Genomic DNA, 112,107 nt, shown 5'->3' with positions numbered 1-112,107 from the left:
TACGGGTGCTGCGGGCGCGCGAACAGCTCGTGGACCTCGGCGGTCTCGACGACGCGCCCGGCGTACATCACCGCGACCCGGTCGGCGAGGTCCGCGACCACCCCGAGGTCGTGGGTGATCAGGACGATGCTGGTCCCGAGGCGTTCCCGCAGCCCGCGCAGTACGTCGAGGATGCCGGCCTGGATCGTCACGTCGAGGGCCGTGGTCGGCTCGTCGGCGATCAGGACCTTCGGGTCGCAGGCGACCGCCATCGCGATCATCACGCGCTGCCGCATCCCGCCGGACAGCTGGTGCGGGTAGTCGCCGACGCGGCGCTCGGCGGACGGGATGCCGACGAGTTTGAGCAGCTCGACCGCGCGGGCGCGCGCCGCCTGGCGACTGAGCCCGACGTGCGTCCGCAGCACCTCGCCGATCTGGTGGCCGACGGTGAAGACCGGGTTCAGCGAGGTCATCGGCTCCTGGAAGATGTACGCGACCTCGCGGCCCCGGATCGACTGCAGTGTGCGTTTGCCGGCGCCGACGAGTTCGGTGCCGTCGAGCTCGACAGAACCGGTGACGCTCGCGGTGCGGGGGAGCAGGCCGGCGATGCTCATCGCCGTGACGCTCTTGCCGCAGCCGGACTCGCCGACGACCGCGAGCACCTCGCCGTCCCCGACCTCGAAACCGACCCGGTCCACCGCCGACAGCGGGCCGTCCTCGGTGCGGAAGGTGACGGACAGATCCTTGACTGCCAGAACAGGTTTCACCGGCGGCTCGCCTTCGGGTCGAGAGCGTCGCGGAGGCTGTCGCCGACGATGTTGAACGCCAGCGTGAGCAGCATGATCGCGACACCGGGCATCACCGCGGCCCACGGCGCCCGGGACGCGAACTGCTGCGCGTCGGCGAGCATCGTGCCGAGGCTCGGAGCGGGCGGCTGGATCCCCAGGCCGAGGAACGACAGCACGGCCTCGCCGAGGATTGCCGCCGGGATGCCGACGGTCGCCTGGACGATGATCGCCGACCCCGCGTTCGGGAGGATGTGCCGGCCGAGCACCCAGGCGTCGCCGGCGCCCTCGACGACCGCCGCGGCGACGAAGTCGAGCGACTTCAGCCGCAGCGTCTCGGACCGGACGATCCGGATCATGCCCGGGATCTGGGCGATCCCGATCGCGATCGCCGCGTTGCCCAGGCTGGCGCCGCGGATCGCGGCCAGCCCGACGGCGAGGATCAGGAACGGGAACGCCAGCACCAGGTCGGTGAGCCGCGAGATCAGCGCGTCGACGGTCCGGAAGTAGCCGGCGATCAGCCCCAGCGGTACACCGACCACCAGCGAGAACGCGACCGCGAGGACGCCGACGTGCAACGACGCGCGGAGCCCGAACATGATCCGGGAGAGCACGTCGCGGCCGAGGTCGTCGGTGCCGAGCAGGTATCCGACCGTGCCGGGCGGGGCGAACGCGCGGTCGAGCTGGGTCTGGGTCGGCTCGTGCGGCGCCAGCCAGTTGGCGAACACCGCGAGGAACACGGCGAACGCCAGCACTGCCAGTCCGGTGAGTGCGAGCGGGTTGTGCAGGATCCGGCGGGCCACCCGGCGGCGGTTGCTGCGCAGCGGCGCCGGGTGGTCGGGCGTCACGGCTTCGGCGACGGCCATCACGCCTCACCTCGCACGCGGATCCGCGGATCGATCACGGAGTACAGCAGGTCGACCAGCAGGTTGATCACGATGTACGCCGTCGCGGTCACCAGCACGACCGCCTGGATGACGGGATAGTCGCGCTGGAAGACCGCGTCGACGGTCAGTTTGCCGAAGCCGGGCAGGGCGAAGATCCGTTCCGTGACGACCGCGCCGGAGATGAGCGCGCCGAGTTGGAGGCCGACGATCGTGACGACCACGATCAGGCTGTTGCGCAGGGCATGTCTTCCGACGACGGCCCGGGTCGGGAGACCCTTGGCCTGCGCCGTCCGGATGTAGTCGGCGGACAGGGCGTCGAGCATCGACGACCTGGTCTGGCGCATGATCACGGCGGCCAGACCGGTGCCGAGGATCAGGGCCGGGAGGATCAGATGGTGGAGGTTGGCGACCGGGTCGCTGAAGAACGGCACGAAACCCGAGGCAGGGAAGAGGCCGAGGGCAACCGACAGGTACAGGATCGCCATCAGCCCGAGCCAGAAGTGCGGCACCGACAGGCCGAGCAGTGCCAGCGCGTTCGCGGCCCATTCCGCCGGGCGCCCACGCCGTACGGCGGCCACGACGCCGGCGCCGACCCCGATGACGCTCGCGATCAGGATCGCCAGCACCGACAGCTCGATCGTCACCGGCAACGCGCTGACGATCATCGACCGCACCGGAGCGCCGGTCCGGATCGACTGCCCGAGGTCACCGCGCGCCGCGTGGCTGACGAACTGCCAGAACTGCACGATCCACGACTGGTCCAGCCCGTACTGCTGCCGGATCGCCCGCAACGACTCCGGATCGCGATCCTCCCCGGCCAGCGCCAGCGCCGGGTCGCCGGGCAACGCCCGCACCCCGGCGAACACCACGATCGTCGCGAGCACGAGCGTCACCGCGGACTGCCAGAGCCGATTGAGCAGGTACCGCCTCACTTGGCGAATCCTGCGAAGGCGGTGCGGATCACGCCGTCCGGGTAGACCTGGATGCCGAGCAGCTTCTTCGAGACGCCGGTGAGGTTGCGCTGGCGGTACATGTAGATGATCGGGTCGTCCTGCTGCAGCTTGCCGACCACCTCGCCGTACAGCTTCACGCGCTCGGCCTGGTCGGTGGACTGGCGGGCGTCGGTGAGGAGCTTGTCGACATCGGGGTTGCTGTAGCCGGAGACGTTCTGGCTTCCGGTGGTGCCGACGAAGTTGTAGATGTTCGCGTCCGGGTCGACGCGGCCCGACCAGCCGAGCTGCAGCAGCTCGAAGTCACCGCGGTCCTGCTGGTCCAGCAGCGCGGCGTACTCGACGGGCTTGATGACCAGGTCGAAGCCGCCGTCCTTCACCATGCCCTGCAAGGCCTGCGCGAGCCGCAGGCTGTCGGGGTTGTTGGAGGTGATCATCTCGACCTTGTACGGCGTGCTGACACCGGCGTCGGCGAGCAACTGCTTGGCCTTCGCGGGATCGTGCGGCGGGCAGACCTGCGCCGCGTCGGACGTGAACTCACTCTTCGGGGACACCGGCGAACAGGCGACCGTGTTGAGGCCGTTGAAGATCGACTTCACCAGCGCGTCCCGGTCGATCGACAGCGCCAGCGCCTGGCGCACCTTCGGGTCCTTCGCGATCGGCGTGTCCAGCTGTTTCTGCGGGTTGCCGATCCCGTTGGCGTTCCCGATGTTGATCGTCAGGCCCTGGTAGCCGAGCGACTGCGACTGCAGCACGCTGACGGTGTCGTCCTTCTGCAGCGTGGGCGCGTCCTGCGACGAGAGCGAGTCCGCCACCTGCGCGTCACCGGACTTGAGGTTCGCCGAGCGGATGCTGGAGTCGGTGATGATCCGGTACTCGATCGCGTCGAGATGCACCTTCGCCGCGTCGTAGTACAGCGGGTCCTTGACGACTTTGATGGAGTTCTGCGCGACCCGGTTGGCGAACTTGAACGGGCCGACGCAGACCGGCGCGTTCGAGAAGTTCGCGCCGAGCTTCGCGACGGCGGCGGGGCTGAGTACCATCCCGGCGCGGTCGGCGAGCGCCGCGGTCAGCGGGGCGAACGGCTTCGAGAGCTTGATGACCACGGTCTTCGCGTCCGGCGTCTCGATCGACGTGATCGGGCCGAGTTCGCTCTTGCGGGCCGATCCGGCGAGCGTGAGGTGCCGGTTCAGCGAGGTCTTCACGGCGTTCGCGTCGAACGTGCCGCCGTCGGCGAACTTCACGCCCTGCTTCAGCGGGATGGTGAGGCTGAGCCCGTCGGACGAGATCGTCGGCAGTGCGGTCGCGAGCTGCGGCACCACCTTGGCGTCGGAGCCGAGGTCGTACAGCTTCTCGCACATGGTGTGGAAGACGTAGCGCGAGTACAGGCTGCGCGACAGCGTCGGATCGAGCTTGTCCGGGTCGGCCGACAGCGCGACCGTCAGGGTCCCGCCCTGCTTGACCTTCGCCGGGTCGGCGGCGTCACCGAACACGTCCTGCCCGGCGGCGGTCGACTGGCCGCCGCCGGACTGGTTGTCACTGCCGGCCGGCTCCACCGGCGAGCAGGCGGTCCCGACGAGGGCCAGCGCGGCGACCGCCGCGCCGGCCCCGATGAAACGGTTCAGTGACAGTCGACGAGTCATCACGTGCTCCTAGTAGGCGGGGTACTGTCGACTGTTTCATGTATACAACCGGGGTGCGCAAGTGATTCGGCGAGTTTGACTGAACCTTTTACGACACCTTTTACGACCGCGTACGGACTGTCAGCCGGTGACCGGGTAGGTCAGAGTTCCGGCCGGTACGGCGTGGTTGCCGAGCGCAAGCGCCATCAGGTTGGGACCGTCGTACTGCGGATGGTGGATGCCGAACTCGGTCGCCTGCCGGAAGCCGAACCGCGGGTAGTACTCAGCGTGGCCGAGAACGACAGCGGCAGGCTCCTCGCGGTCACGCGCCGTCGCCAGCGCGGCCCGCACCGCCGCTCCGCCGGCGCCTTGACGCTGGTACGCCGGGAGCACGGCGACCGGTCCGAGTGACAGGACCGGTACGTCGTCGACGTGACAGCGGGTGAGGAGCGCGTAGGCGATCGGCGTGTCGTCGGACGTGGTCGCGACGAACGAGAGTCCCGGGATCCAGGCGACGGGCTCGGCGCGGAGCGCGTCGAGGAAGTCGACCTCGTACTGCCGGCCGAACGCGTCGCGGGTGAGGTCGCGGAGCGGCTCGATGTCGGACGGCGTCTCGACACGGGTGTTCCAGATGTTGGACAACGTGATGCCTTTCGGAGGGTTCAGCGGATGAGTTGACTGACCGAAAGCGCTGCCGGACGCACGGCAGCGCGGGCCCGCGCGGTCATCAACTCACCTCCTCCTCCGAAGTCGTGACCAACTTTAACTCAGCGTGAGGCGTCCATCATTCGAATTAGCGAACAAGGCCGAACGAGGGGAACTTCAGTGAACGTCGTGGTTTCGGGGGACCGTAAGGGTCCGGCCAGATGGAGAAGGCATGCGCTGGGAACCGGGGTGGTCGCCGTACTCCTGACGACCGCCGCGTGCGGGTCGGGCAACACCGCGGACGGAAGCAAGCCCTCCGACCATCAGGGCGCCACGACTCCGGCAAACGCGACCACCTCGACGACTCCACCGGCCTCGACGACTGAACCCGTCTCGTCGAGTTCGGCGAAGCCGTCGACCCCGGCGAGGCCGACCAAGGCGACACCCAGCGACGACGGCAGCGTCGAGCTGTGCACCATGGCGGACCTGACCTTCACTGTCACGACTTACGACGCGGCGGGTGCGGACGTTCGCCATCTGATGCTCGTGGCAACCAACTCGAGCGCCAAGAAGTGCGATGTGGCGAACTACCCAGAGGTCACCCTCGGTGCAGCCGAGCGCCCCGCCCCCGTGAAGGAATCGACCCGCGACGACGAGGCCGTCACGCTCGCTCCCGGCGAGAAGGCGTACGCCGGGGTACTCGCCACCGGCGGCCACATGGACACCTACTCCGTGAAGTCGATGACGGTCGGCCTCGGTAGCCCCGGCGGTGAGACCGAGCCGGAGGCACCGGTCAAGGTGAAGATGCCCGTCACCTCGTTCGAGGCCGACGACGGCCAGCGCGTCACCTACTGGGCGGGCACCGAGGGCCTCGCCATGCGCCCGGTCACGCAGTCCTGACGGACTACCACTCGACGACCAGCGGGTCCTTGGACGGCGGACCGGCCGGGACCCAGGTGTCGTCGACGTACCGGTACGGGTGCCAGCGGCCGTTGCGGTCCAGCCTGAGTTGGGTGTCGGCGCCGACCGTCAACCGGTTCGCCGAGGTGTGGATGGTCAGGTCGTCGTCGGCGGCGAGCAGTTCGGTCCGCGCCCGGTTGAGCTCGGCCGGCTCGGGTGTCCAAGTGTGCTCGAGGACGTCGAGGCCCGGCGCGCCGCCGTACCGCCAGGCTTGGATGCCTGGGGCAACGTCCCGGTCGGAGGACTCGGTCAGCGCCGCGACGAGCTCCGGGAAGTCGGTCGCCAGGCGCACGGTGTCCTGCCACTCGTCGAGCGGTTGCGGCTCCGCGGTGCCGTGAAGGAGCGCGTTCAGGATCGAGCGTGCGCGGCGGGCGGCGTCGAGCACCAGTAGCTGCAGGGCGTGCGGGCCGAGACCTTCGGGTGGTTCGATCCCGGCGACGGCCAGGTCGTCGGCGCTCACCTTCGCCGGCAGGTCGGGTGGCTCCGGCAGGTCGCCGGGCGAGGCCGCGAGTACGTCGGCGACGGCGACGCCCGGTGCTGTGGGTTGGGACGACGACGCTTGGAGCTCATCGAGGAGATCTTCGCGGCTGCGGCCGCGCAGCAGGAGCAGGACGAACGGGTCCGCGTCGAGGAGCCACGCGACTTGGTAGCAGAGCGCCGCGGCGTGCTGGCAGGGCAGCTCCCACGCGTCGCATGTGCAGCTGGAGTCGAGGTCGCCGATGCCGGGGAGCAGCGTGACGCCGGCATCGGCGGCGGCCTCCACCAGGTTGTGCGGCATCTCGCCGTCGAGCAACGCCGCAATGTGCCCGGCCCGCGCGGCGAGCTGCTCGCCGAAGCGGTGCCAGTCGTCGTCGGTCAGCTCGTCGACGTGCACCACGGACTCGTAGGTGTCCTCGGGCGCGTACACGGTCGCGGCGATCCGTCCGGGGCTGACCGTGATCGTGCCGACCTGGCCGGAGTTCGCAGAGCGGCGACCCTTGCGGAGCTGGCCCGCGTCCAGCGACGTGTCCTCCATCGCCTGCACCCAGGCCTGCGCCCACCACGACCTGCCCCGCGTGCTCCGGTGCTGCGCGGCGAACGCCGGGAAACCTCGCGCGGCACTCATCGGGCACCTCCGCGCAGCTCGACGAGATCGGCCAGCTCGGCATCGGAGAGCTCGGTCAGCGCGGCCTCACCACCGGACAGCACCGCCTCGGCCAGCTCGCGCTTGGCGGCGAGCATGCCGGCGATCCGGTCCTCGATGGTGCCTTCGGCAATCAAGCGGTGGACCTGCACCGGCCTGGTCTGGCCGATCCGGTACGCCCGGTCGGTCGCCTGGTCCTCGACCGCCGGATTCCACCAGCGGTCGTAGTGCACGACGTGATCCGCACGGGTCAGGTTCAGCCCGGTCCCGGCCGCCTTCAGCGACAGCAGGAAGACCCGGACCTCGCCGGCCTGGAACCGGTCGACCATGTCCTCGCGCCGCGCGACCGGAGTGCCGCCGTGCAGCAACTGGGTGGGGATGCCGCGCTCGGCGAGATGCCGCTCGAGGAGGCGGGCCATCGCGACGTACTGCGTGAAGACGAGGACGGCGCCGTCCTCCGCGACGATCGTCTCGAGCAGCTCGTCGAGCAGCTCGAGCTTGCCCGAGCGACCGGTCAGCCGGGCGTCGCCGGGCTCCTTCAAATACTGCGCGGGGTGGTTACAGATCTGCTTCAGCCCGGTCAGCAGCTTGACGATCAGCCCGCGGCGCGCCATCCGGTCGCTGGCCTGGACCTCCGCCATCAACTCGCGAACCGTTGCCTCGTACAGCACGACCTGCTCGCGGGTGAGCGAGACCGGCTGGTCGGTCTCGGTCTTCGGCGGCAGCTCCGGGGCGATGCCCGGATCGGACTTGCGCCGCCGGAGCAAGAACGGCGTGACGAGCTTCGCGAGCCGTGCCGCGACCTCCTCGTCCTTGTCGGCCTCGATCGGCGTCGCCCACCGGCTGCGGAACGTGCCAAGCCGGCCGAGCAGCCCCGGCGTCGTCCAGTCGAGGATCGCCCACAACTCGGAGAGGTTGTTCTCCACCGGCGTGCCGGTCAGCGCCACCCGGGCCTTGGCCGGCACGGTACGCAACGCCTTCGCCGTACCGGATGAGGGGTTCTTCACATGCTGCGCCTCGTCGGCGACCACCAGCGCCCACGGGTGCTCACCCAGCCGTGCGGCGTCCCGCCGGAGCGTCCCGTACGTCGTCAGCACGAAACCCTCCCGCGCGTCGTCGAGTGAACGGGACGTGCCGTGGAAACGCCGCACGGGAGTGCCGGGGGCGAAGCGCTGCACCTCGCGCTCCCAGTTGCCGAGCAGCGACGCCGGGCAGACCACGAGTGTCGGGCCCGCGGTGTCCGCGGACTGCTGGCGGTGGAGATGCAACGAGATGAGCGTGATCGTCTTGCCGAGGCCCATGTCGTCGGCGAGGCAGCCGCCGAGGCCGAGCGACGTCATCCGGGCGAGCCAGCGCAGACCGCGCAACTGGTAGTCGCGCAGGGTGGCCTGCAGACCCGGCGGAGCTTCGGGCGGGTCGTCGGCGCGGTCGGGATCGGCGATCCGGGCGCGCAGGTCGTCGAGCCACTGGGCGGGGGTGACGGTGACCTGCCGGCCGTCGATCTCGGTCGTGCCGGTCAGGGCGACGCCGAGCGCGTCGATCGCAGTGACGGGTTTGAGGATGCGGTCGCGGGCCTTGCGGGCAAGCTCGGGGTCGATCAGCATCCACTGGTCGCGGAGCCGGACGACCGGCCGGGTGGCTTCCGCGAGCCGGTCGAGCTCGGCCTCGGTCAGTGGGTCGTCCCCGAGCGCGACCTGCCAGCTGAAGTCGAGGGTCTTGTCGCCCTGGAAGAAGCCGGGAAGGTCGCTCGGCGGCCCGTCGGCCGAGGTGATCGCGGCGCGTGCGGTGAGCTCTCGCCCGAGGCTGCGCGGCCAGTGCAGGTCGATGCCTGCTGCCGCGAGTCGTTGCGCCGATCCGGCCAGCAGGTCGGCGACGTCGTCGTCGGCCAGGTCCATCCGGTCCGGCACGGCGGAGTCGAGCAGGCGGGTGAGCGGCTGCCAGACGCGGGCGGCGCGGCGGATCGCGAGGGTCGCGTCGATCCGTGCGCGCGGGCCGAACCCGGGGACGTCGTCGGACCAGACATCGTCCGCGTCCCTGACCAGGGTCGGGTCCTTCAGGCTGTGCAGCTGGACGACGGCGCTGAACGCGAGCGAGTCGGCGAGCTCGATGCGCAGCGAGATCCGTACGCCGGTGTCCAGGCCCACCGACACCTCGTCCGCCCAGGTCCGCAACCGCTCCGCCCGTTGGGGTGCGGCCGCGGCGAACAGGTCCGTCCGGTGTGCCTTCGCGGCCGCGGGCGACCTCGGCATACCGTCGGCCACCGCGTCCAGGAACTGCCGCAACAACTCCTCGGCCACCGGCAACCGCACCTGGTCGGGGGAGTCGGTGAGGGGCAGTGCGCGGGCCGAGGCGGGCATGGCTTCGGCGAGGGTGAGCAGACGGGTGACGTCATCGGGCTCGAGCGGGCCGACCCGCCAGGCGTCGTGGCCGTCCGGCGTCACGCCGGGAAGCAGCTTGCCCCGGGCAACCAGCTGCAACCCGACCAGCGCGGCCCCGCCCCAGAAAGCGGCCGAGGGATGCGCCCCGGCCGCCCGCCGCATCCGCCCGAGCACCGGCACCGCCTCGGTCACCGGCAACTCGACCGCCCGGACGTCCTGCAGTTGCCCGCCGACCGTCAGTGTGAGGTCGGCCTGGTCGCCGACGCCGAGGGGGAGTGGGTCGCCGGAGGGATCCCAGAACGCTACCCGGCTGCTGCGTGGTGGATCAGCCGGCCGGAAGACCACCGCGTATCCGGCCAGCTGTTGCCCCGTGTCCACCAAACCGACGACCTCCTGCGCGCTCGCGAATGACCAATGAACTTCAGACCGGAACCGCTTCGGCGCCTTCCGCGCCGGGCTGCTCGAACTGGGTGCGGTACAGCTCCTCGTAACGGCCACCGGCCGCCAGGAGTTCCGCGTGCCGGCCGCGCTCGACGATGCGGCCGGACTCGATCACGAGGATCTGGTCGGCGGCCCGGATCGTCGACAGCCGGTGTGCGATGACGACGGCCGTCCGGCCGGCGAGGGCCTCGGTCAGCGCAGCCTGCACGGCGGCCTCGTTCGTCGAGTCGAGCGCGGCGGTTGCCTCGTCGAGGATCACCACCCGCGGCTGCGCGAGCAGCAGCCGGGCGATCGTCAGCCGCTGCCGCTCGCCACCGGACAGCCGGTACCCGCGCTCTCCGACCACGGTGTCCAGCTGGTCCGGCAACGACCGGATCAACTCACCCAGCCGGGCCCGCTCCAGCGCGTCCCACACCTCGTCCTCGGTGGCCTCGGGGCGTGCGAGCAGCAGGTTCTCCCGGATCGAGTCGTGGAACAGATGCCCGTCCTGCGTGACCATGCCGAGCGTGTCCCGCAACGACTCCGCGGACACGTCGCGGACGTCGACTCCGGCGAGCTTCACCACACCCGAGTCCACGTCGTACAGCCGCGGGATCAGCTGCGCGATCGTGGACTTGCCGGCGCCGGACGACCCGACGAGGGCGACCATCTGCCCCGGCTCCGCGCGGAACGAGACGTCGTGCAGCACCTCGACCCCGCCGCGGGTGTCCAGCTTCGCGACCTCCTCGAGCGAGGCCAGCGACACCTTGTCCGCCGACGGGTACGCGAAGCTGACGCCTGCGAACTCCACCGCCACCGGCCCCTCGGGCACCCGGCCCGCGTCCGGCTTGTCCTTGATCAGCGGCTCCAGGTCCAGCACCTCGAAGACCCGCTCGAAGCTCACCAGCGCGGTCATCACCTCGAGCCGCGCACTCGCGAGCGCGGTCAGCGGCGAATACAGCCGGGTCAGCAGCAGCGCCATCGCGACCACCGCGCCGGCGTCGAGCTGGTCGCGCAACGCGTAGAACCCGCCCAGTCCGTACACGACCGCCAGCGCGAGCGCGGACACGAGCGTGAGCGAGGTGACGAAGATCCACTGCACCATGGCCGTGCGGACGCCGATGTCGCGCACCCGGCGCGCCCGGACAGCGAACTCGTGCGACTCGCGCGCCGGCCGTCCGAACAGCTTGACCAGCGTCGCACCCGGAGCCGAGAACCGCTCGGTCATCTGCGTGCTCATCGTGGCGTTGTAGTTCGCCGCCTCGCGCTGCAGACCCGCCAGCCTGGTCCCGATCCGGCGCGCCGGGACGACGAAGACCGGGAGCAGAATCAAGGCGAGCAGAGTGATCTGCCACGAGACCCGCAACATCACCACGAGGGTCAGCACGAGCATCACCAGGTTGCTGACCACACCGGACAGCGTGTCGCTGAACGCGCGCTGCGCACCGATGACGTCGTTGTTCAGCCGGGAGACCAGCGCGCCGGTGCGCGTCCGCGTGAAGAACGCGATCGGCATCCGCTGGATGTGGTCGAACACAGCGGTCCGCAGGTCCAGGATCAGGCCCTCGCCGATGCTCGCGGACAGCCAACGGGTCAGCAGGCTGAAGCCGGCTTCGGCGACCGCGATGACGGCGATCAGCAGGGACAGTTGCAGGACGACGCCGACCGCCTTGCCGCCGACGATCGCGTCGACCACCCGCCCGGCCAGCACCGGCGTGGCGACCGCCAGCACCGCCGCGCCGATGCTGAGCACGAGGAAGGCGATCAGGTACCGCCGGTGGGGCCGGGCGAAGGCGAGGATCCGGCGCAGGGTGGCGCGCGAGAAGGGCCGCTTCTCGTCCTGGGCGTGCATCGCGTGGTAGAGCGAGTTCCACGCGGTCATTTCCATACTCACGGCTGGACTCCGGTGATTCGATCGATCGGGGACGTCGATGATTCCGTAGACCACCGACAAAACCCGACGCTAGAACCTCGACGTAACTTGAGGTCAACTGCGTACGCTGTACGAAGAATAGCCCCTGAGGAAGAATCTTGCACATGAATTCGGAGTACAGCGGCAGTGGGGACCCGGCGAAGAGTCTCGAGCTGCTGTGGCGGAGGCGGCCGGTGCCGACGCGTGGGCCGAAGCCGGCGCTGACCGTGGACGGGATCGTCGTGGCCGCGGTGCGGGTCGCGGACGCCGAGGGGCTGGCCGCGATGTCGATGCGCCGCGTCGCCGACGAGCTGGGCGTCGGGGCGATGACGCTGTACCGGTACTTCCCGGGCAAGGGGGAGCTGCTCGACGTCATGCTCGACACGGTGTACGGCGAGCTGCCGCGGCGCGTCGTACCGGGGGACTGGCGAGCTGCCCTGGACGAGGTCGCGCGGGAGAACCGGGAGCTGTACCTGCGCCACCCGTGGCTGCTCCAGGTCGCGATCAGCCGCCCACCGCTGGGCCCCAACGTGATGGCGAAATACGAATGGGAGCTGGGTGCGGTCGAAGGCATCGGACTCACCGACCTCGAGATGGACGCGACCGTCGCGCTCGTCAACGGCTACGTCCACGGCGCCGTCCGTACGGCGGTGGAGGCGCGCCAGGTGATCCAGCGGTCCGGGATGACCGACAAGGAGTGGTGGCTGGCGCACGTCCCGCACCTGGACCAGATCGGCGACCTGGAGAAGTTCCCGATCTCGGCGCGCGTCGGCACCGCCGTCGGGAATGAGTTCGACGCGCCGTACGACTCCGAACACGCGTTCGAGTACGGTCTGGAAAGGCTGCTGGACGGTGTTTCTGCGCTGGTTGCGAACCGGCCTACGCCGCAAGGGTAAATGCAGTTGTGAGTGAGTACTCACTCAGTTACCTTGGATCTCGTGAGTCCACGAGCCACCCCACTGCCTCCCGAGGAACGGCGCGCCGCCATCGTCGCGGCCGCGCTGCCGTTGCTCGAGGAGTTCGGGCCCGAGGTCAGTACGAAGCAGATCGCCGAGGCGGCCGGGATCGCCGAGGGGACGATCTTCCGCGCGTTCGGCAGCAAGGACGCGTTGATCGAGGCGGCGATGGCGACCGTGTTCGACACCTCCGACCTGGTCGAGGCGCTGGCGGAGATCGACCGTTCACTGCCGTTGCGGGAGCGCGTGGTGGCGGCGGTCGGGATCGGCCAGCGGCGGCTCGGCAAGGTGTTCAAGCTGCTGTTCGCCCTGCGGATCCAGCGCCCGCCGGACTTCCGGAAGGCGACCGCCCTGGACAAGGCGCGCCAGCAACGGCAGTCCGACCTGGCCAACGCGGCGTTCGCCGAGCTGATCCGGCCCGACGAGGACCAGCTCCGGCTCCCGGCCGAGGAGGTGGTCCGGCGGATCAACCTGCTGACCTTCTCGGCGACCCACCCACTGATTTCCGGCGGCCACGTGCTGACCGCCGAGGAGATCGTCGACTTCGCCTTCGACGGTCTCCTCAACCACGGCAAGCACCACACCGGTCAGCCGCCGGCCTCCGAGGACATCGCCGAATTCGCGCTCGACGGTGCCCGCCATCACGACTCTGGGGATGATTGATGTTACTTCGCGTCTTGCGTACGCACCTGCGTCCGTACGCAGGAAACCTGTCCCTGGTGGTCGTCCTGCAACTGGTCGGGACGATCGCCTCCCTCTACCTTCCCAGCCTGAACGCCGACATCATCGACAACGGTGTGGCCAAGGGCGACACCGCCTACATCATGAGCACCGGCGGCTGGATGCTCGCCGTCAGCCTGCTGCAGATCGTCTGCACGATCACCGCGGTGTACTTCGGCGCGAAGACGGCCGCCCTGTTCGGCCGTGACGTCCGCGCCGCGGTGTTCCACCGGGTCGGGGAGTTCTCCGCCCGGGAGGTCAACCAGTTCGGCGCGCCGACGCTGATCTCCCGCAGTACGAACGACGTCCAGCAGATCCAGATGCTGGTGGTCACCACCTGCACGATGCTGGTCGCGGCCCCGATCACCATGGTCGGCGGCGTGATCATGGCGGTCCGCGAGGACGTCGGGCTGTCCTGGCTGGTCGCCGTCGCGGTGCCGCTGCTCGCGGTCACGATCGGCTTCATCGCGAGCCGGATGGTGCCGCAGTTCCGGAAGATGCAGAAGAACATCGACGGCGTGAACCGGGTGCTGCGCGAGCAGATCACCGGGATCCGGGTGGTCCGGGCGTTCGTCCGCGAGCCGCACGAGGTCGAGCGGTTCGGCGAGGCGAACCAGCACCTCACCGACACCGCGATCCGGGCCGGCCGGCTGATGGCGCTGGTGTTCCCGACCGTGATGCTGATCCTGAACATGTCCAGCATCGCGGTGCTGTGGTTCGGCGCGTCCCGGGTCGAGAACGGGACCATGGAGGTCGGGGCGCTGACCGCGTTCCTGAGCTACCTGATCCAGATCCTGTTCTCGGTGATGATGGGCGTGTTCGTGATGATCATGGTGCCGCGGGCCTCGGTCTGCGCGGACCGGATCTCCGAGGTGCTGGACACCGACTCCTCGGTCCGGCCGCCGGTCACGCCGATCACGAACTTCACCGGGCGCGGCCGGCTCGTGTTCGAGCGCGCCTCGTTCAAGTACCCGGGGGCCGCCGAGCCGGTCCTGCGGGACATCAGCTTCGTGGCGTCGCCGGGGCAGACGACCGCGATCATCGGCAGCACCGGCGCCGGCAAGACGACGCTGCTGTCGCTGGTGCCGCGGTTGTTCGACGCGACCGAGGGGCGGGTGCTCGTCGACGGCATCGACGTACGGGAGATCGAGCCCGAGGCACTCTGGGAGCGGATCGGCCTGGTGCCGCAGCGGCCGTACCTGTTCTCCGGGACGGTGGCCAGCAACCTGCGGTACGGCAACCCGGACGCGACCGACGAGGAGCTCTGGCACGCGCTTGAGATCGCCCAGGGCCGGGACTTCGTCGAGGCGATGCCCGAGGGGCTGGACGCGCCGATCGCCCAGGGCGGCACGAACGTGTCCGGCGGTCAGCGGCAGCGGCTCGCGATCGCGCGGGCGCTGGTCCGCAAACCCGAGATCTACCTGTTCGACGACTCGTTCTCGGCGCTCGACCTGTCGACGGACGCCCGGCTGCGGGCGGCGTTGCGGCCGATCACGCGGGAGGCCTGCGTGGTCGTCGTCGCGCAGCGCGTCTCGACGATCATCGACGCCGACCAGATCGTGGTGATCGAGGACGGCGCGATCGTCGGCAAGGGCACCCACCAGGAGTTGCTCGACACGTGTCCGACGTACGTCGAGATCGTCGAGTCCCAGCGTTCCGCGGAGGAGGCGGCATGAGCGAGCAGAAGCCGTCGCCCAACGGGCAGAAGCCGGCGCCGAACGGGCAGGAACCGGGTGCGGCGAAGACCGTCAAGGCGACCGAGCGGCCGACCACCGGGCGGGCGTTCGGTCCTCCCGGCGGCATTCCGGGGGACAAGTCGATCGACTTCCTGCCCTCGGCGAAGCGGCTGCTGAAGCGGCTCCGGCCGCACCGGATGCAGGTGTCGGGCGTCGTGCTGCTGGCGGTCTTCAGCGTCGGGCTGTCGGTGCTCGGCCCGAAGATCCTCGGCCGCGCGACCGACATCATCTTCGCCGGCGCGATCGGCAAGCGGCTGCCGAGCGGTATGACCAAGGAGCAGGTCATCGAGCAGACCCGCGCGTCCGGCAACGGGCGGCTCGCGGACCTGCTGCAGGGGATCGACCTGATCCCGGGCGTCGGCATCGACTTCGATGCCCTGCGCAACGTCCTGCTGCTGGTCCTGGCGCTGTACGCCGGGGCGTTCTTCCTGTCCTGGGCGCAGGGCTACATCCTGAACGGCGTCGTCCAGCGGACCATTCTCGACCTGCGGTCCGACGTCGAGGAGAAGCTGAACAAGCTGCCGCTGAGCTACTTCGACGGCGCGCCGCGCGGTGAGTTGCTCAGCCGGGTGACCAACGACATCGACAACATCTCGACCAGCCTGCAGCAGACCCTGAGCCAGTTGCTCACCTCACTGCTGACGGTGGTCGGCGTGGTCACGATGATGTTCGTGATCTCCCCGCTGCTGGCCCTGATCGCGCTCGTCACGATCCCGATCTCGATGGTGCTGACCGCGGCGATCGCGAAGCGGTCGCAGGTCCGGTTCGTGGCGCAGTGGCGGCACACCGGCGCGCTGAACGGCCAGATCGAGGAAGCGTTCACCGGGCACGAGCTGGTGAAGGTCTTCGGCCGGCAGAAGGAGATCGAGGCGAGCTTCGCGGAGAAGAACGAGGAGCTCTACAAGGCCGCGTTCGGCGCGCAGTTCATCTCGGGCCTGATCATGCCGCTGATGATGTTCATCGGGAACGTGAACTACGTGGTGATCGCGGTCGTCGGCGGTCTGCGGGTCGCCTCCGGCACGATGTCGCTGGGCGACGTACAGGCGTTCATCCAGTACTCGCGCCAGTTCACCCAGCCGCTCACCCAGGTGGCCTCGATGGCGAACCTGCTGCAGTCCGGCGTGGCGTCGGCCGAGCGCGTGTTCGAGGTCCTGGACGCCGAGGAGCAGGTGCCGGACGACGCGACACCGGAGAAGGTGACCGACGCGCGGGGACGGGTCGAGTTCGAGCACGTGTCGTTCTCGTACGACCCGGACAAGCCGCTGATCACCGACCTGAGCCTGGTCGCCGAGCCAGGGCAGACCGTCGCGATCGTCGGCCCGACCGGCGCCGGCAAGACCACGCTGGTCAACCTGATCATGCGGTTCTACGAGCTGAACGGCGGCCGGATCACGCTCGACGGCGTGGACATCACCGAGCTGACCCGGCACGACCTGCGCTCGCGGATCGGCATGGTGCTGCAGGACACCTGGCTGTTCGGCGGCACGATCCGCGACAACCTCCTCTACGGCAACCTGAACGCCACCGAGGAAGACATGCTGGCGGCCGCGAAGGCGACGTACGTCGACCGCTTCGTCCACAGTTTGCCGGACGGCTACGACACGGTCATCGACGAGGAAGGCAGCAACGTCAGCGCCGGTGAGAAGCAGTTGCTCACCATCGCCCGCGCGTTCCTCGCCGACCCGCAGTTGCTGATCCTCGACGAGGCGACCAGCTCGGTCGACACCCGCACGGAGGTCCTGGTCCAACGCGCCATGGCCGCCCTGCGCTCCGACCGCACCAGCTTCGTCATCGCCCACCGCCTGTCCACCATCCGCGACGCGGATCTGATCCTCGTCATGGAGAACGGCGCGATCGTCGAACAGGGCAACCACAACGAACTCCTCACCCTGGACGGCGCCTACGCCCGCCTCTACAACGCCCAGTTCAGCGGCGCGGTAGTAGACATCGACGAGGAAGCAGCAGCCCTGACCGCCCCAGCCACCCCAGCCGCCCGCCCGATGGCCCGCTGACCCGGTGGGCGGGGACGCCACGCGGGCGTCCCCGCCCACTGCAGCTTGTGGATAACTTCCGCGCCGGTCTCGCCTTCTGTGCGGTACTGGACGCATGCCCACGAACTTCGTCCACGAACGCGGCAGCCGGACCGCCCACCGGGTCGCGACGCGGCTGAGCGTCGAGGACCCCGCGGATGTCAGGACGCTACGGGACGCCTACCTCGTGACCTACGAGTTTCCGGCGCCACTGATGGTCCGGGTCGCCGACGACATGCTCGCCGACCTTCGGGCGGATGTTGCTGACCGCAACGTCGATCGGGTGGTCACGCTCGGCCGCGACGGCCACCGATCTGGCGCGGGATGTAGCGGTCCTGCGTGATGCCGGAGGCAACTACCGGAGCGGGCTGGAGGACGGGGCCGGCCGGTGCCGCGGTGAGATCCGGGCGTGGATCGAGGGCCGCGCGACTGATCCGCGGCTTGCGGAGTTCCTCGACTCCTTCGTGTATCGGGCCGACAACCGGCAGGTGGAGGCGTTGCAGCGGACCTTGGACCGCGCGCAGGTGCCGGAACGTGACCGGCAGGCGACCTGGGCCGCGTACGAGCGGTGCGGGAGTGACGGCGACAAGCAAGTGTTCGTCGAGAATGCGTTCAGCGCGATGCGGAAGGGTGGAAGTGGCGATGGGCGAGCATCGCGAAGAGGATCCCGTGGCGGAGTGGATGGCGCTTGCGGGATGGGCCGCGATCTTTGACGAGTCCGACGATCTCGGCTTGATCGCCGGCGGGCCGCCACCGTCGCCCGGCCCGCCGGCGATCGCCACGGCGCCGATGATCATCGACACGGATCTGGGTGGGGATCCGGACGACACGGTGGCGCTGGTGGTGGCGGCTCGGCGGTGCCGGAGTTGCGGTTGGTGGTGACGTGCGACGAGTACGGCGGGGAGCGGGCGCGGCTCGTTCGGTACCTGCTGGATCTGGCGGGTCGGCCGGATGTGCGCGTCGTGGCTGGTTCCGATCTGGGGAACAGCCGGATGTGGGTGATGGACGGGGTCTGTCCAGCTGAGGTGCCTCGGCAGGACACCGATGTGGTCGGTGTGATCGACGAGGTCTGCTCGGGAATCGAGGGACGGATTCGCTGGGTCGGCATGGGACCGCTGTCGAACCTTGCGCGGCTGCAACGCGAGGCGCCGGTGCTGATCCCGCGGATGGCGGTCACGCAGATGGGTGGGGCGATCAAGTATCGGGATCCGTCGCGGGCCGAACACAACTTCCGGGTGGACACGGAGGCGGCGATCCGGATGGTGCCGGAGCTGGGACGGTGGAATCCGAGGTTCGTGCTGTCGGACGTGACGTTCAACCCGGCGATGGAGATCACCCGCGAGTCCGCGCTCTACCAACGCTGGGGCCGCCCGGACGCGCGGCCGTGGGAGCGGGTGCTGCGCGAGCACTTCGACCGCTGGATGGTGAAGTATCCGGGGTCCATGCAGCACGATGCGCTGACACTCGCGGCCGCGATGCTCTGGCCGGGTGTGCGGTTCGTGCGTGAGCATGTCGCGCTGGACGGCATCGGGCGGATGAGTCCGACGGCGGACGGCGAGGAGATCGCGCTGTCGATCTCGGCGGACTATGCGGCCTTCATGACCTGGCTGGAGAACGCTTTGCACTAGGGAAGGGCCGCCGTGTGGGCGGCGGCCCTTCTGGGATCACGTCCGTGGTAGGACGAGGCGGGGGTTTCGGGTCAGCAGGATGCCGAGGGTTGCGTAGCCGATGAGGAGGTGGGTGCCGCCGATCCAGCGGGAGGCCTCGGTGCCGAGGAGGATGTACGACGGGACTGTGACGACTGCCCAGCTCTCCGCGACCAGTGGCCACCAGCGGAGGACGCCCTGCCAGCGGCCGGCGACGGCAAGCTTGACGGCGATGACGGCCATGCCGAGCATCGACAGTGGCCAGCAGATGTCCATCGGCGCCAGCCACGCGGCGGCTTGCAGGTCCGTCGGCAGGACGCCGTGCAGCAGGGACCAGAGGCTCGCGATGCCGAGGATCACGGCCTCGGCCTTCAGGAACCTTCGGGCGGCCCGCCCGGTACCGATCGCGCCGGTGCGGTACTGCACCGCCAGCAAGCAGAAGATGCCGAACTGGAACAGCAGCCCGGTCAGGTCGCCGATCCGGCCCGGGATGCCGTGCGGGTCCGTCGTGAACACGAAGATGCTCGCGGCCCACGCCAGCGTCCCCATCGTCAGCCCGAGACCGAGCCGCTGAACCGCCCGCTCCGACATCCCGGAAGCCGCGGAAGCCCGGGAAGCCGTCGAAGCCCCGGAAGCCTCGGAAGCGCCGTGGCGCGGTGGCAATGCGTCGGTACGTGCTCTGGCTGGTGTTGTGGTCATGGTGTCCTCCCCCTGAGGTTCGTTGTCGATCACGAGTCTTCGGGGCGCGCCGACCCGGCCGACAGGGCCTCGGGTCCTCGCGAGTGTCCCGAAGACATTCGGGACAACTGACCCGCGACGCCGGGACACACTCTGAGTCACAATGCAGCGGTGGGGGAGGAGACACGGAGGGGATGGGGGCCGGCTGCACTCGGGGCAGCCGTCCTTCTGCTGTGTGCGGCCACCGTGGTCCTCGACCTGCGCAACGGCACCGACATTCCGTCCGCCGCCGAGCTGGACGCGGGCTGGACGTCCGCCCTGTCGGGTCTGGCCCTGGTCGTCCCCGGCCTTCTGCTCCTTCACCGCCTGCCGAGACACCCGGTCGCGTGGGTCCTGACCGGCTCCGGCCTGCTCTGGGTGGTCGACGGCTTCGCCTCGAGCTGGGCGGCGTACGCGGTGTACACGCATCCCGGGCTGCCTGGCGCGTCCGCCGCGTACTGGTTCTACGCCCGGATCGGCGCCTTCCTGTTGCTCGGCCTGCCGCTGCTGATCCTGATCTTCCCGGACGGGCGACTCGTCGCCGGCCGCTTCTGGCGTGGTCTGTCGATCGCCGGCATCGGCCTCACGACGCTGCTACCGCTGCTCCTGCTCGTTGCGCCGAGCTCCGTGATGGAGCGCTACCACTCGGCGGCCCTGCCACCGGAGATCGCCCGGCTGTCGCTCGATCCGCTCAGCATCGAGCTGCCGTACGACGTCTGGGCCGCGCTCTTGCGGATCGCGTACAGCGCCGTGATCGTGAGCCTCGTCGTACCTTTCCTGGTCACCGTGCACCGCTACCGCCGAGCCGGCCGGAGCAATGACCGCGACCGCAAGGCGCAGATCCGTTGGCTGATGTGGGCCGCGCTGGTCGACATGCTCGTGCTGATCGTGCCCTTCCACAACCCGCCCGCCGTACCGGCCGTCCTGTTCGGTCTCGCGATCGCGCTGACGTCCGCGGCGGTCGTCGTCGCGGTCACCAAGCACCAGCTGTACGCCGTCGATCGGCTGCTCTCGGCCACCTTCCTGTACGGCGTTCTGGCGGTGCTCGTGGTCGGCGTCGACCTGGCGGTGTTCGCGATCGCGGGCGGGGTGCTCGGCGAGCGCAACGCCGCGCTCGTCGCGATCGCCGTGGTCGCGGTGGTCTACGCTCCGCTGCGCGACCGGCTGTGGCGCTGGGTTCGGCGCCTGGTCCGCGGCTCGCGCGAGGATCCGTACGCCACGATGTCCACGCTCGCCGAGCGGCTCGAGTCGGCCGCGGATCCGGAGCGGCAGTTGGGTGCGGTGGCCCAGACGGTCGCGGAGGCGTTCCGGTTGCCGTACGTCCGGGTCGAGATCGACCGGCCCGGCGGGGAGCGGGTGACCGTCGAGCACGGCCGCGAAGCCGGCCGGGCGCACGCCCTGCCGGTCGGGTATCGCGGTGAGCCGATCGGGCGGCTGGTGTTCTGCGCGGGCGGCGGTACGGCGTTGTCCGAGCGGGACCAGCGCCTGCTCGGAGACCTCGTGCGCCAGGCGGCCGCCGCAGCGCGGGCGAGCGAGCTCAGTGCCGAGCTGCAGAAGAGTCGCAGCCGATTGGTCGCCGCACGCGAGGAGGAGCGGCGCCGGATCCGGCGGGACCTGCACGACGGCCTCGGCCCGAGTCTCGGCGCTGTGGCGCTGCGCATCGAGACCGCGCGCAACCTGGCCGGGTCGGCCCCCGCGGAGGCCGACCGGATGCTCGAGCTCGCGAGGAGCGAGGTGGCGGCCGCGCTGGCCGACGTACGACGGCTGGTGCACGACCTGCGGCCGCCGGCGCTCGACGAGCTGGGGCTGGTGCGGGCGATCGAGCAGCAAGCGGAGCGGTTCCGGCTCGGCGGACTGCGGGTGTCCGTCGACGCCGGCGCCCTCGGACCGCTTCCGGCCGGTGTCGAGGTCGCGGCGTACCGGATCGCGTCGGAGGCGCTGACCAACGTCGCGCGTCATGCGAAGGCGTCGCGGTGCGAGATCCAGCTGCGGCTGGAGAACGCGACGCTGGAATTATCGGTGACCGACGACGGTGTCGGGATCGGTGCCGAGGTGAGTGCGGGGGTTGGCATGCTGTCGGTGCGTGAGCGAGCCGCTGAGCTCGGGGGAGTCTGCAGCGTGAGCTGTCCGCCGGCGGGTGGCACTGTGGTCCAGGTCAGGCTGCCCTTGGACGCTGTACCGGAGGTTGTGAATGGCTGAGGCGGTGCGCGTGATGCTGGCCGACGATCACCCGGTCTACCGGGACGGGTTGGCCGCCCTGCTCGGGTCTCTGGACGGCGTCGAGGTCGTCGGTACGGCGTCCGACGGTGTGGAGGCCGTGGACCGGGCGCGCGAACTGCAGCCCGACGTGGTCGTGATGGATGTGCAGATGCCGCGGCTGGACGGGATCGAGGCGACCCGGGCGATCACCTCGGACAGTCCGCACATCGGTGTCGTCGTGCTGACGATGGCCGAGGAGGACCAGACGCTGTTCGCGGCGATGCGGGCCGGTGCCCGTGGCTATCTGCTGAAAGGCGCCAACCAGGCGGAGATCCTGCGGGCGATCACCGCGGTCGCGCAGGGCGAGGCGATCTTCGGGCCGGCGATCGCCCGCCGGGTGGCCGAGTTCTTCGCAGCGGAGCCGGTAGCGACCCCGAACAGTCCTTTCCCGCAGCTGACCGCGCGCGAGCAGGAGATCCTCGCGCTGGTCGCCGCCGGGCGTTCGAACGCCCAGATCGCCGCCGAGCTCTTCCTGTCACCGAAGACGGTTCGCAACAACGTCTCGAACATCTTCGCCAAGCTGCACGTCGCCGACCGGGCCGAGGCGATCATCCAGGCCCGCAACGCCGGCCTCGGCCGTTGACTATCCGGCGGTACGCCGGGCGTAGGCGCGGGCGGCTCGGACTCGGTCGCCGCAGCGGGTGGAGCACCAGTGGCGGCGGCCGTGGCGGATCAGGTAGCGGTTGCACGGGGTGGCGTCGCAGGCGGTGAGGGCTTCGGCCTCGGGGCTGGTGAGGAGGTCGGCGGTGCCGGCGGCGATGGTGGCCAGGGCGTGCTCGAGGATCTCGTTGGTGGGACAGGGAGCGGCTCGGTACGGCCCGGTCTTGTCGTCCCAGTGCAGGAGCTGGGCGGTCGGGACGCGGGTCAGGGCGTCGTTCACTGCGTCCAGCGCCGCGGGCAGGGCCGGCGCGCCGCTGACGCGCGCGGCGAGCAGTGAGCGGACGTGCTCGCGGAGGGCGCGGAGCTGGGTCGCGCACATCTCCTGTACGTCGGCGTCCTCGGGCGCGAGGTTGTGGGCTGTGAGCCACTCGTTCACCGAGGCCGGGCTGCCGAGCAGGTCGACGTACTGCCCGCCCGGGAGCGCGATCGCCGTATTGGCGAAGTCCAGCGCGAGATGAGCGTCGGCGCCGGGTGCGGGCGGCAGCGGTGACTCCATGGCTCTCATGGTACAGGTTGCGCTCATCCGTGAGAAAGATCTAGGGTTCTCACGGATGTAAGCCAATCTATCCGTGAGGTAATCGTGAAGCTGACAGCGTTGCTGGTCTGCGTGTTCGGAGTGACCACGGGGGAGTTCGTGGTGGCCGGGATCCTCCCGGCGGTGGCCGGGGACCTGGGGGTTTCGATCCCGGCGGCGGGCCTGCTCGTCACGGCGTACGCGCTGGGGATGATCGTCGGCGGCCCGTTGCTGACGGCAATCACTGCCGGCCGGCCGCGCAAGCCGCTGGTCCTCGCGCTGCTGGCGGTCGCCGTCACCGGGAACCTGCTGTCCACGATCGCACCCGGGTACGGCGTGCTGTTCGCCGCGCGGATCGTGACGGCACTCGTCACCTCGACGTTCTTCGCCAACGCGATCGTGATCGCCACCGCCTCCGCGCCACCGGACAAGAAGGCGTCGACCGTCGCGAAACTTGCCTTCGGCATGAACCTGGCGATGATCCTCGGCGCCCCGCTCGGCACCTGGATCGGGGAGGCGTTCGGCTGGCGGACGACGTTCGCGGCGATCACGGCCTGCTGCGCGACCGGCCTGGTGCTCGTCGCGCGCTTCGTGCCCGACGCCCAGCCCGGCGTCCGCACCCGGGCGTTGGGGGAGTTCGCCGTGTTCCGCAGCCGCGAACTGCTCCTCGCGATCGCGATCACCGCCGTCGCCAACATCGGCGTACTGATGGTGTTCACCTACCTCGCACCCCTGCTGACAGGCCCCGCATCGTTCCCGGCGGCGGCCGTCGCGCCGATGCTGCTGGTGTACGGCGTCGGCGCGACGATCGGCAACCTGGTCGGCGGCCGTCTGGCGGATCGGGCCCTGCTGCCGTCCCAGCTCGGCGCGCTCGCACTCCTCGTCGTTCTGCTCGTCGTCCTGAGGCTGAGCCCGAGCACGACACTGACCGGCGTGCTCGTGTTCGCCCTGGGCGCGGTCGGCTTCTCCGTGGTCCCCGGCATGCAGGCCAGAGTCCTGACCACCGCCGCGACAGCCCCGACGCTGGCGATCGCGGTCAACGCCTCGGCGTACCAGGTCGCGGCGGCCTTCGCCGGCTGGCTGGGCGGTCGCGTCATCGCCGGCCACGGCCTGACCGCGATCTACGTCGTCGCGGCGGGCACCACCGTCCTCGGCGCCCTACTCACCGCCGTGGCGTTGCGGAGTCACGCCAGTACACGGCTCACGAACTCCCGGAAGCCGTCCGGCGCCGAGAACATCGGCATGTGATCAGCCTCCGGCAGCACCGTCAGCTCGGCGTACGGCGCCTGCGCGGCCAGCCGCCGTCCCCAGAGCTGAGTGCCGTCGAAGTCGCGGCCACCGATCAGGACGGAGATCGGCGTGGTGACTTCGGTGAAGCGGTGTTTGACGGGTGGGTCGAGCTCGACGCCGTGGTGAACAGGCATCGTCATGACACGCGAGTTCGCGATCTCCAGACCGACAAGCAGCCGCCGGTCGTCGCCGCGGACCGCCGGGCACCAGCCTTGGACGTCGTGCTCGGCAGCAGCCGGTATGCCGTCGGACTCGAGCACCTTGGCCTGCCGCGCGAAGTGAGCGCGCATCACGACCCGGGCGGCCTCTTCGGCCGGTGTCGGGTCCGGGAACTCGCCGAACGATCCGCCGACGACGCAGAGGTGCCTGACCCGAGCAGGATGTCGATGCGCGAACCCGAGCCCGCGCCGCCCGCCGTCGGAGACCCCGACCAGCACGGCACGCTCGATACCTGCCGCATCGAGTACGGCGGCCAGGTCGGCGATCTCGTCGTACTCGCGGTCGGCCGGTGACGACAGGCCGGTGTCGCGGTAGTCCCAGGTCGTGACGCGGTGCGTCTCCGCGAGCCAGGCCACGGTCGACGACCACATGCGGACATCAGCCAGGCCGCCGTTGAGCAGGACGACATCCGGGCCTGCACCGTGCTGCTCGAAGTACAGGTAACCGTCGGGAACGTTGACGAAGGGCATGCGGGCAGTCTGCTGCAGCACGGACTGCCCGCCTATCGGGAATTCTCCCTAGCCGGCCCGGTTCAGACGGCGGACGGCGAGCTCGGCCAGCAGCGCCGCCCCGTCCGGCAGGACCGAGTCGTCGAAGTTCGCCAAGGGGGAGTGGTTGTCGGGTGCCGCGTCCGGATCGGCGGAGGCGCAGGCACTGAGGTTGAGATAGACGCCCGGGACCTCCTGCAGGACATAGGAGAAGTCCTCCGCGCCGCAGCGCGGGTTGGGACGCTCGCGGAACCGGTCGGCGCCGAACACGTCCACGATCGTCTCGCGGGCGAACTCGAACTCCGCCTCGTTGTTGACCGTCACCGGGTAGCCGACCTGGTACTCGGCCTCGACCTGCACGCCGTGTGCGGCCGCGAGCCCCTCGACCAGCTGGATCGATGCCTCCTGCACCTTCGCCCGCGCCGCCTCGGAGAACGTCCGCACGGTCGCGTCGAAGAACGCGTCGTCCGGGATGATGTTCTCCTTCGTGCCGCCCGCGATCCGGCCGACCGTGAGCACCACCGGGTCGAACACGTCGAACTGACGCGTGACGAGGGTCTGCAACGCGGTCACGATCTCGCACAGCACCGGGATCGGGTCCTTGCCCCGGTACGGCGTCGAGCCGTGCGTGCCCGCGCCGACGACGCGCACGTGCAGCTGATCGGCCGCCGCCATGAACGAGCCGGGCCTGCTGCTCCACATCCCCAGCGGCTGCGAGGACGAGCCGACGTGCAGCCCGTACGCCGCGTCGGCCCGTCGGCCCGCCGCGTCGAGCACGCCCTCGCGGATCATGATCGGCGCGCCGCCGGACGTCTCCTCGCCCGGCTGGAACATGAACACCACGTCACCCGGCAGCTCGTCGCGCAGCGCCGACAGCACCTTCGCGGCGCCGACGAGGCCCGCGACGTGCAGGTCGTGACCGCAGGCGTGCATCATCCCGGGATGCTGGGAAGCGAACGGCACGTCGGTCCGCTCGGTGACGGGCAACGCGTCCATGTCCCCGCGCAGGAGCACCACCGGGCCGGGCCCGGCGCCGCCCCGCAGTACGGCGGTCACCGAGGACAGCTCCTTGCCGAGCGTGATCTCCAGCGGCAGACCGGCGAGCGCGTCCAGGATCAGCTGCTGCGTCTTCGGCAGGTCCAGGTCGTACTCCGGGACCTGGTGCAGCGCCCGGCGCAGCGTGACGATCTCCTCGCGGAACTGCTCCGCCAGCTCGCGCGTGCTCACGCCTTCGGGCCCAGGTCGAGCGCGGTCATCACGCGCTGGGCGCTGCTGCCGAGCTCGAGCAGCTCGACGAGGTCCAGCCAGCGCTCCGGGTCCTTGATCTCGCGCGGCATCGTCGCGTCGTACGTCCCGACCGGGGCGTCCTTCGCGACCGCCACCACCTTCGGCGCGACGTCCAGGTAGTCGCTGTCCGCCAGGATCTTCTTCTTCACCCCGGGCGCCATCGGCGTCGACGGGTCGGCGGCCGCGGCGCGGATCGCGTCCAGGTCGCCGTACGACGTGACCAGCGCGGCGGCAGTCTTCTCGCCGATCCCCTTCACGCCGGGCAGGCCGTCGGACGCGTCACCGCGGAGCGTGGCGAAGTCGGCGTACCGCTGGGCGGGGATCTCGTACTTCGCGAGCAGCGCCTTCTCGTCGTACACCTCGGCGCGGCCGACGCCGCGGGCGGCCGTGTAGACGACCCGGACGCCGCGGCTGTCGTCGATCAGCTGGAACAGGTCGCGGTCGCCGGTGACCACGTCGACCGGCATCGTCGCCTGATGCGACAGCGTGCCGATCACGTCGTCGGCCTCGTGGTCCGGTGCGCCGACGACGGCGATGCCGATCGCCTCCAGGCAGGCGCGGATGTACGGCACCTGGACCTCCAGGCGGTCCGGGACGTCCTCGACCTGCTCGCCCTTCGGCGTCACGAACTCGACCCGCTGCGCCTTGTACGACGGGATCAGCGCGACCCGCCAGGACGGGCGCCAGTTGTCGTCCCAGCAGGCGACCAGGTGGGTGGGCCGGTGATTCTCGGTCAGCCGCGCGATGAAGTCGAGCAGCCCGCGGATCGCGTTGGTCGGCGTACCGTCGGCGGCCTTCATCGTGTCGGGCACGCCGAAGAACGCACGGAAGTACAACGACGCGGTGTCGAGCAGCATCAGGCGCTGTCCTGTCTCAGCCATAGGGGGATGCTTTCACAGCCCGCCGACAGCTCGCGATGCACAAGCCCTTGCCACCGGCGCGTGGTAGACCAAGGATCAGTACCGACCCTGGGGAGGGGATGCGGATGCTTCGGTCGTGGTTGTGCAGGCTGATGGTGGTTCTTGGAGTGCTTGCGGTGCCGCTGCACGCGGTGCCGGCGTCGGCGAACGTGGACAAGCCCGTGACAGTGATGACGCGCAACCTGTACCTCGGCGCGGACATCCAGCGGCCGATCGAGGCCACCGCCGGACTCACCGGCGCGGCGGCGTTCGTCGCGCTGGGCAACGCGAACCACGTGACGCGCGCGATCGTGGACAGGACGAATTTCCCGCGCCGCAGTCAGCTGCTCGCCGAGGAAATCTCCACGGCGAAGCCGGATCTGGTCGGGCTGCAGGAGGTCGCGCTCTGGAGGCACGGGCCTCTGGAGCTGCCCGGGTCGGGGAGTCCGGGCGCACTGAACGCGACGACCGTCGACTACGACTACCTGGCGATCCTGCTCCAGGACCTGCGCCGGACGGGCGTTCCGTACAAGGCGGTCGTCGTCCAGCAGGAGTCCGACGTCGAAGCGCCGTCCTTCGTCGGGAACCCGTTCACGGGTACGGCGACCGACGGGCGGGACGTGCGGCTCACGATCCGTGACGTGATTCTGCTCCGGGCATCGAGCAACCTGCGGGTGCTGGACTCGGGCAGCGGTCAGTACAACGCCAGGCTTGTGCTGTCGGTCGCCGGTCTCCCGGCGACGTTCGTGCGCGGGTACAACTGGGTGGACGTCGCGCACGGCTCCGGGCGTCCGTTCCGCTTCGTCAACACGCATCTGGAAGCGTTCAGCTCCGACCTGGCGCTGGCCCAGGCGGCCGAGTTGCTCGCCGGGCCCGCGGCCGACCGTGGCCGGACGACAATCATCGGTTGCGACTGCAACTCCGATCCGCTGAACAGCTCGGTGAAGCCGCACGACCATGTTCCGCACAAGGCGCCGTACGACTTCATCACCGGTCCTGGCCGATTCACCGACCTCTGGCTGACCTGGAGGCCCGCGAACCAGGGCTGGACGTCCGGGCTGAACGAGACAGTCGACGAGCCGGCGCCGCCGTCGTTCGACCACCGCATCGACATGATCTTCGCGCGCCCGGCGCCCGGCGAGCAGGTCCGGGTGATCGCGGGCGCGGTGACCGGCGCGGACAGTTCGGCCAAGGATCCGGTCACCGGCCTGTGGCCGTCGGACCACGCCGGGGTCGTGCTCACCGTCGCGAGATGACGAGCGGGCGGAGGGTTTCCTCAAGTAGTGTCTCCAGGATGGAGGACCTGGACCGCAAGATCGTCGGCCTGCTCGCGTCCGACGGCAGGATGAGCTTCACCGACCTGGGCAAGGCGACCGGCCTGTCCACGTCCGCCGTGCACCAGCGGGTGAAGCGGCTCGAGCAGCGCGGCATCATCCAGGGGTACGCCGCGACCGTCGACCACACGGCGCTCGACCTGCCGCTCACCGCGCTGATCGCGATCCGGCCGATCGACCCGTCCCAGGCCGACGACTCACCGGAGCGGCTCCGCGACGTCCGGGAGATCGAGTCCTGCTACTCGGTGGCCGGCGACTCCAGCTACATCCTGGTGGTCCGGGTCGCCTCGCCGGCCGCGCTGGAGAACCTGCTGGCCGTGATCCGGGCCCGCGCGAACGTGTCCACGACCACGACGATCGTGCTGAGCACGCCGTACGAGCGCCGTCCGCCGGCGCTGTGAAGGTTCTGCTCAGCGACCTGTTCAGCACGCTGATCCACGGCGGCGACGTTTCGCGCGACCTGGTGAACGCCCGGATGGGCACAGTCCTGGGCGTCGACCCGGCAGCGTTCCAGGCGGCCTTCGACGCTTCGTCGTACGAGCGGTTCACCGGGGCGTACGGCGACCTGCCGAGCACCTTGCGCGTCATCGCCGAGCGCTGCGGAGGCACCCCGACCGACGAACAGGTGCAGGAGGCAACAAGCCTGCGCCGAGCCCTCGCCCAACGACTGCTGGGCACGGTGCCGACGGCGACCCTGGAAACGCTGGCCGCCTTCAAGGCCGCAGGCTGGCGGATCGGCCTGGTCAGCAACATCACCGCGGAAACCCAGCTCCAATGGCCCGGCAGCCCGCTGGCCCGCTACTTCGACGCAACCGCCTTCTCAGCCGAGGTAGGCGCCGCCAAGCCCGACCCGGCAATCTACAAAACCGCCTGCGCGGCCCTGTCCGCCAACCCCCAGGACTGCCTCTACGTAGGCGACGGCAACGACAACGAACTCCCCGCCGCCGCCTCCCTCGGCATGCACACCATCCGCACCCTCGAACACGCCAACAGCGCCCCAACCTGGCAAGGCCCAACCATCAACACCTTCGCCGAACTGACCAGCTACCTGGTTCAGTAGCCGCCGGCTTCGACGAGCTGCGACGCGAACGTCAGTACCTGAATCTTGCCCTTGCCTTTTGGCGGCACGAGAAGTACAGCCTCATGGATGGTCGTCGAGGTGAGGGCCGTTTCGTACTTCACGGTCGGAGGACTGTAAACGCTCTCGGGAAAACTGTCCCACCAGAACTGCCACCGGTACCCCACCTGCAGCCTGTACTTGTGGGTCAACGAGACGAACACCACCGCCGTACCGGACTTGGTGACGAACGCGGGAGACTCCGCGGGTGCTGTGAAGGTGTTCGTGAGGCTGAGGACGGACCCGGGATCCTTGGCCTGCTCGGCTTTGTCGTCGGCGATATCCGCGAACAGCGCCGCGATGTCCGCGTTCGCCTGGAATGCCGTGGCGCGCGGTGACTTCGGTCCGTCCGTCAGGTACGTCGCCAGGCTCGGTGCGACGGCCTGAGTTGCGGAGGCAAGCTTGGTGTCATCGGCCGCGGTCGCGACACGCAGACCGACCAGGTCAGGCAGCTTGGTGGTTGTCCTCAGCGCGGCCGCGAACGTCAGCTTCCAGGTGCTGCCGGCGGTGGCGCGTTCCCACACGCCGAGATGGCGGTAGTCCTTCTCGCCGGACAACCCGGCCGAGCTGACGAACCGCATCGGGTAGCCGCCGAAGAGCGGCGAACCGATCACAGGGTTCGTGTAGGAGTGCACCCCCGCCGGCTTCGCCTTGACGGCCCGCGCGATCTCGCCCCAGGCCTGACTCTGCCGGAGACGGTCGCCGCCTTCGACCGCCGCGAGCAACTCGTCGTTCATCGTGCTGTTGGCCTTGCTGCTCACGTCGTTGTAGTGCCTGATCACGGCTGCCGCTGCCGTGTCGCTGATCGCGGGACGGGTCAGCTCTTTCACGGTGTCGACCGGCGGTACCGCCGAACACCCAGTAACTAGCCCGACCACAAGCACGAGTCCGCCGCCCCGGCGGATGGCGCGCGGCGCCGCAGGTGCCGGCTGCCTGGGCCGGCTTTGACCGGATCGTTGAAGCGGCATGGTGTTCTGGAGATCGCGGACGCGTGAGACGGCCGTGGAGGCATCGAGTGCGTCAGGCTTCGTGGGCCGGCGGCGGAACAGGATGAGGAGGATGCCCAGGGCAAGGAGGAGGATGCCCAGGGCGAAGACGGCGAGGGCGGTCAGGAACGCCTTCGGGATCTCGATGCCGAGGTTGAGTTGTACGTCGGGGGCGGTTTTGCCGTCGGCGTTCATGATGACGACGTCGTACGGGCCGTCCTCGATGGGCCAGGCGATCGACTGGCGGCCGGGGCCGCTCGCCTTGGTGATCCACCAGTCGAGCGTCGCGGGTGCGGTGAGCGGACCTGCCGTACCTTTCGAGTCCTCGGTGGACAGCGCGATCGGGAACTGGACCTGGACGAGCTTGGTGTGGGCGGTGCCGTTCAGGTAGCTGGCGACGTCGAAGTCGCGGGCGACTCCGACGAACACGGGCTGGTCCTTGGCCGACCGTACGTCGACGTGCAGCACGGGCCCGTTCCGGTTCAGCAGTTCCGGGGTGCTCGCGATCGCCAGTCCCTTGCTGCTCAACGACTGCTCGCCCGAATGCACCGTGTCATCCGGCCCGATCAGCCAGAACGCGGCCACGCCGCCCACGACAGCAACAATCAGCCCAACCACAGCGAGCAGTACGCCGGCAACCTTGCGAATCACGCGGTGATGCTAGCGGTTGCCGAGCGCATCCAATGGGTCACGCTGAGAGAATTGCAGGAAGTTGCAAAGTCTTCGGTGCCGCCCCCTGCGGTGGCACCGAAGACGGTTCTGGGTTAGTTGATGTCCAGGAGCTTCTGGGACTCGGCGGCCGCGCGGGAGGCGGCGGCTCGTTGCTCGGCTTCGGCGAGGTGGTTGCCGGCGTGCTGGGTCCACCAGTCCTGGCCCTCGCGGGGGAGGGTGTCGATCGGGTCGTAGTACTCGTAGGTGCGGTTGAGCGCCTCGGGGTCCTGCTGCTCGATACCGGTGCGGTAGTTCTTCTTCCAGTACGAGATGCCCCGCACCTCGTCGTACTCCGACAGCTGGTGCACCCAGCGCTTGCCGACGTACGGCACGTCGCAGACGATCCGCGGCGTCGCGAAGCCCGGCAGGTAGCCGAGGATGCCGTGCTGCAGGTGCTGCGCCTCGCGCACCGAGACCCGCCAGTGCTCCGAGAACGGGATCATGTCGCACATGTAGAAGTAGTACGGCGTGATGTTCGCGCCGTCGAGCAACGCGAAGCACAGGTCGAGCAACTGCGGGATCGAGTCGTTCACGCCGCGCATCAGGACGCCCTGGTTCCGCACGTCGCGCAGACCGGCCTCGAGCATCGCCTTCGACGCCTCGGCGACCAGCGGCGTCACGGACTGCGCCGCGTTCACGTGCGTGTGCATCGCGAGCATCACGCCGCGGCTGCGCGCCACCGACGCGACGCGCTCCACGCCCGACAGCACGTCGGACGACAGCCAGTGCTGCGGCATCCCCATCAGCGCCTTCGTGGCCAGCCGGATGTCGCGGATGTTCTCGATCTCCAGCAGGCTGGTCAGGAACGCCTCGAGCCGCGGCCAGGGCATGTTCGCGACGTCGCCGCCGGACACGACGACGTCCCGGACCCCCGGCGTGCGGCGCAGGTAGTCGAGCATGTCGTCGAGCCGGGTCTGCGGCTTGGCGACGAACTTCAGCTTGTCGATCACCGGCGTCGAGTTCCCGACCAGGTCCATCCGCGTGCAGTGGCCGCAGTACTGCGGGCACGTCGGCAGGATCTCCGCGAGGACCTTGGTCGGGTATCGGTGGGTCAACCCCTCCGTGGCCCACATCTCGTGCTCGTGCAGCGAGTCCCGGGTCGCGTGCGGGTGCGACGGCCAGTCGGTCCGCCGGTCGCTGAACACGGGCAGCATGTAGCGGCGGACCGGGTCCGCGTAGAACGCCTCGGTGTAGTCGGCGGCGCCGGCCGGGACGATCGTGTTCAGCATCTGCGGCGGCAGCAGCATCGACATCGTCGCGCGCTCGGCCTGGTCGCGGGTGAGGTCCTCGTAGAACCGCTCCTCGAGCAGGTCGCCCATCACCTCACGCAACTGCTTCACGTTCTTCACGCAGTGCGACCGCTGCCACTGCACCGACCGCCACTCGTCGGCGGTGACGTCCTTCCAGCCGGGCAGCCGGGTCCAGTCCGGCTCGACCAGCTCAGTGCGCCGGTAGAGGTACGGCTGGCCGTCGCCAGGCTCCGAAGACGCCAGCTCCGGGGTGATCAGGTCGGTCACAGGTCCTCCGCAGGGACGTGGGGAATGCGGTCTGATGTGAGGATAGCGATAGAACTTCCCTCAGATCCAACAGTACGCCGTAAGAATTCCCGTCACGGCGCGCTGTGAGTAGTATTTTGCCCGACCGCACAGAGGAGGATCAGTGTCATCGAGCCCGGTAGGACTGCACCGCGTACTCGCGCCGTCCGGCGTGTTGCCGCAGGCGGCGGAGAAACTCGACGCCCGTCCCGGTATCTGGCCCGACGAGGTCCGCATCGCGGTCGAGCGCCTGAACCTGGACGCCGCGTCGTACCGCCAGCTGGCCGGGGCGCACGGCGGTGACGGTGCGGCGATCCGCCGGGCGGTCCTGGACATCGTCGAGACCCGCGGCAAGATGCAGAACCCGGTCACCGGCTCCGGCGGGATGCTCGTCGGCGTGGTCGACGAGGCCGGTCCGGATTCGCCGCTCGGGCTCCGCAAGGGCGACCGGGTCGCGACCCTGGTGTCGCTGACGTTGACGCCGCTGCAGATCACCGACGGCCTGCAGGACTGGGACGGCACGAGCGAGCAGGTGCCGGCGCAGGGGCATGCGATCCTGTTCGCCCGGTCGATCGTCGCGAAGCTGCCGGACGACCTGAAGCCGGAGCTCTCGCTGGCAGTCATGGACGTGTGCGGCGCACCGGCGCTGACCGCGCGTGTGGTCGGCTCGTATGTCGACAAAGGCATAAAGCCTGTCGTGTCAGTAATTGGCGGCGCAGGTAAGTCCGGGTCGCTGTCACTGGCCGCGGCGCGGGCGGCGGGTGCGGCGCGCACTATCGGGGTCGTGCCGTTCCAGGCCGAGCATGACCGGCTGACCGAGGCGGGTCTGGCCGATGTCGTCGCGCTGGCCGACGCCCGCGATCCAGTAGCGCTGGCGCAGGCCGTCGAAGCAGCCGGGGGACCCGCGGACATCACTGTCGTGTGCGTCGACGTACCGGGGTGCGAGCACGGCGCGGTCCTGTCCACCGCGGCCGGCGGCACCGTGATCTTCTTCTCGATGGCGACCTCGTTCTCCGCGGCCGCGCTCGGCGCCGAAGGGCTGGCGGCGGACGTCACGATGCTGGTCGGCAACGGGTACGTCCCGGGTCACGCGGACTATGCGATGGAGCTGTTGCGGACCGAGCCGGGTGTCCGTGGTCTGTTCGAGAGCAGGCTGGCGGAGGATTAGGCCGTGCGCACACTTCTGACGAACGGCTCCGTCTACTCGCCCGCCGACCCCCACGCCACCGCGATCGCCTTCGACGACGGGGTGGTGACCTGGCTCGGTGACGACACCGGTGCGGGCTCGTACGCCGACGGCGCCGACGAGGTCGTCGACCTGGACGGCAAGCTGGTCACGCCGGCCTTCGTCGACGCCCACGTCCACACCGCCCAGGCCGGTGCGCTGCTGACCGGTCTCGACCTCGCCGGTACGACGTCACTCACCGACGCCCTGGACCGCCTGGCGGCCTTCGCGGCCAGGCTGCCCGAGGACGCGGTGATCGAGGGCGCCGGGTGGGACGAGACGACGTGGCCGGAGGGCCGGGTGCCGACGGCGCAAGAGCTGGATGCGGCCGGTGGTGGGCGGCGCGTGTACCTGTCCCGGGTGGACGGGCATTCCGGCGTGATCTCCTCCGCCCTGATCCCGACCGCCCACGGAGCTGGGCTGGACAGCACTGGCCGCTTGGAGCGGGACGCGCACCATGCCGTCCGGGACGCGCTGAGCGAGCTGATCGGTCCGGAGCAGCGGCGGATGCACATCACCGCCGCGCTGCAGGCGATGGCCGCGAGGGGGATCGGGGCGTTCCACGAGATGGCGGCGCCGCACATCGGGCCGTTGTGGGAGTTGCCGATCGTCCGCGAGGTGGCCGAGGAGCTCGGCCTGTCGGCGACGCTGTACTGGGGCGAGCCGGGCGCGTTCGAGCACATCGGCACCTACGGGCTCGCGGGCCTGGCCGGCGATCTGAACGCCGACGGCGCACTGGGTTCGCGGACGGCGGCGCTGCGCGAGCCGTACGCCGATCGCGCCGGGCACCGCGGGCACGCGTACCTGACGCCGGAGCAGATCGCCGAGCACGTGGTCGCCTGCACCGAGCGCAACGTGCAGGCCGGGTTCCACTGCATCGGCGACGAGGCGCTCGACAACATCGCCCGCGGGTTCGAGCTCGCCGCCGAGAAGGTCGGCGTGCAGGCACTCGTCGCGGCCCGGCACCGGCTCGAGCACGTCGAAATGGTCGACGAGGCAACGATCGCCGTCCTCGCCCGCTGCGGTGTCGTCGCGAGCGTGCAGCCGATGTTCGACGGCCTGTGGGGCGGTCCGGACGGCATGTACGCCGCCCGCGTCGGCGACCGCTGGCGGGGGATGAACCCGTTCGGTTCGCTGGCCCGTGCCGGTGTCGTCCTCGCCTTCGGGTCGGATTCCCCGGTGACCGAGCTCGGCGGCTGGGAAGCCGTTCGCGCGGCCGCGTTCCACCACGAGCAGTCCGAGCGGATCACCGTCCGGGCGGCGTTCCAGGCGCACACCCGCGGCGGCTGGCGAGCCGCGGGGATCGACGACGCGGGTGTGCTCGCGCCCGGCGCCGCCGCGACGTACGCGATCTGGGAGAGCGACGCGGATCTCGTCGTGCAGACGCCGGACGAGCGCGTCGCCGCCTGGTCGACCGATCCGCGGGCCGGCGTACCGGTGCTGCCGGACCTGAGCCAGGGAACACCCACCTGCGTGCGCACGGCCGTGGGTGGCCGTGTCGTCCATCAAGCCGAGGGATTGTGATGCCGAAGAAGCTCGACCTCGATCCGGTCACCGTCCGGAAGGCGCGCAGCCTCGCGCGCAAGGCCGGCAAGCCGATCGTCGACCTCGCCCGTCAGCACACCACGGTGTCGGTCGAGCGGGCGGTACTGCGACTCGCCGGGCTGACCGGCGCCGACACCGAAGGCATCCCATGGGTGAACCGGCTCGCCGACACCGTGCGCGCCGACGTCGGCCTCGAACACGGGCTCGCGCTGCCGGTCTGGGACGCGCTGCTCCGCGGCGAGGCCGAGGACCTGAGCGTGCTCGCGCAGAAGGCCGCGTCCGGCTCCGTCAGGTTCCGCATGCCGGAGGGCCGCGACGCCGTCCGGGCCAGGTCCGCGGCACGGAAGGTCGCGACCGCCGGGCTGAAGCGGATCGACGGCCGGCGGCGGGAGCGCGACCGGCTCGTCAAGCGGCACGGCGACCCGGAGCAGCGGCCGTGGATCTACCTGATCGTCGCCACCGGCGACATCTACGAGGACATTCCGCAGGCGCAGGCGGCCGCTCGTGAGGGCGCCGACATCATCGCGGTGATCCGGTCGACCGGGCAGTCGCTGCTCGACTACGTACCCGAGGGCGCGACCCGCGAGGGCTTCGCCGGGACGTACGCGACGCAGGAGAACTTCCGGCTGATGCGGGCCGCCCTGGACGAGTCGTCGAAGGAGCTCGGCCGCTACGTCCGGCTGACCAACTACGCCTCCGGTCTGTGCATGCCGGAGATCGCGACGCTGGCCGGGCTCGAGCGGCTGGACATGATGCTGAACGACTCGATGTACGGGATCCTCTTCCGCGACATCAACCCGATCCGGACGTTCGTCGACCAGCGCTTCAGCCGGCAGATCCACGCGCGCGCCGGGATCATCATCAACACCGGCGAGGACAACTACCTGACTACGGCCGACGCGGTCGAGGCCGCGCACACCGTGACGGTCTCGCAGCTGCTGAACGAGTACTTCGCCAAGGAGGCCGGGCTCGAGGACTGGCAGCTCGGGCTCGGGCACGCGTTCGAGATCAACCCGGACCTGCCGGACTCGTTCCGGCTCGAGCTCGCGCACGCGATGCTCGCCCGGCAGCTGTTCCCGAAGGCGCCGCTGAAGTGGATGCCGCCGACCCGGCACATGACCGGCGACGTGTTCCGCGGCTACCTGCTGGACGGGTTCTTCAACCTGGCCGGCGCGATGACCGGGCAGGGCATCCTGCTGGTCGGCATGATGACCGAGGCGGTCGTGACGCCGTGGATCTCGGACCGGGACCTGGCGCTGCAGAACGTCCGGTACGTCTTAGGTGCTGCCGGCAACCTTCACGAGGACTTCCGGCCGGAGCCGAACGGGTTCATCGCGACCCGGGCGCGGCAGGTGCTGGCCGAGTCGGTGGAGCTGCTGGAGGAGATCGTCGACGACGGCCTGCTGAACGCGATCGGCGACGGCACGTTCGGGCTGATGAAGCGGCCGCAGGACGCCGGCCGCGGCCTCGACGGCGTCGCGCGGAAGTCCGCGGAGTACTACAACCCGGCGATCGAGCTGTTGGAGGAGGGCAAGTGAGCATCATCCGGCCGTACGGCGACACGACGGGCGACGGGATGGTGCAGCTGTCGTTCACGCTGCCGGTCCCGCACGACAAGCGGGCCGAGGGCGCGGCGGTCCAGCTGGCCAACAAGATGGGCATGGACCCCGCGCTGGTCGTGCACTCGAAGGCGATCGGCCCGGACTTCACGTTCTTCGTGGTCTACGGCCCGGTGAACCACCTCGTCGACACGTCGAAGGTCGAGGTGATGGAGCGCGACTACCCGCTGCTGTCGCCGAAGGAGGTCAACCTCGCGATCCGCAAGGGCCTGCGCCGCCGCCTCACCGTGGTCGGCGCCTGCATCGGCACCGACGCGCACACGGTCGGCATCGACGCGATCCTGAGCATCAAGGGCTTCGCGGGCGAGAAGGGCCTGGAGTACTACCGCGAGGTGAAGGTGGTGAACCTCGGCGCGCAGGTCGCCGTACCGGAGCTGGTCCGGCGGGCCAAGGCGGACAAGGCCGACGCGATCCTGGTCTCGCAGGTGGTGACGCAGCGCGAGGCGCACGTGCTGAACACCAAGGAGATGTCGGCGGCCTTCCGGGAGGCGTACGCCGAGGACGCGCGGCCGGTACTCGTTGCCGGCGGCCCCCGTTTCACCGAGCAGATGGCCGGCGAGCTCGGTGTCGACCGGGTGTTCGGCCGCGGCACGACGCCGGGTGAAGTGGCCAGTTATCTCGTCGACGCGTTGGTGACCAAGCGCCACGCCTACCGGAGGAGTGCATAGGTGTCGAAGGCAACTGTCGGGCTGACGGTGACGCATCGTCGGTACGTTCCGTACAGCCACGCGCACTACGCCGGCAACCTGGTCGACGGGGCGTACGTGCTGGCCCTGTTCGGGGACGTCGCGACCGAGGTGTGTATCCAGTCGGACGGCGACGAGGGCCTGTTCGCGTCGTACTCCGACGTGCAGTTCCTGCAGCCGCTCCGGGCCGGTGACGTCGTCGAGGTGAAGGCGACGATCAGCCGGGTCGGCAACCGCAGCCGCGACCTCGATTTCAGCGCGTACGTCGTCTGCCGCGGGCGTCCGGACCGGTCCGAGTCGGCGGCCGAGGTGCTGGCCGAGCCGCTGGAGATCACCCGGGCCAAGGGAACCGTTGTCGTACCGGTTGCGTGACGATTGGTTGCCACCGGTAACGATCACGTGGAGTGCCGACACGGCTCTGTAACGTGACTTCGGTGAGGGATCCTCGTTTTCCTTTGCAGGGCAGGCGATCGTGTTACAACGGGCTCAAAGAGCCGGGGAGAGGTTGACACCGTCGCCCTCAGCGAGCATCGTTTTGGGAGTCGTCAATATCCGTTTGTTCAACGGTCACATGAAGTTCGGCCGCCGGATGATCCCGCGACGCTGACCAGGCCAAAGCCAGGCTTGAGTCGACGGGGGCTGAGATCGCCGGTGGTTAGCCCCCCGCGGGGCAGAGGTGGAAGAGGCTCGGCGGCCAGTAGACAACAGCCGCGCGGTGCGCAGCCAGTGCATCGCCGGTTGGTCCGAAGGCACGCCGAGCCTCTTTCCTCTCTTCCGGGGTGAATTGCAGCGGCGTGACCAGTCGACCCGGGTGATTCACCCCGGCCTCGGTACCTTCAGCGGCGTCTGCGCGCACAGGTAGGGCGGTGTGCGCCGGCTGATCGAGTGACACCTGATGGCCGCCGGGCGGATACATTGGCGTGTCCCGGACGTTGTACGGTCGGGCGACCGGCGTGCGCCGGTGACGTGAGGACAAGGGGTTGACCGCGTGGACCGGTTGAATGCGCTGGGACGGCTGCTGCCGCGAGTGGCGGTGGCCGTGGCCGCCGGGGTGCTGCTCGGCTTCGCGTTCGAACCGCACGACCTCCCGTGGCTGACGATCGTCGCCGTTCCACTGTTCCTGGCCGCGCTGAACGGGATCTCGATGAAGGCCGGCTTCCTGGTCGGCGCCGGGTTCGGGATCGCGTACTACGCCGTGCTGGTGCCGTGGCTGAGCGTCATCGGCGGCGATGCCGCGATCGCCCTGGCGATCCTCGAAGGCCTGTTCTACGCCGTGTTCGGGATGTTCGCGACGCAGGTCCTGAAGCTGCGGCTGTGGCCGCTGTGGATCCCTTGTCTGTGGGTGGCGACCGAGTTCGCGACCGCGTCGGTGCCGTTCGGCGGGTTCCCGTGGGGCCGGCTGGCGTGGGCGTTCTCCGACGAGTCGCTGGGCAAGCTGGCCGCCTTCGTCGGTATCCCGGGCCTGAGCTTCGTCGTCGCGCTCGTCGGTGTCCTGGTGTACGCCGTCCTGCGCCGCGGGACCGCGCTGCGGTGGCGGGCCGTCGGGCTCGTCGCCGGGCTGGCGATCGTGTTCGGCAGCGCGCTGATCCCGTTGTCGATCGAGGGCGACGGGAAGACCGTCCGGGCCGCGATGGTACAGGGCAACGTGCCGGGCAAGGGGCTGGAGTTCCTGGGCCGGGCGCGCACCGTGACGCGCAACCACCTGCAGGCCACGCTCGACCTCCAGAAGCGGGTCGAGGCCGGGACCGAGATGAAGCCGGACGTGGTGATCTGGCCGGAGAACTCGACCGACATCGACCCGTACAAGGACGCCGAGACCCGCGCCGACATCGAGGAGGCGGTGAGGGCGGTCGGCGTACCGATCCTGGTCGGCGCCGTCACCGAAGGGCCGGGGGAGAACGAGCGGCAGACCACCGGCATCGTCTGGGACCCGGCCGGCGGCCCGGGGCAGCGGTACGCGAAGCGGCATCCGGTGCCGTTCGGTGAGTACATCCCGTTCCGCGACCAGTTGCTGCCGTACATCAAGCGGCTCGAGATGATCGGCGCCCAGACCGTGCCAGGCGTGGGTCCGGGCGTGATGCCGATCCGCGGCGTCACGTACGGCGATGTGATCTGCTTCGAGCTCGCGTACGACAACGTCATCCAGGACGTGGTCAAGGGCGGCGCCCAGGTGCTGATCGTGCAGACCAACAACGCGACGTACGGCGGGACCGGGCAGCCGGAGCAGCAGTTCGCGATCACCCGGATGCGCGCGATCGAGACCGGGCGCACCGTGCTGATCGCGTCGACGAGCGGCATCTCCGGTGTCATCCGGCCGGACGGGACGGTCGAGCACAAGTCCGCGCAGTTCGTACCGGACGTGTACGTCGCGACGGTCCCGGTGCGCGACGGGCACACCCTGGCCACGATCCTCGGCGGGTGGCCGCAGTGGATCCTCACCGGGCTCGGTCTGCTGGGGCTCGTCCTGGCGCTGGTCGAGCGGCGGCGCGGGCGCGCGGACAAGACACCGCCGCCGGCTTCGGGCTCCGCCAAGCCGCGGGAGAAGGTTCCGGCCTGAGCCTTCCGGCGCACCTGTAACACTGGAGGGAATCGCCGGAAGGGGCAGGGACATGGCTTGGTTGATCGGGCTGGCATTGCTGGTCGTGCCGATCGTGGAGATCTTCGTGATCATCCAGGTCGGTCAAGTGATCGGCGGCTGGCCGACGGTCGCCCTGCTGCTCGCCGAGAGCGCACTCGGCGCGTGGCTGGTCAAGCGTGAAGGGCGCCGCGCCTGGAACGCCCTGCAGACGTCTCTCCAGACCGGCAAGCTCCCCGGCCGCGAGCTGACCGACGGCGCCCTGGTCCTGATCGGCGGCACCCTGCTGCTCACCCCCGGCTTCGTCACCGACATCTTCGGCTTCTTCTTCGTCCTCCCCTTCACCCGCCCGCTGGCCCGCCGCCTCGTCACCCGCTTCGTCAGCCGCCGCGCGACCACCCTCGCTCCACCGGCCTTCACCCCCTTCATGCCCGGCAACCCGACCCAGCCCCGCCCACCCTCCGGCGACGTCGTCCAGGGCGAGGTCATCGACCCCGACAAGAAGTAGACCGTCAGGGGCGGTAGGTGGATCTGACGGTCTGAGCGAAGGACTGGATCAGCGGCGTGGTCTCGGTCCACGCGATGACCAGGGGACTGGGTGGGAGGTCCTCGATGGGGATCGTGACGAGTTCTTTGCCGGGGTTGTGGTGGGTGAGGGGAGCGAGGCCCACGGTGCCGTTCCAGAGCACCGACTGGAGGCACTCCTGGACGGCTCGGACGATAGGGCCCTGGCGGGGTTCGCCGCCGTTCCAGTAGGACTGCCAGTGGGGATCGGTACCGGCGGGGAACTGGAACCAGCGGCGGTCGGCGAGGTCGGCGAGTTTCAGGTGGTCGTGGCCGGCCAGCGGGTCGTCGGCGCGCAGTACGGCGCCGACCGGGTCGGAGCGCAGCACCTGGACGCGGAGGCCGGTTTCGTCGAACGGACCGCGAGTGAGGGCGACGTCGACGAGGCCGGCGCGGAGACCGCAGGTCGGATCGGTGAGGTCGGCTTCGCGGATCCGTACGTCGACGTTCGGGTGCCGCCGTCGGTACGCCGCGGCCAGTCGGGAGACGTCCGGGTCGGTGCTGTCGCCGAGGATGCCGACGGTCAGCGTGGCGGCGCCGGCCGCGGCGGCGACTCGTGCGCGGAGCTGCTCGGCCTGCTGCAGCAGCTTGCTCGCTTCGGAGAGCAGCGAGGACCCGGCTGGGGTGAGGCTGACGCCGCTCGGTGACCGGTGGAACAGGGGAGTGCCGAGGTCGGCCTCGAGTTGCCGGATCGCGCGACTCAGCGGCGGCTGGCTCATGTGCAAACGGGCCGCGGCCCTCCCGAAGTGGAGCTCCCCGGCGACCGCCACGAAGTACCGCAAGGTCCGCAGTTCCATCACCTGCGACGATACCCGGTGGGTATCGCCGATGCGGGACTGGTCTTGGACGCGCGGCGCCGCCCGGTGCTGAGCTGGAGACATGTCCGAATACCCGTACGCCGACCCGCTCGTCGACCTGACTGACGTCCAGGAGCTCGGCCGCGACGTCGTCGTGATTCCGAACCGGAACGTCGACCTCGTCCCCAACATCGGCCTGATCGGCGGCAGCCACTCGGTCCTCGTCGTCGACACCGGCCTCGGCCCGCGTAACGCGGAGCAGGTGCTGCGCTTCGCCACGTCGTACGCGAACGGCCGCCGACTCTACCTGACCACGACGCACTTCCATCCTGAGCACGCGTTCGGTGCTCAGGTCTTCGCAGGCGAGGCGACGTACCTCGTCAACACAGCTCAGGCCGACGACCTGACGACCAAGGGCGACGGCTACCTGCACATGTTCCGCCAGCTCGGCGAACCGGTCGCCCGCGAACTCGAGAACGTCCGCATCCCCACCCCGGACGTCACGTACGACGACACGTACGAGCTCGACCTCGGCGGTCGCACTGTCCACCTCAGCGCGACCGGACGCGCACACAGCAAGGGCGACCAGGTCGTCACCGTCCCCGACGAAGCGATCATCTTCACCGGCGACCTGGCCGAGGCGGACCAGTTCGCGATCTTCCCATGGTTCCCGCCGTACGACGTGGACGTGTCCGGTGTGCGCTGGATCGACGTCATGGAACGCCTGGCCGCGGAGCGCCACCGGATCGTTGTCCCGGGCCACGGGGAGGTCGGCGACGCGGGGCTGCTGGCCCAGGTGCGCGACTACCTCACCGAGCTGCGCGACGAGACCTGGCGCCGGCGGGATGCGGGGGTGTCCGAGGAGACGACGGCGGCCGAGATCCGGGCGCTGATGATCCGGCGCCACCCCGACTGGCGGCTCCCGGAGTGGATCGACCGCGGCGTGGGCTGCCTCTGCTCGGAGCACCCGCGTGACCGGACCGGGCCTGGTGGAGGAGACTGACGCCATCGGGCTCGGCGAGAGGCGGGATGCGGGTGGTGATGCTCGGTCGGCGCCTCGTCGCCTGGCTGCGGGCGCGGGATCCAGGGCTGGGAGCGACGCGGCGGGCGGCGCGCACGGCGATCGTGATGCCGGCGCTCTTCGCGTTCTGTGCCAAGGTTCTGCACGCGCCGACGGTGGCGACGTTCGCCGCGTTCGGGGCGTTCGCGATGCTGTTGCTGGTCGACTTCCCGGGCTCCAAAGTGCAACGACTCCGCGCACAGGTGCAGCTCGCGATGGCGTGGCTCGTGCTGGTCTCGGTGGGGACGTTGGCGGGCCGGTCCGTCTGGACAGCGGTCGTCACCACCGCTGTCGTGGGCTTCGTGATCCTGTTCTCCGGGGTGGTCAGCTCGGTCCTGGCCGGCGCCGGTACGTCGTTGCTGCTCGCTTTCATCCTCTCGGTGGCCACACCCGGTCCGCTCGCGATGTTGCCGGACCGGCTCGCCGGTGTCGCGATCGCCGCGGCGGGCGCGGTCCTTGCGGTCAGGTTCCTGTGGCCGAGGCCGTGGGTCGATCCGCTCGCGGCGCCGGCCGCCCGGGTCTGCCGAGCGGCGGCGGCACAGCTGCGTTCCGAGGCGCGGGACACGCTCGAGGTGTGCGCCGTACGGACCGAGCGCACGGCGGCTCTCATCGACGAGCTGCGGCGGACGTTCACCGCGACGCCGTACCGGCCGACCGGCCTGTCGACCGGGTCCAGGGCGCTGGTGCGGCTCGTCGACGAACTGACCTGGCTGAGCGCGATCCTCGGCGACTCGCGTCCCGCGGTGCTTCCCGGCAGCGACACGGAGTCGGCCGCGGTTCACCTCGCGGCCGCTGACGTCCTGGAACGCAGCGCGGAGCTGCTCGAGGATCCACGGCTCGCGGTCGACGGGTTGGCCGAGGCGACGCGCGTACTGCGTGATGCCGTGACGGGGCTGGAGGAGGGCGCGGTCGCCCGGCTGCCGTCGGCGTACGGCTCACCAGCCGCGTTGATGGGCAGCCTGAACGTGTCGTTCCGCGCGCAGGAGATCGGCTTCGCGGTCATGCTGATCGCGCAGAACGTGGAGTCCGCCCGCATCGCCGACCAGCGGAGCTGGACCGATCGCCTGCTCGGGCGAGAGCCGCGCTCGCTGACGGGACCGGTCACCAGCGCCGCCGAACGTGCTGCCGCGCATCTGGAACGGCATTCGGTGTGGCTGCACAACAGCATCCGCGGCGCGGCCGGGCTCGCGGCCGCGGTGGCGCTGGCGAACCTCACCGGCGTCCAGCACGGCTTCTGGGTCATCCTCGGCACGCTGTCGGTGCTTCGATCCAACGCGCTCAACACCGGCCAGAACGCGTACCGCGCCGTCGGCGGCACCGTTGTCGGCTCGCTCATCGGCGCCGGCCTCCTGTTCGTCATCGGCGACAACAGTGTGGTGCTGTGGATCCTGCTCCCCGTCGCGGTGCTGATCGCGGGCATCGTGCCGGCGGCGATCTCGTTCGCGACCGGTCAGGCCGCGTTCACGGTCACGCTGGTGATCCTCTTCAACATTGCGCAGCCGGAGGGCTGGTCGCTGATCCTGTTCCGGATCGAGGACATCGCGCTCGGCTGCGCGGTGAGCTTGCTCGTCGGCCTGCTGTTCTGGCCGCGAGGAGCGTCGACCGCGGTCGGGAAGGCGCTCGCGGAGGCGTACGTCGACAGCGCGCAGTACCTGGTCAGCGTCGTCGGGTACGCCGTGTCCTGCTGCGGGCCCGGACCGTCGGCACCGCAGGACGGTCGCCGGGCAGCGGCCGCGGCGCGCCGGCTGGACGACACGTTCCGCACGTATCTCACCGAGCGCGGAGCGAAGCCGGTGCCGTTGAGCGAGATGACGGCGCTCGTCACCGGTGTGGTCGGGATCCGCCTGGCCGCGGACGCCGTACTCGAGCTCTGGGAACGGTACGCCGACGGCCGCCCGCCGTCGGACGATCGCGCGGCGGCCCAGTCCGCGCTACTCGCGTCGGCGGATCGGCTGCTGCAGTGGTACGCGACACTCGCCCGCAGCGTGGACGGCCAAGGCCCCGTACCCGACCCGCTGGAGCACGATCACGAGACCAAGGCCCGCCTGATCGACGCCGTACGGCGCGACCTGTACGACCGCGACGGCCAGGCGACGCCCACCGCGATCAGGATCCTCTGGACACACAGCCACCTCGAAGCGATCCGGCGCTTGCAGCCGGCGCTCGCGTCGGCGGCGAAGCGAACGACTGATCACGGCATGCTTGTGGGTACCGGGCCGTCGTACGACTATCGGACCGGGGACGGTGAGCATGCGGCGAGCAGTGGCGATCATGCTGCTGACGATCCTGATTCTGAGCGGTTGCGGTAGCCCGGACCAGAAGCTCCGATCGGCTGCCGCCCAGTCGGCGCGTTCCGCCGCCTCCGAGGTGAGCACCACGCGGCTGGCAGTCGAGCAGTTGCGGGCGCAGCACCTGTGGACCCGGTCCGCCGGGCAGATCGTCAAGGACGCCGAGAAGGGCGTCGAGACGGCGGCCAGTTCGTTCTCCGCGCAGCAACCGTCGACGCCGACCTCGACGCGGCTCTACGAGCAGGTCACCAAGACCCTCGACGACGCGCAGACCACGGTGACCGCGGTCCGGATCGCGCTCGGCAACGACGACCTGGCCGCGGCCGAACAGCAACTGCCCGCGCTCCGGCAGTCGGCGACGGACCTGAGCCGGATCGGGGAGCTCGCGCAGTGAAGAAGGTGCTCGGTGTCACCCTCGGGATCCTGACCGCCATCGGCGGCTTCGTGGACATCGGCGACCTGGTCACGAACGCGCTCGTCGGCGCCCGGTTCGGCCTGCACCTGGCGTGGGTGGTGATCGTCGGCGTGATCGGGATCTGCCTGTACGCCGAGATGTGCGGGCGGGTCGTGGCGATGTCCGGGCGGCCCGTGTTCGACCTGATCCGTGAGCGGCTCGGACCGCGAACCGGACTGCTGACGCTGGTGGCGTCGTTCCTGGTCACGCTGCTGACGCTGATCGCCGAGATCGGCGGGGTGGCGCTCGCGTTCGAACTCGCGAGCGGCGTGAACTACCTGCTCTGGATGCCGCTGGCCGCGTTCGCGGTGTGGCTGGTGATCTGGCGGGTCAAGTTCTCCCGGCTGGAGCAGGTCTTCGGGCTGATGGGGCTGCTGCTGGTGGTGTTCGCGGTCGCCTTGTTCAAGCTCGGACCGGACTGGGGCGAGTTGTTGCACCAGGCAACCCGGCCGCATCCGATCGGGCACGAGGTCTGGTCGACGTACGCATATTTCGCGATCGCGCTGTTCGGTGCGGCGATGACGCCGTACGAGGTGTTCTTCTTCTCGTCCGGAGGAGTCGAGGAGAAGTGGACGCGGCGGGACCTGGTGACCGCGCGGTCCAACGTGTTCGTCGGGTTCCCGCTCGGCGGGATCCTGTCGCTGGCGATCATGGGCTGCACCGCGGTGCTGTTCCTGCCGGCGGGTATCCAGGTCGGGACCTTGGGGCAGGTGACGCTGCCGGTGGCGGTTGCCCTCGGCAAGATCGGCCTGGCGATCGTGCTGATCGGCGTGTTCGCGGCGACCTTCGGCGCGGCGCTGGAGACGGCGCTGTCGTGCGGCTACACGATCGCGCAGTACCGCGGCTGGCAGTGGGGAAAGCTGGTGCGGCCGCGCGAGGCGTCGCGGTTCCATGTGGTGATGATCGTGTGCATCGTGCTGGCGATGCTGACGCTGCTCACCTCGGTCGATCCGGTGCTGGTGACGGAGTACTCCGTGGTGTTCGCGGCGATGGCGCTGCCGCTCACGTACCTCCCGATTCTGATCGTCGCCAACGATCCCGACTACGTCGGCAAGGAGACCAACGGTCCGGTGCGTAACGCGTTCGGCCTGGTCTACCTGGCCCTGCTGGTCGTTGCGTCGCTGGCGGCCATACCGCTGATGATCATCACGAAGGGCGGGCAGTGACCATGCCTCGGACGCCTGACACATCGGGACGGGTGCTGCACGCACAGCTGCATCTGCTCGACCGGCAACTGATCGACCAAGCCGACGGGCACCTGGCCGGGAAGATCGACGACGTCGAACTCGACCTGGACGCCGACCCGCCGGTGGTGGCCGCGCTGATCACCGGCCGCGAGCGGATCACGGCACGGCGGATCGCCGCCATCGACACCGCGGTGACGGTCGTCGTCGAGGACCTCGATCTCGACTACTACGACGACTGGGTCGAGAACCACGTGATCGCCAAGATCCCAGGAGCCGGCGATGCGACTGAATGACCTGCTCGGACGCCGCGTCCTGGACACCCACGGGGGCGTGATCGGCGGCGTCGCGGATGTCCGCCTGGTCCAGGACGGACCGATGCTGGTCTCGATGCAGCGCGCGCTGCGGGTCGACGGCCTCATCGTCGTGGAGAACCGCGCTACGCGACTGTTCGGCTACGAGCGGCACGTCGGTCCCGAACTGCTCCGCCGGCTCGTGCACTGGCGCCTGGGCGAGGTCTGGTACCTGCCCTGGGACGACGTCGAGGACATCACCGACGACGCCGTTACCACCAACCGCGGCCGCACCGACCTCCACCGCCTGGAGGACTTCGCCCGCTACTGACCGTCCGGCGGGCGGGACGCGCGTCACTGGGTGAACGGGCCCTTGGGGCCGAAGGCGTGGTGGGTGAAGCGGGTGGCCAGTAGTTCGTGGGTGGCGGCGTCGGGGTGGAGGTCGTCGAGGAGTGGGTGGGCCAGGTTGTCCGCTACGCCGTACAGCTCGCGGCCGTCGAGGTAGTGGAGGTTCGGGTCGGTGAGGGCTCGCTGGGTGACGATGCGGGCGAGCTCGGCGCGGATCACCGACAGCGTGAGCTTGCCCGCGGGGACCTCGTCCGGGTTGCCGGTCGCGGTGAAGCGGAGCTCGCCGGCGGCGAGTGCGGCGAGGTCCCAGCCGGTCGGACCGGGGGTGTGCTCGTGGATCGGGCAGAGGATGGGGGAGACGACCAGGAGCGGCGTGTCCGGGTGACCGTCGCGGATGGTGTCCAGGAAGCCGTGGACGCCCGGGGTGAACGAGCGGAGCCGGAGGCTGTCGGAGTTCACGATGTTGATGCCGAGCTTCAGGCTGATCAGGTCGGCGGGCGTGTCGCGGATCGTGCGCGCGATGAACGGTTGCAGGTACGCGCTGCCGCCGAAGCCGAGGTTGACCAGCTCCACGCCGGACTGTGCGGCGACGAGCGCCGGCCAGGTGCCGGTCGGGTGCGCCGCGTTGGAGCCGTGGCTGATCGAGCTGCCGTGGTGGAGCCAGGTCGGGCGACTCGCCGGGACCGGCTCGACCGCCGCGTCGGTGCGCAGGGCAACGAGTTCGGTGGTCTCGTCGTGCGGCAGCCAGATCTCGACAGTCTTCGGTGCGGCGCTCAGCCCGGTCACTCGTAGCGTCTGCGGCCGGCCTTCGCGGGTCTCGGTGGCGCCGGTCGCCAGGTCGATCGTGATGACGTCGCCGCTCGCTGCCGTCAGCTGGGTGTGGAGCCGGCCGTCGACCAGGACGTCGTACACGCCGTCGGGGCGCGGGGGAGCGCCGGTGTAGTCGCGCTTCGTCGGAAGGGTGTCGAGCTCGATCGCGGTCGCGCTGGTGCGGAAGACGAGGCGTACGCCGGAGGGCTGTGAGTCGACCATCGCCATCTGGCTGTCGTCGTACTGCGCTCGCGCCCAGGCCGGGAGGCGGTGCGGGAGGACGCCGCGGGCGGTCTGCTCGAGGTCCAGGGCGCCGCGGAGCAGGTCGAGGGTGATGGGGGTGGTGATCACGAGGATTGCCTCTCGGGCCAGGTGCGGAGGAGGGTGTCGATGGCGTGCAGGATGCGGGGCCAGCTGTCGGCGCTCGGCGGGCCGCTGTAGCTGAAGGAGCCGGAGAGCTCGAGCGTGACGTAACCGTGGAAGAAGCTCCCCAGCAGTCGTACGGCGTCTGTCTGTGTGGGCTCGTCCAGGTCGTAGCCGCGCAGAACGGCCCGCATCAGCTCCGAATGCCGCTTCCCAGCGGCCACGAAGTCTGTGGTCGTCGCCTGAGCGTCGGGTGGGGTGTAGCGGGAGGCTGCGTAGCGGCCGGGGTGGGACTGCGCGTAGGCGCGGTAGACGTCTGCCAGGGCGGTGAGAGCGTCCTGTCCGGCCCGGCCTGCTACCGCCGCGGCCGCTTCATCGGCCAGTTCGGTGAGAGCGACGGTGGCGATGCGGGTCTTCAGGTCGTCGGAGTTGCGGACGTGCGAGTACAGGCTCGCCACCTGGACACCGAACCGCCGCGCCAGCGCCGAGACCGTGACCTCCTCGAACCCGACCTCGTCGGCCAGCTCCGCCCCGGCCCGTGCCAGCCGCTCGCCGCTCAACCCCGCTCTTGCCATATCTCATTATGCATTTGCCTAAAGCCTTTAGGCAAATGAGATCAAGAAGAAACCCCCACCGCGCCGTTGCGATGAGGGTTCCCGGTGGTTCAGGCGGTGCGCTTGGTCCGGTGCAGGTGCGCCGGGCCGATCTCGCCCTTGCGGAGCAGCTCGACCCGCTCGGCCAGCAGCTCCTCCAGCTCCGAGATGCTCCGGCGCTCGCGCAGCATGTCCCAGTGCGTACGGGCCGGCTTCTCCTGCTTCGGCTCCGGCTTCTCGCCGGTGGACCGGGCGGCCTCGCTGCCGCAGTGCGGGCACTCCCAGACCGCGGGCACCTCGGCGTCGTGCGCCATCGTCACCTCGACCACGTGGCCGCGGGGGCAGTCATACGTGATCATCTGGCGCGGCGCGAACTCGACACCACGGTCATCCTCGAAGCTGACCCCACCCAGCCCCGAACCACGCAGTACGCGATTAGACATGTCAAACCTCCGAGATCGTCATCCGTGCCAACGGTCGGCCGGCCCGGATCATTCCCATTTTGGCATGTCCGAGCCATATGTTCGCACCTGACAGCACCGTCGTGACCTGCTGTCATCGACTGTTCACAGATCCCGTACAGATCCCGTACAGATCCCGTAGAGATCCCGCACTGTGCCGTCCGTCGCGAACCGCCCGACGTACGACGCACCGAATCGCTACCTGGTTCACAGCCTGTTGCCAGGAATCGAGGATCTCCTCCTCAGTAATCGTCCCTAGCCTCTGCGTCCATGGTGCTACCCCGCCACAAGCTCCGTGGCCTCAGTTTCGTGAACGTGGCCCTGGTGGCCATCGTGCTCGCCATCGCCGTCACCGCCTACTTCCTGTTCTTCAAGAAGGATCCACCGGCCGCGAGCGCGACCCGGCCGACGGCGGCCGTGCAGCGCGGTGAGGTGACGGCGAGCGTCAGCTCGAGCGGCACCCTGCAGAGCTCGCAGACCGCGTCGCCGCAGTTCGAGACCTCCGGCACGGTCACCCAGGTGCTGGTGAAGGTCGGTCAGGTGGTGGCGAAGGGCGCCGCGATCGCGAAGGTCGACCCGTCCGCCGCCGAGCGGCAATTGCGGATCGCCCAGCAGAACCAGATCGCGTCCGCGAACTCGGTCACCGCGGCCGGCGAGACGCTGAGCGACGCACAGGACGCGCTGGAGGCGGCCGAGGAGGCATCGGCCTCGCCGACCCCCACGCCGACCGCCGGCCAGCAGCAGACCCAGCAGTCTCAAGGTCAAGGACAGAGTCAGAGTCCGGAAGTTGCCGTCAGCAACGCCGAGGCGAGCCTGGCGAAGGCGAAGGCGGACAAGGAGCAGGCCGACCAGAACGTCGAGGCCGCCGAGGCCGCGGTCGACGCGACCACGCTGAAGGCGCCGATCGCCGGCACCATCACGGCGGTCAACGGAGGGGTCGGCTCGGTGGCCGGCGGTTCGAGCTCCAGTTCAGGTTCCAGCTCGGGGAGCGGCGGGCAGGGTTCGACCTCAGGTCAAGGTTCAACCTCGACCTCCACCACCACCTCCGGCACCGGGTTCGTCGACATCGCCGACCTGAAGTCGCTCCAGGTGGTGGCCGCGTTCGCCGAGGCGGACGCGATCAAGATCAAGGCCGGCCAGACCGCGACGGTCACCCTGAACGCCGAGCCCGGTACGACGCTGACCGCCTCCCTGGCGACGGTCTCGCCGACCCCGACCACCACCAACGGCGTGGTGTCGTACTCGGCCACCTTCAGCCTCGCCAAGCTCCCGGCCAACGCCCGGATCGGCCAGACCGCGAACGTCACGGTCCAGACCGCGAAGGCCGCCGACGCCCTCTACGTGCCGAGCACCGCGATCGCCGCCAGCGGTACGACGTACACGGTCACGATGGCCGACGGCAGCGGGACGCGTGAAGTGCAGGTCGGCGTCCGCGGCGACAGCTACACCCAGATCACGTCGGGCCTGAACGAAGGCGATCAGATCGAGCTCCTGCAGGGCGCGATCGGCGGGACCCAGAACGGCCAGAACCGGCAGGGCCAGCAGCCGGGCGGCGGCCAGTTCCCGGCCGGCGGCCTCGGCCAGGGGAACGGCGCCGGAGGTTTCCGTGGCCGCTGAGTCCCTGATCGAGATCCGCGACGTCACCAAGACGTACGGCCAGGGCGAGACCGCGGTCCATGCTCTCCGGGGCGTGTCGCTGCGGGTCGAGGCGGGCGAGTACGTCGCGGTGATGGGCTCGTCCGGATCCGGCAAGTCGACGTTGATGAACATCCTCGGCTGCCTCGACGTACCGTCCCGTGGGGAGTACTGGCTGGACGGCAGCGACGTGGCCCGGCTGAGCGAGGACCAGCAGGCCCTGGTCCGCGGCCGGAAGATCGGGTTCATCTTCCAGTCGTTCAACCTGATCCCGCGGACCACCGCGCTCGCGAACGTCGAGCTGCCGCTCACCTACGCCCATCTGCGCCGGGCCGAACGGCGCCGGCGGGCCAACCGCGCCCTCGAGATGGTCGGCCTGGCCGACCGCACCGGTCACCGGCCCAACCAGCTGTCCGGCGGCCAGCAGCAACGGGTCGCGATCGCCCGGGCGCTCGCGACCGGCCCGCGGATCCTGCTCGCCGACGAACCGACCGGCAACCTCGACGCCCACTCGACCGACGAGGTGCTGGGCATGTTCGACGACCTGCACGCGGGCGGCCGCACGATCATCGTGATCACCCACGAGCACGAGGTCGCCGCCCGGGCGCGGCGACTCGTCCACGTCTCGGACGGCCGGATCGTCTCCGACGAGGTGACCGGCTGATGTCACCTCGCGACCTGATGGGCGCCGCGCTCCGCGGACTCACCGCCAACAAGCTGCGATCGTTGCTGACCGTCCTCGGGGTGTCGATCGGCGTCGGCGCCGTGATCGTGCTGGTCGCGGTCGGCAACGGCTCCGGCAAGGCGGTGCAGGACCGTCTGGAGGCGATGGGCACGAACCTGCTGACGGTCTCCACCACAGGCGGTGGCGGCGGCTTCGTCCGCGGCCAGGCCGGCCCGGCCAACCAGCAGTACAGCCTCACGCTCGACGACGCCGCGGCGCTCACCGACAAGGACCTGGCCCCGGACGTGTCCTCGGTGGCGCCGGTGATGACGAGCTCCGGTACGGCGACCAACGGCGACACGAGCTACACCGTCAACCAGGTGATCGGTACGACCCCGGCGTACCTGCCGGCCACCAACACGCCGGTCCAGATCGGCAGCTCGTTCACGCAGGCGGACGTGGACGGCTCGCGCCGGGTCATCCTGCTCGGGCAGACCGCGGCGACCGAGCTGTTCACCCGGCCCGCGAGCGCGGTCGGCCAGACGATCAAGCTCGGCGCGGTCGACTTCACCGTGCTCGGCGTACTGGCCGGCAAGGACAGCACCGGGTTCAACGACCCGAACGCGACCGCGATCGTCCCGATCAACACGCTCCGGGCGACCCAGGCCGGGTACGGCGCCCTCAGCCAGATCGTCGTCCAGGCGGCGGGCCAGGACCGGGTCGACGCCGCACAGGCCGAGGTCACGCAGTTGCTGACCGCGCGGCATCAGGTGCCGGCGACCGAGACGTCGCCGTTCCGGATCACGAACTCGGCGCAGATCCTGCAAACCAGCCAGGACACGGCGGCGACGTTCACCGCGCTGCTCGCCACGGTGGCCGCGATCAGCCTGGTCGTCGGCGGGATCGGGGTCACCAACATCATGCTGGTCACGGTCACCGAACGGACCCGGGAGATCGGGATCCGCAAGGCGCTCGGCGCGCGCCGGCGGACCGTGCTCGGCCAGTTCCTGATCGAGGCGACGCTGCTCAGCCTGATCGGCGGTGCGGTCGGCGTCGGGGCCGCGCTGATCGTCACCCGTTTCCAGCTGGCCGGCGTCCAGCCCGTGCTGGTGCCGTCGTCGATCGGACTCGCGCTCGGCGTGTCCGCGGCGGTCGGCCTGTTCTTCGGCAGCATGCCGGCGCACCGAGCCGCCGGCCTCCGTCCCATCGATGCGCTACGTCATGAGTGAGAGGCCTTTGAGATGAGTAACCAGACGCCCGACGAGTTCGCCCAGATCGGGTCCGACGAGGAGGTCGACGCGGCGCTGAAGCCGAAGAAGACCCTCAACCTGCCGCTGGCGACAGCGATCCTGACCGGCATCGTCGTCCTCGCGATCGGGCTCGGCGGCGGCGCCGGGCTGCACGCGGCCTTCGCCTCCGACAGCTCGTCGAACCAGCCGCAGGCCGGTGGGCGCGGCGCCGGCGGGTACGGCGGGTTCCGCGGCCAGAACGCGCCGGGCCAGTACCCGGGCGGTGGGCAGGGCGGCGGCCAGGGCGGCGGCACCATCGGTACGGTCGTGTCGGCGAGCGGCTCCGAGCTGGTCGTGAAGACGCAGTCCGGCAACGTCACGGTCAAGCTCACCGGCGACACGACGTACGAGATCACCGCGAAAGGCACCGCGGCGGATCTGAAGGCCGGCGAGCAGGTCGTCGTCAGCGGCAAGAACTCCAACGGCACCATCACCGCGAACACCGTCCGCCAAGGCTCCTTCGGCGGCGGCTTCCGCAACAACCCGAGCGCGTCCCCGTCGTCGCGCTGACCCGATCACGTGCGCCCGGCCAGCACCCCGGCCGGGCGCACGTCAGCTCCGGGTGGCGATGAGGGCCACCGCGGACGAGTCGAGGGTGAAGGCGCCTCCGACGGCGTCGATCGCGGCTCCGGTTCTGGTCAGGACGTTCTCGAGTTCGCCGGCGTCGGCGAGCGGTTTCGCCAGGCCGCTGGTGCGAAGCTGGTCCAGCCACTCGTCGCGGGTGTACTCGCGGGTCCAGGAGAAGGCCGGACGCTCGAGACCGGTGAACGCGCCGGTCGCGGCGAGGCCGTCGGCGGTCCGGTCCACGATCTGCTGGTACGCCGCCTGCGGCGCGGCCGCGCTTGCCGGACCGCCGGGGAACGCGTCGGCGAAGGCCGCGCCGAGATCGGCGGGCGGCTGGAGGACGTACCAGAAAACGGCGAAGATCCCGCCGGGGCGGAGCACGTCGGCGGCCTTCTCGGCACCGATCGCGGGGTCGATCCAGTGCCACGTCATCCCGGCGACGAGCGCGTCGAACGTGCGGCCGGCCGCGTCCCAGGACTCGAAGGGCGAGACCTCGACGGTGACCCCGGTGGAGCGCGCGTACGCCGCCATCCGCTCGTCCACATCGACACCCAGCACAGTGCAGCCGCCTGCCTGGAACTGGCGGGAGCTGGTGCCGGTCCCGCAGCCGACATCGAGCAGATCAGGCCCGGGCGCCGCGGCGACGATCGTCTCGATGAGGGCGTCCGGGTAGCGGGGGCGCGCCCGGTCGTACAGGGCCGCGTCGGCGCCGAAGGACTCGGCCATGGCGCGGTTCTGATGGGGTTGCGGCGGTAGAGTGGGCATGCGCCCACGCTAGTGGGCAGGTGCCCACTTGTGTCAAGGGATGTGTGTATGCCGACCGGCGTGGCGATGCGCGATGCGCGGGAACAGCTGTTCGACGCGGCTGAGCGGGTGCTGCTGCGGGACGGGCCGGAGGCGCTCACCAGCCGGGCCGTGACCACCGAGGCCGGGTGCGCGAAAGGCGTGCTGCACAAGCACTTCACGGACTTCGACGGGTTCCTCGCCGAGCTCGTCCTGGACCGGATCCGGCGGCTCGACGCCCGGGCCGAGGCGCTGCTGAAGTCCGCGGGGCAGGGGAGTGTCGTCGACAATCTGACCACGATGCTGACCGATCTGTTCGGGTCGGTCGCGGTGGCGGTCGTCAGCCTGACCATCTCGCGCGACGGTCTTCGTGCCCGCTTGCGGGAGGCGGTGCCCGTCGGCGTACCGATCCTGACCGAGGCCGGGCAGGCGATCCGCGACTACCTGTCCGCCGAGCAGACCTACGGCCGGATATCACCCGGCGCCGACACCGACGTCCTCGGCCTGACGCTGATCGGCACCACCCACCTCCTGTTCGCCGACCGCACCGGAACCCGCCCAACCCCGGCCGAGGTCCGCGCTTTCGTCGCCTCCGTCCTGCCGGCCTAGCTGCGACGGTCCACCCCGAGCCCGACGCCCCCGCGGCCGGCAGAGATCGGATGAGTCATTGACGTCGTGGTTTGGAAAGCGCTATCTTGCGACGAAATGAGGCTCAAAAAGTACAAATTGAGTCTCTCGAGTCGGAAGTTGGGCAGGACTGTGTCGGTGATCAGGTCGTTCAGATTCATGGCTGCGGGGGTGGGGCTTGCCCTGACGGTTACCGCCTGCGGTGGGGGTGGGGCCGGGAAGGCCGAGCAGGATCCGTCGGCGCCGCTGGAGCTGTGGGCGCGCACCACGCCGGGGGGCGACGGCGAGAAGGGGATGAAGAAGCTGGCGGCGGCCTTCGAGGCGGCCACGGGGCAGAAGGTCGAGGTCACGGCGATCTTCGACGACTTCGAGACCAAGCTGTCCCAGCGGGCGGCGCAGAAGGACCTGCCGGACATCGTGATGAACGATTCGTCCCAGCTGGGCACGATGGTCAGCCAGGGGATCGTCCGCGAGGTCGATCTGTCCGCGATCAAGGGCAGCGACCAGCTGCTCGAGCCGGCGCTGGCCGCGGCACGCGCCACCGACGGCAAGACGTACGGCGTCCCGTACTCCGCGCAGGCCTCCGCGCTGCTGATCCGCAAGGACTGGCTGAAGAAGGTCAACCTGACCGCACCGGCGAACTGGGACCAGATGGTCGCCCTGGCGAAGGCCTTCACCACCCAGGACCCGGACGGCAACGGCAAGGCCGACACGTACGGCCTGGCGGTGCCGGGCTCGACCAAGCGCGGCTACGCGTCGTGGTACTTCTCGAACTTTCTCTGGGCGGCCGGCGGTGACTTCGTCGCCAAGCAGAGCGACGGCAAGTACAAGCCCGCCATGTCGACCCCGGAGTCGGTGGCCGCGACCAAGTGGTTCCGCGACCTCGCCTGCACGTCGAAGGTGGTCCAGCCGGGCGCGGCGACGATGGACACGCCGCCGACCAACGAGACGTTCGAGGCCGGCAAGACCGGGATGTACGTCGTCGGCCCGTACCTGATGCCGCGTTTCGACTCGTCGCTCGGCAAGGACAAGTACGAGGTCGTGCCAATGCCCAAGGGCCCGAAGGACTCGACGGTGCTCGCCGAGGGCGGCAGCGTCTACCTGATGGCGGGCTCGAAGAACGAGGCCGCGCAGAACGCCTTCGCGGGCTACGCGATCTCCGCCGAGGGCCAGAAGATCGGCATGGAGGGCGAGAAGGCCTTCATCGTGCAGTTGCCGGTCAACAAGAGCGTCGACATCACCACGGTCCGCCCCGACCCGCGGTGGAAGCTGTACGCGGACGTGTACCGCGAGCACGGCCGCTACGCCCCGTCCATCCCGAACTGGACGCCGGTCCGCCAAAGCACCGCCGACACGGTGAACGCCTTGATCGCGGACTGCGGCCTGGACGTCGACGCCGAGCTGAAGAAGCTCGACCAGAAGCTGACCGACACGCTCAGCCAGCAGGGCGTCAACGCGTCATGAGTGTGCGTGAGGCAACCCGGTTGACGGCCCCGGCGCAGGTCGCGCCGGCGGCTGTCAACCGGCCTCGCCAGAGGCTCCGGGACGGGCAGTGGTGGGTGCCGTGGCTGTTCCTCGCCCCGGCGCTGGTGCTGTTCGTGTACTTCAAGTTCATCCCGATGGCGCAGGCGATCGGGATGTCGGTGCAGGAAGTCCGGCCGTACCTGGGCAACAGCTGGGTCGGCGGCGCCAACTACGCCGAGGTCCTGGGCTCGGACGGCTTCCGGTCCGCCGCGTGGAACACGATCGTGCTCGCGGTCGGGCAGACGTTCGGATCGATGCTGCTCGGCTTCTGCCTGGCGCTACTGGTGGAAGGGCAGACCCGCAAGCTGACCTTCGTCCGGTCGGCGGCGTTCCTGCCGGTCGTCGTACCGCTGGCCGTGGTCGCCGAGCTGTGGCGGATCATGTACCACCCGACGGGCGACGGCCTGATCAACCAGGTGATCGGTCTGGTCGGCCTCGGCCCGTCCGGGTTCATCAACGACCCGCACACGTCGCTGGCCTCGATCGCGGTGACCGGCATCTGGCGTGGAGCGCCGTACGACATGATGATCTTCCTCGCCGGGCTGGCGGGGATCGACCGCGGGCTGTACGAGGCGGCGACGGTCGACGGCGCGTCGACGCGGCAGCGGATCCTGCACGTGACGCTGCCCGGGCTGCGACCGGTGTTCGCGATCCTGTTCGTGCTCGCGGCCGTCCGCGGGTTCCGGACGTTCACCGAGGTGTTCCTGCTGACCAACGGCGGGCCGAACGGCTCGACCGAGGTCGTGATGACGCTGATCTACAAGCTGGGCCTGGAGCAGAGCCGGCTCGGTGTCGGGTCGGCCGGCGCGGTGCTGCTGTTCGCGGCCACGCTCGTGCTGACCGTGTGCGTCCAGCTGCTGCGACGAAGGAGGGCCGCATGAGCGCCGCCACCGAGACCGCGCTGGGGCTCACCGAGAGCAAGGGGATCGGCGCCCGGCTCGCGAAGTTCGTGATCTACGCCGGGCTGTTCACGGTCTTCGCGGGCCCGTTGCTCGCGTTGCTCGTCGGCTCGTTCAACCACGTCTCGGATCCGACCCAGCTGAGCGTCGTACCGAGGACGCCGACGCTCGACAACTTCCGGATCGCCTTCGACCACGGCGTCCTGCGGTACCTGCTGAACTCGTTCTTCGTGGTCGGGTTCGGGCTGCTGCTCCAGGTGGCGGTGTCGGTACTGGCGGGCTACGCGCTGGCGCGGAAGAAGTTCCCGCTGATGACGCTGGTGATGGTCGCGATCCTGGCCACGATGATGCTGCCCGAGGAGATCCTCGCCCTGCCGCTGACCCTGGTGCTCGCCGACCTGCCGCTGGTGCATCTGAACCTGATGGGCACGCTGGCCGGCATGATCGTCCCGCTCGGCGCCTGGGCGTTCTCGATCCTGGTGATGACCGAGTTCATGAAGGACGTTCCGCGCGAGCTCGAGGAGGCGGCCCGGATCGACGGTGCGGGGGAGCTGCGGATCTTCGGGCAGATCATCCTGCCGCTGTGCAAGCCGGCGCTCGGCGTGATCGGCGTGTTCGGCTTCACGATGATCTGGGACCAGTACCTGCTGCCGCTCCTGGTCGCGCAGAACTCGTCGGCGTACACGCTGCCGCTCGCGCTGCGGACACTGCGGATCGATCCGGCCGTGACACCCGGCGTCGTCCTCGCCGCGTCCTTGCTGGCCCTGCTCCCGTCCGTGCTGGTGTTCCTCTTCTTCCAACGTTCGTTCGCCCGAGGGCTGACCTCCGGCGCACTCAAGGGGTGAGACATGGATCGTCGTACCTTCCTGGCAACCACCGGGGTCGCGGGGGTGTCCGGCCTGGTGGCAGCCGCCGGGACGCTTCCGGCGGCAGCCGATGCGCGGGGCCGGCTCGTTCGGTCGCCGGACGAATTGCAGACGGCGATCGGGCACGCCGTGCCGGGCAGCGTCATCACGGTTGCCGACGGCACCTATGAGCTGTCCGCGCCGATCGCGATCACCGGGAAGCGCGGTACCTGCGACGAGCCGATCGTCGTCCGGGCGGAGTCCGTCGGCGGGGTCGTCCTGACGGGTGCGCAGAGCTTCGTGCTGAGCGCGTCGTCGGACGTCACGATCAGCGGGTTCGCGTTCCGCGGACAGACCTCGACCTTCGACGTACCGCCCGACTGCAAGCGGATCCGGCTGACCCGCAACGACTTCCAGTTGGCCGACGTCGAGGGTCTGCACTGGGTGATGATCCGGGGCGACCAGACCGAATTCGACCACAACGAGATTCACGGCAAGTCCACTCTCGGCATCTATCTGGGCGTCGAGGGCGCCGGTACCGACCAGATGGCGGCCGGGGTTCGCATCCACCGCAACTACTTCCGCGACCACTCGTTCCCGGGGGACAACGGCGGCGAGCCGATCCGGCTCGGGGTCAGTCCACGCGCGCTGTCCACGGCCGGCGCGGTGGTCGAGCGCAACCTGTTCGAGCGGGCGAACGGCGACCCGGAGGCGATCTCGGTGAAGTCGTCGGGCAACACGATCCGGCACAACACGATCCGCGACAGCCTGGGCGGGATCGTGCTGCGGCACGGCAACGGCACCCGGGTCGAGGGCAACTACCTGTTGTCGGGGCAGAACGGGATCCGGATCTACGGCAACGACCACCTGGTCGTGAACAACTACCTCGAGCGGATCAGCGGCTCCGGCGTCGTCCTGGGCAGCGGCAACGTCCGGGACCACTACCCGGGCGAGCCGCCGAAGTCCCGCACCGGCAACGACGCACCGGACCGGGTGCGGATCGCGCTGAACACGGTGCTCGACTGCGGCTCCGCCGTGTCCGGTGAGAGTCATCGGACCCTCCCGCCCCTGGAGTGCGCGGTGACGGACAATCTGTTGGTGGCAGACAACGGGCAGTTGGTGAACATGCCGTTCCAGGACGGCATCACCTGGTCAGGCAACCTCCACTGGGGACAGGGCGCGGACGGCAACGCCCCCGCGGCCGGTTTCACCCGCGCCGACCCGCTACTCGCGGCCGGACCCGACGGCGTACGGCGGCTCACGGCCGGCAGCCCCGCGATCGACGCGGCGTCCCGGTCGTACCCGGAGGTGGCCACCGATCTGGACGGGGACCACCGGACAGGACGGGCAGCGGACGTCGGCGCGGACGAGTACTCGCCGCGGCATGCGAAGTACCGCCCGCTGACCTCGACCGACGTGGGACCGCACGCCCGATGACCACCAAGACAGCGGTAGGAGAGCAGGAGATCATCCGGACGTATCTCGACCGGTTGCGGCTGGACCTGGTCGTCGCCGCCCGGATCACCAAGGTGCACCGCGAGTGGTCCCGGCCGCTGCAGCCCGATCCGTTCTCGCGGCTGTACCTGATCCTGGAAGGTGAAGGGCGCCTCGTCGTCGGTGACGAGGAGCTGTACCCGCGGCCGGGCGAGCTGGTCTACCTGCCGGCCGAGGTGCCGGTGTCGTACGAGACGATCAGCGACAACGTGTTCCGCAAGCACTGGCTGCACTTCAACGCGCTGATCGGCGACCGCGACATCGGCGAGATGCTGACGCTGCCGTACATCGTGCCGAGCAAGGCACCCGACGAGGCCGCGGCGCTGTTCGAACAGGTCGGCGCTGCCGACCGGGACCCGCCCGGACTCGCGACGCCGCTGCGGCTGCGCTCGGCGCTGACGGCCCTGTTCGCGCATTACCTCGACAGTGCGCCGCCCGGCTCGGTCAGGCTGTCGGAGCGGCAGACGAGCGAGTCCGGGATCGTGCAGTACATCCAGGAGAACCTCGCCACGCTGCCGAGCGTCGAGGAGCTCGCGGCCCACTTCGGTTACGACCTGCCGGCATTCCTGCGGCACTTCCGGACCGAGTTCGGCCTGTCGCCGAAGCAGTACATCAAGCGGGCCCGGATCGAGTGGGCCCAGCGTGAGCTGGTGGCGACCGCACGCCCGATGGAGGAGATCGCGGCCGCCGTCGGCATGGATCAGTCCTATTTCTCGAAGGTCTTCCGACAGGTGAGTTCGGTGACCCCGAGCGAGTACCGAAAGTTGTACCGCCCCAACAGCTAGGAGACTCGTCATGGACCGTCGTACCTTCTTGGCGGGCAGTGGCGTCGTCGCCCTCTCCCTGGTCGGCGCCCGTCCGGCGCTGGCCCGGGAGCAGGCGACAGTGACGTCGCTCGCCGAGTTGCAGCAGGCAATCAACAGCGCCACCGCCGGCACCACGATCACGCTGGCCAACGGCTCGTACGCCGTACCGTCGGGATCGCCGATCACGATCGCCAATCGGCACGGCAGCAGCGGTTCGCCGATCACGATCGTGGCGCAGAGCCGCGGCGGCGTGACGCTGACCGGCGCGCAGAGCTTCGTGTTCTCGGGATCGTCGGACATCACGATCAGCGGGTTCGCGTTCCGGCAGAGCACGACGCTGGAGATCCCGGCCGACTGCCCGCGGATCCGGCTGACCCGCAACGACTTCGGCCTCGCCGCGGCCGCGGAGCACTGGGTCGTGGTCCGCGGCGACGACGCGAAGATCGACCGCAACGTCTTCCACGACAAGTCCACGCTCGGCGTCTACCTGGTGATCGACGGACCGGGCTCCGAGGCGATGGCGCAGCGCACCTACATCCTGCGCAACTACTTCCGCGACCACACGTTCAGCGGGTCCAACGGCGGCGAGCCGATCCGGCTCGGAGTGAGCGGCCGCGCGCTCAGCACCGCCGACGCCACGGTCGAGTACAACCTGTTCGAGCGCTGCAACGGCGACCCCGAGGCGATCTCGGTGAAGTCGTCCGGCAACACGATCCGGTACAACACGATCCGCTCGTCGGCCGGCGGGCTGGTGCTGCGGCACGGCAACGACAACCGGGTCGAGAGCAACTACCTGCTGTCCGGGTCGAACGGCATCCGGATCTACGGCAACGACCACCTGATCGTGAACAATTACGTCAGCGGCATCTCGGGCGCCGGCGTGGTGCTCGGCAGCGGCACGGAGCGGGACCACTACGAGGGCGAGCCGTCCGACTCCCGGCGCGGCAACGATGCGCCGGACCGGGTCACGATCACGCTGAACACACTGCGGAACAACGGGCAGGCGCTCGTCGGCGAGAGTCAACGCACCGTCCCGCCGCTCGGGTGCGCGGTCTCCGACAACCTGATGGTCGGCGACAGCGGCGACCTGGTCGACATGCCGTACCTCAGCGGCCTGACCTGGTCGGGGAACATCCTCTGGGGCCAGGCGGCCAACGGGAACATCCCGTCGTCCGGGTTCACCCGGGCCGATCCGAAGCTGACCGCGAGCTCCGACGGCGTGTACCGGCTCGGTGCGGGCAGCGCCGCCGTGAACGCCGCCGGCGTCGACCACTCGAGTCAGGTCACCGACGACGTCGACGGGCAAACCCGCACAGCGCCGTACGACGTGGGCGCCGACGAGTACTCGACTGCCACACCAGCGCGTCGTCCGCTGAACGCGGCCGACGTCGGGCCGAACGCGGCCTAGCCCCAGGACGCGGAGGCGCCCGTTCACCAGGACGGGCGCCTCCGCCCGGACAGCTGCCAGGACAACGGCCTAGACGACGGCGGGCTGGGTGTTGCCGGCCTCGTCGATGCCGCGGCGCATGTCGACGCGGGTCAGCAGCGCGAGGCCGATGACGAAGAACAGCCCGAGCGCGACGATCGCGGGACGGTACGAGCCGGTGAGCTGGTGGACGAGCCCGAACACCAGCGTGCCCAGCCACGACGTACCCCGCTCGCCGGCCTGGTAGAGCGAGAAGTATTCCGCCTCGCGGCCCTTCGGGATCAGCTGGCTGAACGCCGACCGGGACAGCGCCTGCGTGCCGCCGAGCACGATCCCGATCGCGACGCCCATGGTCAGGAACGGCGCGATCTGGTGGGCGGGCAGCAGGAACCCGGCGATCACGATCAGGATCCAGACCACCAGGCCGCCGGCGATCGTGCGGTGCGCGCCGTACCGCTGGGCGAACCGGCCGAAGGCGAGCGCGCCGAAGAACGCGACGAACTGGACGAGCAGGATGGTCGCGATCAGCACCTGGGTCTCGAACCCGAGCTGCTTCTCGCCGTACGTCGACGACACCGAGATGACCGTCTGGATCCCGTCGTTGAAGAACAGGTACGCGATCAGGAACAGCATCGTCATCTTGTAGGAGCGCAGGTGCTTCAGCGTCGCCGCGAGCTGCCCGAAGCTCTGGCGCACGAGGCCGGCGCTGCGGACCGGGACGACGCTCACGGGCGGGCGGTCACGGAGGCGGACGAACGGGAAGAAGGTGAACAGACCCCACCACAGCCCGGCACTGAGAAGGCTGAGCCGCACAGCCGTTCCCTGGGACAGCCCGAGTGCGGCGTGTGCCGTCACCACGGCGAGGTTGACCAGCAGCAGGAGGAAGCCGCCGGCGTACCCGAAGGCCCAGGCCCGGGAGGAGACCGCGTCGCGCTGATCGGGCGGCGCGATATCGATCAGGATCGAGTCGTAGACCACCAGCGACGAGCCGAGACACAGGTTGCCGATGAACAGCAGCAGCGCCCCCAGCGCCCACCGGCCGCCGCCGACGAACACCATGCCGGCGGCCGCCAGCGCGCCGGTCCAGGCAAAGCCGCACATCAGGAGCTTCTTGCGGGTCATCCGGTCCGCGATCGCGCCGACCACCGGCAGGAACAGCGCCGAGACCAGCGTGGCCACCGTCACGACGTAGAACGCGAGCGAGCCGGGGGAGATCCCGAGGCCGAGCACGTCGAGGTTGGTGTGGCACGGCTTGTCCGTGGTCCCGGCGTACCCGCAGGCGGCGGTCTCGGCGACCGAGGTCAGGTACGGCGCGAACAGGACCGTGCCGACCGTGGTGACATAGCCGGAGTTCGCCCAGTCGTACAGGCTGAAGCCCCAGTACTCACGCTTGTCCACGCCGGCCGGAGCGGAGAGGATTCCCATGCGCGGAAGTGTGTCAGGTCCCGGGGACGATCCGGCGTACCCGCGGATAACACTTCAGCTCCACTGACCACGCTCCCGCAGTACGTCGCGGAGCAGGTCGGTGCGGTCGGTGATGATGCCGTCGACCCCGGCGTCGAGCAGCCGGCGCATCGTGTCCGGGTCGTCGATCGTCCACACGTGGACCTGCTTGCCGCGGGAGTGCGCGCGCCGGATCAGGCCGGGCGTCAGCACGTGGAAGGCGCGGTACCGCTCGGGGATCTGCAGGCAGGCGCCGCGCGACGGCAGCGCGAACGGCAGGAACCGGATCAGCGCCGCCTCCCACTCGCCGTACCCGGTGCACAGCCGGGGGCCGAGCAGTTTGCGGATCCGCCGGACCCGCGACTGGGAGAACGACGACACGCAGATCCGGTCGATCACGTTCGCGGCCTGCAGCACCTTCGCGGCCGGCTCCAGGCCGCCCTCGGCCTTGATGTCCAGGTTGAACCGGATGTCCGGGAAGTGCTCGAGCAGCTCGTCCAGGCGGGGGATCGGCTCGTGCCCGTTGATCCTCGCCTTGCTGACCTCCGACCAGGGCAGCTCGGCGATCACCCCGGTGCGGTCGGTGACCCGGTCCAGGACCTTGTCGTGGAACGCGACCACGACCCCGTCGCTGGTCGCGTGCAGGTCGGTCTCCAGGTACTTGTACCCGAGGTCGACGGCGTGCTGGAACGCGTGCAGCGAGTTCTCGTAGCCGATGTTGTCCGGGTGTTTCGCACCGCCTCGATGAGCCATCGCGATCGGGCCGTCGTGGTCGAGGTAGGGGTACACGTCCAGAAGTATGTACCGTTTGGCTGGTGACGGTACTCACCCCCCGCCCCGACCTGTGGACCCTCGATCCCGGCGTCCTGCACCTCAACCATGGTTCGTACGGCGCCGTGCCGCGCCGGACGCAGGAGGTGATGAATGCCCTGCGGACCGAGATGGACGCCAACCCGATGGTCTGGTTCCGCACGGTTGCCGACCGGTTGACGGCCAGCCGGCTCGCTCTCGCCTCGTACCTGGAGACCGAGCCGGCCGGGTTCGCCCTGGTGCCGAACGCGAGCGCCGGCGTCACCGTCGCGCTCCAGACGCTGCCGATCCCCGCCGGCAGCCGGATCGTGCTCACCGACCACGCGTACGGCGCGGTGCGCTATGCCGCCGAGCGGTTCGCGAAGGAGCGCGGCGCCGAGGTGGTAACGGTCGGGATCCCGCTCGAGGCGGACGACGAGACCGTGGTCGCGCTGGTCGCGGCCGAGCTGGACGACGCCTCGGTGCTGATCGTGGACCAGATCACCTCCGGTACGGCGAAGGTGTTCCCGATCGACGCGCTGGTGACGACCGCCCACGCGCACGGCGTACCGATCGTGGTCGACGGCGCCCACGCCCCGGCGCTGATCGATGCCCCGGCCGCCGCGGGCGCCGACTTCTGGACGGGCAACTTCCACAAGTGGCCGGCCGCTCCGCGCGCCACGGCCGGGCTGGTCGTCGCCGAGCGGTGGCGGACGGCCGCGATGCCGCTGATCGTGTCCTGGTCCGAGTACGACGAGCGCATGCCAGAGCGGTTCGACATGCAGGGGACGTACGACTACGTGCCGTGGATCGCGGCGCCGGAGTCGCTGCGGGTCCTGGCCGACCTGGACTGGCCGGCCCGTCGTCCGCAGCTGACCGCCCTGGTCGAGGAGGGCGCGAAGATCCTCGCGAAGGCGCTCGGGACCGGCGTCGCCGACGTGGTGCACCCGCCGGCGACGATGCGGCTGGTCGAGCTGCCGCCCGCGGTCGACCTGAGCGGCGGCGACGCGCTGAAGATGCGCGTCTCGCGCGAGCTGAAGGCCGAGATCACCTTTACCGGGTTCGAGGAGCGCAAGTTCGTCCGGCTGTCGGCGCATGCCTACAACTCGCTCGCGGACTACGAGAAACTGTCGGAGGGTCTGCCTAGAGTCCTCGCGTGAACGACATCCAAGGGTCCTACAACGCTGCCGCCGCCGACTACCACGCGATCCTGAAGGACTACCACCGCGACGATCCGTTCGAGATCGGCGCGCTGGAGTACTTCACCCGCCTGGTCGAGGACGGGCCGGTGGGGGACCTCGGATGCGGCACCGGGCGCATCACGACGTACCTGGCCGGTCAGGGGCTGGACGTGTTCGGCGTCGACCTGACGCCGGGGATGATCGAGGTGGCCCGGAAGGAGTATCCGGAGCTGCGCTTCGAGGTCGGGTCGTTGTTCGGCCTGGACCTGAAGGACGGTGAGCTGGCCGGGGCCCTCGCCTGGTACTCGCTCGTTCACACGCCGGGCGACGAGCTCGCGAAGGCCTTCGCAGAGCTGTTCCGGGTGCTGCGGCCCGGCGGCGTCCTGGTGCACGGGTTCAAGGTCGGCGACGGCCATCGGGAGCTCAAACAGGCGTACGGGCACGACATCGACCTCGAGGTGTACATGTACGAGATCGCCGACGTCGCCGAGTTGCTCGCCGCCGCCGGGTTCGTCGAGGTCGCCCGCCTGACTCGCGCGGCCCTGCCGGCCGAGAAGGACGCCGCCCAGGCCGCCCTCCTCGTCCGCAAACCCGCTACCCCTTGATCGCTCCCGAGGTCATGCCGGCGACGATCTGCCGGTTGAAGAACAGGAACATGATCAGCGGCGGGATCGTGATCAGCAGGATGTCCATGAACAGCAGGTTGTACTGCGTGGAGAACTGACCGGAGAAATTGTAGAGCGTGAGCTGGACGGTGGCGTTCTTGTCGCCGGGCAGGAAGTACAGCGGGTTCACGAAGTCGTTGAACACGTTGACCGACTGCACCACGACCACGGTGATGATGACCGATCTGAGCAGCGGGAAGATGACGCCGAAGAACAGCCGCAGCGGCCCCGCCCCGTCGATGATCGCCGCCTCGTCCAGCTCCCGCGGGATCGTCGAGACGAACGCCCGGAACAGCAGGATGCAGAACGACAGCCCGAACGCGATCTCGATCAGGATCAGGCCCGGCATCGTCCGGAACAGCCCGAGCTTCTGCAGCACCCAGATCGTCGGCACGACGGCGGGCGGGATGATGAGTCCGGACAGCACCAAGAAGTTGATGAATCCGTTCCACTTGCTGGCCCGGCGCTGCAGCACGAAGCCGGCCATCGCGGCCAGCACCACCATCCCGGCCACACTTACGACGGTCAGGATGGTGCTGTTGATGAACGCGATCACCAGCATGTAGTCGCGGGCCTTGACCACGTCGACGAAGTTCTGCACGAACTGGAACTGATGCGGCCAGGAGAAGTCGAGATCCGCGGCCTGCTGCCGGTCCTTGACCGCGGTCAGCAGCATGAACACGAACGGGATGATGAACACCACGATCGAGGCCAGGATCGCGACCACGCTGAGCGCCCACTTGCGGCCGGGCCGGTGGTTGACGAGTTCGGCGGTGCTCACATGTCCACCTCCTTGCGGTTCAGGAACCAGTTGAGCGGCAGCACGATCGCCGTCACCACCACGAACAGGATCACGTTGCCGGCCGTCGACAGCCCGTAGAAGCCGGCCTGGTACTGCTTGTAGATCACCGACGAGATCACGTCGGAGGTGAAGCCAGGGCCGCCCCGCGTCATCGCCCAGATCAGCTCGAACGACCGCAGGCCGCCGATCAGGGACAGGATGATCACGGTGACCGTGGCCGGCTTGCACAGCGGGAGCACGATCCGGCGGAACGACTCCCACGCTCCGGCCCCGTCGACCCGGGCGGCCTCCATGTACTCGCGTGGGATCGACACGATCCCGGCGATGTAGATCAGGGTCGCGAGGCCGACGCCCTTCCAGACGTCGACCAGGGCGATCGACAGCAACGCCCACTTCGGGTCGGTGAGCCACCCGGGCCCGTCGATACCGATGACGCCGAGGGCCCCGTTGATGATCCCCCGTTCGGGATTCATCATCACCTGGAACAGCAGGCCGACGCCGACGGTACTGACGAGCACCGGGAAGAAGACCACCGAGCGCAGGTAGCCGCGGCCGACGATCTGCGACGTCAGCAGCACAGCCAGCAGGAGACCGAGCACGACCTTGGATCCCGACGTCACGACGGCGAAGACCAGCGTGTTGGTGAAACCCTTGACCAGCGCCGGCTCCTGGAAGAACAGCTTGAAGTTGTCCAGCCCGATGAACTTCGACTCGAACAGGCTCCAGCGCGTCAGGCTGTAGTAGAACGAGGCGAACGTCGGGATCAGGAACAGCACGGCGTAGATCACCGCGGTGGGCAGATAGAACCAGAACGAGTACGGGCGGTACACCTTGCTACCGGTCTTCGCGACCGTCGCGGTCTTGCTGTGCTCCTGGGAGATCGACACAGCCACCGACCTCACCAGCCCTCCAGGCCCAACTGCTGCGCCTGCTTCTTGACGTCCTCGTCGTACCGGGCCGCGCCGTCCTTGGCCTTGCGGATACCGGAGCCGACCTCGACCGTGATCTGCTCCAGCGACGGGCCCTTGACCGGCGAGAGGAACTCGAGCGCGAGGCTCGAACCGCCCGGCTTGTCGAGGTACGGCTGCATGTCCTTGATCGCCTGCGGCACGTTGTCGCCGAGCGTGCAGCCCTTCACGGCGTACGGGCCGGTCGGCGCGCCCGCCTCGGACTGCGACTTGCACCCGTCCGGGCTGGCGACGAAGGCGAGGAACTTCTTGGCCGCGTCGAGCTTGTCGCCGGTCGTGGTCTTCGGGATGTAGAGTCCGCCCGGCGTCCACAGCGTCAGGCCGTTCTTGCTCGCGTCGTCACCAGGCAACGCGAACAGGCCGACCGACTTCGCGGCGTCCGGGTAGGTGGCGATCATGTTCGCGACCACGCCGGACAGGATCGGGTAGTGCGCGCCCTTGCCGGTGGCAAGCATCTTCAGGCCGTCCGGCAGCTTCGCGGAGGCGAAGTCCGTGTTCTCGTAGCCGGCGTCGTGGACGGCCTGGGTGTGCTCGAAGCCCTTGATCGCGGCCGGCGACGTCGCGTACTTCGCCTGGTTCTTGGTGTACTTGTCGGCGAAGTCCGGCTCGGCCGCGGAGACGTTGTGGAAGTCGCCGAGCACGAACAGCTGTGACGTCCAGGTCTCGCCGTACGTCTGGATCACCGGTGCGACGCCGGGGTCGCCGGCCTTGATCTTGGCGTTGTTGGCCATGAACTCGGCCCAGGTCGTCGGCACCTTGAGGCCGAGCTTCTGGTAGACCGGGATGCTGTACAGCACCGCGCCGCCCATGAACCCGCCGACAGGCGCGCCGTACACCTGGCCGTCGGCGGTCACGGTCTTCTTGAAGTTCTCGTCCAGGTCCCCGACGTAGGGCTCGTCGTTGATCGAGAGCAGGTTCTTCTGCGGCGCGATCGCCTGGAACAGCGACCCGGTGTTGTAGTTGAACACCTCCGGCATGTCGCCGGTCGAGAGCCGGGTCTTGACGATGTTGTCGCCTTCGGTGCCGCCCGGCCGGCTGTCGACCTTGACGGTGATGTTCGGGTTCTTCGCGTGGAAGTCCTTGGCGAGCTGCTCGGCCTCCTTGATGTCCTGATCCTGGTTCGTGGTCAGGTACGTGATCTCGACCGAGCCGCTGCCACCGGCGTCGTCGCTGGATCCGAGACTGCCCGCGCTGCACGCGGAGAGGGTTAGGGAACAGACAGCCAGCAGTGCGAGTCCGCTGGCTCCTGGGCGGAACCTCATCATGACCTCCAAGGGATGTACTTCGCGGCAGCGGGGCGGTCGGTGAGTCGGGCTAGTGGTTGAGCAGGGCGTCGAGCTCGGCCTTCAGGGCCTCGGCGCTCGCGGAGAAGCCGCGCGGGCTGATCGCGTCGACCAGGCCGGCGGCCGGCTGGTCCAGGTACCGCTCGAGACGGCCGGCGAGTTCGGCGTCGTCGGCGACGATCCCGTGCTGGACGGCGGCGGCCGCGAGCGCGGACCAGGTCGGCTCGTGGTCCAGGACGTCGCGGATCGTCGCGTCGGTGGCCAGTTGCGGCGCCTCGGCGTACGGATCGGCGAGGGTCCACTCGTGCGTACCGTGCCCGGTCTCGACAGGATCGAGACCCGGTACGTCGACCTTGGCGCGGGAGCCGACCGGAACGGTGACCTGCAGCGTCACCCGCCCGTCGGCACGGGTCCACGCGACCGACGCCTCGCCGTACGGCGTGAGGTGCCTCGCGGACGCGTTCGTGAGGTGGTCGGTGAACAGTGGGCGGACGTCGATCGTCCGGTAGCCGGGCTCCGCGGCCGCGAGGCCTGCCACCCGCCGGTGCATCCAGTCGGCGACGGCGCCGAGGGCGTAGTGGTTGAACGACGTCATCTGGCCGGGGTTGATGCTGCCGTCGGGCAGCATGCTGTCCCAGCGTTCCCAGACCGTCGTGGCTCCCATGGTCACTGCGTACAGCCAAGAGGGGCAGCCTGTCTGTAGCAGAAGGCGGTACGCCAGGTCAGGATGTCCGGAATCGGCCAGTGCGTCGGCCATCAGCGGCGTCCCGACGAATCCGGTACTGATCCGGAAGCCCGCCGTCCGCACGAGGTCGGCGAGCCGTTCGCCGGCGCGCTGCCGCTGGTTCTCGGTCGGCAGCAGCGCCCACTGCAGGGCCAGTGCGTAGGTCGTTGCCGCGTCGCTCAATACCCGGCCGCCGTCGGTCGCGTACTCGGTGGCGAAGGCCTGCCGGACGCGCGCGGCCAGGTCGGTGTACTCGCGGGCGAGGTCGGTCTGTCCGACGACCGCGGCGGCCTTGCCGAACACTTCGGCGGACCGGGCCAGGTGCGCGGTGGCGACGACATCGGGGTCGGCCTTGGCGAGGAACGCGTTCTCCGGCGGCGCGGTCGGGTCGAGCCAGTCGCCGAACTGGAAGCCGCCCGACCAGACCAGGTCCGGGCCGGCCAGTTCGGCCATCTTGTCCACCCAGGCCCGCATGCTCGGTAGTTGCCGGGCGAGCAGCGCGGCGTCGCCGGTGCGCTCGTAGACCACCCACGGAACGATCGTTGCCGCGTCACCCCAAGCCGCAGTCGCCGGTGACTCGTTGCGGAGCACGTCCGGGATGACGAAAGGCACCGAGCCGTCCTTCTGCTGCTCGGCGGCGAGATCGGCGAGCCAGTTGGTCAGGAAGCCCGCGGTGTCGAACAGGAAGCCGGCGCTGGGGGAGAAGACCTGGATGTCGCCGGTCCAGCCGAGCCGCTCGTCGCGCTGCGGGCAGTCGGTCGGCACGTCGACGAAGTTGCCGCGCATGCCCCACACCACGTTCTGGTGGAACTTGTCGAGCAGCTCGTTCGACGACTCGAACCAGCCGGTCCGCCGCAGGTCGGTGCCGATGACGACGGCTTCCAGGTCCTCCTTGCGGAGGTCGGTCACGCCGGTGACCTCGGCGTACCGGAAGCCGTGGAAGGTGAGCGGCGAGTCGAGGACGACCTCGTCCGGTCCGGCCAGGACGTAGGTGTCGGTCGCCTTCGCGGTGCGCAGCGGGCGGACGCCGAGCTCGCCGTTGTCCAGCACCTCGGCGTGCCGCAGGACGATCTCGTCGCCCGCGGACTGACCGCGGACCTTGAGGCGGACGCGGCCGACGAGGTTCTGGCCGAAGTCGACGAGCGTCTTACCGGACGGCGACGTGGTGACCTCGAGCGCCGGAAGCACGTCGGTGATCCGGACCGGCGGCCCGTCGGGTGCGACGAGCAGCGCGAGGTCGGCGTCGAGCACGTCGACGGGTGCCGGCTCGCCGGGCTGCTTGCGCAGGTCGGTCGACTGGCCGTCGTACAGGTCGTCGGCCAGGACGTTGCTCTCCCGGGAGGTCCAGGTGCCGTCGCTCGCGACCGTATGGACCTGGCCGTCCTCGGTGGTCACCTCGAGCTGTGCGAGGACCGCGAGGCGGTCGCCGTACAGCTGCTTCTGGTCCTGGAAGCCGATCCGGCCGCGGTACCAGGCGTTGCCGAGCAGGAATTCGAGCGTGTTCTCACCAGGTCGGACAAGCTCGGTCACGTCGTAGGTCTGGTAGCGGAGCCGGTACTGGTACGCCGTCCAGCCGGGCGCGAGCTCCTCGGTGCCGACCCGCTGCCCGTTCAGCTCGGGGATGTAGATGCCGTACGACGTGGCGTACAGGCGGGCCTTCACCACACCGTCGGGGAGCTCGGCGGAGCCGGCGATCAGCGGCGCGGGGGAGCCGTGCGGGTTGTCGCGCGGGCTGACGAACCGGGCGGTCCAGTCGCCCGGCGTGAGCAGCCCGGCCTCGACGGTCGCGGGCTCGCTCCAGTCACTCCAGTCCCCGGCACCGCGGACGCGGACCCGCACCTGCGCGGCCTGGCGGGACTCCAGCGCGTCACCCGGCCAGGGCACCAGGATCTGGTCGGGGGACTGGACGGTGAAGACCTGCGTGCTGCCGGTGGTGATCTCGACCTCGTACGCCGTCTGCGCGTAGCCGGCGTCCGCGGCCGGGACCTGCCAGGAGATCCTCGGGCTCGCGGTGCCGACGCCCAGGACGGGTGCGGACCGATGCTCGAAGCGGAGGGCGGTGGGTGCGGCGAGTTGCGACATGAGACTCCAACCGAGTGAAACGATTCATTGGGTGCTCTGACAAAACGCTCGATCGTTGGCTGATGGATCGGCGAGGACGTTTCGCTTGTTCCCCGATCCTGCGACCGGCAGTCGCCGGTCACTAGCCCGATGTGCACCCGATCTAGCACGATCTGCACTTCGGCTCGTATCGTGACCTCGTGGCAGGCGTGGCCGATGAGCCGGTGCGGACCCGCGGAACCGTGCTGCACTTCGTCGAAGGGACGGTCGTGCACGCGGGCACACACCTGCACGAGAAGTCCCACCCGTTGCACACGCACAGTTTCTTCGAACTGCTGCTCGTCACCGGCGGGGAGGGCGTCCACCACAGCCTCGCGGGGCGCCAGCGGCTCCGGGCCGGCGACGCGATCCTGCTGCGGCCGGGGGTCTGGCACGAGTACGTCGAGTGCGACGACCTCGAGGTCTACAACTGCTGTTTCTCGGCCGACCTGGTACGCCGCGAGCTCGCGTGGGCGCGCGAAGATCCCTTGCTGGGTTACCTGTTGTGGACCGGACCGTTCTCCGCGCAGCGTCGGGGGATGCTCGCCACACATCTCGATCCGGGTACCTTCGCCGAGGCCGTCGGGCACCTCGACGGACTGCGCCGGCTCCGCAACCGGCCGCTCAGCCGGCACCGCGGCGAGGTGATCGGCTGGCTGTCGCTGTACCTGAGTTGTGTCGCCCGGACGGTGGCCGAATCCGACGAACGCGGTGAGCACACGCATCCCGCGGTGCTCGACGCGATGCGGCTGATGGAGGCCGACCCGGCGCGGCACTGGACGCTCGCCGAGCTCTCCGGCGAGTTGCATCTGGCCCCCGGCTATCTGGTCCGGCTGTTCAAGTCGGTGACCGGGGTCCCGCCGATCGCGTACCTGTCACGGCACCGCGTCGAGCTCGCGGCCGACCGGTTGCTGCACACCGATCTCCCGATCAACCGGATCGGGGAGTCCGTCGGCTGGCCCGACCAGAACTACTTCGCTCGCCGATTCAAATCCCACTACGGGCTATCGGCGACCCTCTATCGGGAACGTTTCAATGCCATCAGGCACAGCTACCCGGCCGCGGACGAAAAGGTCTAGCCCGTCCAGGATCCGCTGCAGACCGAACTCGAGGCCCTGGTTCTCACTGCCCGCCGACGTCCGCATCGCGGCGGTCAGCTGCGGGAATCGGCCGGCCTCGGTCGTCAGGATCGCGGCGAGCGACTGCTGCAGCTCTTCCTCGGTCAGGCCGGTGGTGTGCCCCGGGAAGGTCGACGACTGCTGGGCGATGTTCCGGACGTGGCTGGTGACGACCAGGATCGAGTCGAACTGCTCGCCGCCGGTGAGGCCGGTACCGGCGAGCGCGGCCAGGCCGCGTTCCATCCAGAGGAGTTCGTTGGGCCCGAGCAGCCGGCGGCCGATCGTCGACTGGAGCAGCCACGGGTGCCGGGTGAAGCCGCCGTACAGATCGAGCGCCCAGGTGTGCAGGGCCTCGCGCCACGGTAGGTCCGCGCGGGCGGGCGGGGGACCCATCGCGATGTCGCTCATCACCGCGACGAGTTCCGTCTTCCCGGGGACGTGCCGGTAGAGCGCCATCTTCGTCACCGGCAGCTCACCCGCGATGCGCTGCATGGAGACCGCGTCCAAGCCCTCGGCGTCCGCGATCGCGATCCCGGCCGCGGCGATCTCGGCCAGCGTGATCGCGGGCTTCGGGCCGCGGCTGCGAGCCGGCGGCCCGCCCCAGAGCAATTCGGTCATCGGCGTCCTTCCGTCTCGGCTTGAACTGTGTCTACCATACACTTTAATGTGTCTACCGGACACAGTTAGGAGATGGAATGAAGATCCTGGTATCGGGTGCGAGCGTGGCAGGCCCGTCAGTGGCGCTCTGGCTGGGGCGCGCGGGCCATGACGTGACCGTGGTCGAGATCGCGCCGGCATTGCGGCAGGGCGGGTATGCGGTGGACTTTCGCGGTGAGGTGTTCACGACGGTCCTCGACCGAATGGGCGTGCTCGACGACCTGCGGGCGCTGCAGACCGGCGGGAACGCGATGCGGTTCGTCGACGAGTCGGGCCGCCGGGTGATGCGGTTGCCGGCCGAATTCGCCGGCGGCGAGCTGGAGGTGCTCCGGGCGGATCTGTCGCGGGTGTTGTACGAGCACAGCCGGGCGCAGGCGGCGTACCGCTTCGGCGACTCGATCGCCTGGTTGCGCGAGCACCCCGGCGGCGTGGACGTGCGGTTCGAGAGCGGGGTCGAGGAGACGTACGACCTGGTGATCGGCGCCGACGGGATGCATTCCGTCGTACGGCGGCTCGCGTGGCCGGCGGACCAGGTCGTCGAGCGGCACCTGGAGTACTACGTGGCCGGTTGGGAGGTGCCGAACACGCTGGGCATCTCGGGGGACACGCTGATGTACAACGTGCCGGGCAAGCTGGCGAGCGTCGGCGCAGACCGTCGCGATCCGGCGCTCGCGCAGACGCTGTTCGTGTTCAAGTCGCCGCAATTGCAGTACGACCGCCGCGACCTGGACGAGCAGAAGGCGATCCTGCAGGAGCAGTTCGGCGGGCTCGGCTGGCACGTCCCGGAGCTGCTCGAGGCGTTGCCGGCGGCAACGGAGCTGTACTTCGACTCGATCAGCCGGGTGCGTGTGGGGCGCTGGTCGACGGATCGGATCGTGCTGCTCGGCGATGCGGGGTACGGCGCGACGTTCGGAGCGCTCGGCACCGGTACGGCGGTGGTGGGCGCCTACGTGCTGGCGGGGGAGTTGGCGCAGGCGCGAGGGGACTTCCGGACCGCCTTCGCCCGGTACGAGGCGACGCTGCGCAAGGCTGTGTCGACGACGCAGGACGGCAGCCGCGCGGGGTCGTTCCTGGCGCCGGCGACCCGGTTCGGCATCGCGGCGCGGAACCGGATCCTGGACATCCCGTTCTTCCTCAACCAGATGCTCAAGATGGCCCAGAACATGAGCGAACTGATCGAGCTGCCTGCCTACTCGATCGACACGGCCTCAGGGCAGCAGGGGCAGCTGGTAGAGGAGTGACTCCCAGGAGTCGGGCAGCCACCCCGGCACGCCGAGAACGGCCATGTAGAGCCAGATCGCGACGAGCACGCAGAGGAACAGCGCGAGTGTCCCGAGTGCCTTGAGCCAGGCGGGCTGCTTGCTGGTCCAGGCGGTGAGCGCCTTCACCCAGTCCTTGACCCGGTACAGCAGCCGCTGCGCCCACTCGAACTCGCTCGCGAGCACGGCGAGACCCGCGATGAACAACGGGATCCCACCCGGTCCCGGCAACCACCCCGTCAGCGGCGCCGCGATGATCAGCAGCCCGCCGAGCACCCCCACGCCGATGCGGTAGAACAGCAACTTCCTCGGATTCTCACGAATCCGCCTCCGCCACTCCCACCGGTCGTCCGCAGCATCGAGGGTGATGTTGTGATCGGTGCGGTCGGGACTCTGTTTCTCGGCCACCTGCCCAGCCTACCGGGCGGCTAGGTCCTGTCTGGACTATCAGACAGGGCCTTAGGCACTGGCCGGGTTGCCGAACTCCCAGTGCCACGGCTCCTCGCGGTTGCCGCCCTGATCGGCCCAGGCCGGGTGCAGCCAGCCGTACGCCGGGGCGTGCGACTTCATCCACTGGTACTGGGTGGTGTTGTACTTGTCGATCCCGCCGCACAGGTCGACGGCCACGCCCCACCCGTGGTTGGAGGTGCCCGGGAGCGCGGCCAGCGACGGCTTGCGCTGGTACAGGCTGACCTGCGACGCGTACGAGCGGTAGGAGTCGGTGATGCAGAGCGACTTGCCGAACTGAGCGCGGTAGGCGGCGGCGAGTCGCGCGTACGCCGCCGCGGCGTCGCAGCGGAGCATGTGGCCGCCGGACCCGAGGGCGCACAGCTTGCCGGCGGGGATCATGCCGTTGCTGTAGCCGCCCCAGCCGGTGCTGGCGGATCCGGTCGCCAGGAACGGCATCGGGTTGACCGGGTCGCCGCCGAGCCGGACCTCGAAGTGCAGGTGCGGCCCGGTCGAGTTGCCTTCGGTGCCGACGGCACCGATCTGCTGCCCGGCGGTGACCTGCTGACCGTCTTTCACGTCGACGCGGCTCAGATGCGCGTACAGCGTCTCGAGGCCGTTGCCGTGGTCGATGCGCACCAGGTTGCCGGCCCAGGCCGGGTGCTCGACGCGGACGACGCCCGACGTCACCGCGCGCACCGTCGTACCGATCGCGGCCGGGAAGTCCTGGCCGGTGTGCAACCCGGTCGACCACATCGCCCCCGACTGGCCGAACGGCGTGCCGATCTCGTAGGTGCCGTCCGGCAGCGGCCACGTCCAGGAGCCTGAGCCGACGTCGTACGAGGTCGCGGTGTTGCCGCAGCGGAACGCGTAGGCCTCGGAGGTCGCCACCGGCGCGACCTGCGGCTTGGCCGGGGCGCCGAGTGTCGGGCGCAGGGCGGCGTACAAGTTGTCGGGGATCGTCGTGACGACCACCGCGCCCTTGGCCTCGTCGGCGGCGATCATCTCGCCGTTGTCGAGCGCGATGCCGATGTGCACCAGGCCGAGCGACTTGCTGCCCATGACGAGGATGTCGCCGGGCTGGATCTGCGCGTTCGGGACAGCTTGGTAGTCCGGATAGACCTTGCCGACGAGGTTCGGCAGCGTCGTGTACGGCTGCCAGGCGACCCGGGCCGCGCCGAGGCAGCCGTACTTGTCGGGGCCGGTGGCGGCGACGCCGTACGGCTTGCCGACCAGGCTGAAGGCCTGGTTGACCGCGCGGATCGTCTCGGCCGACATCACTCGCACGGTCCGGCCCCCGACCGCCACCGAGGCGACACCGGGGATGGCGGCGCCGCGGCGGGTCAGCGGACCCAGGCCGGTCGGCAGCTTGGCCGGATTCTTGAGGACGGCGGCCGCCGGGGGAGCGACCTTCGTGGCGGCGAGCTCGGTGAGATACGCGCGCCAGCGCGCGAGGGCCTGCTGGTTGCGGGTCTGCTGGAGCTGCTGCGACAGCGCGGAGGCGACGTCGAGGTCGGCGGTCTGGTCAGCCATCGCGGCCGCGGCGTCGGCCGCTTTCTGCTGCACCTGGTTGCTGAGCTCCTGGGCCTTCGCGGCGGCCTGGTCGGCGGCAGTGCGCTTCGTCGTCGCCTCGGCCCTCAGCCGGTCCGACTCGACCTCGGCGGCCCTCGCCCGCTGGTACTGCGAGACCTGGGTGTTGCCCAGCTGCGTGATCGCGGTCTGCCGGTCGGCGATCTCCTGGAGGTTCTCGGCGACCGGGGCGAGCGACCACAGCATCGACTCGGTGCCCATGACGGTCGGGATGCCGAGCTGGTACGCCTGCGCGGTGATCACCCCGAGGCGCCGGCGCTCCTCGTCGGACTTGCCCTTGGACACGGTCGCGCTGGACTCCGCCTTCTTGGCGGCGGCCTCGGCGGTCTGCGCCTCCTTCAGCGCCTTCGTGTAGGCGATGGTGGCCTTGGCGAAGTCGGCCTGCAGGGCCGCGGCCTCGGCCTGGAGCTGCTCGAGGGAGCGGTTGACGTCGGTGACGGAGGCCGGCGGCGGCTCGGTCGCGGACGGCGACGGATCGGCATGGGCCGCCGGCACGGCGACCGCCGCCAGCAGTGTGCCGAGTGCCGCGAGCCGCAGCCCCCGGCGCTTCCCCAGATCCATCCGTCCCCCATGCGAGATCGCCCCACGCGCGTGCCCAGCGTAGGCGTCGTACGGTCCTTACGGAACCCTGGTGCACACAAAGTGACCGTTCGGACGACATGAGGCGGGCCACAGTTGCCGACTCGGCGTCGGATCGGCTGGTCCGACCCACTAAAGTTCACTGCATGGCCTCGCACTTTGACGTTGTTGTCCTCGGCGCCGGTCCCGGCGGGTACGTCGCGGCGATCCGCGCCGCCCAGCTCGGGCTCAAGACCGCCATCATCGAGAAGAAGTACTGGGGCGGTGTCTGCCTGAACGTGGGCTGTATCCCCTCCAAGGCGCTGCTGCGGAACGCCGAGCTGTCGCACATCTTCCGGACGGAGGCGAAGACCTTCGGCATCAGCGGCGAGGTGACCTTCGACTTCCCGACCGCGGTGCAGCGCAGCCGCAAGGTCGCGGACGGCCGGGTCAAAGGCGTGCACTTCCTGATGAAGAAGAACAGCATCACCGAGTTCGACGGCTGGGGCTCGTTCACCGACGCCAACACCCTGGACGTGACGCTGAACGACGGCTCCTCGGAGACCGTCACGTTCGGCTCCTGCATCGTGGCGACCGGCGCGACCACCAAGCTGCTGCCGGGCACCCAGCTGAGCGACCGCGTGGTGACCTACGAGGAGCAGATCCTCACCGAGGAGCTGCCGGGCTCGATCGTGATCGCCGGCGCCGGCGCGATCGGCGTCGAGTTCGCATACGTGCTGGCGAACTACGGCGTCAAGGTGACGATCGTCGAGTTCCTGGACCGGATCGTGCCGCTGGAGGACCCGGAGGTCTCCAAGGAGCTCGCCCGGGCGTACAAGAAGCTCGGCATCGACCTGCTCACCTCGACCCGGGTCGACTCGATCGACGAGTCCGGCGACAAGGTGAAGGTCACGGTCACCGGCAAGGACGGCAACCAGCAGACCATCGAGGCCGACAAGGTCCTCCAGGCGATCGGCTTCCAGCCGCGCGTCGACGGCTACGGCCTGGACAAGATCGGCGTCCAGCTCACCGAGCGCGGCGCGATCGGCATCGACGGCTTCTGCCGGACGAACGTGCCGAACATCTTCGCGATCGGCGACGTCACCGCGAAGCTGATGCTCGCGCACGCCGCCGAGGCGATGGGCGTGATCGCGGCCGAGACGATCGCGGGTCACGAGACCATGGAGCTCGACTACGCGATGATCCCGCGGGCGACGTTCTGCCAGCCGCAGATCGCCAGCTTCGGCTACACCGAGGAAGAGGCGCGGAAGCTCGGCCACGAGGTCAAGGTCGCCAAGTTCCCGTTCACCGCGAACGGCAAGGCCCACGGCCTCGGTGACGCCGGCGGCTTCGTGAAGGTGATCAGCGACAGCAAGTACGGCGAACTGCTCGGCGCGCACCTGATCGGCCCCGAGGTCACAGAGCTGCTGCCGGAGCTGACCCTGGCGCAGAAGTGGGACCTGACCACCAAGGAACTGGCCCGCAACGTGCACGCCCACCCGACGCTGAGCGAGGCCCTCCAGGAGGCCTTCCACGGCCTCGAAGGGCACATGATCAACTTCTGAGCTGGTCAACGGCTGCTCGTGCCTTGTCGGCGCGAGCAGCCGTTTTCGTGTGTCAGGCGACGGCGGTTGCCTCGAGTTCGACCAGCTGGCCGGGGATCGCGAGGCGGGTGACGCCGAGCATGGTGGTGACGGGCGCGACGCCGGCGGCAGCCAGGCGGGAGGCCAGAACGCCGTAGTGCGGGAACAGCTGGTCGACGTCTGTGGTGTAGACGTTCAGGCGGACGAGGTTCGCGAGCGTCATGCCGGCCTCGGTGAGGACGGCCTCCAGGTTGTCGAGGCTGAGCGCGAGTTGCGCGCGCAGGTCGCCGTCGTGCTCGGGTTTGCCGTCGGCGTTCGTCGCGGTCTGGCCGGAGCAGTACAGGGTTCGGGTGTGACCGGAGACCAGTTCGCCCTGGTTGAAGCCCAGCTCCAGGGACCACGGAACCGGGTTGATGGCGGTTCGTTCGATCGTCATGCAGGCGAGCTTTCCGGTAAATCACGACATCCTCAGTCAGGTAATCTTCCGGGGTGCGTGCGGACCGGTTGGTCTCGCTGGTCCTGCTGTTGCGTCAGCGGGGCCGGCTGACGGCGGACGTGCTCGCCCGCGAGCTGGAGGTGTCGACGCGGACCGTGCTGCGCGACATCGAGGCGCTGTCCGCGGCGGGTGTCCCGGTGTACGCCGAACGCGGCCGGCACGGCGGATTCGCGTTGCTGCCCGGGTTCCGTACCGAGCTCACAGGGCTGAATCACGACGAGGCGCTCGCGCTGCTGACGGCTGCCGGTTCCGGGCAGGTTTTCGGTCTGAGCCAGGCGCTCGCCTCGGCCACCCGCAAGGTCGTCGACGCGCTGCCCGAAAGCCATCGCACCACCGCGAGCGAGGCGGCCCAGCGGATCCTCGTCGACCCGGAGACCGACCTGCTGTCGCGCCCGCTGGTCATGAAGGAGGTGCCGGACGCGACGATGCTCGCGGTACGGCGCGCGGTGCTGGCCGGCCACCGGCTCCGGATCCACTACGCGGCGACAGGTCAGCACCCGCAGTGGCGGACGGTCGACCCGATCGGCCTGGTCACTGTGCGGGACAAGGGCTACCTGCTGGCTCGGCGGTCCGGGGAGGACCGCACGTACCGCCTGTCCCGGCTGCTCGCCGCCGAGGAACTCTCCGAACTGGCAGAGCGCCCGAGCAAGGTCGATCTGGACCGCGTCTGGCGCGACCGCCGCGCGCAGTTCCTGGTCGACGGACACATCACCGTTGTCGCCAGAGTCCACCCGTCGCGTCGTGAGGACCTGCTGAACGCCGCGGTTGCGGTCCGAGCCGAGGACGCCGATCCGGACGGTTGGCTGCGCCTCGAGGTCACTTTTCAGGACTCCTGGCACGCCGAATGGGCTTTCTGGCAGCTCGGCGCCGCCGCCGAAGCCCTGAGCCCACAGTCCGTGCGCACTGCCCTGCACCGCCGGGCGACCACCATGGCCAACCTCTACAGCGGACAGCCGTCAGAGAACCCGGGACAGGCCGGGGATCCGGGTGATGAGTAGCCAGGCCAGCCCGAAGCACAGAATGACGCCTCCCGTCGCAACAGCCAGGGCCTTGAGTTCAGCCGGCAGCGGTACGGGGCGCAGTGCGATGGCAAGCATGACCAATACGAACTGCTGCAGGACGAACGCTCCGAAGCAGGCCCGGATGACCGCCGGCCGGATCCACGGGACCGGTCGCGCGAGGCGTCGCTGCGCCAGACCGAGCAGCCAGATCGGGCCGAAGACGACCAGCGGACTCTCGATCACCGGGAACATCACTGCCGACCAGTCCCAGCCGCCGGCCCACGCCTCCTCGCCGATCCCGCTCTCGCTGACCCCGACGAGCACGAAGCCGCCGAAAGCCGCCAGGGCGACAAGCGTCGCGACGCCACTGATCCGCCGCAGCCGGTCGGGGACCGCGGTGAGCCAGTCGGCGCGCGACGCCACGATGCCGACGGCGAAGATCGCGATGCACGCCGGCCACTGGTAGAGATTCAGGTCGAGATACCTGTTCTCGCTGTTGAACGGGAACGCCAGGCGGACCAGGAAGGTGGTCACGGCAACGATCACGGACACCAGGGCGAGCTGCCGCGCGGTGATCTCGTGGACGGTGGAGCGGGTGGCGAAGCGACGCAGTACGACGGTCCAGGCGGTGTAGGCGAGCGTGAAGAGGAGCAGGTCGCCGACGAACCAGAGCGTGCCGGTGTCGAGGGTCTGCTCGGCGCCGAAGTACGACGACCAGTACGAGCCGGTGTCGGTGCCGATCCAGTACTCGAGCACGTACATCGTGAGCGGCAGCAGCACCAACACGTAGACGGCGAAGACGACGCCGAGGCGGAGCAGGCGGTCGCGGACGTACGGGCCGGGGTGCTTGCGGGCCAGCGATGGGGGTGTCATCAGCCCGGCGACCAGGAACAGCACCGGGATCAGCAGCATCGCGAACGGCCCGCCGACCGCGAGGACGACCGCCTGGGTGATGGAGGACAGCGTCGTCTCGCGCTGGTCCGCGTACGCCCACCAGTCCAGCTCGCCGTAGCCGCTGACAGCGTGGCCGACGATGATCGCGGCGATCAGGATCACCTTGAGGTTGTCGACGTACCGCAGGCGCGTGCTCGCCCAGCGCGTGACCTCCGCGTCGTGGCTGCCGGTCACGCGGCTGCTCGCCGTGCCGCGCACCTTCCTCACAGCCTGAGCGTCTGGCGAGACCTGCCCGGCCACCAGTGCCGAACGTCCGCCGTACAGCCGGTCGACCTGCTCTGATCGCGGCTAGCGTTCGGTGATGTCGCCGAGCACGGGTTTGACGTCGACGATCGGGGTGCCGTCGAGGGCTTCGAGGTTGCGCACCTGCAGGCGGAGCTCCTCGCGGGCCAGCACAGTGACGCGGTGCAGACCGAGCGGGTTTGGCCGGTCGGGCGAGCGCGTGCTGAAGACACCGGTGGACGGACGGGAGGTGTCGCCGCGCGGGTGCACCTTCTGCACGTCGCGGTCGGCGCGGTCGAACCAGGTGATCAGGATGAGCTCGTCGCCGGCCCCCACATCGGCCAGCGCATCACGAACCGACGCGTCGAACACCACCCACGCATCAGGCGCCCCCTCGTCACCCTGCCGCGGCGCATCCTCCCGAGCCCGCAAGCTCGACTCCACCCGTGCGATCGGACGGAGCAGCATCGCGCCGGTCACCTCGGATACCTGTAGACGGTCTGAAGAGGTTCGCCGGGGGAGTGGACATGGAAGGCGAGGCCGGGGTGGGCGGCAGGGTCCACGACCGAGTCGGTGTGGGGTTCGAAAGGCAGGGGAACGGTAGAGCGGATGCCGGGGGCGCCGAGGACGGGGTGGCCGGCGAAGGTGGTGACGATGGCGTTGTGGACGTGGCCGGTGAGGATCGCGGTGACGGGCTTGCCGGTGAGAACCTCGGCGAGGGCGTCGGACTCCATGAGCTTCCACTGGTCCATGACCGGATGATGCAGCTCGAGCGGCGGGTGATGCATCGCGACGAAGAGCGGCCCGTCGAACGGTTCCCGCAGTACGCCGTCCAGCCACGCGAGTGAGTCCGCGGAAAGCAGACCGTGGTCCGCGCCCGGCACGCTGCTGTCGACGAGGACGAAACGCGCACCACCGATGTCGCGCACCTGATGAACCGGATGCCCTTCGCCGGCCGACGACACGAATGCGGCGAGTCCGTCCCGCAGCGGCGCGCTGACGTCGTGGTTGCCGGGCAGCACCAGCACCGGCACGTCGAAGTCCAGCTCGCCGGCGAGTTCGGCGTACTCGGCCGCCAGCCCGTGATCGGCCAGATCCCCGGTCACCAGCACGACGTCCACCGATGAGGACCGGACGTACGACGTCACCCGGCGCAGTCGCGACCGAGGCTCGTCGGAGCCGTCGAGATGCGGGTCACTGAGGTGCGCGATCACAAACATGGCAGCACATTAGCCGCAGAAGCCCGGCGCGCGGTTCTGCCGCGGTCGGGACGCCGGTGGCCGGTCGTGAACGGGTCCTTACGCTGCGATCACGTGCCGGGTGGCGACTTGGCCGGTCAAGGCCGGTCTGGGAGATTGGGGCGCATGGCTGAACAGGTTGATGTCGTGGTGGTGGGGCTCGGGGTCGGCGGCGAGGAGACGGCCGGGCGGCTGGCGCAGGCAGGACTGCGGGTGGTGGGCATCGAGTCCCGGCTCGTCGGCGGTGAGTGTCCGTACTACGGCTGCATCCCGAGCAAGATGATGATCCGGGCCGCGAACCTGATCGCCGAGACCCGGCGCGTCGACGGCATGGCCGGTACGGCGAGCGTGACGCCGGACTGGACGCCGGTGGCGAAGCGGATCCGCGAGGAGGCGACCGACACCTGGAACGACCAGGTCGCGGTCGACCGCCTGGTGAACAAGGGCGCGACCGTGATCAAGGACGTCGCCACGATCACCGGCCCGACCACGGTCAGCGCCGGCGGCACCGAGTACGAGGCGTCCCGCGGCATCGTGATCGCGACCGGAACGGTGCCGTCCGTCCCGCCGATCGAGGGGCTCGCCGGCACGCCGTACTGGACGAACCGCGAGGCGATCGAGGTCGAGACGCTGCCGGACTCGATGGTCGTCCTGGGCGGCGGCGCGATCGGTATGGAGCTCACCCAGGTGTTCGCCCGGTTCGGCGTCCGGATGACGGTCGTGGAGGGCGCGCCCGAGGTGCTGTCGATGGAGGAGCCGGAGTCGGGTGTGCTGGCCCGCGAGGCGCTGGAGCGCGACGGCGTGACGTTCCTGCTCGGCGCGCACGCGCAGCAGGTCGCGTACGCCGACGGCACGTTCACCGTGACGCTCGCGGACGGCAGGACGGCGTCGGGCGAGAAGTTGCTGGTGGCAACCGGCCGGCGGGTGGCGACCGCGGGGCTCGGGCTGGACAAGCTCGGCCTGGATCCGGCGGCCCGCCGGATCGAGGTCGACGAGCACGTCCGCGCGGGCGACAAGGTCTGGGCGATCGGCGACGTCACCGGTGTCGGCGTCTTCACCCACAACGCGATGTACCAGGCCGACATCGCGGTCCGCGACATCCTGCGGGAGGAGAACGCGCCGACCGCGAGCTACCACGCGATGCCGCGGGTGACCTTCACCGACCCGGAGATCGGCGCGGTCGGGATGACCGAGAAGCAGGCCCGCGACGCGGGGCTGAACGTCCGCACCGGGTCGACGCCGATCCCGGCCTCGACCCGCGGCTGGATCCACAAGGCCGGCAACGAGGGCTTCATCAAGGTCGTCATGGACGCGGACCGGGGCGTGCTGGTCGGCGCGACGAGCGCGGGCCCGACGGGCGGCGAGGTGCTGAGCGCGCTCGCGGTCGCGGTGCACGCCGCCGTACCGGTGAGCACGCTGCGTCAGATGATCCTTGCGTACCCGACGTTCCACCGTGCGATCGGGGAAGCTCTCAAGTTCTAGTTGCGAATCGGTCGCAACTAGATCAAGAATGTCGGAGTGCATGTACCTGACGGGTTCTTCGACGCGCCAACGTCCGTCGCCACCGGCCTGATCGCTGCCGGGGCGGTCGGTTTCAGCCTGCAGCGCGCGAACCGCGAGCTCCGTGAGACCGGTCCGGCGCTGGCCGGGCTGACCGCGGCGTTCGTGTTCGCGGTGCAGATGGTGAACTTCCCGGTCGGCGCCGGCACCAGCGGTCACTTGCTCGGGGGAGCGCTGGCCGCCGCGCTGGTCGGGCCGTGGACCGCCGTACTGGTGATGTCCACGGTCCTGCTCGTCCAGGGGCTGTTGTTCGCGGACGGCGGGCTGACCGCGTTGGGTACGAACATCACGTTGATGGGCCTGATCACGGTCCTGGTCGGGTACTTCCTGACGAAGGCGCTGCTGAAGGTGATGCCGCGCCGGGCCGGCAGCGTCGTACCCGCGGCGACCGTCGGCGCATTGGTGTCGGTGCCCGTCGCGGCGCTGGCGTTCACCGGGCTGTACGCGATCGGCGGTGCGGTCGACATCCCGCTCGGCAAGCTCGCGACCGCGATGGTCGGCTGGCACATCCTGGTCGGCATCGGCGAGGCGGTGATCACCGCCGCCGTGCTGAGCGCCGTCGTCGCGACCCGGCCGGACCTGGTGTACGCCGCCCGGCACCTGCGGCAGGACCTCGTGCTGGTCGATGCCGCCGGCAACACGTCCACCGTCTCCCCGGACCGCCCCATCGCGGCGCGGCCGGCGGGCCGGTCGCTCGGCGTCGGCATCGCGGTGACGCTGGTGGTCGCCGGCGGTCTGAGCCTGTTCGCGAGCGCGCACCCGGACGGCCTGGAGTTCGTCGGGGCGAAGCTCGGGTTCGACAGCGCGGCCAAGAACTCGGCAGCCGCGAGCAGCCCGCTGGCCGATTACGGCGTGCACGGGATCGGCAACGCCCAGGTCTCCGGGGCGCTGGCCGGCATCATCGGCGTGCTGGTGACCATCGTCGTCGGCCTCGCGATCGCGAAACTGGCGTCGCTGCGAGCGAACAAGGCCTCATGAGCGGAGACGGCCTGCTCGTCGCGGTGGACAGCCCGGTCCACCGCATCCCCGCGCAGGTGAAGCTGGTCGCGCTGTTCGTCTTCGTGCTCGCGGTCGTCTCCACCCCGGCGGCGATCTTCTGGGCGTTCGGCCTGTACGCCGCGATGCTCGTGGCGGCCGTGGTGGTGGCGAAGCTGCCGGCCCCGGTTGTGTCGCGGCGGCTCGCGGTGGAGACACCGTTCATCGTGTTCGCGTTGTTGCTGCCGTTCGTCGCCACCGGCCCGCGGATCGACGTCCTCGGGCTGCACCTGTCGCAGTCGGGCGTGCTCGGCGCCTGGAACGTGCTGGCGAAGGGCACGCTCGGCGTGATCGCGGCGATCCTGCTGTCGGCGACGACAGCGCCGCGCGACCTGCTCGCCGGGCTCGAGCGCCTGCGACTGCCGGCGACGCTGGTGGCGATCCTGTCGTTCATGGTCCGCTACCTGAGCGTCGTGTCCGACGACCTGCACCGGATGCGGGTCGCCCGGGAATCCCGCGGCTACACGGGCGGCCGCGCCGGGCACCTGAAGGCGGTCGCCGGGGGAGTGGGTGCCCTGTTCGTCCGGAGCTTCGAGCGCGGCGAGCGCGTCCATCTGGCGATGCGGTCGCGCGGCTACACCGGACGGATGCCGCTGCTGAGCGTCGAAGGTGCGACCAGGAGCCAGTGGCTCGAGGGTCTGACGATCTCCCTGGCCGCGGTGGCGATCGCGGTCGCGGCGAGGGTGGTGGCCTTGTGAGCGGTCCAGCGATCCAGGTCGAGCAGCTGGTCTTCGCCTACCCCGACGGGCGGCAGGCGCTGTTCGGCGTCGACTTCACCGTGGAGCCTGGCGAGCGGGTCGCGCTGCTCGGCCCGAACGGCGCCGGCAAGACCACGCTCGTGCTGCATCTCAACGGCATCCTCGGGTCGGTCGCCGGCGGCACCGGCAGCGGCCGCATCCGGATCGGCGGCACCGGCGTCCATCGCGAGCACCTGACCGCGATCCGGCGCAAGGTCGGTCTGGTCTTCCAAGACCCGGACGACCAGTTGTTCATGCCGACGGTCCGCGACGACGTCGCCTTCGGCCCCGCGAATCTGGGCCTGCGCGGTTCCGAGCTCGACGATCGCGTCCAGGAAGCCCTGGTCCAGGTCGGCATGCAGGACCACGCCGATCTTGCTCCGCACCACCTGTCGTTCGGTCAGCGTCGCCGGGTCGCGGTTGCGACGGTGCTCGCGATGCGTCCCGAAGTACTCGTGCTGGACGAGCCGTCGAGCAACCTCGATCCGGCGGCCCGGCGCGAACTCGCCGACATCCTCGCCGGGCTAGACGTCACCCTGCTGATGATCACCCACGACCTCCCGTACGCGCTCCAGCTGTGCGAGCGAAGCCTGCTGATGGACGGCGGCCGGATCGTCGCGGACGGCAAGACCCGCGACCTGCTCGGCGACGCCGGCCTGATGGCCGCGCACCGGCTCGAGCTGCCGTACGGTTTCAACCCCCTCTCCGTCCCCGGTCCGGAGCGTTCATGAAGATCACCGCGGTCACCGTCGAGGTCATGTCCGAGCCGAAGGCGCATCCGGTCCGCGACGCGATCCAGCTGCTCGACCGCGACGGTCTCACTCGGGTCCGGATCGACACCGACGAGGGCGTCAGCGGCGTGAGTACGACGTACTTCGGCCGCGTCGAGAGCTCACCGGCCGTGCTCGCCAAGATCGTCACCGATCAGCTGGCGCCGGCGATCATCGGAGCGGACCCGACCGTGATCCGGGGCATCCGGCAGACGCTGCAGACCCTGACCGACTACCAGGGGACGGCGGGCCTGTCGTCGTACGGGATCTCGGCGATCGACCAGGCGTTGTGGGATCTGCTCGGCAGGTCGCTCGACGTCCCGGTGTGGAAGTTGCTCGGCGCGCAGCGGACCGCGATCCCGGCGTACGCGATGGTCGGCTGGCTCGAGCTCGACGTCGCCGGTCTGGAGCGGGTGTCCGCACAGGCGATGGAGCAGGGGTTCCAGGGCGTGAAGATGAAGGTCGGCGGCGGCCCGCTGACCGAGGACGTGCAGCGGATCACCGCGGTCCGGAACGTGATCGGCCAGGACGCGCCGCTGATGGTCGACGCGAACCAGGCCTTCGGGTACGGCGAGGCGCTGCGGCGCGGCCGGGTGTACGAGGAGCTGGACTGCCGGTGGTTCGAAGAGCCGCTGCCGGCCGGGGACACCGACGGTCATGTCCGGCTGGCCGAGAAGCTCGACATCCCGATCGCGACGGGGGAGAACCGCTACGGGCAAGCCGCGTTCAGGGACCTGATCGCGCGCGGCGGCGTCGGCGTCGTACAGCCCGATCTGCGGCGGGCCGGCGGGCTGACGGACTGTCTCGAGATCGGCTTGCTGGCGGCCGGGTTCGGAGTGCCGTACGCGTCGCACGGCGGCGGAGCACACATTCATGTCCTGGCGGCGCTGCCGAACACGATCTACCTGGAGAGCGGGCTGCTGCCTCCCGGCGTGCAGCTCGTCGACGGGTGCTACCCATTGCCGGCCGGAGCGGGCCTGTCGAGCTGGTGACGGTCACCGGGAATCCACGGTGAATTTGTTACCAAGCCCTTGTGTGTTACTCGCGGGTCAGTAACAGTGACGTTGAGTACTACTGTCGCCACTTCCCGCTCATGCAAAGGCGGTCCGCCCCCATGAAGTCAGTCGTCAGTCTGCTGTCCGCCGCGGCCCTCGGCGCGGCGATGCTCCTCAGCCCGGGTGTCGCGCACGCCGCGGCGCCGAACTACGTCGCGCTCGGCGACTCGTACGCCTCCGGCGTCGGGACCCGCACCTACATCGAGAGCAGCGGCTCTTGCCAGCGCTCGACGAAGGCGTACGCCTACATCGACGCCGGCCGGCTCGGCGCGAACCTGACGTTCGTCGCCTGCTCCGGCGCCAAGGTCGCCAACGTCACCTCGAGCCAGTTGCCGTCGGTCACCAGTTCGACCGACATCGTCTCCGTCCAGGTCGGTGGCAACGATGCCGGGTTCTCGTCGGTGATCACCGAGTGCGCGAAACCCTCCTGGCTCGGTGACTGCAACAGCGCCGTGGCGAACGCGCAGTCGATCATCAACAACACCCTGCCCGGCCGGCTGAACACGCTGTACTCGTCGATCCGGAGCCGGGCGACGGCGGCCAAGGTCGTCGTGGTCGGGTACCCGCGGCTGTTCAACGGCACCGACTGCAACGCCGGAACCTGGTTCAGCCCCGACGAGATGACCAAGCTGAACGCGACCGCCGACCTGCTGAACTCGCGGATCTCGTCGGCGGCCGGCGCGGCCGGTTTCACGTTCGTGAACCCGACCTCGAAGTTCATCGGCCACTCGGTCTGCGGCAGTCCGGAGTGGATCAACGGCCTGTCGAACCCGGTCAGCGAGTCCTACCACCCGAACGTCACCGGCCAGGCGGCCTACGCCGACCTCGTACAGCCCGCCCTCTGACCAGCTCCGACGTTTCCCTGGCTGACCAGGCAAATGCGGGGTTCTTCACCCTGATTCAGGGTGAAGAACCCCGCATTTCGCGGGTGAGCCAGGCAAATTGCCTTTCGAGATGCGGACACGGCCGGTTCGTGGTGTCATGCTGGGGTGGTGCGGAGGTCTGTGGACTGGCTACTGGCGGCCAGGATGCAGGCCAACTGCCTTGCGCGTCCGGTGAACGAGGCCGGCCCCGGAGGGGTGGCCGACGTCGTGCGCCGGACGGGGGGACTCCAGGCCCAGACCTGGCGAGGAGCGACGTACGCCGTCCGCGCCCGCTCGACGTCCACCACGCTCGCCGATGTGGTCCACGCTCAGGAGACCGAGCGCTCCGTGCTCCGCGGCTGGTTCATGCGCGGCACCATCCAGCTCGTGGCGACCGAGGACGCCGGCCCGTTGCTGGGTCTGCTCGGCCCGAAACTGATCAAGGACACCGAACGCCGGTACGGCGAACTCGGGCTGCCGGAGCGCGTCCGTGCGGAGGCGGCCGACGTCCTGGAGGAGTGGTTGCTCGCCCACGGACCGAGCAACCGCGCCGAACTGGCCGACGTACTGCTGCGGGCCGGGCTGATCGCGGAGCCGAAAGGGCAGGCGGTATATGCCCTGATCCGCTACACCGGCCTGCTCGGGCGACTCTGCTACGGACCTGGCGAGACCTGGGTCGCGGTCCGTGACTGGCTCGGCAAACCACTGGTCCTCGAAGGTGATCCCGAGGACCTCGCCCGCCGGTACCTGACCGCGTACGGCCCAGCCACGGCACGTGACTTCGCGACCTGGTCGGGTCTGCCGGTGCCGCTCGCCCGGCGAGCCGTCGAAGCGGTGGCCACGACCTCTTTCGAGGTCGGGACCACCCAGCTCAAAGGCCTCGACGACCTGCCCGGCTGTCAGGACGTACGGCTGCTGGGAGAGTTCGACGCGTACCTTCTCGGCTACCAGGACCGCCACGTCGACCTGCCGAAGTCCATCTTCCCGGGCGGCGGCATGCTCCGCCCGGCCGTGCTGAAGGCCGGCCGGCCGATCGGCACCTGGGAGCACGCCACGCTCCGGACAGACCTCTTCGAACCGGCCGACCTGACGCACGAACTCGCGGACATCGCCCGGTTCTCAGACACCTGACACGTACCTGCGCAGGTGTTCCGCGGTCGTCGTCGGGCTGCTCTCGACCAGGTCCGCGGGCGTGCCGGTGAAGACCACCCGGCCGCCGTCGTGTCCGGCGCCCGGGCCGATGTCGATCAGCCAGTCGGCGTGCGCCATCACCGCCTGGTGGTGCTCGATGACGATGACCGTGTTGCCCTGGTCCACCAGGGTGTCGAGCATGCCGAGCAGCTTGTCCACGTCCGCCAGGTGCAGCCCGGTCGTCGGCTCGTCGAGGATGTAGATCGAACCCGTCTTCGCTGTATTGGAGACGTTTTCCACCCCACCGCCCCAGTCGTTGATCGCCAGCTTGAGCCGCTGGCGTTCGCCTCCGGACAGTGTCGTCAACGGCTGTCCGAGCCCGATGTACCCGAGCCCGACCGTGGCGAGCCGGTCCAGGATCGTCCGCGCCGTACCGGTCGTGAAGAACTCCCGGGCCTCGGCGACCGTCATCCGCAGGACTTCGCTGATGTTCTTCCCGTGCAGGCGGTACTCGAGCACCTCGGCGGTGAACCGCGCGCCGTTGCAGTCCTCGCAGACCGACGCGACCTCGGCCATCATCGCGAGATCGGTGTACACCAGCCCGATGCCTTTGCACGTCGGGCAGGCGCCGACGGAGTTCGCGCTGAACAGCCCGGGCTTCACTTTGTTCGCCTTGGCGAAAGCCGAGCGGATGGGATCCAGCAGCCCTGTGTACGTCGCCGGATTGCTCCGCTTCGACCCGCGGATCGGCTCCTGCCCGGCGATGATCACACCGTCCCGCCCGGCTAGCGAGCCGTGGACGAGTGAGCTCTTCCCGGATCCCGCGACACCGGTCACCACAGTGAGGACGCCGAGCGGGATATCCACACTCACGTCGCGGAGATTGTGCAGTGTCGCGTGCGCGATCGAGAGCTTCCCGGTCGGTCGCCGTACGTCGTCGCGCACGTTCACCCGATGGTCGAGGTACTGCCCGGTCAGCGTGCCGGACGCGGTCAGGCCGGCCAAGTCACCGGCGTAGCAGAGCCGCCCGCCGGCCAGGCCCGCGCCCGGGCCCAGGTCGACGACGTGGTCGGCGATCCGGATCGTCTCCGGTTTGTGCTCGACGACCAGCACCGTGTTGCCCTTGTCCCGCAACTGCAGCAGCAGGTCGTTCATCTGCTGGATGTCGTGCGGATGCAGGCCGACGGTCGGCTCGTCGAAGACGTACGTGACGTCGCTCAGGCTCGACCCGAGGTGCCGGACCAGCTTCACCCGCTGCGCCTCGCCGCCGGACAGCGTGGACGACTCGCGGTTCAGGCTCAGGTATCCCAGGCCGATCGTCACGAAGGACTCGAGCAACTCCCGCAGCCCCTCCAGCATCGGTCCGACCCCGGAATGCTTGATGCCGGCAACGAAATTGGCCAGATCGCTGATCTGCATCGCCGAGCACTCACCGATCGTCCGCCCGTCGACGGTCACGCTCCGGGCCGCCGCGTTGAGCCGGACGCCCCCGCATTCGCCGCACGTCTCCTGCCGGATCGCGCGTTCGGCGAACGCCCGCGCGTGGCTCTGCATCGACTGCGGGTCCTTGCTGAGGTACTGCCGTTTCAGCTTGGTGACGAGCCCCTCGAAGGTCAGATTGCTCTTCCCGACCCGGATCTTCATCGGCTCCTGGTAGAGGAACTGGTGCCACGCCTCGGGCGGGTAGTCCTTGAGCGGCAGGTCCGGGTCGAACAGACCCGACTGAGCCATCAGTTGCCAGTGCCAACTGTCGACCGAGAAGCCGGGCGCCTTGATCGGGCCCTGGTTGAGGCTCTTCTCGCGGTCGATCAGTTCGTCGAGGGTGAACTCGGTGGTCCGGCCGAGCCCCTCACAGACCGGGCACATGCCTTCGGCCCGGTTGAAGCTGAACACCGACGGGGGACCGGCGTACGGCGTCCCGGCGCGGCTGAAGAGCACGCGCAGCATCGTGTGGGCGTCAGTCGCCGTACCGACGGTGGAGCGGGCGTTGGCGCCGATCCGTTCCTGGTCGACGATGATCGCCGCGGACAGGTTCCGCAGCGCGTCCACGTCCGGCCGGCCGAGGCTCGGCATGAAGTTCTGCACGAACGCGGTGTAGGTCTCGTTGATCAGCCGCTGGGACTCGGCGGCGATGGTGTCGAAGACGAGTGAGGACTTGCCGGAGCCGGAGACCCCGGTGAAGACGGTGAGCCGGCGTTTGGGGATGTCGAGCGAGACGCCGCTGAGGTTGTTCTCGCGGGCGCCGCGCACCTGGATGACGTCGTGACTGTCAGCAGGAAGCATCCTTCAATGGTCTCATTGAACCGCCCGTACGAACTTGGAGCGGATGCGCGAGCCAAACGTCTGACAGAAAGTCTCAACGTCGCGGTGAAGGTTGGCGGGCCACGCGAGCGACCTCGTCGAGGAGTTCCTGGAGCTGGGCCGCGAGCCGGGTGCGGGCGGTGGGGGACAGGGACGCGACCAGTTCGGACTCCCGTGTGAGGACCTGGTCGACCGTCCGCTCGATCAGGTCGTGGCCGGCTGCGGTGAGGGTGACGACGACCGCACGACTCCCGTCGTCCGCGGTCCGCCGGGTGACCAGGCCGGCGTCCTCGGCGCGCGCGACCCGCTGCGAGATCGCTCCGGCGGTGACGAGCGTCCGGCGGGCCAGCTCGCGCGTGCTCAGCTCGTACGGCGTGCCCGCGCGCCGCAGCACGCTGAGCAGATCGAGCGTCGCGGGATCCACTCCGGCGTCCGACAGCACGCGACGGCGGTCGTCGGCGAACAGCTTGGCCAGCCGCCACAGCGGGGTGACGATCTCGATCGAGTCGGTCGGCGTACCGGGACGCTCGCGCTGCCAGGCACGTGCGATCTCGGCGGCGGGATACGCGCTGGGCGCGTCGAGAGGGTAGTTGTCGGCCACGAGACCCATGCTACGTTTAGGTCTAAACATTTAGAGCTAAACGTGAGGATTGTGTGATGAGGACGATCGTGGTGACCGGGGGAGCGACCGGGATCGGGCGGGCGACCGCGGAGCGGTTCCGGGCCGACGGCGACGATGTGGTGATCACCGGCCGGCGGGCCGACGTACTCGAGAAGACCGCCGCGGATCTCGGCGCGCGGGCCGTGGTGTGCGACGCGACCGATCCGGCCCAGGTACAGCGGCTGCTGGACGAACTGCCCGAGCGGGTCGACGTCCTGGTCAACAACGCCGGCGGCAACACCGTCTTCGGCGGCGCCGACGGCGATCTCGCCCGGCTGAAGGCCGACTGGCTCGGCAACCTGGAGGCGAACCTGATCAGCGCGGTGCTCACGACGGCCGCGCTCGGGCCGCGACTGACCACCGCCGCCGTCCATCTGGGTTCGATCGCGGGTGCGCGCGGCGCGGGTTCGTACGGCGCGTCGAAGGCGGCGCTGGCGATCTGGAACGCCGACATCGCGGCCGAGCTCGGGCCGCGGGGGGTCACCTCGAACGTCGTCGCGCCGGGTTTCACCGCCGGGACCGAGTTCTTCAAGGGCCGGCTGACCGGCGAGCGTCGCGAGACGTTGCTGCAGGCAACGTTGACCAAGCGTGAGGGCCAGGTCGCGGACATCGCCGGCACCATCCACTTCCTGGCCTCACCCGCCGCACGCCACATCACCGCCCAGGTCCTGCACGTGAACGGCGGAGCGCTGATCAGTCGCTGATGAGTGACAACGTGCGCCAGATGTGACAATGGGCGACATGCGTCCCACCGTCAAAGATGTCGCCAAGCTCGCCGGGGTGTCGCCGAAGACGGTGTCGAACGTGATCAACGGCGTCGTTTTCGTGCGCCCCGAGACCCGTGCCCGGGTGGAGAGCGCGCTGGCCGAGCTCGACTACGTGCCGAACATGAGCGCCCGCGGCCTGCGCAACGGCCGCTCCGGCATGATCGCGCTCGCGCTGCCCGACCTGCTCCGGCCGTACTCGGCGGAGATCGTCCACCTGGTCGTCGAGCTCGCCCACGAGCGCGGCTGGGGCGTGCAGATCGAGCAGACCGCGGCCGAGCCGAACCGTGAGTTCGAGCTGCTGTCGAAGGCCCGCGCGTACCTCGTGGACGGCCTGATCCTGAACCCGGTGAACCTCGACGACAGCGCGGTGACGTCGGCCGGTCCGCTGCCGCCGCTGGTCCTGATCGGCGACGTCGACCAGGACGTCGTCAGCCAGGTCGCGATCGACAACGTCGCGGCCGCGCGGGACATGACGAACCACTTGCTGGCGCAGGGATGCCGGCGGATCGTCGCCGTCGGTACGCCGGAGATCCCGCGCGGCTCGAGCGGCGCCGGCATGCTGGGCGGATCGGCCCAGTCGCCGGGGACGGCGGCCTCGCGGCTGCGGACCGCGGGCTACCGGCAGGCGCTCGAGCAGGCCGGCGTACCGCTCGATCCGGGGCTCGAGATCAGCCTCGACCGCTGGCGGCCCGAGGGCGCCGCGACCGTGGTGGGGAAGTACCTGACCGAGCACGAGCTGCCCGACGCGTTCTTCTGCTTCACCGACACGATGGCGTCCGGCACCCTGGCGGCGCTGTGGAGCGCGGGCATCGACGTCCCGAGGCAGACGCTCGTCGCCGGGTTCGACAACATCCTCGACAGCCAGTTCATGATCCCGCCGCTGACCACGATCGACTTCGACCGGCGCGCGTTCGTCGCCGCCGCCCTCGACCTGCTCGCCGAGCGGATGGCGGACAAGACGGCACCGCCACGCAGGGTGATGATTCCGCACCGCGTTGTCCAGCGCGCCAGTACCGCACGATAACGGATACGTTTCCACAAAATCGCACATCGGAGTCTTGTGCCGGCCATTCTAACGATGTAATCATCGGTCCCGCCCCCGAAGGAGACCGAATGACTGCAGATTTCTCCCGCCGCAGCCTGCTGAAGACAGCGGCCGCGCTGGCCGGTGGCGGGTTGCTCGTCGGCTGCGCGCCCGGCGCGTCCCGCTCGACGGCCGACCTGAACTACTGGCACCTCTTGACCGGTGGTGACGGCACGGTGATGGCAGGCCTGGTGGACGCCGTCAACGCCGCGAACCTCGGCTTTCACACCACCCAGACCGTGCTGGCCTGGGGACCGCCGTACTACACGAAGCTCGCGATGGCCTCCGCCGGCGGCCGCGCCCCGGACGTGGCGATCATGCACGCGTCCCGGATCGCGGGCTACGCGCCGGGCGGCCTGCTCGAGCCGTGGGACCTGGACCTGCTCGCCGAGGCCGGCCTGCGCGAGAGCGACTTCCCGGCCCGCGTCTGGGAGAAGTGCCAGTACGACGGGAAGCTGTACGCGATCGCGCTCGACACCCACCCGTTCGTGCTCTACTACAACACCGAGCACGCCGAGAAGGCCGGTGTCACCGAGGCGCTGCACACGCTGAAGAGCCCGGAGGAGTTCACCGAGGTCGCGACCAAGCTGCAGAAGGTCACCGGCAAGCACGGCCTGTCGTACGGCTACCTCGGCGACGGCGCCCAGATGTGGCGGCTCTGGTACACGCTCTACAAGCAGACCGGCGCCGACATGACGCTCGTGCCCGGGCAGCCGGCCAAGGTGGACAAGGACGCCGCAGTCAAGACGCTGAGCTTCGTGCAGTCGTTGCTCAACGACACGATCGCCTCGCGCAGCGGCGATGGCGGCACGGCGACCAGCGAGTTCCTGCACGGCGAGAGCGGCATGTTCTTCGGCGGCGTCTGGGAGCTCCCGGTGCTGAAGGAGGCGAAGCTGCCCGTCGACGCGGTGCCGATCCCGACGATGTTCGGGACCCAGGCCGCGTACGCCGACTCGCACACGTTCGTGCTGCCGCGGCAGTCGAAGGTGTCGCCGGAACGCCGCAAGCACGTGTACACGATGGTGGCCGAACTGCTGAAGCGGTCGGTGAAGTGGGCCGGCGGCGGTCACATCCCGGCGTACCAGCCGGTCGCGACCAGCGCGGAGTACCAGGCGCTGAAGCCGCAGTCGAACTACGCGGGGATCCCGGGCTACGTGAACTACGACCCGGACGTGTGGTTCAGCGGTGCAGGCAGCGACTTCCAGAACTACTTCGCCGAGAACGTGCAGAACGTGTTCCTCGGCAGTGGTGACCCGGCGGCCGGGTTCGACGGGTTCGTCGCCCGGCTGAACAAGCTGCTCGACCGTCCGCAGCCGGTGTGAGAGGAGAGGCACAGATGTCTACCGTCATCGACACTCCGACCGCCGCGGCGGAAGAGGTCACAGCGCAGGGCAGGGCGCGGGCGAAGCGGGGCGAGACCTTCGCCGGCTGGGCCTTCGCGGCGCCGTTCGCCGTACTGTTCGGGCTCTTTCTCGTCGTACCGGCGCTGTACGGCCTGTACCTGAGCTTCACCGGCGAGACGCTGACCGGTGCGGGCAGCGGACTGGTCGGATTCAGCAACTACGCCGACGCCTTGCGCGACCCGGACATGTGGAAGTCGCTCGGGAACACGTTGTGGTTCACGGTGCTGAGCACGGTCCCGCTCGTGGTCCTGTCGCTCGCGCTTGCCCTGCTGGTGAACCTGGGCCTGCCGGGGCGCTGGCTCTGGCGCCTGTCGTTCTTCATGCCGTACCTGCTGGCATCGACCGTCGTCGTGATGTTCTGGAGCTGGATGTACAACCCGACGCTCGGGTTGATCAACGGCGTCCTGGCCAAGTTCGGGACCGCACCGGTCGCGTGGCTGCAGGATCCGAAGGTGGCGATGATCTCGGTCGTGATCACCACGCTGTGGTGGACGATCGGGTTCAACTTCCTGCTCTACCTGGCAGCGCTGCAGAACATCCCCGAGCAGCAGTTCGAGGCCGCGGCGCTGGACGGCGCCGGCAAGTGGCGGCAGCTGTTCTCGATCGTGATCCCGCAGCTGACGCCGACCACGGCACTGATCGTGACGCTGCAGATCCTCGCCTCGCTGAAGGTCTTCGACCAGATCTACATGCTGACCAACGGCGGTCCGGCCGGGAAGACGCGGTCGATCGTGCAGTACATCTACGAGTCCGGCTTCACCGGCTACCGGTTCGGCTACTCGTCGGCCATCTCGTACCTGTTCTTCGCGCTCATCGTCCTGGTGTCGCTGGCGCAGTACAAGCTGATCAACCGCAGGAGCGCCTCGTGAGCACCTACACCCTGAGTCGTGGGATCAAACAAACGCGCAAGCCGGGCGAAAACCCCTGGAGCGTGTCCAGAACGGCCGCGCTGCTGGTGCTTGCGGTGCTGGCCGTAACCTGGCTGGTGCCGTTCGGCTGGGCCGTGCTCACGTCGCTGAAGAGCGAGGCGGACGCCGGTGCGTCGCAGCTCACGCTGAACCCGCCGGACGGGTTCAGCTTCGAGGCCTATCGCAAGGTGCTGTCGGCCGGCGACATCCCGTCCTGGGCCTGGAACAGCCTGATCACGTCGGTGGCGATCACGCTCATCACGGTCGCGACGTCGGCGCTGGCCGGCTACGCGTTCTCGCGGGTGAACTTCAAGGGCAAGCGATTGTTGTACGCCGCGATCATCGCCGCGATCATCATTCCGCCGCAGTTGCTGATCGTGCCGTTGTTCCGGCAGATGCTGGCGTTCAACCTGGTCGACACCTATTGGGGCATCATCCTGCCGCAGGCGTTCGCGCCCGCGATGGTGCTGATTCTCAAGCGGTTCTTCGACCAGATCCCGGTGGAACTGGAGGATGCGGCCCGGGTCGACGGCGCGGGCAGGCTGCGGGTGTTCTGGTCGGTCGTGCTGCCGTTGTCGCGGCCGATCCTCGCGGCGGTGGCGATCTTCGTGTTCATCGGTGCGTGGAACAACTTCCTCTGGCCGTTCATCGTGACCACGGACGCGGACCTGATGACGCTGCCCGTCGGCCTGCAGACCGTCAAGAGCGCCTACGGCTTGCAGTACGCGCAGAACATGGCGTCCGCGATCCTGGCCGCGCTGCCGCTGGTCGTGGTGTTCCTGTTCTTCCAGCGACAGATCATCAAGGGCATCGCGACCACCGGCTTCGGTGGTCAGTAGAGCTTTCCTGGACAGGAATTCCGGCACTCGGGATTCCGGTCACGATCCCTTGAAAACGTCGTCACTCTCAGCGAGGGTTGCCTGATCACTTCCGCGTCGTTTCCGGGTGCGGGGAGGACGGGGGAGTGTGCGGTCGTGTGACGTGAACACGGCCGTATCCGCCGTCACTCGGGGGTAGTACACGATGAGAAGGGGGAAGTGTGTCAGCGATGAAAAGGCTCGCCGAGCAGCGCCGTGATGTGAGGAGTCACGGCGACGCAGGTCTCGGACGGGCCGCAGTCCAACCAGCGGTGTGTACCGGCATCCACGAGGTGACCTCGTCGATCCCGTCGGTGCGGCCGCGACGCGTGGCGATGCTCAGGCTGAGCAACGGAATGACGACCACGCTGCGACTCGGCGACGGTGCACAGGCGCCGGCGCCCGGCGCGACCGTACTCGTCCAGGGTGGCCGGGGCATGGGCGATCAGCCTGCCTCAGGTGGGGTCATCCTCGCGTCGAGGTGACCCGTCGGACGTGAACGGTCAGAGTCAGTGACTCGCCGGTCTCAGGTGTCAACGCCCAGCTGAGGCCGGCAAGTCCCTGGGACGGTCAGCTCTCCGCCGGATCGGTGAACTCCCGGATCTCGATGGGGGAATAGGGCGCTTCCGGCAGCCGGCCGGCGATCTCGGTCGCGCGCTCCAGGCTGCAGTCCACGACGTAGTAGCCGGCCAGCACTTCCTTGGCCTCGGTGAACGGCCCGTCCGTCACCGTCGGTACGCCGTCCCGGACCCGGACCACCCGCGAGTTCGCGGTGGTCAGCGGCCGGTCGTCGATGTGCTCACCGCACGCCTTCAGTTCGTCGATGAGCTTGCCGTGCTGTTGCATCACTTGGTCCATGCCCACGGCCTGCAACGTGTCCCAGGTCTGTTCGTTCCCGTAGATGAGCAACATGTATTTCATCTGCTTGCCTCCATTCACCGGGTACGTCGGAGCCCCGGACATCATCTCGACATCCGGGGCCCACGCTATCGACTACCAGGTCGCACCGGCAGGAGCCCGCACGGTGGTGTTGAGGCGGTTGAAGAGGTTGGTGAGGCCGATCATCAGGATGATCGCCGACAGTTCCTTCTCGTCGAAGTGGTCGGCGGCCGCGTTCCAGATCTCGTCGGTGACCGCGGTCGGGTTGTCGGCCAGCCGGGTCGCGGCCTCGGCCATCTCGAGCGCGGCCCGCTCGGCGTCGGTGAACAGGTCGGAGTCGCGCCACGCGGCGACCTGGTGCAGCCGCTCGTCGGTCTCGCCGTTCTTCAGCGCGGACTTGACGCCGCCGAACACGCAGGGCGAGCAGCCGTTGATCTGGCTGGCCCGCAGGTGCACGAGTTCGAGCGTCTTGCCGTCGGCGCCGGACTGCCCGATCGCCTTGTAGATGTTCTGGATGCCCTTGGTGGCGTCGGGCAGGACCATAGCGGGGTTGGTCATCCGTGCGTGCATGATCGCTTCTCCATCAGTTGGTTGCTTTCACTGTCTTGACGGATGCTGCGCGGCGGATGTGACAGCGAACCGCAGATCTCTTTCCAGCCGTGTCTTCACCGGTACGGCGGGATCGGAGTACTGACCTGTCAGGCAGATCGGTCCGCTGTAGCGAAGCTGGCGGAGCGTCGCGAACACGGCCGCCCAGTCGGACAGCCCGTCCTCGGCCTCGACGAAGTTCGTCTTCCAGGCCCCGTCGGTGCGGACGTAGTGGACGTTCTTCAGGTTCACGATCCCGAGCCGATCAGCACCGAGTTCCAGGGTGACCGCGGGATGGTCGCCGGCGAGCGCGTCGTGCGCCGCGTCCCACACCAGCTTGAACCGTTCGGGCAGCCCGTCGAGCAACTGCAGCACGCCCAGCGTCGACGACACGTACCGCCCGTGGTGCGGTTGCACACCGACCTGTACGTCGTACTGCTCGGTCAGGGCGACGGCCTGCTCGAGCAGCGCGCGGTTGCGGCGCACGGAGGCGGCGTACCCGTCGGGACCGAGGTCGGCCATGATCCGGATCATCGGCACGCCGGCCTCTGCGCAGGCGGCGAACACCGACTCGGACAGGTCGCTCGCGACGCTGATCGGTTCGATGCCCTCGGCCCGTAACTGGGCGGTGAACTTCGGCAGCTCCGCCTCGGCGCTCGCCGCCGTGACGTACGCGGCGTCCCGGACCGGGACCTCGGCGCCGGTGAACCCGAGGCCGGAGACCAGCCGGCCGAGCTCGTCACCCGGCAGCCCGATCCAGGGCTTGGTGAAGACGGACCACAGATAGGTCATGTTCAGCGGCCTCCCAGCCCAGTTGCCTCGGTCACCGAATAGTGTCGGCGCCGGGTGATTGCATGTCCTTCGTGTCCAGGTTCCGGTTGTACCCGACGCCAGCGCAGGAAGCCGCGCTGCTGACGCACTGTGGGCATGCCGGATACGTGTGGAACCTGGCCCTTGAGCAGTGGCCCGAGCACCTGCAGGAAGTTGCACAAGCAAACCTCCGGCCGGCCACTGAACTCTTCCACCACTCATAATTCTTCTGTACAACTCATTTTTCTTTCTCTTGTAGGTTCTGTCTGCCGCAATCTCCTCATCGGTAGAGCAGGTCGATCGACTCGGCGCGGATGCGCTCCTCGTCGACCTCGACGCCCAGTCCAGGGGCGGTGGGGACCGTCGCGACGGCCTTGGTGATGTTCAGCCCCTCGACGTACAGATCGGTCAGCAACTCCGGCCCGTTGAGCTCGGCGGGCAGGGCGAGCTCGAGCTGACTGAACACGTGCAGAGCGGCGGCGAACGCGACGCCGCAGTCGGTCAGGCCGCTGGCGAGCAGTTCCACGCCGCCGGCCAGCGCGGTCTGGGCGGTCTTCAGCGCGTTCCGCAGACCGCCCGACTTGCAGATCTTGACCACGACGAGGTCCGCGGCGTCCAGGCGGATCGCCCGGGCGAGATCCGGGGCGGAGAAGCTGCCTTCGTCGATCGCGACCGGCAGGTCGATCAGTTCACGGACGCGTTGCATGGCGAGCGTGTCGGTGCTGGGCACGGGCTGCTCGACGCAGTGGATCGTCCGGATGTGCTTGATCCGGTCGTGCAGCTGCTTGAGGGCACTCGGGCGGTACGACTGGTTGGCGTCGAGCCACAGCGGTTTGCCGTCGGCAACTTCCGCCACGGTCTCGATCGCCGCGGTGTCGGCGTCCAGGTCACCACCGATCTTGACCTTGTACGCCGCATAGTCCGACGACTCGACGGCGTGTTCGCGGACCGCGTCCTGGTCGCCGACCCCGATCGCCGAGCAGAGCGGGATCTCGTCGTACACCTTGCCGCCGAGCAGCGCGTGCACGGGGACACCGGCGAGCTTCCCGGCCGCGTCGTGCATAGCGACGTCGACGGCCGCACGGGCGAACGGAAAGCCGTTCGAGACGGCGGGGCTGAGGCGCTTGGCGGCACGCTGGTGGAACAGCTCGACGTCGAACGGGGTGAGCTCGTTCAGGATCGGCGCGAGATGGCGACGGATGACGACCGCCATCGTCTCGGCGGTCTCGTAGCTCCAGCTGGGCAGCGCGCGCTGTTCACCCCAGCCGACCACACCGTCCTCGGTGGTCAGCTTCACGAAGATCACCGCGCCGGCCTGGTCCGGGGCCGCGTCCGGCGCGCCGACCGCGCCGCTGCCGAGCACGAACCGGCGGGCGAACGGCACGGCGACCGGGAACACCTCGACCTGGGTGATGCGGGACATGGGCAGTCCTTTCACGCGGCGATCGACCAGAGCGTCGGGTCCACGAAGCTGGGCCCGCGGCTGCCGTCTTCGAGCCACTTGAGGGCGTCGCGGATCACGTAGCCCGCGAGAGCGAGATGGCCCTCGGCGGTGTCGCCTGCGATATGCGGGGTGAGCAGCAGGTTCGGGGACTCCAGCGTTTCCGCGTCGAACGACGGCGGCTCGGGGTCGTAGACGTCCAGGGCCGCAGAGATCCGCCCGGCGAGCGCGTGGTCGAGCAGGGCCTGCTGGTCGATCGCCGGACCGCGCGACGAGTTGACCACGACAGCGCCGTCGGGCAGGTTCTCGATCAGCTCGCGGGAGATCATGCCTTGCGTCTCGGGCACGTTCGGGACGTGGATCGACACGAAGGTGCTCGCTGCCGCCTCGGGGAGTTCGGCCCGCCGTACGCCGAGCTCGGCGGCGCGCTCGGCGCTCAGGTACGGGTCGTGGACGACGAGGTCGCAGCCGAACGGCGCGAGCAACGTGATCAGCGCTCGCGCCGTGCTGCTCGCGCCGATGATGCCGACCTTCGCACCGGCCAGTTCGTGACCGCGGAATGTGGTCTGCTTCCAGCCGCCGCTGCGGATCGCTCCGTCGAATCTGGGCAGCCGCCGGGCGAGGGTGAGCATCGACGCCAGGCAGTACTCGCCGACCGACCAGGCGATCCGAGGACCCGCCGAGAACACCCCGACGCCCTGGTCGAGGATGACGGGATCGATGAGGTTCTTCACCGTGCCGGCCGCGTGCGCCACCACCTTCGGGCCGTTGCCGTCGGCCCACAGCTCCTTGTCCAGGTGCGGCGTACCCCAGCTGGTCAGCAGTACGTCGGCGCCTTCGGCGAGGGCCGGTACGGCGTCCGGGGCGACCGCCGGAGGCTTCGCGGGCGACCCGGGCCCGGCGGTGTGGTCGGCAGTCGCCCAGACCACCTCGAACCGCTCCTCCAAAAGCTGTCGAGTGCTCGCGTCGACGACATCCGTCGCACGGTCCGGGGACATCAGGGCGGCAAGTCTGGGCGCAGGATTCGGCACCGTGAGGACTCCTTCAGCTCGAGGTAGCCACAACGGTAGGCGCTTTCCGTTATGCAGGTCCAAACCCATTTACGTATGGACCGATACCGTGCTTGCATGGCGACCATGGACTTGTCGCTGCAACAGCTCCGCGGGTTCGTCGCGGTCGCCGAGGAGCTGCACTACGGGCGTGCGGCGCAGCGCCTCAACCTGACCCAGCCGCCGCTGACCCGGCAGATCCAGGGCCTCGAACGCACGCTCGACGTCCGCCTGTTCGACCGCACCGGCCGCGGCGTCCGCCTGACCGCGGCCGGGGGAGTCTTCCTCGAGCACGCCCGCCGGGTGCTGGCGCTGCTGGACGTCGCGCCCGAGGCGACCCGCCGCGCCGCGGACGGCACCACCGGGACGCTGCGGCTCGCGTTCACCGCGATCGGCGCGTACGCCGTACTCGCCGACTTCCTGACCATGGTCGGGAAACGGACGCCCGGGGTGACGGCGGAGCTGACCGAGCTGGTGAGTCCGGCCCAGTTCGAGGCGCTGGCGAACCTCGAGATCGACCTCGGGCTGGTGCGGCCGCCGATCCCGGCGCAGTTCGAGTCGCTGCTGGTGCACTCCGAGGACCTGGTGCTCGCCGTACCGGCCGCGCATCCGCTGGCCGGCGGCGACCGTCCGGTGTCGCTGGGGGACGTGACCGACGACTACATCGGGTACAGCCCGGAGGGATCGCAATACTTGCACGACATCTGCGCGGCGATGATCGGGATGGATCGGTACGCCGTCAGCCAGCTCGCGTCGCAGGTGCCGACGATGCTCGCCCTGGTCCGCGCCGGCCTGGGGTGTGCGTTGATCCCGCGCTCGATCATGGCGATGGGCGTCGACGGCGTCCGGTACCGGGAGCTGGATGCGGCCGACGCGCACTCGGTGACGTTGCACGCCTGCTGGAGCCCGGACAACCCGAACCCGGCGCTGCAGCGGCTGGCGGAGTCGCTGCGCGCCGATCCGCACTTGACTTGGAGCGAGCTCTAATTCGTAGGCTCGAACCCATGAGTGGACAACACAAGATCGGCTCGGGTTTCGGGCACGACAGCACCGCGGACGAGGTCCTGGCCGGGATCGACCTGACCGGCAAGCTGGCGATCGTCACCGGCGGGTATTCCGGTCTCGGCCTGGAGACCACCAAGGCGCTCGCCCGCGCGGGCGCCCACGTCGTCGTGCCGGCCCGACGTCCGGACGCGGCGCGCGAGATCCTCGGCGACCTCGCCGAAGTCGACGAACTGGACCTCGGCTCGCTGGACGGCGTCGAGGCGTTCGCCGGGCGGTTCCTCGCGTCGGGCCGTCCGGTCGACATCGTGATCGACAACGCGGCGATCATGGCCAGCCCGGAGACCCGGGTCGGGCCGGGCTGGGAGGCGCAGTTCGCGACCAACCACCTCGGGCACTTCGCGCTGGTGAACCGGCTGTGGCCGGCGATCGCGGCCGACGGCGGCGGCCGCGTCGTGTCCGTGTCGTCGACCGGGCACCGGCGGTCGGACATCCGGTGGGACGACCTGGAGTTCCGGCTCGGGTACGACAAGTGGGAGGCGTACGGGCAGGCGAAGACCGCGAACGTGCTGTTCGCCGTCCAGCTCGATGCCCTCGGCAAGGACTTCGGTGTCCGGGCGTTCGCGCTGCACCCGGGCGGCATCCTCACGCCGCTGCAGCGGCACCTGACCCGCGAGGAGATGGTCGGCTACGGCTGGATCGACGAGGACGGCAACCCGTTGAACCCCGGCTTCAAGAGTCCCGAGCAGGGCGCGGCGACGCAGGTGTGGGCGGCGACGTCACCCCAGCTCGACGGGATCGGCGGCGTGTTCCTGGAGGACTGCGAGGTCGCCGAGGTGTCGACCGACGACACCCCCGGCGTGCGGCCGTACGCGATCGATCCCCGGTCGGCCGAGCGGCTCTGGACCGTCTCGGCAGAGCTCACCGGAGTGAACGCGTTCGGCTAGTCTGTGGTCGTCGAAGGGGATCGGTGGCTGTTTCTTCATTCGAGCTCGACGGGATCGTCGAGCGGCTGCGGGCGTCCGGGTGCGTGTTCGCCGAGGACGAGGCGGCGTTGATCGCCGGGGCCGCACGGGACGCGGCCGAGTTGGACGCGATGGTCGAGCAGCGGGTCGCCGGACAGCCGTTGGAGTACGTCGTGGGCTGGGCGTCGTTCCGCGGGCTGCGCATCGCCGTCGATCCCGGTGTGTTCATCCCGCGCCGGCGGACCGAGTTCCTGGTCGGCGAGGCGCTACGGGTGACTGTCGCGGGTTCGGTCGTGGTGGACCTGTGCTGTGGCGCCGGGGCATTGGGCGCAGCGGTGGCGGCTGAGCTTGAGGTGTCGTTGTACGCCGCCGACATCGAGCCGGCCGCGGTGCAGTGCGCTCGCCGGAACCTGCCGCCTGAGTCCGTCTATGAGGGTGACCTGTTCGACGCGCTGCCGGTGCGGCTGCGCGGGCAGGTCGACGTACTGCTGGCGAACGTTCCGTATGTTCCGACGGACGAGATCCGGTTGCTGCCGTCGGAGGCGCGGCTGTATGAGCCGCACGTGACGCTGGACGGTGGTGCGGACGGTCTGGCTGTCCTGCGTCGGGTGGCTGCCGGCGCCGCGGAATGGTTGGCGCCCGGCGGTCACCTCTTCGTCGAGGTGAGTGAAAGTCAGGCTCCGACGGCGCGTGCGGTGCTGGTCTCGGCGGGGCTCGTCGCCGAGGTCGTTACGGACGACGACCTCGGCGCGAACGTGGTGCACGGGATCAGACCCGCCGCTGGACGTGCAGGAGATACTCCCGGCGGTTGAGCGGGTCGTGGTCGGTGCGCGGGCGCTCCGGGATCGGGCCGGTCACCGGCTGGTAGCGCTCGAACCCAGACTCCAGGACGCCCTCGCCGCGGGTGAGAGCGGGGAGCTGCTGCTCGAGCTCGTACACCGCAGCGGCGGGGATTTCTCCCTCCAGAGTTGAGGTTTCCGCAGCCAGCGCCGGCACCTGCGGGATCGCCCGGAGCCGGGCGAGTGCCGCCAGTACGGCGCGGGTCGTGTCGGTCGGGATCTCCAGCCGGAAGCGGTGCATCGGCTCCTGCACCGTCGTGCCGGCCTGCTGGAGTGCGGTCATCAGCACCAGCGGCGTGAGGAACCGGAAGTCACCGGCCGTGCTGGACATGCTCTTGTCGAACACGGCGTGGGCGTGACTCTGGCGGGCGGAGTATCCCGAGTGCGTCATCACGACGCGGGCGTCGGGGATCTGCCAGCCGTGGATGCCCTGGTGCAGGGTTTCGCGGACGGTTTCCTCGACGGCCTTGATGAACGCGTACGGCATCGAGCCGAGTTCGACCTCGAGTTCGAAGCTGACGCCGGCGTTCACGGGCGCCGGTTCGACGCGGAGCCCGACGGTCGCGAGGAACGGGTTCGCGTCCTTCTTGTTGAACTCGACCGCCGCGCCCGTCCCGTCGATCCGCTCGACGCAGATGGTCGTCGTCTCCCGGAAGTCCACCTCGATGCCGAAGTCGGTGGCCAGCGTGGATTCGATGACCTCCTTCTGCACCTCGCCGTACAGCGAGACGTAGGTTTCCTGCCGCAGGTCGTCCTGGCGGAGGTTGATCAGCGGGTCCTGCTCGGCGAGCTGGGTGAGCGCGACGCGCAGGTTGCCCTTGTCGGACGGCTTCCGCGGCGTGACGACCGTTTCGAGCGTCGGCGGGGCGAACGCGTGGGCGTTGCGTCGCGCCGTTGTGGACGTGGTCCGCGGATCGGTCACAGCGTCGCCGATCCGGATGTCGGCGAGCCCCCAGAAACGCCCGATCCGGCCGGCGCGGATCGTGCTCGCGGGGCCGTCGCCGACAACCTCGAGCGCGGTGATCTTGCCGTCGGTGTCGCCGTACCGGACACGCTCGCGGACGTGGGCGGCGCCCGAGAATATCCGCACGTATGCGATCTTCTCGCCGGCCGGTCCGCGCTCGACCTTGAACACGGTGCCGTCGAGCGGCTCGCCGTCGGTGCGGGCGCGGGGGAGCAGCTCCCGGATCCCGTCGGTGAGGTCCTCCGTGCCGGCGCCGGTGATCGCCGACCCGAAGTACACCGGGTGGACGATCGCCCGGTGTGTCTGTGCCGCGAGTGCCTCGTCCAGGGACAGCGGCTCGTTGTCGACGTACCGCGCGAGGAGCTCGTCGTCGTGCCGGGTGAGGACCTCCAGGAGCGTGTCCTCCTGGACGATGGGCTTGAACGTCGCCTCGGGGGTGCCGGGGTGTGCTGCTTCGCCCATCGGGACGATCTCGCGGGTGAGCTTGGCGGCGATCTGCCGCAGTACGCCGTCGTACTGCGCGCCGGGCCGGTCGAGCTTGTTCACGAAGATCAGGGTCGGGATGCGCAGGCGTTGCAGGGTGCGCATGAGGACGCGGGTCTGCGCCTGCACCCCCTCCACCGCGGAGACGACCAGAACCGCGCCGTCGAGCACGCTCAGCGCACGCTCCACCTCGGCGATGAAGTCCGGGTGTCCCGGGGTGTCGATCAGGTTGACGGTCAGATCGCCCAGCGCGAACGAGGCGACAGCCGTCTTGATCGTGATCCCCCGCTGCCGCTCGAGCGCGAGCGAGTCGGTCTGGGTGTTCCCGTCATCGACACTGCCGACCTCGTCGATGACTCCGGCGGCGTAGAGCAGCCGCTCGGTCAGGCTGGTCTTCCCGGCGTCAACATGCGCCAGAATTCCGAGGTTCAGTACTTCCACGCAGCTTCATGTCCTTCGAACAGATGTCAGTGGTCTCCGCGACAGACATGAAGCGAGGTCGCATGACGGACTCCTTAACGTGACACCTGTTCTTCGGTACGCCCCGAGTACACCAACCCCTTCCACCCCCGGACAAACTATTTAGCTCCCGCCTACACCTTCTCGCTGCCGCGCGAGTTCTGGGACGCTGGCGGCGTGAGTGAGTTCAAGGCGCAGGATCTGAGTGGGGCTGTGTTTCGCGACGTCGATCTGAGTGGGGCCCGGTTCGAGAATGTGGATCTGAGTGGGGCGACGGTTCGTGGGGCGCGGTTGGTCGATGTGTCGCTCGACGGTGAGATCCGGAATCTGTCGGTGTGGGGTGTGGATGTCGTGCCGCTGGTCGACGCGGAGCTCAACCGGCTGTACCCGGGGCGTGAGCGGATGCGGCCGACGGACGCGGACGGGTATCGCGAGGCGTGGGATCTGCTGGAGCAGTTGTGGGGGGAGACCGTGGCGAAGGCGCGTCGGCTGCCGCCGGAGCTGTTGCACGAGTCGGTGGACGGCGAGTGGTCGTTCGTCGAGACGCTGCGCCATCTCGCGTTCGCGACCGACGCCTGGGTACGGCGTGCGGTGCTCGGCGTGCCTGAGCCGTGGGACCCGCTCGACCTGCCCCACGACGAGATGCGCGACACGCCACCCGTACCGCGGGACCGGAGCGCTCGTCCGTCGCTCGACGAGGTACTCGCGCTGCGCAGCGGCCGGGCGGCGACCGTACGGGCGTTGCTCGCCGGCCTGACCGACGAGCAACTGACCGAGCACACGACACCTGTTCCCGGACCGGGCTACCCGGCGTCCGAGAGTTACGTCGTCGGCGAGTGCCTCGGCACGATCCTCGCCGAGGAGTTCGAGCATCGCCGGTACGCCGAGCGCGATCTCGCGACGCTGCAGGCCCGAACTGTCGGTACCGGGACGTAGCCTCGGGGCATGGTGGTTGAGACCGAAGTGGCGGACTGGCGGCGGCTCGCGCAGTCGTTGCATGCGAGATTCCTGATCGACGCCTACGTGGACGGCGCGCGGTTCGTGGCCGCGGTGGGGGAGGCGTGCCAGGACGCCGTGCCCGAGGTGCGGCTCGGCGCGTCGTTCGTGGATGTCGCGACCAGGGACGCGGAGCTCGCGGCGCGGATCAGCTCGATCGCGGTCGAGCACGGTCTGACCGCCGACCCGACCGCCGTGTCGCAGCTCGAGGTCGCGCTGGACACGGCGGACCTGGTCGAGCTCGGTCCGTTCTGGGCGGCGGTGCTGACCGGCAGCACGGAAGCTTTCACGGGCAACGACATCATCGACCCGACGGGACGGGTCGCGAACCTGTGGTTCCAGGGGACGAAGCCGCACGAGGAGCCGCGCCAACGGTTCCACCTCGACCTGTGGCTGCCACCGGAGGTCGTGCCCGGGCGGATCGAGGCAGCGCTTGCCGCCGGCGGCAAGGTCGTGTACGACGAGGAGGCGCCCGCGTTCATCGTGCTCGCCGATCCGCAGGGCAACAAGGTCTGCCTGTGTACGTCGGAGGGCCGCTGACCTCTGTTATCGTCGAGCTGAATCGAGGAGGTGTGTGATGGCTTGGAAGGTTGTCCGGTTCCGCGCCGTTCCCTCCCCGGCTGCTGCCCGCTGACGGGCTGACAGCTTTCTTCTCCGGACCGATCGGTGCGTCGCGGCGTCTGGCCGCGGATCACGTGCGCGCTCAGACAGCCGCGCACTCCGTGCCGATCGAACCGGAGCTTCCGCATGTCCTCCGTGGACACCCAACTTCATGCTGCCCTCGCACGCGCCGTCGCCGGCGTCCCCCAGCACGAACTACGCCGCCGCGTAGCCGCTGTCTCACACCGCTATCGCACCGAACAGGTCGACGACGCAACCCCCGGAATGAGCGATCCACTCGACGCCCTCGCGTACGCCGTGGTCCGGATGCCGGCGACGTTCCGCGCGCTGTACGTGGCCTTGTCGATGGCCGAGCATCACCTCGACGCACCCTTCACCACGCAGCTGGACCTCGGCGGCGGGACAGGCGCCGCCGCCTGGGCTGCCGCCGCACTGTGGCCCGCGATCACGACCGAGATCGTCGAGCGTCAATCGGCCGCGATCCGCCTCGGCAAGCATCTTGCCGAGGGCAACTTCGCGCGGAACTGGCGCTGGACACCCGCCGACCTCCGGAACTGGAGCGCGCCGGGACCGGTCGATCTGGTCACCATCGGATACGTCCTGAACGAACTCGCCGCTGACCGCCGCGACGACCTGATCCGGGCCGCGGCGCAGTCCGCGACCACGATCGTCCTGGTTGAACCAGGCACTCCGGGCGGTCACCGCCGGACGCTCGCTGCTCGCGACCTGCTGACCGCTCAGGGGTTTACGATCGCGGCGCCCTGCCCGCACCAAGGCCCCTGCCCGATCGACTGGTGCCACTTCGCGGCGCGCCTGCCACGCACCGAACTCCACCGGATCCTGAAGGACGGCACCCGCAACTACGAGGACGAGAAGTTCGCGTACCTCGTCGCGACCCGGCGCTCGGTGCGCACGGCCGCGGCGCGGGTGCTGACCCGGCCGACGCGCCGCAAGGGCCAGGTCGTCCTCGACCTGTGCACCCCCGGACGGTACGGCGGACCGCGTCGTCGTACCGAAGTCGTCGCCGTCGTATCGCCGCGCCCGGGACGCGGCGTGGGGTGCGGCGTGGGGTGCGGAGCTCAGGCGATGATGAGCCGGCTGATCAGTCCGTCCACGATGGTGAAGGTGAAGTCGAGGTCGACGGTTCCACCCGGAAAGTTGCCCTCGAGGTGGTGGGTCGCGACGTAGGTGTGCTCGTCGACCTGCCGGGTGCTGGTGAGCTCGGTCGTGTAGCTGTACTCGCTCGCCGACCTCGCCAGCCAGGCCCGGATCTCGTCGCGGCCGCGATAGGTCTTGCCGTCGTCGGTGACCTCGGCGTCGTCGGCGTACCAGCGCATCGCCGCCGGCACGTTCCGGGTGACATGACCGATCAGGTATTTCGTGATGGTGTCAGGCAACACAGGTGCTCCTCAGATGGTGGGGCGGTGCCGGCGTCGATGATGTGGTTGGCGCTCGTGGTTCGGATCGCGCCGGGCGATGAGATTCATACCGGCGACGGTGCCGTCTCCCGCCGGGGGAGACGCAAGGAGTTGACTCTCTCCCCGGGAGAGGGTGCAGGCTGAACGACGTGCGCAGCGGGCTGACGATCGGCGAGTTTGCGCGGGCGACCCATCTGAGTGTGCGCACGCTGCGGCGGTACCACGAGAGCGGGCTGCTCGAGCCGGCGACGGTCGACGCGTCCAGCGGCTACCGCTACTACACCGTCGACCAGATCCCGTCCGCGCAGGTCATCCACCGGCTGCGCGAGCTCGACGTACCGCTGGCCGAGGTCGCCGCGATCATCGCGACCGACGACCCGGACCGGCGTGCGGATCTCGTCGCCGTCCATCTCGACCGCTTGCAGGAGACGCTCGAGCGGACCCGGGCGGCTGTCACCTCACTGCAACAGCTGCTCCGGCCCGCTCCGGGGGATCTCCAGGTCGAGCTCCGCACGGAGCCCGCGCGATTGGTTGCCGGTATCACCGGCATCCTGAGCCTGGACGGAGTCCTGCAGTGGTACGACGGGGCGATGGCCGAGCTCGACGCCGCCGTCGCCGAGCCGCTCGGTCCGCCCGGCGGGCAGTACGACAACGACCTGTTCGCCGCGGGACGCGGGAGAGTCCTGGTCTACTACCCGGTGGCGGACGCGCCGTCGTACGGTCGGGTGCGGCCGGTCGAGTTGCCCGCCGTCGAGCTCGCGGCCACGGTTCACCACGGGTCTCACGACGACATCGACGTCACCTACGGCCGGCTCGCGACCTGGGTGCACGAGCACGCGCTGGCCGTCGCCGGCCCGGTGCAGGAGACGTACACGGTCCGCCCGCAGGACGACCCCGACCCGACGGCCTGGCGCACCGGCATCGCCTGGCCTGTCTTCCGGGTCAGCTGATCAGAGCTCGTAGCCGCCGGACGCCTCGACGGTCTGGGCGGTGATCCACCCGGCGTCCGGGGAGCCGAGGAACGCGATGACCTTGCCGAGGTCGTCGGACTCGCCGATCCGGCCGAGGGCGGTGCGCTCGGCGATCGGCGGGATCAGCTCGGGGTGCTGCGCGAACGCGTCGTCGCCCAGCCGGGTCCGGGTCACGCCGGGCGCGACCGCGTTGACGCGGATCCCGCGGGTGCTCAGCTCCTTGGCG

General features: G+C 69.5%; 108 protein-coding genes (2 of these 108 only partly in view). 64 read left to right on the top strand and 44 right to left on the bottom strand.

Annotated elements, in window-relative coordinates:
* From AB0L64_RS32225 to AB0L64_RS32200, 6 genes are all read right to left on the bottom strand, one after another.
* Positions 1-746, bottom strand: partial view of an ABC transporter ATP-binding protein gene (locus tag AB0L64_RS32225; protein ID WP_363716277.1) — the 5' portion only. The gene continues 232 nt to the left of window position 1, outside the view; 746 of the gene's 978 nt are visible here — the first part of the coding sequence; it begins with the start codon at positions 744-746; the stop codon falls past the left edge of the window.
* Positions 743-1,630 carry an ABC transporter permease gene (locus AB0L64_RS32220; RefSeq protein ID WP_359927857.1) on the bottom strand — a complete coding sequence of 296 codons (888 nt, stop codon included), beginning with the start codon at positions 1,628-1,630 and terminating at the stop codon, positions 743-745. The genes AB0L64_RS32225 and AB0L64_RS32220 overlap by 4 nt, the downstream gene beginning before the upstream one ends.
* Positions 1,630-2,583, bottom strand: a complete 954-nt coding sequence (locus tag AB0L64_RS32215; protein ID WP_363716276.1) for an ABC transporter permease — start codon at positions 2,581-2,583, stop codon at positions 1,630-1,632. Before AB0L64_RS32215 ends, AB0L64_RS32220 begins: the two co-directional genes overlap by 1 nt.
* On the bottom strand, positions 2,580-4,244 hold the full coding sequence (locus AB0L64_RS32210) for an ABC transporter substrate-binding protein (protein WP_363716274.1): 1,665 nt from the start codon (positions 4,242-4,244) through the stop codon (positions 2,580-2,582). The genes AB0L64_RS32215 and AB0L64_RS32210 overlap by 4 nt, the downstream gene beginning before the upstream one ends.
* A 120-nt stretch (positions 4,245-4,364) precedes the next feature.
* Entirely contained in the window at positions 4,365-4,865 is a 501-nt protein-coding gene (locus AB0L64_RS32205; RefSeq protein ID WP_363716272.1) for an N-acetyltransferase, read from the bottom strand.
* A 326-nt stretch (positions 4,866-5,191) separates the two neighbouring features.
* The gene (locus tag AB0L64_RS32200) at positions 5,192-5,347 is read right to left on the bottom strand and encodes a hypothetical protein (protein WP_363716270.1); all 156 of its coding nucleotides are present in this window, start codon (positions 5,345-5,347) and stop codon (positions 5,192-5,194) included.
* On the opposite strand from AB0L64_RS32200, the gene AB0L64_RS32195 reads away from it, so the two are divergent.
* Complete coding sequence (locus tag AB0L64_RS32195) at positions 5,346-5,768, top strand: DUF4232 domain-containing protein (protein WP_363716268.1); 423 nt, start codon at positions 5,346-5,348, stop codon at positions 5,766-5,768. The two genes, AB0L64_RS32200 and AB0L64_RS32195, sit on opposite strands and share 2 nt — an antisense overlap.
* Before the next feature lie 4 nt (positions 5,769-5,772).
* On the opposite strand, the gene AB0L64_RS32190 is transcribed toward AB0L64_RS32195, so the two are convergent.
* Genes AB0L64_RS32190 through AB0L64_RS32180 form a run of 3 tightly spaced genes read right to left on the bottom strand, consistent with a single transcriptional unit; the run spans position 5,773 to position 11,631 of the window.
* Positions 5,773-6,933, bottom strand: a complete 1,161-nt coding sequence (locus AB0L64_RS32190) for an SWIM zinc finger family protein (RefSeq protein ID WP_363716266.1) — start codon at positions 6,931-6,933, stop codon at positions 5,773-5,775.
* Positions 6,930-9,707: a DEAD/DEAH box helicase gene (locus tag AB0L64_RS32185; RefSeq protein WP_363716264.1), complete on the bottom strand. Its 2,778-nt coding sequence runs from the start codon at positions 9,705-9,707 to the stop codon at positions 6,930-6,932. The genes AB0L64_RS32190 and AB0L64_RS32185 overlap by 4 nt, the downstream gene beginning before the upstream one ends.
* Positions 9,708-9,750: 43 nt before the next feature.
* Positions 9,751-11,631 carry an ABC transporter ATP-binding protein gene (locus tag AB0L64_RS32180; RefSeq protein ID WP_363716464.1) on the bottom strand — a complete coding sequence of 627 codons (1,881 nt, stop codon included), beginning with the start codon at positions 11,629-11,631 and terminating at the stop codon, positions 9,751-9,753.
* Between the two features lie 155 nt (positions 11,632-11,786).
* Here AB0L64_RS32180 and AB0L64_RS32175 point away from each other — a divergent pair, with 155 nt between their 5' ends.
* The 7 genes from AB0L64_RS32175 to AB0L64_RS32145 all read left to right on the top strand — a co-directional run bounded on the left by AB0L64_RS32175 (position 11,787) and on the right by AB0L64_RS32145 (position 18,731).
* Positions 11,787-12,557: a TetR/AcrR family transcriptional regulator gene (locus AB0L64_RS32175; protein WP_363716262.1), complete on the top strand. Its 771-nt coding sequence runs from the start codon at positions 11,787-11,789 to the stop codon at positions 12,555-12,557.
* 42 nt (positions 12,558-12,599) lie between these two features.
* Complete coding sequence (locus tag AB0L64_RS32170; RefSeq protein ID WP_363716260.1) at positions 12,600-13,280, top strand: TetR family transcriptional regulator; 681 nt, start codon at positions 12,600-12,602, stop codon at positions 13,278-13,280.
* Complete coding sequence (locus tag AB0L64_RS32165) at positions 13,280-15,013, top strand: ABC transporter ATP-binding protein (RefSeq protein ID WP_363716258.1); 1,734 nt, start codon at positions 13,280-13,282, stop codon at positions 15,011-15,013. Before AB0L64_RS32170 ends, AB0L64_RS32165 begins: the two co-directional genes overlap by 1 nt.
* Positions 15,010-17,085 (top strand): ABC transporter ATP-binding protein, encoded by a 2,076-nt coding sequence (locus tag AB0L64_RS32160; protein WP_363716256.1) that lies wholly within the window; start codon positions 15,010-15,012, stop codon positions 17,083-17,085. The genes AB0L64_RS32165 and AB0L64_RS32160 overlap by 4 nt, the downstream gene beginning before the upstream one ends.
* Positions 17,086-17,179: 94 nt before the next feature.
* Positions 17,180-17,446 carry a hypothetical protein gene (locus AB0L64_RS32155; protein ID WP_363716254.1) on the top strand — a complete coding sequence of 89 codons (267 nt, stop codon included), beginning with the start codon at positions 17,180-17,182 and terminating at the stop codon, positions 17,444-17,446.
* 299 nt (positions 17,447-17,745) lie between these two features.
* A complete protein-coding gene (locus tag AB0L64_RS32150) occupies positions 17,746-17,985 on the top strand; it encodes a hypothetical protein (protein WP_363716252.1) in 240 nt (79 codons plus the stop codon).
* The gene (locus AB0L64_RS32145; protein ID WP_363716250.1) at positions 17,961-18,731 is read left to right on the top strand and encodes a nucleoside hydrolase; all 771 of its coding nucleotides are present in this window, start codon (positions 17,961-17,963) and stop codon (positions 18,729-18,731) included. Before AB0L64_RS32150 ends, AB0L64_RS32145 begins: the two co-directional genes overlap by 25 nt.
* Before the next feature lie 36 nt (positions 18,732-18,767).
* Here AB0L64_RS32145 and AB0L64_RS32140 read toward each other — a convergent pair whose 3' ends face one another.
* Positions 18,768-19,340 (bottom strand): hypothetical protein, encoded by a 573-nt coding sequence (locus AB0L64_RS32140; RefSeq protein ID WP_363716248.1) that lies wholly within the window; start codon positions 19,338-19,340, stop codon positions 18,768-18,770.
* Between the two features lie 258 nt (positions 19,341-19,598).
* Here AB0L64_RS32140 and AB0L64_RS32135 point away from each other — a divergent pair, with 258 nt between their 5' ends.
* Positions 19,599-21,665 carry a sensor histidine kinase gene (locus AB0L64_RS32135; protein ID WP_363716246.1) on the top strand — a complete coding sequence of 689 codons (2,067 nt, stop codon included), beginning with the start codon at positions 19,599-19,601 and terminating at the stop codon, positions 21,663-21,665.
* On the top strand, positions 21,658-22,308 hold the full coding sequence (locus AB0L64_RS32130; RefSeq protein WP_363716244.1) for a response regulator transcription factor: 651 nt from the start codon (positions 21,658-21,660) through the stop codon (positions 22,306-22,308). The genes AB0L64_RS32135 and AB0L64_RS32130 overlap by 8 nt, the downstream gene beginning before the upstream one ends.
* Here the strand turns inward: AB0L64_RS32130 and AB0L64_RS32125 are convergent, their stop codons facing one another.
* Complete coding sequence (locus tag AB0L64_RS32125; RefSeq protein ID WP_363716242.1) at positions 22,309-22,881, bottom strand: ABATE domain-containing protein; 573 nt, start codon at positions 22,879-22,881, stop codon at positions 22,309-22,311.
* Positions 22,882-22,965: 84 nt separating this feature from the next.
* Here AB0L64_RS32125 and AB0L64_RS32120 point away from each other — a divergent pair, with 84 nt between their 5' ends.
* Positions 22,966-24,147 carry an MFS transporter gene (locus tag AB0L64_RS32120; RefSeq protein WP_363716241.1) on the top strand — a complete coding sequence of 394 codons (1,182 nt, stop codon included), beginning with the start codon at positions 22,966-22,968 and terminating at the stop codon, positions 24,145-24,147.
* On the opposite strand, the gene AB0L64_RS32115 is transcribed toward AB0L64_RS32120, so the two are convergent.
* From AB0L64_RS32115 to AB0L64_RS32105, 3 genes are read right to left on the bottom strand one after another with little or no spacing between them, the layout of a single operon-like run.
* Complete coding sequence (locus AB0L64_RS32115) at positions 24,084-24,878, bottom strand: alpha/beta hydrolase (protein ID WP_363716239.1); 795 nt, start codon at positions 24,876-24,878, stop codon at positions 24,084-24,086. The genes AB0L64_RS32120 and AB0L64_RS32115 overlap by 64 nt on opposite strands.
* A gap of 48 nt (positions 24,879-24,926) precedes the next feature.
* On the bottom strand, positions 24,927-26,123 hold the full coding sequence (locus tag AB0L64_RS32110) for a M20 family metallopeptidase (RefSeq protein WP_363716237.1): 1,197 nt from the start codon (positions 26,121-26,123) through the stop codon (positions 24,927-24,929).
* Positions 26,120-27,040, bottom strand: a complete 921-nt coding sequence (locus AB0L64_RS32105; protein ID WP_363716462.1) for a 5'-3' exonuclease — start codon at positions 27,038-27,040, stop codon at positions 26,120-26,122. The genes AB0L64_RS32110 and AB0L64_RS32105 overlap by 4 nt, the downstream gene beginning before the upstream one ends.
* 155 nt (positions 27,041-27,195) lie before the next feature.
* Between AB0L64_RS32105 and AB0L64_RS32100 the strand changes: the two genes are divergently transcribed.
* From AB0L64_RS32100 to AB0L64_RS32090, 3 genes are read left to right on the top strand one after another with little or no spacing between them, the layout of a single operon-like run.
* A complete protein-coding gene (locus AB0L64_RS32100; protein WP_363716235.1) occupies positions 27,196-28,338 on the top strand; it encodes an endonuclease/exonuclease/phosphatase family protein in 1,143 nt (380 codons plus the stop codon).
* 38 nt (positions 28,339-28,376) lie between these two features.
* Positions 28,377-28,817 carry an AsnC family transcriptional regulator gene (locus AB0L64_RS32095; protein WP_355480903.1) on the top strand — a complete coding sequence of 147 codons (441 nt, stop codon included), beginning with the start codon at positions 28,377-28,379 and terminating at the stop codon, positions 28,815-28,817.
* The gene (locus tag AB0L64_RS32090) at positions 28,814-29,476 is read left to right on the top strand and encodes an HAD family hydrolase (protein ID WP_363716233.1); all 663 of its coding nucleotides are present in this window, start codon (positions 28,814-28,816) and stop codon (positions 29,474-29,476) included. The genes AB0L64_RS32095 and AB0L64_RS32090 overlap by 4 nt, the downstream gene beginning before the upstream one ends.
* On the opposite strand, the gene AB0L64_RS32085 is transcribed toward AB0L64_RS32090, so the two are convergent.
* Positions 29,470-31,170, bottom strand: a complete 1,701-nt coding sequence (locus tag AB0L64_RS32085; RefSeq protein ID WP_363716231.1) for a hypothetical protein — start codon at positions 31,168-31,170, stop codon at positions 29,470-29,472. The two genes, AB0L64_RS32090 and AB0L64_RS32085, sit on opposite strands and share 7 nt — an antisense overlap.
* Before the next feature lie 113 nt (positions 31,171-31,283).
* Positions 31,284-32,747 (bottom strand): lysine 2,3-aminomutase, encoded by a 1,464-nt coding sequence (locus tag AB0L64_RS32080; RefSeq protein WP_363716229.1) that lies wholly within the window; start codon positions 32,745-32,747, stop codon positions 31,284-31,286.
* Positions 32,748-32,889: 142 nt separating this feature from the next.
* Here AB0L64_RS32080 and AB0L64_RS32075 point away from each other — a divergent pair, with 142 nt between their 5' ends.
* The 7 genes from AB0L64_RS32075 to AB0L64_RS32045 all read left to right on the top strand — a co-directional run bounded on the left by AB0L64_RS32075 (position 32,890) and on the right by AB0L64_RS32045 (position 40,923).
* Positions 32,890-33,933, top strand: a complete 1,044-nt coding sequence (locus tag AB0L64_RS32075) for an L-erythro-3,5-diaminohexanoate dehydrogenase (RefSeq protein ID WP_363716227.1) — start codon at positions 32,890-32,892, stop codon at positions 33,931-33,933.
* A 3-nt stretch (positions 33,934-33,936) separates the two neighbouring features.
* Positions 33,937-35,514 carry an amidohydrolase gene (locus AB0L64_RS32070; protein ID WP_363716225.1) on the top strand — a complete coding sequence of 526 codons (1,578 nt, stop codon included), beginning with the start codon at positions 33,937-33,939 and terminating at the stop codon, positions 35,512-35,514.
* A complete protein-coding gene (locus tag AB0L64_RS32065; RefSeq protein ID WP_363716223.1) occupies positions 35,514-37,073 on the top strand; it encodes a lysine 5,6-aminomutase subunit alpha in 1,560 nt (519 codons plus the stop codon). The genes AB0L64_RS32070 and AB0L64_RS32065 overlap by 1 nt, the downstream gene beginning before the upstream one ends.
* Positions 37,070-37,822, top strand: a complete 753-nt coding sequence (locus tag AB0L64_RS32060; RefSeq protein ID WP_363716221.1) for an OAM dimerization domain-containing protein — start codon at positions 37,070-37,072, stop codon at positions 37,820-37,822. The genes AB0L64_RS32065 and AB0L64_RS32060 overlap by 4 nt, the downstream gene beginning before the upstream one ends.
* On the top strand, positions 37,823-38,212 hold the full coding sequence (locus tag AB0L64_RS32055) for a hotdog domain-containing protein (protein WP_359927927.1): 390 nt from the start codon (positions 37,823-37,825) through the stop codon (positions 38,210-38,212).
* A gap of 616 nt (positions 38,213-38,828) precedes the next feature.
* On the top strand, positions 38,829-40,397 hold the full coding sequence (lnt, locus tag AB0L64_RS32050; protein ID WP_363716218.1) for an apolipoprotein N-acyltransferase: 1,569 nt from the start codon (positions 38,829-38,831) through the stop codon (positions 40,395-40,397).
* Positions 40,398-40,449: 52 nt separating this feature from the next.
* Positions 40,450-40,923 (top strand): FxsA family protein, encoded by a 474-nt coding sequence (locus tag AB0L64_RS32045; RefSeq protein ID WP_363716216.1) that lies wholly within the window; start codon positions 40,450-40,452, stop codon positions 40,921-40,923.
* 4 nt (positions 40,924-40,927) lie between these two features.
* On the opposite strand, the gene AB0L64_RS32040 is transcribed toward AB0L64_RS32045, so the two are convergent.
* Positions 40,928-41,776 (bottom strand): LysR family transcriptional regulator, encoded by an 849-nt coding sequence (locus AB0L64_RS32040; RefSeq protein WP_363716214.1) that lies wholly within the window; start codon positions 41,774-41,776, stop codon positions 40,928-40,930.
* Between the two features lie 82 nt (positions 41,777-41,858).
* On the opposite strand from AB0L64_RS32040, the gene AB0L64_RS32035 reads away from it, so the two are divergent.
* The 6 genes from AB0L64_RS32035 to AB0L64_RS32010 are packed head-to-tail and all read left to right on the top strand — an operon-like array spanning position 41,859 to position 47,386.
* The gene (locus AB0L64_RS32035; protein WP_363716212.1) at positions 41,859-42,779 is read left to right on the top strand and encodes an MBL fold metallo-hydrolase; all 921 of its coding nucleotides are present in this window, start codon (positions 41,859-41,861) and stop codon (positions 42,777-42,779) included.
* Between the two features lie 26 nt (positions 42,780-42,805).
* Positions 42,806-45,145 carry an FUSC family protein gene (locus AB0L64_RS32030; protein WP_363716210.1) on the top strand — a complete coding sequence of 780 codons (2,340 nt, stop codon included), beginning with the start codon at positions 42,806-42,808 and terminating at the stop codon, positions 45,143-45,145.
* Entirely contained in the window at positions 45,087-45,518 is a 432-nt protein-coding gene (locus tag AB0L64_RS32025; RefSeq protein ID WP_363716208.1) for a hypothetical protein, read from the top strand. The genes AB0L64_RS32030 and AB0L64_RS32025 overlap by 59 nt, the downstream gene beginning before the upstream one ends.
* The gene (locus AB0L64_RS32020) at positions 45,515-46,744 is read left to right on the top strand and encodes a divalent metal cation transporter (protein WP_363716206.1); all 1,230 of its coding nucleotides are present in this window, start codon (positions 45,515-45,517) and stop codon (positions 46,742-46,744) included. Before AB0L64_RS32025 ends, AB0L64_RS32020 begins: the two co-directional genes overlap by 4 nt.
* Positions 46,745-46,746: 2 nt before the next feature.
* The gene (locus AB0L64_RS32015) at positions 46,747-47,058 is read left to right on the top strand and encodes a hypothetical protein (protein WP_363716204.1); all 312 of its coding nucleotides are present in this window, start codon (positions 46,747-46,749) and stop codon (positions 47,056-47,058) included.
* Entirely contained in the window at positions 47,045-47,386 is a 342-nt protein-coding gene (locus AB0L64_RS32010; RefSeq protein ID WP_363716202.1) for a hypothetical protein, read from the top strand. The genes AB0L64_RS32015 and AB0L64_RS32010 overlap by 14 nt, the downstream gene beginning before the upstream one ends.
* Positions 47,387-47,409: 23 nt before the next feature.
* On the opposite strand, the gene AB0L64_RS32005 is transcribed toward AB0L64_RS32010, so the two are convergent.
* From AB0L64_RS32005 to AB0L64_RS31995, 3 genes are all read right to left on the bottom strand, one after another.
* On the bottom strand, positions 47,410-48,564 hold the full coding sequence (locus AB0L64_RS32005) for a GDSL-type esterase/lipase family protein (protein ID WP_363716200.1): 1,155 nt from the start codon (positions 48,562-48,564) through the stop codon (positions 47,410-47,412).
* Positions 48,561-49,151, bottom strand: a complete 591-nt coding sequence (locus AB0L64_RS32000) for a TetR/AcrR family transcriptional regulator (RefSeq protein ID WP_363716198.1) — start codon at positions 49,149-49,151, stop codon at positions 48,561-48,563. The genes AB0L64_RS32005 and AB0L64_RS32000 overlap by 4 nt, the downstream gene beginning before the upstream one ends.
* An 89-nt stretch (positions 49,152-49,240) precedes the next feature.
* Positions 49,241-49,612, bottom strand: a complete 372-nt coding sequence (locus AB0L64_RS31995; RefSeq protein WP_130448290.1) for an RNA polymerase-binding protein RbpA — start codon at positions 49,610-49,612, stop codon at positions 49,241-49,243.
* 288 nt (positions 49,613-49,900) lie between these two features.
* On the opposite strand from AB0L64_RS31995, the gene AB0L64_RS31990 reads away from it, so the two are divergent.
* The 4 genes from AB0L64_RS31990 to AB0L64_RS31975 are packed head-to-tail and all read left to right on the top strand — an operon-like array spanning position 49,901 to position 53,728.
* On the top strand, positions 49,901-51,247 hold the full coding sequence (locus AB0L64_RS31990) for an HlyD family efflux transporter periplasmic adaptor subunit (RefSeq protein ID WP_363716196.1): 1,347 nt from the start codon (positions 49,901-49,903) through the stop codon (positions 51,245-51,247).
* The gene (locus AB0L64_RS31985) at positions 51,237-51,929 is read left to right on the top strand and encodes an ABC transporter ATP-binding protein (protein WP_363716194.1); all 693 of its coding nucleotides are present in this window, start codon (positions 51,237-51,239) and stop codon (positions 51,927-51,929) included. Before AB0L64_RS31990 ends, AB0L64_RS31985 begins: the two co-directional genes overlap by 11 nt.
* The gene (locus AB0L64_RS31980; protein ID WP_363716192.1) at positions 51,929-53,158 is read left to right on the top strand and encodes an ABC transporter permease; all 1,230 of its coding nucleotides are present in this window, start codon (positions 51,929-51,931) and stop codon (positions 53,156-53,158) included. Before AB0L64_RS31985 ends, AB0L64_RS31980 begins: the two co-directional genes overlap by 1 nt.
* 12 nt (positions 53,159-53,170) lie before the next feature.
* Positions 53,171-53,728 (top strand): hypothetical protein, encoded by a 558-nt coding sequence (locus AB0L64_RS31975; RefSeq protein WP_363716190.1) that lies wholly within the window; start codon positions 53,171-53,173, stop codon positions 53,726-53,728.
* A gap of 42 nt (positions 53,729-53,770) precedes the next feature.
* On the opposite strand, the gene AB0L64_RS31970 is transcribed toward AB0L64_RS31975, so the two are convergent.
* Complete coding sequence (locus AB0L64_RS31970) at positions 53,771-54,547, bottom strand: class I SAM-dependent methyltransferase (protein WP_363716188.1); 777 nt, start codon at positions 54,545-54,547, stop codon at positions 53,771-53,773.
* A 48-nt stretch (positions 54,548-54,595) separates the two neighbouring features.
* Between AB0L64_RS31970 and AB0L64_RS31965 the strand changes: the two genes are divergently transcribed.
* The 7 genes from AB0L64_RS31965 (at position 54,596) to AB0L64_RS31935 (ending at position 62,168) form a co-directional block, all read left to right on the top strand.
* Positions 54,596-55,174 (top strand): TetR family transcriptional regulator, encoded by a 579-nt coding sequence (locus AB0L64_RS31965; RefSeq protein WP_363716186.1) that lies wholly within the window; start codon positions 54,596-54,598, stop codon positions 55,172-55,174.
* Positions 55,175-55,351: 177 nt separating this feature from the next.
* Positions 55,352-56,656 carry a sugar ABC transporter substrate-binding protein gene (locus AB0L64_RS31960; protein WP_363716184.1) on the top strand — a complete coding sequence of 435 codons (1,305 nt, stop codon included), beginning with the start codon at positions 55,352-55,354 and terminating at the stop codon, positions 56,654-56,656.
* Entirely contained in the window at positions 56,653-57,597 is a 945-nt protein-coding gene (locus tag AB0L64_RS31955) for a sugar ABC transporter permease (protein WP_363716182.1), read from the top strand. The genes AB0L64_RS31960 and AB0L64_RS31955 overlap by 4 nt, the downstream gene beginning before the upstream one ends.
* On the top strand, positions 57,594-58,460 hold the full coding sequence (locus tag AB0L64_RS31950; RefSeq protein WP_355692679.1) for a carbohydrate ABC transporter permease: 867 nt from the start codon (positions 57,594-57,596) through the stop codon (positions 58,458-58,460). Before AB0L64_RS31955 ends, AB0L64_RS31950 begins: the two co-directional genes overlap by 4 nt.
* Before the next feature lie 3 nt (positions 58,461-58,463).
* Positions 58,464-59,897, top strand: a complete 1,434-nt coding sequence (locus tag AB0L64_RS31945; RefSeq protein ID WP_363716179.1) for a polysaccharide lyase 6 family protein — start codon at positions 58,464-58,466, stop codon at positions 59,895-59,897.
* Complete coding sequence (locus tag AB0L64_RS31940; RefSeq protein WP_363716177.1) at positions 59,894-60,739, top strand: AraC family transcriptional regulator; 846 nt, start codon at positions 59,894-59,896, stop codon at positions 60,737-60,739. Before AB0L64_RS31945 ends, AB0L64_RS31940 begins: the two co-directional genes overlap by 4 nt.
* A 10-nt stretch (positions 60,740-60,749) precedes the next feature.
* Positions 60,750-62,168, top strand: coding sequence for a polysaccharide lyase 6 family protein (locus AB0L64_RS31935; RefSeq protein WP_363716175.1), 1,419 nt, complete (start codon positions 60,750-60,752; stop codon positions 62,166-62,168).
* A gap of 69 nt (positions 62,169-62,237) precedes the next feature.
* On the opposite strand, the gene AB0L64_RS31930 is transcribed toward AB0L64_RS31935, so the two are convergent.
* Both AB0L64_RS31930 and AB0L64_RS31925 read right to left on the bottom strand, forming a co-directional pair.
* Positions 62,238-63,611 (bottom strand): MFS transporter, encoded by a 1,374-nt coding sequence (locus tag AB0L64_RS31930; protein WP_363716173.1) that lies wholly within the window; start codon positions 63,609-63,611, stop codon positions 62,238-62,240.
* Between the two features lie 54 nt (positions 63,612-63,665).
* Complete coding sequence (locus tag AB0L64_RS31925; protein WP_363716171.1) at positions 63,666-64,418, bottom strand: glycerophosphodiester phosphodiesterase; 753 nt, start codon at positions 64,416-64,418, stop codon at positions 63,666-63,668.
* Positions 64,419-64,444: 26 nt separating this feature from the next.
* Between AB0L64_RS31925 and AB0L64_RS31920 the strand changes: the two genes are divergently transcribed.
* Both AB0L64_RS31920 and AB0L64_RS31915 read left to right on the top strand, forming a co-directional pair.
* Positions 64,445-65,578: an aminotransferase class V-fold PLP-dependent enzyme gene (locus tag AB0L64_RS31920; protein ID WP_363716169.1), complete on the top strand. Its 1,134-nt coding sequence runs from the start codon at positions 64,445-64,447 to the stop codon at positions 65,576-65,578.
* On the top strand, positions 65,575-66,204 hold the full coding sequence (locus AB0L64_RS31915; RefSeq protein ID WP_363716167.1) for a class I SAM-dependent methyltransferase: 630 nt from the start codon (positions 65,575-65,577) through the stop codon (positions 66,202-66,204). Before AB0L64_RS31920 ends, AB0L64_RS31915 begins: the two co-directional genes overlap by 4 nt.
* Here AB0L64_RS31915 and AB0L64_RS31910 read toward each other — a convergent pair.
* From AB0L64_RS31910 to AB0L64_RS31895, 4 genes are read right to left on the bottom strand one after another with little or no spacing between them, the layout of a single operon-like run.
* On the bottom strand, positions 66,194-67,045 hold the full coding sequence (locus AB0L64_RS31910) for a carbohydrate ABC transporter permease (protein WP_363716165.1): 852 nt from the start codon (positions 67,043-67,045) through the stop codon (positions 66,194-66,196). The two genes, AB0L64_RS31915 and AB0L64_RS31910, sit on opposite strands and share 11 nt — an antisense overlap.
* On the bottom strand, positions 67,042-67,968 hold the full coding sequence (locus AB0L64_RS31905; RefSeq protein ID WP_363716163.1) for a sugar ABC transporter permease: 927 nt from the start codon (positions 67,966-67,968) through the stop codon (positions 67,042-67,044). The genes AB0L64_RS31910 and AB0L64_RS31905 overlap by 4 nt, the downstream gene beginning before the upstream one ends.
* Positions 67,965-69,299 (bottom strand): extracellular solute-binding protein, encoded by a 1,335-nt coding sequence (locus AB0L64_RS31900; RefSeq protein WP_363716161.1) that lies wholly within the window; start codon positions 69,297-69,299, stop codon positions 67,965-67,967. Before AB0L64_RS31900 ends, AB0L64_RS31905 begins: the two co-directional genes overlap by 4 nt.
* A 49-nt stretch (positions 69,300-69,348) precedes the next feature.
* Positions 69,349-72,123 (bottom strand): family 78 glycoside hydrolase catalytic domain, encoded by a 2,775-nt coding sequence (locus AB0L64_RS31895; RefSeq protein WP_363716159.1) that lies wholly within the window; start codon positions 72,121-72,123, stop codon positions 69,349-69,351.
* Between the two features lie 179 nt (positions 72,124-72,302).
* On the opposite strand from AB0L64_RS31895, the gene AB0L64_RS31890 reads away from it, so the two are divergent.
* On the top strand, positions 72,303-73,220 hold the full coding sequence (locus tag AB0L64_RS31890; RefSeq protein ID WP_363716157.1) for an AraC family transcriptional regulator: 918 nt from the start codon (positions 72,303-72,305) through the stop codon (positions 73,218-73,220).
* On the opposite strand, the gene AB0L64_RS31885 is transcribed toward AB0L64_RS31890, so the two are convergent.
* Positions 73,146-73,877 (bottom strand): TetR/AcrR family transcriptional regulator, encoded by a 732-nt coding sequence (locus AB0L64_RS31885; RefSeq protein WP_363716155.1) that lies wholly within the window; start codon positions 73,875-73,877, stop codon positions 73,146-73,148. The genes AB0L64_RS31890 and AB0L64_RS31885 overlap by 75 nt on opposite strands.
* A gap of 77 nt (positions 73,878-73,954) precedes the next feature.
* On the opposite strand from AB0L64_RS31885, the gene AB0L64_RS31880 reads away from it, so the two are divergent.
* Positions 73,955-75,157, top strand: a complete 1,203-nt coding sequence (locus tag AB0L64_RS31880) for an FAD-dependent monooxygenase (protein WP_363716153.1) — start codon at positions 73,955-73,957, stop codon at positions 75,155-75,157.
* Here AB0L64_RS31880 and AB0L64_RS31875 read toward each other — a convergent pair.
* Both AB0L64_RS31875 and AB0L64_RS31870 read right to left on the bottom strand, forming a co-directional pair.
* On the bottom strand, positions 75,125-75,583 hold the full coding sequence (locus AB0L64_RS31875; protein WP_363716151.1) for a PGPGW domain-containing protein: 459 nt from the start codon (positions 75,581-75,583) through the stop codon (positions 75,125-75,127). The two genes, AB0L64_RS31880 and AB0L64_RS31875, sit on opposite strands and share 33 nt — an antisense overlap.
* A gap of 51 nt (positions 75,584-75,634) precedes the next feature.
* A complete protein-coding gene (locus AB0L64_RS31870) occupies positions 75,635-77,773 on the bottom strand; it encodes a peptidoglycan DD-metalloendopeptidase family protein (RefSeq protein WP_363716149.1) in 2,139 nt (712 codons plus the stop codon).
* A gap of 164 nt (positions 77,774-77,937) precedes the next feature.
* Between AB0L64_RS31870 and lpdA the strand changes: the two genes are divergently transcribed.
* A complete protein-coding gene (gene lpdA / locus AB0L64_RS31865) occupies positions 77,938-79,335 on the top strand; it encodes a dihydrolipoyl dehydrogenase (protein ID WP_363716147.1) in 1,398 nt (465 codons plus the stop codon).
* A gap of 52 nt (positions 79,336-79,387) precedes the next feature.
* On the opposite strand, the gene AB0L64_RS31860 is transcribed toward lpdA, so the two are convergent.
* A complete protein-coding gene (locus AB0L64_RS31860; protein ID WP_363716460.1) occupies positions 79,388-79,783 on the bottom strand; it encodes a RidA family protein in 396 nt (131 codons plus the stop codon).
* Positions 79,784-79,842: 59 nt separating this feature from the next.
* Between AB0L64_RS31860 and AB0L64_RS31855 the strand changes: the two genes are divergently transcribed.
* Positions 79,843-80,847 (top strand): WYL domain-containing protein, encoded by a 1,005-nt coding sequence (locus AB0L64_RS31855; protein WP_363716145.1) that lies wholly within the window; start codon positions 79,843-79,845, stop codon positions 80,845-80,847.
* On the opposite strand, the gene AB0L64_RS31850 is transcribed toward AB0L64_RS31855, so the two are convergent.
* The 3 genes from AB0L64_RS31850 to AB0L64_RS31840 form a co-directional block, all read right to left on the bottom strand.
* Positions 80,806-82,011, bottom strand: coding sequence for an acyltransferase (locus tag AB0L64_RS31850; RefSeq protein ID WP_363716143.1), 1,206 nt, complete (start codon positions 82,009-82,011; stop codon positions 80,806-80,808). The genes AB0L64_RS31855 and AB0L64_RS31850 overlap by 42 nt on opposite strands.
* 81 nt (positions 82,012-82,092) lie before the next feature.
* Entirely contained in the window at positions 82,093-82,506 is a 414-nt protein-coding gene (gene tsaA, locus AB0L64_RS31845; RefSeq protein WP_363716141.1) for a tRNA (N6-threonylcarbamoyladenosine(37)-N6)-methyltransferase TrmO, read from the bottom strand.
* Entirely contained in the window at positions 82,503-83,246 is a 744-nt protein-coding gene (locus tag AB0L64_RS31840; RefSeq protein ID WP_363716139.1) for a metallophosphoesterase, read from the bottom strand. Before AB0L64_RS31840 ends, tsaA begins: the two co-directional genes overlap by 4 nt.
* A 144-nt stretch (positions 83,247-83,390) precedes the next feature.
* Between AB0L64_RS31840 and AB0L64_RS31835 the strand changes: the two genes are divergently transcribed.
* The 7 genes from AB0L64_RS31835 to AB0L64_RS31805 all read left to right on the top strand — a co-directional run bounded on the left by AB0L64_RS31835 (position 83,391) and on the right by AB0L64_RS31805 (position 90,415).
* The gene (locus AB0L64_RS31835) at positions 83,391-84,746 is read left to right on the top strand and encodes an NAD(P)/FAD-dependent oxidoreductase (protein ID WP_363716137.1); all 1,356 of its coding nucleotides are present in this window, start codon (positions 83,391-83,393) and stop codon (positions 84,744-84,746) included.
* 36 nt (positions 84,747-84,782) lie between these two features.
* Positions 84,783-85,802: an energy-coupling factor ABC transporter permease gene (locus tag AB0L64_RS31830; protein ID WP_363716135.1), complete on the top strand. Its 1,020-nt coding sequence runs from the start codon at positions 84,783-84,785 to the stop codon at positions 85,800-85,802.
* Positions 85,799-86,557, top strand: a complete 759-nt coding sequence (gene cbiQ / locus AB0L64_RS31825; RefSeq protein WP_363716133.1) for a cobalt ECF transporter T component CbiQ — start codon at positions 85,799-85,801, stop codon at positions 86,555-86,557. Before AB0L64_RS31830 ends, cbiQ begins: the two co-directional genes overlap by 4 nt.
* Complete coding sequence (locus AB0L64_RS31820; protein WP_363716131.1) at positions 86,554-87,327, top strand: ABC transporter ATP-binding protein; 774 nt, start codon at positions 86,554-86,556, stop codon at positions 87,325-87,327. Before cbiQ ends, AB0L64_RS31820 begins: the two co-directional genes overlap by 4 nt.
* Positions 87,324-88,358: a mandelate racemase/muconate lactonizing enzyme family protein gene (locus tag AB0L64_RS31815; RefSeq protein ID WP_363716129.1), complete on the top strand. Its 1,035-nt coding sequence runs from the start codon at positions 87,324-87,326 to the stop codon at positions 88,356-88,358. Before AB0L64_RS31820 ends, AB0L64_RS31815 begins: the two co-directional genes overlap by 4 nt.
* Before the next feature lie 122 nt (positions 88,359-88,480).
* On the top strand, positions 88,481-89,266 hold the full coding sequence (locus tag AB0L64_RS31810; protein WP_363716127.1) for an SGNH/GDSL hydrolase family protein: 786 nt from the start codon (positions 88,481-88,483) through the stop codon (positions 89,264-89,266).
* A gap of 147 nt (positions 89,267-89,413) precedes the next feature.
* The gene (locus tag AB0L64_RS31805; RefSeq protein ID WP_363716125.1) at positions 89,414-90,415 is read left to right on the top strand and encodes a winged helix DNA-binding domain-containing protein; all 1,002 of its coding nucleotides are present in this window, start codon (positions 89,414-89,416) and stop codon (positions 90,413-90,415) included.
* Here the strand turns inward: AB0L64_RS31805 and AB0L64_RS31800 are convergent.
* Complete coding sequence (locus tag AB0L64_RS31800) at positions 90,404-92,698, bottom strand: excinuclease ABC subunit UvrA (protein WP_363716123.1); 2,295 nt, start codon at positions 92,696-92,698, stop codon at positions 90,404-90,406. The genes AB0L64_RS31805 and AB0L64_RS31800 overlap by 12 nt on opposite strands.
* A 73-nt stretch (positions 92,699-92,771) precedes the next feature.
* Positions 92,772-93,326 (bottom strand): MarR family transcriptional regulator, encoded by a 555-nt coding sequence (locus tag AB0L64_RS31795; protein ID WP_363716121.1) that lies wholly within the window; start codon positions 93,324-93,326, stop codon positions 92,772-92,774.
* A gap of 47 nt (positions 93,327-93,373) precedes the next feature.
* On the opposite strand from AB0L64_RS31795, the gene AB0L64_RS31790 reads away from it, so the two are divergent.
* The 5 genes from AB0L64_RS31790 to AB0L64_RS31770 all read left to right on the top strand — a co-directional run bounded on the left by AB0L64_RS31790 (position 93,374) and on the right by AB0L64_RS31770 (position 98,378).
* Entirely contained in the window at positions 93,374-94,081 is a 708-nt protein-coding gene (locus AB0L64_RS31790) for an SDR family oxidoreductase (RefSeq protein WP_363716119.1), read from the top strand.
* Between the two features lie 37 nt (positions 94,082-94,118).
* Positions 94,119-95,168, top strand: coding sequence for a LacI family DNA-binding transcriptional regulator (locus tag AB0L64_RS31785; protein WP_363716117.1), 1,050 nt, complete (start codon positions 94,119-94,121; stop codon positions 95,166-95,168).
* A gap of 89 nt (positions 95,169-95,257) precedes the next feature.
* Positions 95,258-96,550, top strand: coding sequence for an extracellular solute-binding protein (locus AB0L64_RS31780; protein WP_363716115.1), 1,293 nt, complete (start codon positions 95,258-95,260; stop codon positions 96,548-96,550).
* A gap of 14 nt (positions 96,551-96,564) precedes the next feature.
* On the top strand, positions 96,565-97,500 hold the full coding sequence (locus AB0L64_RS31775) for a sugar ABC transporter permease (protein ID WP_363716113.1): 936 nt from the start codon (positions 96,565-96,567) through the stop codon (positions 97,498-97,500).
* Positions 97,497-98,378, top strand: coding sequence for a carbohydrate ABC transporter permease (locus tag AB0L64_RS31770; RefSeq protein ID WP_363716111.1), 882 nt, complete (start codon positions 97,497-97,499; stop codon positions 98,376-98,378). The genes AB0L64_RS31775 and AB0L64_RS31770 overlap by 4 nt, the downstream gene beginning before the upstream one ends.
* Before the next feature lie 588 nt (positions 98,379-98,966).
* Here the strand turns inward: AB0L64_RS31770 and AB0L64_RS31765 are convergent.
* The 3 genes from AB0L64_RS31765 to AB0L64_RS31755 all read right to left on the bottom strand — a co-directional run bounded on the left by AB0L64_RS31765 (position 98,967) and on the right by AB0L64_RS31755 (position 100,655).
* On the bottom strand, positions 98,967-99,317 hold the full coding sequence (locus AB0L64_RS31765; protein ID WP_363716109.1) for a YciI family protein: 351 nt from the start codon (positions 99,315-99,317) through the stop codon (positions 98,967-98,969).
* Positions 99,318-99,389: 72 nt separating this feature from the next.
* The gene (locus AB0L64_RS31760; RefSeq protein WP_363716107.1) at positions 99,390-99,833 is read right to left on the bottom strand and encodes a carboxymuconolactone decarboxylase family protein; all 444 of its coding nucleotides are present in this window, start codon (positions 99,831-99,833) and stop codon (positions 99,390-99,392) included.
* Positions 99,834-99,872: 39 nt separating this feature from the next.
* Positions 99,873-100,655, bottom strand: coding sequence for a sugar phosphate isomerase/epimerase family protein (locus AB0L64_RS31755; RefSeq protein ID WP_363716105.1), 783 nt, complete (start codon positions 100,653-100,655; stop codon positions 99,873-99,875).
* Positions 100,656-100,717: 62 nt separating this feature from the next.
* On the opposite strand from AB0L64_RS31755, the gene AB0L64_RS31750 reads away from it, so the two are divergent.
* Positions 100,718-100,897, top strand: a complete 180-nt coding sequence (locus AB0L64_RS31750) for a helix-turn-helix domain-containing protein (protein ID WP_363716103.1) — start codon at positions 100,718-100,720, stop codon at positions 100,895-100,897.
* 56 nt (positions 100,898-100,953) lie between these two features.
* Here the strand turns inward: AB0L64_RS31750 and AB0L64_RS31745 are convergent, their stop codons facing one another.
* Positions 100,954-102,096 (bottom strand): enolase C-terminal domain-like protein, encoded by a 1,143-nt coding sequence (locus tag AB0L64_RS31745; protein WP_363716100.1) that lies wholly within the window; start codon positions 102,094-102,096, stop codon positions 100,954-100,956.
* Positions 102,097-102,107: 11 nt separating this feature from the next.
* Positions 102,108-103,145 (bottom strand): hydroxyacid dehydrogenase, encoded by a 1,038-nt coding sequence (locus tag AB0L64_RS31740; RefSeq protein WP_363716099.1) that lies wholly within the window; start codon positions 103,143-103,145, stop codon positions 102,108-102,110.
* Between the two features lie 96 nt (positions 103,146-103,241).
* Here AB0L64_RS31740 and AB0L64_RS31735 point away from each other — a divergent pair, with 96 nt between their 5' ends.
* The 3 genes from AB0L64_RS31735 to AB0L64_RS31725 are packed head-to-tail and all read left to right on the top strand — an operon-like array spanning position 103,242 to position 105,942.
* Positions 103,242-104,150: a LysR substrate-binding domain-containing protein gene (locus AB0L64_RS31735; RefSeq protein WP_363716097.1), complete on the top strand. Its 909-nt coding sequence runs from the start codon at positions 103,242-103,244 to the stop codon at positions 104,148-104,150.
* 17 nt (positions 104,151-104,167) lie between these two features.
* Positions 104,168-105,112, top strand: a complete 945-nt coding sequence (locus AB0L64_RS31730) for an SDR family NAD(P)-dependent oxidoreductase (protein ID WP_363716095.1) — start codon at positions 104,168-104,170, stop codon at positions 105,110-105,112.
* A gap of 23 nt (positions 105,113-105,135) precedes the next feature.
* On the top strand, positions 105,136-105,942 hold the full coding sequence (locus AB0L64_RS31725) for a putative protein N(5)-glutamine methyltransferase (protein WP_363716093.1): 807 nt from the start codon (positions 105,136-105,138) through the stop codon (positions 105,940-105,942).
* Here the strand turns inward: AB0L64_RS31725 and AB0L64_RS31720 are convergent.
* Positions 105,899-107,857, bottom strand: a complete 1,959-nt coding sequence (locus AB0L64_RS31720) for a translation factor GTPase family protein (protein WP_363716091.1) — start codon at positions 107,855-107,857, stop codon at positions 105,899-105,901. The two genes, AB0L64_RS31725 and AB0L64_RS31720, sit on opposite strands and share 44 nt — an antisense overlap.
* A 195-nt stretch (positions 107,858-108,052) precedes the next feature.
* Between AB0L64_RS31720 and AB0L64_RS31715 the strand changes: the two genes are divergently transcribed.
* The 3 genes from AB0L64_RS31715 to AB0L64_RS31705 all read left to right on the top strand — a co-directional run bounded on the left by AB0L64_RS31715 (position 108,053) and on the right by AB0L64_RS31705 (position 110,680).
* Positions 108,053-108,811 (top strand): DinB family protein, encoded by a 759-nt coding sequence (locus tag AB0L64_RS31715; RefSeq protein ID WP_363716089.1) that lies wholly within the window; start codon positions 108,053-108,055, stop codon positions 108,809-108,811.
* A 9-nt stretch (positions 108,812-108,820) separates the two neighbouring features.
* Positions 108,821-109,411 (top strand): VOC family protein, encoded by a 591-nt coding sequence (locus AB0L64_RS31710; protein ID WP_363716087.1) that lies wholly within the window; start codon positions 108,821-108,823, stop codon positions 109,409-109,411.
* Between the two features lie 207 nt (positions 109,412-109,618).
* On the top strand, positions 109,619-110,680 hold the full coding sequence (locus AB0L64_RS31705; RefSeq protein WP_363716085.1) for a small ribosomal subunit Rsm22 family protein: 1,062 nt from the start codon (positions 109,619-109,621) through the stop codon (positions 110,678-110,680).
* On the opposite strand, the gene AB0L64_RS31700 is transcribed toward AB0L64_RS31705, so the two are convergent.
* The gene (locus AB0L64_RS31700; RefSeq protein ID WP_363716083.1) at positions 110,572-110,892 is read right to left on the bottom strand and encodes a nuclear transport factor 2 family protein; all 321 of its coding nucleotides are present in this window, start codon (positions 110,890-110,892) and stop codon (positions 110,572-110,574) included. The genes AB0L64_RS31705 and AB0L64_RS31700 overlap by 109 nt on opposite strands.
* Positions 110,893-111,059: 167 nt before the next feature.
* Between AB0L64_RS31700 and AB0L64_RS31695 the strand changes: the two genes are divergently transcribed.
* Complete coding sequence (locus tag AB0L64_RS31695; RefSeq protein ID WP_363716081.1) at positions 111,060-111,860, top strand: MerR family transcriptional regulator; 801 nt, start codon at positions 111,060-111,062, stop codon at positions 111,858-111,860.
* Here the strand turns inward: AB0L64_RS31695 and AB0L64_RS31690 are convergent, their stop codons facing one another.
* On the bottom strand, positions 111,861-112,107 hold the end of the coding sequence (locus AB0L64_RS31690; RefSeq protein WP_363716079.1) for an SDR family oxidoreductase. It continues 515 nt past the right edge of the window; 247 of the gene's 762 nt are visible here — the last part of the coding sequence; its start codon lies off the right edge, out of view — the gene reads right to left on this strand; it ends in the stop codon at positions 111,861-111,863.

It is taken from the genome of Kribbella sp. NPDC051936, assembly GCF_040680955.1.
Classification (GTDB): domain Bacteria; phylum Actinomycetota; class Actinomycetes; order Propionibacteriales; family Kribbellaceae; genus Kribbella.
This window is presented reverse-complemented; position numbering and strand designations above follow the sequence as displayed.

What these genes read in the sequence shown, in the direction of transcription:
- AB0L64_RS31765 (WP_363716109.1), bottom strand. Translation starts at nt 99,317, where the DNA reads ATGAAATACATGTTGCTCATCTACGGGAACGAACAGACCTGGGACACG.
- AB0L64_RS31795 (WP_363716121.1), bottom strand. Translation starts at nt 93,326, where the DNA reads ATGGGTCTCGTGGCCGACAACTACCCTCTCGACGCGCCCAGCGCGTAT.
- AB0L64_RS31775 (WP_363716113.1), top strand. Translation starts at nt 96,565, where the DNA reads ATGTCTACCGTCATCGACACTCCGACCGCCGCGGCGGAAGAGGTCACA.
- AB0L64_RS31960 (WP_363716184.1), top strand. Translation starts at nt 55,352, where the DNA reads ATGGCTGCGGGGGTGGGGCTTGCCCTGACGGTTACCGCCTGCGGTGGG.
- AB0L64_RS31950 (WP_355692679.1), top strand. Translation starts at nt 57,594, where the DNA reads ATGAGCGCCGCCACCGAGACCGCGCTGGGGCTCACCGAGAGCAAGGGG.
- AB0L64_RS32025 (WP_363716208.1), top strand. Translation starts at nt 45,087, where the DNA reads ATGCGGCGAGCAGTGGCGATCATGCTGCTGACGATCCTGATTCTGAGC.
- AB0L64_RS32220 (WP_359927857.1), bottom strand. Translation starts at nt 1,630, where the DNA reads ATGGCCGTCGCCGAAGCCGTGACGCCCGACCACCCGGCGCCGCTGCGC.
- AB0L64_RS31750 (WP_363716103.1), top strand. Translation starts at nt 100,718, where the DNA reads ATGTCCTTCGTGTCCAGGTTCCGGTTGTACCCGACGCCAGCGCAGGAA.
- AB0L64_RS32115 (WP_363716239.1), bottom strand. Translation starts at nt 24,878, where the DNA reads ATGCCCTTCGTCAACGTTCCCGACGGTTACCTGTACTTCGAGCAGCAC.
- AB0L64_RS32125 (WP_363716242.1), bottom strand. Translation starts at nt 22,881, where the DNA reads ATGGAGTCACCGCTGCCGCCCGCACCCGGCGCCGACGCTCATCTCGCG.
- AB0L64_RS32065 (WP_363716223.1), top strand. Translation starts at nt 35,514, where the DNA reads ATGCCGAAGAAGCTCGACCTCGATCCGGTCACCGTCCGGAAGGCGCGC.
- AB0L64_RS32045 (WP_363716216.1), top strand. Translation starts at nt 40,450, where the DNA reads ATGGCTTGGTTGATCGGGCTGGCATTGCTGGTCGTGCCGATCGTGGAG.
- AB0L64_RS32010 (WP_363716202.1), top strand. Translation starts at nt 47,045, where the DNA reads ATGCGACTGAATGACCTGCTCGGACGCCGCGTCCTGGACACCCACGGG.
- AB0L64_RS32190 (WP_363716266.1), bottom strand. Translation starts at nt 6,933, where the DNA reads ATGAGTGCCGCGCGAGGTTTCCCGGCGTTCGCCGCGCAGCACCGGAGC.
- AB0L64_RS31930 (WP_363716173.1), bottom strand. Translation starts at nt 63,611, where the DNA reads ATGGGAATCCTCTCCGCTCCGGCCGGCGTGGACAAGCGTGAGTACTGG.
- AB0L64_RS31745 (WP_363716100.1), bottom strand. Translation starts at nt 102,096, where the DNA reads ATGTCCCGCATCACCCAGGTCGAGGTGTTCCCGGTCGCCGTGCCGTTC.
- AB0L64_RS31735 (WP_363716097.1), top strand. Translation starts at nt 103,242, where the DNA reads ATGGCGACCATGGACTTGTCGCTGCAACAGCTCCGCGGGTTCGTCGCG.
- AB0L64_RS32030 (WP_363716210.1), top strand. Translation starts at nt 42,806, where the DNA reads ATGCGGGTGGTGATGCTCGGTCGGCGCCTCGTCGCCTGGCTGCGGGCG.
- AB0L64_RS31815 (WP_363716129.1), top strand. Translation starts at nt 87,324, where the DNA reads ATGAAGATCACCGCGGTCACCGTCGAGGTCATGTCCGAGCCGAAGGCG.
- AB0L64_RS31945 (WP_363716179.1), top strand. Translation starts at nt 58,464, where the DNA reads ATGGATCGTCGTACCTTCCTGGCAACCACCGGGGTCGCGGGGGTGTCC.
- AB0L64_RS31810 (WP_363716127.1), top strand. Translation starts at nt 88,481, where the DNA reads ATGAAGTCAGTCGTCAGTCTGCTGTCCGCCGCGGCCCTCGGCGCGGCG.
- AB0L64_RS31800 (WP_363716123.1), bottom strand. Translation starts at nt 92,698, where the DNA reads ATGCTTCCTGCTGACAGTCACGACGTCATCCAGGTGCGCGGCGCCCGC.
- AB0L64_RS32100 (WP_363716235.1), top strand. Translation starts at nt 27,196, where the DNA reads ATGGTGGTTCTTGGAGTGCTTGCGGTGCCGCTGCACGCGGTGCCGGCG.
- AB0L64_RS31900 (WP_363716161.1), bottom strand. Translation starts at nt 69,299, where the DNA reads ATGATGAGGTTCCGCCCAGGAGCCAGCGGACTCGCACTGCTGGCTGTC.
- AB0L64_RS31935 (WP_363716175.1), top strand. Translation starts at nt 60,750, where the DNA reads ATGGACCGTCGTACCTTCTTGGCGGGCAGTGGCGTCGTCGCCCTCTCC.
- lpdA (WP_363716147.1), top strand. Translation starts at nt 77,938, where the DNA reads ATGGCCTCGCACTTTGACGTTGTTGTCCTCGGCGCCGGTCCCGGCGGG.
- AB0L64_RS31990 (WP_363716196.1), top strand. Translation starts at nt 49,901, where the DNA reads ATGGTGCTACCCCGCCACAAGCTCCGTGGCCTCAGTTTCGTGAACGTG.
- AB0L64_RS31755 (WP_363716105.1), bottom strand. Translation starts at nt 100,655, where the DNA reads ATGACCTATCTGTGGTCCGTCTTCACCAAGCCCTGGATCGGGCTGCCG.
- AB0L64_RS32210 (WP_363716274.1), bottom strand. Translation starts at nt 4,244, where the DNA reads ATGACTCGTCGACTGTCACTGAACCGTTTCATCGGGGCCGGCGCGGCG.
- AB0L64_RS32105 (WP_363716462.1), bottom strand. Translation starts at nt 27,040, where the DNA reads ATGCTGCTCGACACCGCGTCGTTGTACTTCCGTGCGTTCTTCGGCGTG.
- AB0L64_RS31870 (WP_363716149.1), bottom strand. Translation starts at nt 77,773, where the DNA reads ATGGATCTGGGGAAGCGCCGGGGGCTGCGGCTCGCGGCACTCGGCACA.
- AB0L64_RS31705 (WP_363716085.1), top strand. Translation starts at nt 109,619, where the DNA reads ATGTCCTCCGTGGACACCCAACTTCATGCTGCCCTCGCACGCGCCGTC.
- AB0L64_RS31955 (WP_363716182.1), top strand. Translation starts at nt 56,653, where the DNA reads ATGAGTGTGCGTGAGGCAACCCGGTTGACGGCCCCGGCGCAGGTCGCG.
- AB0L64_RS32180 (WP_363716464.1), bottom strand. Translation starts at nt 11,631, where the DNA reads ATGACCGCGTGGAACTCGCTCTACCACGCGATGCACGCCCAGGACGAG.
- AB0L64_RS31980 (WP_363716192.1), top strand. Translation starts at nt 51,929, where the DNA reads ATGTCACCTCGCGACCTGATGGGCGCCGCGCTCCGCGGACTCACCGCC.
- AB0L64_RS32000 (WP_363716198.1), bottom strand. Translation starts at nt 49,151, where the DNA reads ATGGCAAGAGCGGGGTTGAGCGGCGAGCGGCTGGCACGGGCCGGGGCG.
- AB0L64_RS31780 (WP_363716115.1), top strand. Translation starts at nt 95,258, where the DNA reads ATGACTGCAGATTTCTCCCGCCGCAGCCTGCTGAAGACAGCGGCCGCG.
- AB0L64_RS32130 (WP_363716244.1), top strand. Translation starts at nt 21,658, where the DNA reads ATGGCTGAGGCGGTGCGCGTGATGCTGGCCGACGATCACCCGGTCTAC.
- AB0L64_RS31895 (WP_363716159.1), bottom strand. Translation starts at nt 72,123, where the DNA reads ATGTCGCAACTCGCCGCACCCACCGCCCTCCGCTTCGAGCATCGGTCC.
- cbiQ (WP_363716133.1), top strand. Translation starts at nt 85,799, where the DNA reads ATGAGCGGAGACGGCCTGCTCGTCGCGGTGGACAGCCCGGTCCACCGC.
- AB0L64_RS32175 (WP_363716262.1), top strand. Translation starts at nt 11,787, where the DNA reads ATGAATTCGGAGTACAGCGGCAGTGGGGACCCGGCGAAGAGTCTCGAG.
- AB0L64_RS31970 (WP_363716188.1), bottom strand. Translation starts at nt 54,547, where the DNA reads ATGCCCACTCTACCGCCGCAACCCCATCAGAACCGCGCCATGGCCGAG.
- AB0L64_RS32200 (WP_363716270.1), bottom strand. Translation starts at nt 5,347, where the DNA reads ATGGTGCACAGCTCGACGCTGCCGTCGTCGCTGGGTGTCGCCTTGGTC.
- AB0L64_RS31710 (WP_363716087.1), top strand. Translation starts at nt 108,821, where the DNA reads ATGGTGGTTGAGACCGAAGTGGCGGACTGGCGGCGGCTCGCGCAGTCG.
- AB0L64_RS32140 (WP_363716248.1), bottom strand. Translation starts at nt 19,340, where the DNA reads ATGTCGGAGCGGGCGGTTCAGCGGCTCGGTCTCGGGCTGACGATGGGG.
- AB0L64_RS31975 (WP_363716190.1), top strand. Translation starts at nt 53,171, where the DNA reads ATGAGTAACCAGACGCCCGACGAGTTCGCCCAGATCGGGTCCGACGAG.
- AB0L64_RS31760 (WP_363716107.1), bottom strand. Translation starts at nt 99,833, where the DNA reads ATGACCAACCCCGCTATGGTCCTGCCCGACGCCACCAAGGGCATCCAG.
- AB0L64_RS32160 (WP_363716256.1), top strand. Translation starts at nt 15,010, where the DNA reads ATGAGCGAGCAGAAGCCGTCGCCCAACGGGCAGAAGCCGGCGCCGAAC.
- AB0L64_RS31840 (WP_363716139.1), bottom strand. Translation starts at nt 83,246, where the DNA reads ATGTTTGTGATCGCGCACCTCAGTGACCCGCATCTCGACGGCTCCGAC.
- AB0L64_RS31790 (WP_363716119.1), top strand. Translation starts at nt 93,374, where the DNA reads ATGAGGACGATCGTGGTGACCGGGGGAGCGACCGGGATCGGGCGGGCG.
- AB0L64_RS32040 (WP_363716214.1), bottom strand. Translation starts at nt 41,776, where the DNA reads ATGGAACTGCGGACCTTGCGGTACTTCGTGGCGGTCGCCGGGGAGCTC.
- AB0L64_RS31885 (WP_363716155.1), bottom strand. Translation starts at nt 73,877, where the DNA reads ATGACCGAATTGCTCTGGGGCGGGCCGCCGGCTCGCAGCCGCGGCCCG.
- AB0L64_RS31880 (WP_363716153.1), top strand. Translation starts at nt 73,955, where the DNA reads ATGAAGATCCTGGTATCGGGTGCGAGCGTGGCAGGCCCGTCAGTGGCG.
- AB0L64_RS32150 (WP_363716252.1), top strand. Translation starts at nt 17,746, where the DNA reads ATGGGCGAGCATCGCGAAGAGGATCCCGTGGCGGAGTGGATGGCGCTT.
- AB0L64_RS32095 (WP_355480903.1), top strand. Translation starts at nt 28,377, where the DNA reads ATGGAGGACCTGGACCGCAAGATCGTCGGCCTGCTCGCGTCCGACGGC.
- AB0L64_RS32195 (WP_363716268.1), top strand. Translation starts at nt 5,346, where the DNA reads ATGGCGGACCTGACCTTCACTGTCACGACTTACGACGCGGCGGGTGCG.
- AB0L64_RS32035 (WP_363716212.1), top strand. Translation starts at nt 41,859, where the DNA reads ATGTCCGAATACCCGTACGCCGACCCGCTCGTCGACCTGACTGACGTC.
- AB0L64_RS32015 (WP_363716204.1), top strand. Translation starts at nt 46,747, where the DNA reads ATGCCTCGGACGCCTGACACATCGGGACGGGTGCTGCACGCACAGCTG.
- AB0L64_RS31995 (WP_130448290.1), bottom strand. Translation starts at nt 49,612, where the DNA reads ATGTCTAATCGCGTACTGCGTGGTTCGGGGCTGGGTGGGGTCAGCTTC.
- AB0L64_RS31940 (WP_363716177.1), top strand. Translation starts at nt 59,894, where the DNA reads ATGACCACCAAGACAGCGGTAGGAGAGCAGGAGATCATCCGGACGTAT.
- AB0L64_RS31835 (WP_363716137.1), top strand. Translation starts at nt 83,391, where the DNA reads ATGGCTGAACAGGTTGATGTCGTGGTGGTGGGGCTCGGGGTCGGCGGC.
- AB0L64_RS32155 (WP_363716254.1), top strand. Translation starts at nt 17,180, where the DNA reads ATGCCCACGAACTTCGTCCACGAACGCGGCAGCCGGACCGCCCACCGG.
- AB0L64_RS31965 (WP_363716186.1), top strand. Translation starts at nt 54,596, where the DNA reads ATGCCGACCGGCGTGGCGATGCGCGATGCGCGGGAACAGCTGTTCGAC.
- AB0L64_RS32165 (WP_363716258.1), top strand. Translation starts at nt 13,280, where the DNA reads ATGTTACTTCGCGTCTTGCGTACGCACCTGCGTCCGTACGCAGGAAAC.
- AB0L64_RS31730 (WP_363716095.1), top strand. Translation starts at nt 104,168, where the DNA reads ATGAGTGGACAACACAAGATCGGCTCGGGTTTCGGGCACGACAGCACC.
- AB0L64_RS31785 (WP_363716117.1), top strand. Translation starts at nt 94,119, where the DNA reads ATGCGTCCCACCGTCAAAGATGTCGCCAAGCTCGCCGGGGTGTCGCCG.